The organism is Ralstonia sp. 22111, assembly GCF_052045895.1.
Taxonomy (GTDB): Bacteria; Pseudomonadota; Gammaproteobacteria; order Burkholderiales; family Burkholderiaceae; genus Ralstonia; species Ralstonia wenshanensis.
Genome location: NZ_JBQEPR010000002.1, coordinates 281684 through 395147, shown reverse-complemented (window position 1 = coordinate 395147; position 113464 = coordinate 281684). Strand labels below are relative to the sequence as shown.

102 protein-coding genes, 1 tRNA gene, 1 other RNA gene and 1 riboswitch (2 of these 105 cut by a window edge) are annotated in these 113464 nt (G+C 64.5%); of the genes, 42 read left to right on the top strand and 62 right to left on the bottom strand.

Annotated elements, in window-relative coordinates:
* The 3 genes from ACTJK4_RS08120 to exaC all read right to left on the bottom strand — a co-directional run.
* Positions 1-1043, bottom strand: the 5' portion of a protein-coding gene (locus tag ACTJK4_RS08120) for a beta-propeller fold lactonase family protein (RefSeq protein WP_440817365.1). 31 nt of this gene lie to the left of the window's left edge; only the first 1043 of its 1074 coding nucleotides appear in the window; its start codon is at positions 1041-1043; its stop codon lies beyond the left edge, outside the window.
* Between the two features lie 19 nt (positions 1044-1062).
* Complete coding sequence (locus ACTJK4_RS08115) at positions 1063-3684, bottom strand: TonB-dependent receptor (RefSeq protein ID WP_440817363.1); 2622 nt, start codon at positions 3682-3684, stop codon at positions 1063-1065.
* Positions 3685-3941: 257 nt separating this feature from the next.
* Entirely contained in the window at positions 3942-5462 is a 1521-nt protein-coding gene (exaC, locus tag ACTJK4_RS08110) for an acetaldehyde dehydrogenase ExaC (RefSeq protein ID WP_024972380.1), read from the bottom strand.
* A gap of 286 nt (positions 5463-5748) precedes the next feature.
* Between exaC and ACTJK4_RS08105 the strand changes: the two genes are divergently transcribed.
* The 5 genes from ACTJK4_RS08105 to ACTJK4_RS08085 all read left to right on the top strand — a co-directional run bounded on the left by ACTJK4_RS08105 (position 5749) and on the right by ACTJK4_RS08085 (position 10927).
* Positions 5749-6525, top strand: coding sequence for a quinoprotein dehydrogenase-associated SoxYZ-like carrier (locus tag ACTJK4_RS08105; protein WP_440817360.1), 777 nt, complete (start codon positions 5749-5751; stop codon positions 6523-6525).
* A complete protein-coding gene (locus ACTJK4_RS08100; RefSeq protein WP_440817357.1) occupies positions 6522-7472 on the top strand; it encodes a quinoprotein relay system zinc metallohydrolase 1 in 951 nt (316 codons plus the stop codon). Before ACTJK4_RS08105 ends, ACTJK4_RS08100 begins: the two co-directional genes overlap by 4 nt.
* Positions 7473-7512: 40 nt before the next feature.
* Positions 7513-8442 carry an MBL fold metallo-hydrolase gene (locus ACTJK4_RS08095; protein WP_440817354.1) on the top strand — a complete coding sequence of 310 codons (930 nt, stop codon included), beginning with the start codon at positions 7513-7515 and terminating at the stop codon, positions 8440-8442.
* A gap of 261 nt (positions 8443-8703) precedes the next feature.
* Positions 8704-9834: a porin gene (locus ACTJK4_RS08090; RefSeq protein WP_440817352.1), complete on the top strand. Its 1131-nt coding sequence runs from the start codon at positions 8704-8706 to the stop codon at positions 9832-9834.
* Positions 9835-10015: 181 nt separating this feature from the next.
* Positions 10016-10927, top strand: coding sequence for an acyltransferase (locus tag ACTJK4_RS08085; RefSeq protein ID WP_260801952.1), 912 nt, complete (start codon positions 10016-10018; stop codon positions 10925-10927).
* Between the two features lie 90 nt (positions 10928-11017).
* Here the strand turns inward: ACTJK4_RS08085 and ACTJK4_RS08080 are convergent.
* The 5 genes from ACTJK4_RS08080 to speB all read right to left on the bottom strand — a co-directional run bounded on the left by ACTJK4_RS08080 (position 11018) and on the right by speB (position 16275).
* Positions 11018-11107, bottom strand: a tRNA-Ser gene (locus ACTJK4_RS08080).
* A gap of 79 nt (positions 11108-11186) precedes the next feature.
* A complete protein-coding gene (serS, locus tag ACTJK4_RS08075) occupies positions 11187-12503 on the bottom strand; it encodes a serine--tRNA ligase (protein WP_440817349.1) in 1317 nt (438 codons plus the stop codon).
* 79 nt (positions 12504-12582) lie between these two features.
* Entirely contained in the window at positions 12583-13890 is a 1308-nt protein-coding gene (locus ACTJK4_RS08070; RefSeq protein ID WP_440817611.1) for a replication-associated recombination protein A, read from the bottom strand.
* A gap of 89 nt (positions 13891-13979) precedes the next feature.
* Entirely contained in the window at positions 13980-15284 is a 1305-nt protein-coding gene (locus ACTJK4_RS08065) for an MFS transporter (RefSeq protein ID WP_440817347.1), read from the bottom strand.
* A gap of 31 nt (positions 15285-15315) precedes the next feature.
* The gene (gene speB / locus ACTJK4_RS08060; RefSeq protein WP_440817344.1) at positions 15316-16275 is read right to left on the bottom strand and encodes an agmatinase; all 960 of its coding nucleotides are present in this window, start codon (positions 16273-16275) and stop codon (positions 15316-15318) included.
* Positions 16276-16408: 133 nt separating this feature from the next.
* On the opposite strand from speB, the gene ACTJK4_RS08055 reads away from it, so the two are divergent.
* Complete coding sequence (locus ACTJK4_RS08055) at positions 16409-17305, top strand: LysR family transcriptional regulator (RefSeq protein WP_440076130.1); 897 nt, start codon at positions 16409-16411, stop codon at positions 17303-17305.
* Between the two features lie 16 nt (positions 17306-17321).
* Here ACTJK4_RS08055 and ACTJK4_RS08050 read toward each other — a convergent pair whose 3' ends face one another.
* The 3 genes from ACTJK4_RS08050 to ACTJK4_RS08040 form a co-directional block, all read right to left on the bottom strand.
* Entirely contained in the window at positions 17322-17747 is a 426-nt protein-coding gene (locus ACTJK4_RS08050) for a hypothetical protein (protein ID WP_440817341.1), read from the bottom strand.
* Positions 17748-17793: 46 nt separating this feature from the next.
* Entirely contained in the window at positions 17794-18441 is a 648-nt protein-coding gene (lolA, locus tag ACTJK4_RS08045; protein WP_440076131.1) for an outer membrane lipoprotein chaperone LolA, read from the bottom strand.
* Positions 18442-18539: 98 nt separating this feature from the next.
* Positions 18540-20885, bottom strand: coding sequence for a DNA translocase FtsK (locus ACTJK4_RS08040; RefSeq protein ID WP_232040705.1), 2346 nt, complete (start codon positions 20883-20885; stop codon positions 18540-18542).
* Positions 20886-21104: 219 nt separating this feature from the next.
* Here ACTJK4_RS08040 and trxB point away from each other — a divergent pair, with 219 nt between their 5' ends.
* The 3 genes from trxB to ACTJK4_RS08025 all read left to right on the top strand — a co-directional run bounded on the left by trxB (position 21105) and on the right by ACTJK4_RS08025 (position 23526).
* A complete protein-coding gene (gene trxB / locus ACTJK4_RS08035; protein ID WP_440817338.1) occupies positions 21105-22061 on the top strand; it encodes a thioredoxin-disulfide reductase in 957 nt (318 codons plus the stop codon).
* Between the two features lie 129 nt (positions 22062-22190).
* Positions 22191-22856 carry a Smr/MutS family protein gene (locus tag ACTJK4_RS08030; RefSeq protein WP_260801960.1) on the top strand — a complete coding sequence of 222 codons (666 nt, stop codon included), beginning with the start codon at positions 22191-22193 and terminating at the stop codon, positions 22854-22856.
* A 46-nt stretch (positions 22857-22902) separates the two neighbouring features.
* Positions 22903-23526: a trimeric intracellular cation channel family protein gene (locus tag ACTJK4_RS08025; RefSeq protein ID WP_260801961.1), complete on the top strand. Its 624-nt coding sequence runs from the start codon at positions 22903-22905 to the stop codon at positions 23524-23526.
* A 43-nt stretch (positions 23527-23569) separates the two neighbouring features.
* Here ACTJK4_RS08025 and ACTJK4_RS08020 read toward each other — a convergent pair whose 3' ends face one another.
* From ACTJK4_RS08020 to ACTJK4_RS08010, 3 genes are read right to left on the bottom strand one after another with little or no spacing between them, the layout of a single operon-like run.
* Positions 23570-23908, bottom strand: coding sequence for a P-II family nitrogen regulator (locus ACTJK4_RS08020; RefSeq protein WP_004631293.1), 339 nt, complete (start codon positions 23906-23908; stop codon positions 23570-23572).
* A 13-nt stretch (positions 23909-23921) separates the two neighbouring features.
* Positions 23922-24548, bottom strand: a complete 627-nt coding sequence (locus ACTJK4_RS08015) for a class I SAM-dependent methyltransferase (protein WP_316878851.1) — start codon at positions 24546-24548, stop codon at positions 23922-23924.
* A gap of 9 nt (positions 24549-24557) precedes the next feature.
* Entirely contained in the window at positions 24558-26195 is a 1638-nt protein-coding gene (locus tag ACTJK4_RS08010) for an NAD+ synthase (protein ID WP_316869982.1), read from the bottom strand.
* Positions 26196-26250: 55 nt separating this feature from the next.
* Here ACTJK4_RS08010 and ACTJK4_RS08005 point away from each other — a divergent pair, with 55 nt between their 5' ends.
* Positions 26251-27483, top strand: coding sequence for a GNAT family N-acetyltransferase (locus tag ACTJK4_RS08005; RefSeq protein WP_440817331.1), 1233 nt, complete (start codon positions 26251-26253; stop codon positions 27481-27483).
* Positions 27484-27547: 64 nt separating this feature from the next.
* On the opposite strand, the gene ACTJK4_RS08000 is transcribed toward ACTJK4_RS08005, so the two are convergent.
* Together ACTJK4_RS08000 and ppa are read right to left on the bottom strand one after the other, a co-directional pair.
* Positions 27548-27694, bottom strand: a complete 147-nt coding sequence (locus ACTJK4_RS08000) for a hypothetical protein (protein ID WP_316878847.1) — start codon at positions 27692-27694, stop codon at positions 27548-27550.
* A 348-nt stretch (positions 27695-28042) separates the two neighbouring features.
* Complete coding sequence (gene ppa / locus ACTJK4_RS07995) at positions 28043-28570, bottom strand: inorganic diphosphatase (protein ID WP_024975070.1); 528 nt, start codon at positions 28568-28570, stop codon at positions 28043-28045.
* Between the two features lie 169 nt (positions 28571-28739).
* On the opposite strand from ppa, the gene ACTJK4_RS07990 reads away from it, so the two are divergent.
* The 3 genes from ACTJK4_RS07990 to ACTJK4_RS07980 all read left to right on the top strand — a co-directional run bounded on the left by ACTJK4_RS07990 (position 28740) and on the right by ACTJK4_RS07980 (position 32431).
* A complete protein-coding gene (locus ACTJK4_RS07990; RefSeq protein WP_232040713.1) occupies positions 28740-30176 on the top strand; it encodes an aldehyde dehydrogenase family protein in 1437 nt (478 codons plus the stop codon).
* Positions 30177-30215: 39 nt separating this feature from the next.
* On the top strand, positions 30216-30974 hold the full coding sequence (locus ACTJK4_RS07985) for an SDR family oxidoreductase (protein ID WP_027680820.1): 759 nt from the start codon (positions 30216-30218) through the stop codon (positions 30972-30974).
* A 122-nt stretch (positions 30975-31096) separates the two neighbouring features.
* Positions 31097-32431, top strand: coding sequence for an MFS transporter (locus tag ACTJK4_RS07980; RefSeq protein WP_232040714.1), 1335 nt, complete (start codon positions 31097-31099; stop codon positions 32429-32431).
* 46 nt (positions 32432-32477) lie between these two features.
* Here ACTJK4_RS07980 and ACTJK4_RS07975 read toward each other — a convergent pair whose 3' ends face one another.
* Genes ACTJK4_RS07975 through hemC form a run of 3 tightly spaced genes read right to left on the bottom strand, consistent with a single transcriptional unit; the run spans position 32478 to position 36847 of the window.
* The gene (locus tag ACTJK4_RS07975; protein WP_253538218.1) at positions 32478-33671 is read right to left on the bottom strand and encodes a heme biosynthesis protein HemY; all 1194 of its coding nucleotides are present in this window, start codon (positions 33669-33671) and stop codon (positions 32478-32480) included.
* Between the two features lie 2 nt (positions 33672-33673).
* Positions 33674-35815: a fused uroporphyrinogen-III synthase HemD/membrane protein HemX gene (hemDX, locus tag ACTJK4_RS07970; protein WP_440817325.1), complete on the bottom strand. Its 2142-nt coding sequence runs from the start codon at positions 35813-35815 to the stop codon at positions 33674-33676.
* A gap of 15 nt (positions 35816-35830) precedes the next feature.
* Positions 35831-36847, bottom strand: coding sequence for a hydroxymethylbilane synthase (gene hemC / locus ACTJK4_RS07965; protein ID WP_440817323.1), 1017 nt, complete (start codon positions 36845-36847; stop codon positions 35831-35833).
* 130 nt (positions 36848-36977) lie between these two features.
* On the opposite strand from hemC, the gene ppc reads away from it, so the two are divergent.
* A complete protein-coding gene (gene ppc, locus ACTJK4_RS07960) occupies positions 36978-39986 on the top strand; it encodes a phosphoenolpyruvate carboxylase (protein WP_260801966.1) in 3009 nt (1002 codons plus the stop codon).
* Here ppc and ACTJK4_RS07955 read toward each other — a convergent pair whose 3' ends face one another.
* Entirely contained in the window at positions 39987-41414 is a 1428-nt protein-coding gene (locus ACTJK4_RS07955; protein WP_440817320.1) for an MFS transporter, read from the bottom strand.
* 125 nt (positions 41415-41539) lie between these two features.
* Here ACTJK4_RS07955 and ACTJK4_RS07950 point away from each other — a divergent pair, with 125 nt between their 5' ends.
* Positions 41540-42424: a LysR family transcriptional regulator gene (locus ACTJK4_RS07950; protein WP_260802251.1), complete on the top strand. Its 885-nt coding sequence runs from the start codon at positions 41540-41542 to the stop codon at positions 42422-42424.
* Between the two features lie 32 nt (positions 42425-42456).
* Here the strand turns inward: ACTJK4_RS07950 and ACTJK4_RS07945 are convergent, their stop codons facing one another.
* Positions 42457-43062 (bottom strand): ferritin-like domain-containing protein, encoded by a 606-nt coding sequence (locus ACTJK4_RS07945; protein ID WP_232040720.1) that lies wholly within the window; start codon positions 43060-43062, stop codon positions 42457-42459.
* Between the two features lie 202 nt (positions 43063-43264).
* On the opposite strand from ACTJK4_RS07945, the gene ACTJK4_RS07940 reads away from it, so the two are divergent.
* The 6 genes from ACTJK4_RS07940 to ACTJK4_RS07915 all read left to right on the top strand — a co-directional run bounded on the left by ACTJK4_RS07940 (position 43265) and on the right by ACTJK4_RS07915 (position 49866).
* Positions 43265-43912, top strand: a complete 648-nt coding sequence (locus tag ACTJK4_RS07940; RefSeq protein WP_440817317.1) for an RNA polymerase sigma factor — start codon at positions 43265-43267, stop codon at positions 43910-43912.
* Positions 43912-44631 (top strand): anti-sigma factor, encoded by a 720-nt coding sequence (locus tag ACTJK4_RS07935; protein ID WP_440817315.1) that lies wholly within the window; start codon positions 43912-43914, stop codon positions 44629-44631. Before ACTJK4_RS07940 ends, ACTJK4_RS07935 begins: the two co-directional genes overlap by 1 nt.
* 103 nt (positions 44632-44734) lie before the next feature.
* Positions 44735-46150, top strand: a complete 1416-nt coding sequence (argH, locus tag ACTJK4_RS07930; protein WP_232040723.1) for an argininosuccinate lyase — start codon at positions 44735-44737, stop codon at positions 46148-46150.
* Between the two features lie 310 nt (positions 46151-46460).
* Positions 46461-47021, top strand: coding sequence for a DUF3304 domain-containing protein (locus ACTJK4_RS07925; RefSeq protein WP_440817313.1), 561 nt, complete (start codon positions 46461-46463; stop codon positions 47019-47021).
* Between the two features lie 149 nt (positions 47022-47170).
* Positions 47171-47710 (top strand): DUF3304 domain-containing protein, encoded by a 540-nt coding sequence (locus ACTJK4_RS07920; RefSeq protein ID WP_440817310.1) that lies wholly within the window; start codon positions 47171-47173, stop codon positions 47708-47710.
* A complete protein-coding gene (locus ACTJK4_RS07915) occupies positions 47707-49866 on the top strand; it encodes a T6SS phospholipase effector Tle1-like catalytic domain-containing protein (RefSeq protein WP_440817307.1) in 2160 nt (719 codons plus the stop codon). Before ACTJK4_RS07920 ends, ACTJK4_RS07915 begins: the two co-directional genes overlap by 4 nt.
* Before the next feature lie 83 nt (positions 49867-49949).
* Here the strand turns inward: ACTJK4_RS07915 and ACTJK4_RS07910 are convergent, their stop codons facing one another.
* The 15 genes from ACTJK4_RS07910 to apbC all read right to left on the bottom strand — a co-directional run bounded on the left by ACTJK4_RS07910 (position 49950) and on the right by apbC (position 65877).
* Complete coding sequence (locus ACTJK4_RS07910; RefSeq protein ID WP_440817305.1) at positions 49950-52229, bottom strand: Orn/Lys/Arg decarboxylase N-terminal domain-containing protein; 2280 nt, start codon at positions 52227-52229, stop codon at positions 49950-49952.
* Between the two features lie 73 nt (positions 52230-52302).
* Positions 52303-52869 (bottom strand): dCTP deaminase, encoded by a 567-nt coding sequence (dcd, locus tag ACTJK4_RS07905; RefSeq protein WP_004632155.1) that lies wholly within the window; start codon positions 52867-52869, stop codon positions 52303-52305.
* A 195-nt stretch (positions 52870-53064) separates the two neighbouring features.
* Complete coding sequence (locus ACTJK4_RS07900) at positions 53065-53940, bottom strand: formate dehydrogenase accessory sulfurtransferase FdhD (protein ID WP_440817301.1); 876 nt, start codon at positions 53938-53940, stop codon at positions 53065-53067.
* A 90-nt stretch (positions 53941-54030) separates the two neighbouring features.
* Positions 54031-54582 (bottom strand): superoxide dismutase family protein, encoded by a 552-nt coding sequence (locus ACTJK4_RS07895; RefSeq protein ID WP_232040729.1) that lies wholly within the window; start codon positions 54580-54582, stop codon positions 54031-54033.
* Positions 54583-54663: 81 nt separating this feature from the next.
* The gene (locus ACTJK4_RS07890; RefSeq protein WP_260801971.1) at positions 54664-54981 is read right to left on the bottom strand and encodes a hypothetical protein; all 318 of its coding nucleotides are present in this window, start codon (positions 54979-54981) and stop codon (positions 54664-54666) included.
* Between the two features lie 35 nt (positions 54982-55016).
* A complete protein-coding gene (locus tag ACTJK4_RS07885) occupies positions 55017-56180 on the bottom strand; it encodes a formate dehydrogenase subunit gamma (protein ID WP_260801972.1) in 1164 nt (387 codons plus the stop codon).
* A 31-nt stretch (positions 56181-56211) separates the two neighbouring features.
* Positions 56212-56457: a hypothetical protein gene (locus ACTJK4_RS07880; RefSeq protein WP_440817297.1), complete on the bottom strand. Its 246-nt coding sequence runs from the start codon at positions 56455-56457 to the stop codon at positions 56212-56214.
* A complete protein-coding gene (gene fdh3B, locus ACTJK4_RS07875) occupies positions 56454-57122 on the bottom strand; it encodes a formate dehydrogenase FDH3 subunit beta (protein ID WP_232040733.1) in 669 nt (222 codons plus the stop codon). Before fdh3B ends, ACTJK4_RS07880 begins: the two co-directional genes overlap by 4 nt.
* A gap of 16 nt (positions 57123-57138) precedes the next feature.
* Positions 57139-60144: a molybdopterin-dependent oxidoreductase gene (locus ACTJK4_RS07870; protein ID WP_260801973.1), complete on the bottom strand. Its 3006-nt coding sequence runs from the start codon at positions 60142-60144 to the stop codon at positions 57139-57141.
* A gap of 67 nt (positions 60145-60211) precedes the next feature.
* Positions 60212-60463 carry a ubiquinol-cytochrome c reductase iron-sulfur subunit N-terminal domain-containing protein gene (locus tag ACTJK4_RS07865; RefSeq protein WP_260801974.1) on the bottom strand — a complete coding sequence of 84 codons (252 nt, stop codon included), beginning with the start codon at positions 60461-60463 and terminating at the stop codon, positions 60212-60214.
* Positions 60464-60698: 235 nt separating this feature from the next.
* Positions 60699-61370: a TorD/DmsD family molecular chaperone gene (locus ACTJK4_RS07860; protein WP_232040736.1), complete on the bottom strand. Its 672-nt coding sequence runs from the start codon at positions 61368-61370 to the stop codon at positions 60699-60701.
* Between the two features lie 44 nt (positions 61371-61414).
* Positions 61415-63574: a 4Fe-4S binding protein gene (locus tag ACTJK4_RS07855; RefSeq protein WP_440817293.1), complete on the bottom strand. Its 2160-nt coding sequence runs from the start codon at positions 63572-63574 to the stop codon at positions 61415-61417.
* 80 nt (positions 63575-63654) lie between these two features.
* On the bottom strand, positions 63655-64227 hold the full coding sequence (locus ACTJK4_RS07850; protein ID WP_433864998.1) for a DUF3306 domain-containing protein: 573 nt from the start codon (positions 64225-64227) through the stop codon (positions 63655-63657).
* An 11-nt stretch (positions 64228-64238) separates the two neighbouring features.
* On the bottom strand, positions 64239-64778 hold the full coding sequence (locus tag ACTJK4_RS07845; RefSeq protein WP_316869999.1) for a DUF3305 domain-containing protein: 540 nt from the start codon (positions 64776-64778) through the stop codon (positions 64239-64241).
* A gap of 10 nt (positions 64779-64788) precedes the next feature.
* Complete coding sequence (gene apbC, locus ACTJK4_RS07840) at positions 64789-65877, bottom strand: iron-sulfur cluster carrier protein ApbC (protein ID WP_232043039.1); 1089 nt, start codon at positions 65875-65877, stop codon at positions 64789-64791.
* Between the two features lie 204 nt (positions 65878-66081).
* Here apbC and ACTJK4_RS07835 point away from each other — a divergent pair, with 204 nt between their 5' ends.
* Together ACTJK4_RS07835 and metG are read left to right on the top strand one after the other, a co-directional pair.
* Positions 66082-66711, top strand: a complete 630-nt coding sequence (locus tag ACTJK4_RS07835) for an OmpA family protein (RefSeq protein WP_232040740.1) — start codon at positions 66082-66084, stop codon at positions 66709-66711.
* Positions 66712-67016: 305 nt separating this feature from the next.
* Complete coding sequence (gene metG, locus ACTJK4_RS07830; protein ID WP_440817288.1) at positions 67017-69086, top strand: methionine--tRNA ligase; 2070 nt, start codon at positions 67017-67019, stop codon at positions 69084-69086.
* A 118-nt stretch (positions 69087-69204) separates the two neighbouring features.
* Here the strand turns inward: metG and ACTJK4_RS07825 are convergent, their stop codons facing one another.
* From ACTJK4_RS07825 to ACTJK4_RS07815, 3 genes are all read right to left on the bottom strand, one after another.
* A complete protein-coding gene (locus ACTJK4_RS07825) occupies positions 69205-69747 on the bottom strand; it encodes a hypothetical protein (RefSeq protein ID WP_260801979.1) in 543 nt (180 codons plus the stop codon).
* 95 nt (positions 69748-69842) lie between these two features.
* Positions 69843-73751, bottom strand: coding sequence for a translocation/assembly module TamB domain-containing protein (locus tag ACTJK4_RS07820; protein ID WP_440817286.1), 3909 nt, complete (start codon positions 73749-73751; stop codon positions 69843-69845).
* An 8-nt stretch (positions 73752-73759) separates the two neighbouring features.
* Positions 73760-75547: an autotransporter assembly complex protein TamA gene (locus ACTJK4_RS07815; protein ID WP_440817284.1), complete on the bottom strand. Its 1788-nt coding sequence runs from the start codon at positions 75545-75547 to the stop codon at positions 73760-73762.
* Between the two features lie 237 nt (positions 75548-75784).
* Here ACTJK4_RS07815 and ACTJK4_RS07810 point away from each other — a divergent pair, with 237 nt between their 5' ends.
* From ACTJK4_RS07810 to panC, 3 genes are read left to right on the top strand one after another with little or no spacing between them, the layout of a single operon-like run.
* Positions 75785-75973: a DUF3460 family protein gene (locus ACTJK4_RS07810; protein WP_024975037.1), complete on the top strand. Its 189-nt coding sequence runs from the start codon at positions 75785-75787 to the stop codon at positions 75971-75973.
* Between the two features lie 39 nt (positions 75974-76012).
* Positions 76013-76894: a segregation and condensation protein A gene (locus tag ACTJK4_RS07805; RefSeq protein WP_232040744.1), complete on the top strand. Its 882-nt coding sequence runs from the start codon at positions 76013-76015 to the stop codon at positions 76892-76894.
* 24 nt (positions 76895-76918) lie between these two features.
* Complete coding sequence (panC, locus tag ACTJK4_RS07800; protein ID WP_232040745.1) at positions 76919-77770, top strand: pantoate--beta-alanine ligase; 852 nt, start codon at positions 76919-76921, stop codon at positions 77768-77770.
* 49 nt (positions 77771-77819) lie between these two features.
* Here panC and ACTJK4_RS07795 read toward each other — a convergent pair whose 3' ends face one another.
* Positions 77820-78485, bottom strand: a complete 666-nt coding sequence (locus ACTJK4_RS07795) for a ParA family protein (protein ID WP_232040746.1) — start codon at positions 78483-78485, stop codon at positions 77820-77822.
* A 75-nt stretch (positions 78486-78560) separates the two neighbouring features.
* Positions 78561-80057, bottom strand: a complete 1497-nt coding sequence (locus ACTJK4_RS07790; protein ID WP_440817280.1) for a cobyric acid synthase — start codon at positions 80055-80057, stop codon at positions 78561-78563.
* Between the two features lie 61 nt (positions 80058-80118).
* Here ACTJK4_RS07790 and cobU point away from each other — a divergent pair, with 61 nt between their 5' ends.
* From cobU to ACTJK4_RS07770, 4 genes are read left to right on the top strand one after another with little or no spacing between them, the layout of a single operon-like run.
* Complete coding sequence (gene cobU / locus ACTJK4_RS07785; RefSeq protein ID WP_232040748.1) at positions 80119-80694, top strand: bifunctional adenosylcobinamide kinase/adenosylcobinamide-phosphate guanylyltransferase; 576 nt, start codon at positions 80119-80121, stop codon at positions 80692-80694.
* Positions 80691-81671, top strand: a complete 981-nt coding sequence (cbiB, locus tag ACTJK4_RS07780; RefSeq protein WP_440817277.1) for an adenosylcobinamide-phosphate synthase CbiB — start codon at positions 80691-80693, stop codon at positions 81669-81671. The genes cobU and cbiB overlap by 4 nt, the downstream gene beginning before the upstream one ends.
* On the top strand, positions 81668-82675 hold the full coding sequence (gene cobD / locus ACTJK4_RS07775; RefSeq protein ID WP_440817274.1) for a threonine-phosphate decarboxylase CobD: 1008 nt from the start codon (positions 81668-81670) through the stop codon (positions 82673-82675). Before cbiB ends, cobD begins: the two co-directional genes overlap by 4 nt.
* Positions 82676-82689: 14 nt before the next feature.
* Entirely contained in the window at positions 82690-83646 is a 957-nt protein-coding gene (locus ACTJK4_RS07770) for a cobalamin-binding protein (RefSeq protein WP_260801985.1), read from the top strand.
* 13 nt (positions 83647-83659) lie between these two features.
* Here the strand turns inward: ACTJK4_RS07770 and cobC are convergent, their stop codons facing one another.
* The 7 genes from cobC to ACTJK4_RS07735 are packed head-to-tail and all read right to left on the bottom strand — an operon-like array spanning position 83660 to position 90402.
* On the bottom strand, positions 83660-84238 hold the full coding sequence (gene cobC / locus ACTJK4_RS07765; RefSeq protein ID WP_232040752.1) for an alpha-ribazole phosphatase: 579 nt from the start codon (positions 84236-84238) through the stop codon (positions 83660-83662).
* Positions 84223-84993, bottom strand: a complete 771-nt coding sequence (locus ACTJK4_RS07760; protein WP_440817270.1) for an adenosylcobinamide-GDP ribazoletransferase — start codon at positions 84991-84993, stop codon at positions 84223-84225. Before ACTJK4_RS07760 ends, cobC begins: the two co-directional genes overlap by 16 nt.
* Complete coding sequence (gene cobT, locus ACTJK4_RS07755) at positions 84990-86054, bottom strand: nicotinate-nucleotide--dimethylbenzimidazole phosphoribosyltransferase (RefSeq protein WP_440817268.1); 1065 nt, start codon at positions 86052-86054, stop codon at positions 84990-84992. The genes ACTJK4_RS07760 and cobT overlap by 4 nt, the downstream gene beginning before the upstream one ends.
* On the bottom strand, positions 86054-86674 hold the full coding sequence (gene cobO / locus ACTJK4_RS07750; protein WP_440817265.1) for a cob(I)yrinic acid a,c-diamide adenosyltransferase: 621 nt from the start codon (positions 86672-86674) through the stop codon (positions 86054-86056). Before cobO ends, cobT begins: the two co-directional genes overlap by 1 nt.
* Positions 86664-87503, bottom strand: coding sequence for an ABC transporter ATP-binding protein (locus tag ACTJK4_RS07745; RefSeq protein WP_440817261.1), 840 nt, complete (start codon positions 87501-87503; stop codon positions 86664-86666). The genes cobO and ACTJK4_RS07745 overlap by 11 nt, the downstream gene beginning before the upstream one ends.
* The gene (locus ACTJK4_RS07740; protein WP_316870017.1) at positions 87500-88519 is read right to left on the bottom strand and encodes a FecCD family ABC transporter permease; all 1020 of its coding nucleotides are present in this window, start codon (positions 88517-88519) and stop codon (positions 87500-87502) included. Before ACTJK4_RS07740 ends, ACTJK4_RS07745 begins: the two co-directional genes overlap by 4 nt.
* Complete coding sequence (locus ACTJK4_RS07735; RefSeq protein ID WP_232040758.1) at positions 88516-90402, bottom strand: TonB-dependent receptor domain-containing protein; 1887 nt, start codon at positions 90400-90402, stop codon at positions 88516-88518. Before ACTJK4_RS07735 ends, ACTJK4_RS07740 begins: the two co-directional genes overlap by 4 nt.
* Positions 90403-90527: 125 nt before the next feature.
* Positions 90528-90775, bottom strand: a riboswitch (cobalamin riboswitch).
* A 167-nt stretch (positions 90776-90942) separates the two neighbouring features.
* On the opposite strand from ACTJK4_RS07735, the gene ACTJK4_RS07730 reads away from it, so the two are divergent.
* The 5 genes from ACTJK4_RS07730 (at position 90943) to ACTJK4_RS07710 (ending at position 93440) form a co-directional block, all read left to right on the top strand.
* A complete protein-coding gene (locus ACTJK4_RS07730) occupies positions 90943-91263 on the top strand; it encodes a hypothetical protein (RefSeq protein ID WP_260801993.1) in 321 nt (106 codons plus the stop codon).
* A gap of 2 nt (positions 91264-91265) precedes the next feature.
* Positions 91266-91583 (top strand): cell division protein ZapA, encoded by a 318-nt coding sequence (locus tag ACTJK4_RS07725; protein ID WP_260801994.1) that lies wholly within the window; start codon positions 91266-91268, stop codon positions 91581-91583.
* 215 nt (positions 91584-91798) lie between these two features.
* Positions 91799-92018, top strand: a non-coding RNA gene (gene ssrS / locus ACTJK4_RS07720) — 6S RNA.
* Positions 92019-92173: 155 nt separating this feature from the next.
* Positions 92174-92644 carry an EVE domain-containing protein gene (locus ACTJK4_RS07715; RefSeq protein WP_232040760.1) on the top strand — a complete coding sequence of 157 codons (471 nt, stop codon included), beginning with the start codon at positions 92174-92176 and terminating at the stop codon, positions 92642-92644.
* A gap of 94 nt (positions 92645-92738) precedes the next feature.
* Positions 92739-93440 (top strand): SIMPL domain-containing protein, encoded by a 702-nt coding sequence (locus ACTJK4_RS07710; RefSeq protein WP_260801996.1) that lies wholly within the window; start codon positions 92739-92741, stop codon positions 93438-93440.
* A gap of 68 nt (positions 93441-93508) precedes the next feature.
* Here the strand turns inward: ACTJK4_RS07710 and lgt are convergent, their stop codons facing one another.
* Positions 93509-94411, bottom strand: a complete 903-nt coding sequence (lgt, locus tag ACTJK4_RS07705; RefSeq protein ID WP_322017420.1) for a prolipoprotein diacylglyceryl transferase — start codon at positions 94409-94411, stop codon at positions 93509-93511.
* 14 nt (positions 94412-94425) lie between these two features.
* Positions 94426-95370 (bottom strand): LysR substrate-binding domain-containing protein, encoded by a 945-nt coding sequence (locus tag ACTJK4_RS07700; RefSeq protein WP_440817255.1) that lies wholly within the window; start codon positions 95368-95370, stop codon positions 94426-94428.
* Positions 95371-95498: 128 nt separating this feature from the next.
* Here ACTJK4_RS07700 and ilvD point away from each other — a divergent pair, with 128 nt between their 5' ends.
* A complete protein-coding gene (ilvD, locus tag ACTJK4_RS07695; protein WP_316870020.1) occupies positions 95499-97172 on the top strand; it encodes a dihydroxy-acid dehydratase in 1674 nt (557 codons plus the stop codon).
* A 54-nt stretch (positions 97173-97226) separates the two neighbouring features.
* On the opposite strand, the gene ACTJK4_RS07690 is transcribed toward ilvD, so the two are convergent.
* Genes ACTJK4_RS07690 through ACTJK4_RS07680 form a run of 3 tightly spaced genes read right to left on the bottom strand, consistent with a single transcriptional unit; the run spans position 97227 to position 99608 of the window.
* Positions 97227-97652 (bottom strand): DUF2486 family protein, encoded by a 426-nt coding sequence (locus ACTJK4_RS07690; RefSeq protein WP_440817252.1) that lies wholly within the window; start codon positions 97650-97652, stop codon positions 97227-97229.
* Positions 97649-98077, bottom strand: a complete 429-nt coding sequence (locus tag ACTJK4_RS07685) for a DNA polymerase III subunit chi (protein WP_206274972.1) — start codon at positions 98075-98077, stop codon at positions 97649-97651. Before ACTJK4_RS07685 ends, ACTJK4_RS07690 begins: the two co-directional genes overlap by 4 nt.
* 22 nt (positions 98078-98099) lie before the next feature.
* Positions 98100-99608, bottom strand: coding sequence for a leucyl aminopeptidase (locus tag ACTJK4_RS07680; RefSeq protein WP_232040766.1), 1509 nt, complete (start codon positions 99606-99608; stop codon positions 98100-98102).
* Between the two features lie 134 nt (positions 99609-99742).
* Between ACTJK4_RS07680 and lptF the strand changes: the two genes are divergently transcribed.
* Genes lptF through ACTJK4_RS07665 form a run of 3 tightly spaced genes read left to right on the top strand, consistent with a single transcriptional unit; the run spans position 99743 to position 102425 of the window.
* Entirely contained in the window at positions 99743-100861 is a 1119-nt protein-coding gene (gene lptF / locus ACTJK4_RS07675; protein ID WP_147213297.1) for an LPS export ABC transporter permease LptF, read from the top strand.
* Positions 100861-102054, top strand: coding sequence for an LPS export ABC transporter permease LptG (gene lptG, locus ACTJK4_RS07670; RefSeq protein ID WP_232040767.1), 1194 nt, complete (start codon positions 100861-100863; stop codon positions 102052-102054). The genes lptF and lptG overlap by 1 nt, the downstream gene beginning before the upstream one ends.
* Positions 102054-102425 carry a sirohydrochlorin chelatase gene (locus ACTJK4_RS07665; RefSeq protein WP_260802001.1) on the top strand — a complete coding sequence of 124 codons (372 nt, stop codon included), beginning with the start codon at positions 102054-102056 and terminating at the stop codon, positions 102423-102425. The genes lptG and ACTJK4_RS07665 overlap by 1 nt, the downstream gene beginning before the upstream one ends.
* Positions 102426-102435: 10 nt before the next feature.
* On the opposite strand, the gene ACTJK4_RS07660 is transcribed toward ACTJK4_RS07665, so the two are convergent.
* Positions 102436-102837 (bottom strand): 5-carboxymethyl-2-hydroxymuconate Delta-isomerase, encoded by a 402-nt coding sequence (locus ACTJK4_RS07660; RefSeq protein ID WP_260802002.1) that lies wholly within the window; start codon positions 102835-102837, stop codon positions 102436-102438.
* A gap of 29 nt (positions 102838-102866) precedes the next feature.
* Positions 102867-103763, bottom strand: coding sequence for a LysR family transcriptional regulator (locus ACTJK4_RS07655; RefSeq protein ID WP_440817247.1), 897 nt, complete (start codon positions 103761-103763; stop codon positions 102867-102869).
* Between the two features lie 123 nt (positions 103764-103886).
* Here ACTJK4_RS07655 and ACTJK4_RS07650 point away from each other — a divergent pair, with 123 nt between their 5' ends.
* A complete protein-coding gene (locus ACTJK4_RS07650) occupies positions 103887-104903 on the top strand; it encodes a zinc-dependent alcohol dehydrogenase family protein (protein WP_440817245.1) in 1017 nt (338 codons plus the stop codon).
* Positions 104904-104910: 7 nt separating this feature from the next.
* On the opposite strand, the gene cobA is transcribed toward ACTJK4_RS07650, so the two are convergent.
* The 7 genes from cobA to ACTJK4_RS07615 all read right to left on the bottom strand — a co-directional run bounded on the left by cobA (position 104911) and on the right by ACTJK4_RS07615 (position 112018).
* On the bottom strand, positions 104911-105717 hold the full coding sequence (gene cobA, locus ACTJK4_RS07645) for a uroporphyrinogen-III C-methyltransferase (protein WP_440817242.1): 807 nt from the start codon (positions 105715-105717) through the stop codon (positions 104911-104913).
* A gap of 56 nt (positions 105718-105773) precedes the next feature.
* Positions 105774-107081: a sulfate adenylyltransferase subunit 1 gene (locus ACTJK4_RS07640; RefSeq protein WP_316870023.1), complete on the bottom strand. Its 1308-nt coding sequence runs from the start codon at positions 107079-107081 to the stop codon at positions 105774-105776.
* A 2-nt stretch (positions 107082-107083) separates the two neighbouring features.
* Complete coding sequence (gene cysD / locus ACTJK4_RS07635) at positions 107084-108034, bottom strand: sulfate adenylyltransferase subunit CysD (protein WP_440817239.1); 951 nt, start codon at positions 108032-108034, stop codon at positions 107084-107086.
* Between the two features lie 20 nt (positions 108035-108054).
* Complete coding sequence (locus ACTJK4_RS07630; protein WP_440817606.1) at positions 108055-108891, bottom strand: phosphoadenylyl-sulfate reductase; 837 nt, start codon at positions 108889-108891, stop codon at positions 108055-108057.
* Positions 108892-108893: 2 nt separating this feature from the next.
* Positions 108894-109439: a DUF934 domain-containing protein gene (locus ACTJK4_RS07625; RefSeq protein WP_440817237.1), complete on the bottom strand. Its 546-nt coding sequence runs from the start codon at positions 109437-109439 to the stop codon at positions 108894-108896.
* An 18-nt stretch (positions 109440-109457) separates the two neighbouring features.
* Positions 109458-111119, bottom strand: a complete 1662-nt coding sequence (locus ACTJK4_RS07620; RefSeq protein ID WP_440817234.1) for a nitrite/sulfite reductase — start codon at positions 111117-111119, stop codon at positions 109458-109460.
* Positions 111120-111244: 125 nt separating this feature from the next.
* Positions 111245-112018, bottom strand: coding sequence for a sulfite exporter TauE/SafE family protein (locus ACTJK4_RS07615; protein WP_045202820.1), 774 nt, complete (start codon positions 112016-112018; stop codon positions 111245-111247).
* Between the two features lie 155 nt (positions 112019-112173).
* On the opposite strand from ACTJK4_RS07615, the gene ACTJK4_RS07610 reads away from it, so the two are divergent.
* The gene (locus ACTJK4_RS07610; protein ID WP_440817232.1) at positions 112174-113115 is read left to right on the top strand and encodes a CysB family HTH-type transcriptional regulator; all 942 of its coding nucleotides are present in this window, start codon (positions 112174-112176) and stop codon (positions 113113-113115) included.
* 41 nt (positions 113116-113156) lie between these two features.
* Positions 113157-113464, top strand: partial view of an ABC transporter substrate-binding protein gene (locus ACTJK4_RS07605; RefSeq protein WP_440817229.1) — the 5' portion only. It continues 862 nt past the right edge of the window; only the first 308 of its 1170 coding nucleotides appear in the window; it begins with the start codon at positions 113157-113159; the stop codon falls past the right edge of the window.

Genomic DNA, 113464 nt, shown 5'->3' with positions numbered 1-113464 from the left:
GTTGGATAAGTCACCACGCCCCAGGGCAGCTTGTAACCCGGCAGCGCATCGACAACCTCGCGCTTCTGCGGGTCGATCACCTGCACAGTGTTCGAGCGGCCGCAGGCCAGCAGCAGCTTCTGGTCGCCCGGCGTGAAGCTGAAGTGCCAGCAACGCTTGCCCACCGGAATGGCAGCCACCGGCGCAAAGGTGCGGGCATCGAACACCTGCAGTTGATCTGCGCGGCTGGCAGCCACCCAGAGGTATCGGCCCTCGCGGTCAAACGCGATGCCGTACGGCCCTTGCCCCGTCGGCACAGTCCTTATCGGCTTGAAAGCGGCATCCAGCAGCAACAGGTTGTTCGAATTTTCCAGCGTCACCACATAGGTCTTTCCATCCGGCGCGATCTTGATGCCGCGCGGCCGATTGCCGAACGGCGCAACATCCACGCTACGGATCTGCTTGAGCGTGGACAACTCATAGACGCCGACCGTGTTGTCACCCTCGTTCGCCACCAGCAGCAGCTTGCCCTCTGGTGAAAACTCGATGGCTTCGGTCTCGCGGGCGGCCTTGATGCGGCCCACCACGGCCCACTGGTTGAGGTCGATGATCGCGACTTCAGCGGGGGCTTCGTCTTTCTCACCTTTCTCTTCCTTCCCAGCCTGCACGTTCTTTCCCGGTGGCCCGCCTTCCGACGAAGGCTCGTAGGTGACGAACGCTCGGCGGCCGTCGGGCGAGATGCGCATGAACTCGACATTCCTGCCGACCGCGATGCGTCTGATCTCCTTGCGCGTGGCCGTATCGACCACCGACACATCGGCGCTGCCCTGATTGGCCGTCAGCAGCCAGCGGCCCTCGGGCGTGACCGCGAGGCCGCGAGGGTCCTTGCCTACGGCAATCTCGTCAACCTGTTTGAACGTGCGCGCATTCAGCACGGTCACACCGCCACCCTGATTCGAGACATAGGCGACGGGGTCCGGCACCTCGGCAACCGCCTGGAGGGTGGATACCAGACCCACGCAGATCAACGTGGCAATCCGGATGGTGTAGGTCAATGTGTTCATGATGGTCTCGTCTGCAGGGCTAGTCCTTGTCGGCATCGGAGGCCTTGCCTCCAAACGAATACGTCAGCCCAATCCAGATCGCGCGCGGCGGCGCGGGCGTCATGAACTGTTGCGTCGCGAGCGTGTAGATGCTCCGCATGCCAGACAGGCCGTACGTGGAATAACGCTTGTTGAACAGGTTGCTGATGTAGGCGGAGATCTCGAGGTGCCTCGTCGGCTTGTAGTGCAGGTTCAGATTGACGAGACCGTAGCCGGCCACCTCGCCGTTCGGGTCGGCATTGCTTTCGTTGCCGTGCGCGATCTGCTTGCTGACCAGGATCACATTCCCGCCCATCGACAGGTTCGGGCTGAACGCGTACGACGCGCCGAGCTTGAGCGTCTTCGCGGGGATGCCGGGGATCTTGTTGCCGCTGACCACGTTCTGCCCGCTCGCCGTGGTGAATGCCGACTTGTAGATCGCGTCGACATAACCAAAGTTGGCTGACAACGACCACTTGTCGATCTTCGTGCTGGCACCTAGTTCAAAGCCGCGCCGCTCCGTCTTGCCGACGTTGGCGAAGTAGCCGTACGTGTTTGACGTGGCGATGAACTGGATGTCATTGCTCAGCCGCGAGTCGTAGACAGAGGCGCTCCAGTAGGTGGACTTGCCCAGCTTTCCGCGGCCGCCGAATTCGATGGTTTTGGCAATCACCGCCTTCAGGTCCGGATCGCCGTTGAACCCCGTGGGCAGCGAGCATGGGCTGTTCGGATCTGCGCAGGACAACTCGATCGATGTTGGTGCGCGCATCGATTCGCTGTAGCTGCCGAAGATGCCCTGCCCCGAACCCAGGTCGTAGTTGAACCCGAGTGCCGGGTTGAACCGGTGGTAGTGGTGCGACCCGGCCAGGCTGTTGGTTTCTGGCCCGGCCACCGCTCCTGCCGGGATACCGTTCGGAGCGGAGGCTGCGCCCGAACCGGAGTTCAAATACCGATAGGCGTTTGCGTAGCCGGGGTTGTAGTACGACACGCCCGAGACTTCGTCCGTCCAGGAGGAACCGCCGTCTCCGTTCAGGTATTTGTTATTGGCGCCGCCCTGGTTGAGCGTGGTGTAGTTGAAGCTTCCGGATGCCGTCACGCTCAGCTTTTCCGTCACGCTCAACGTATCGGTGAAATACGCGCTGAAGTTGTTGACGTTGGACGACAGGCTGACCGCGCCGATCACGTTGCTGCCCGTGAAGAATGCCGGGTTCGATGCCGACGGTGCCAATCCATTGGTGGTGAATCCGTACGCCTGATTGGGAGTCACCACCGCCTGATAGTTGATCAACCGTGCCAGATACGTGGTCTGGTCATACGTGATGCGCGAATGGTCGAACGCACCACCCAAGGTGAACGTGTTGTTGCGTCCCGCCAGCTGGCTGAAGTTCGACCACTGCAGGGAGGTGCCCAACGTGTCCTCATGCGTGGCGGAATCGACAACGCTGGTGTTGATCGCGTTGGTCCAGCGGCCGTAGCCGAGCGCCAACGCATTCGCACCGGTCACGGCATTCACTGCCGTACCGTTGGGCGCCTTGTTCGCGCATTTGTAAGTAGTAATGCCACCTGCGGTGGTCGTTGCCAGCGATCCGTCGTCGTTGAAGCAGCCATCGTCGAGCTGCGCGTTGCTGTTGACGTTGTGAAGGTTCGCCTTGCGGTAGTAGACGCTGCCAGCCAGTTGGTTGGTGTCATTCAACCAATGGCTGCCCTTCAGGTTCAGCAGCGCCATCCGGTTTGAGATGGTGTCGGGCCACGTATAGGCCGCGCTGCGGTTCGCCATCATGTCCATCGGCAACGACTGCGTGCCGCTCAGCGAAGTATCTGCGAGTGCAGCCGACAGCTCCAACTGGGTAGCGCCATCGTTGCCGTGCCACCGCGCCTTTCCGTACAGCTGCTTGACGTTGGAACCCGAGTGGTCCCGAAAGCCGTCTTGCCGGTCGATGTTGCCGGCGACGAAGTAATCGGTGCTGTGGGCCTTGTCGACGACCCCAGTCTCGAAGCTCAGCGCGCGGCGGCCAAACGATCCACCCAGCGCCTCGATCGACGTGCCGGCGTTGTCCTTGCCGTTCTTGGTGTTGACGACCAGCGCGCCGCCCAGGGTATTGAGGCCGAACATCGGGTTCGATCCCGGCAGGATGTTGACGCTGGACATCGCGTTCATGGGAATGAGGTCCCAGTTGACGATGGAGCCAAAGGGCTCGTTCATCCGCACGCCATCAAAGTAGACCGACACGCCAATGGGCACGCCCAGCAGCGAAGACACCTGAAACCCGCGGTAGTTGATGTCGTTCTGGTACGGATTGCCCGCCCCATTGCTGATGCTGACTTGACCGAGGTTGTCGTTCAGCAGGTCGGCCAGGTTCGAACTGCGTTGCTCGCGGGCATCGGTTGCGCTGACGCGCTGGGCATTGGCAGGAAACTGAGACAAGGGCACGCCAATGCTGTCGATCGGGGTCGAGCCGACGACCTGGGCGGTAGGCAACGCCACCGCAATGATCGGGTCCTCGGCAAACGCCGGCGAGCACAGGCCCGCGGCAGCGAGCGCCGCTACCCCGCCGGCCAGACGCGGCGCGGCGTTGCGCAGACGGCTGACGTCCTTGCCCGAACGGCTGGTATTCGAATGCACGGAGTGTCTCCCTGGTGTTTCACGCTCGCCGGGCCCGAGTGCGTCAATGGCGCATCTTCAGAAACAGACGTGGTGATGGCGATTCCCCTCAGGGAATCAGCGGCAATGGGGCAGACACCTGCGCGCGTTGCGGCAGTGCATGTGTGGGCGCATGGCCATGTCTCCTCTTCTTTTTTCGCCTGCGGGGTCTTTGCCTCGTAGGTCAGCGGCTGGCGCACGGGTGTCGATGACCATGCGCCAGCCGTCCTGCTACACCATCAGAAGAAGCCGAGCGGCTTGGTGTCGTAGCTCACCAGCAGGTTCTTGGTCTGCTGATAGTGGTCGAGCATCATCTTGTGGGTCTCGCGGCCCACGCCCGACTTCTTGTAGCCACCGAACGCTGCGTGCGCCGGATACAGGTGGTAGCAGTTCGTCCACACGCGCCCCGCCTTGATGGCACGGCCCACGCGATACGCGCGGTTGATGTCGCGCGTCCACAGACCGGCGCCCAGGCCGAAATCGGTGTCGTTGGCGATCTGCAGGGCCTGCGCTTCATCCTTGAACGTCGTCACGGCAATCACCGGGCCGAAGATCTCTTCCTGGAACACGCGCATGCTGTTGTCGCCCTTGAGCAGCGTCGGCTTGATGTAATAGCCCTTCGACAGATTGCCGGGCAGTACTTCCACGTCGCCGCCGACCAGGCATTCGGCACCTTCTTCCTGCGCGATCTCCAGGTAGCTACGGATCTTGTAGAACTGCTGCTCCGAAGCCTGCGCGCCAACCATCGTGTCGGTGTCGAGCGGGTCACCGCGCTTGATGGCGGCCACCTTGGTCATCACCGCATCCATGAAGCGGCTGTAGATGGATTCCTGCACCAGCGCGCGCGACGGGCACGTGCACACCTCGCCCTGGTTGAAGAAGCCCAGCACCAGGCCTTCGGCAGCCTTTTCGATGAAGCTCGGCTCGGCCTGCATGATGTCTTCGAAGTAGATGTTGGGCGACTTGCCGCCCAGCTCCACCGTCGACGGGATGATGTTCTCGGCCGCGCACTTCATGATGTGCGAGCCCACCGGCGTCGAGCCCGTAAAGGCGATCTTCGCGATGCGTTTGCTGGTAGCCAGGGCCTCGCCAGCTTCCTTGCCGTAGCCATGCACGACGTTGAGCACGCCCGCCGGCAGCAGGTCGCCAATCAGTTCCATCAGCACGCAGATGCCCAGCGGCGTCTGCTCGGCCGGCTTGAGCACCACGCAGTTGCCGGCGGCCAGGGCGGGCGCCAACTTCCATGCAGCCATCAGCAGCGGAAAATTCCACGGGATGATCTGGCCGACCACACCCAGCGGCTCGTGGATGTGATACGCCACGGTGTGCTCGTTGATCTCGGCTGCGGAGCCTTCCTGCGCGCGGATGCAACCCGCGAAGTAGCGGAAGTGGTCCACGGCCAGCGGGATGTCGGCGTTCAGCGTTTCACGCACGGGCTTGCCGTTGTCCCACGTTTCGGTCACGGCCAGCAGTTCGAGGTTCTGCTCGATGCGGTCGGCGATCTTCAGCAGGATCAGCGAGCGGTCCTGCACCGAGGTGCGCCCCCAGGCGTCAGCGGCAGCATGCGCGGCGTCGAGCGCGCGGTCGATGTCTTCAGCGGTCGAGCGCGGGAACTCGCCGATCACCTCGCCCGTCACCGGGGTGGTGTTGGTGAAGTACTGGCCCTTGACCGGCGACACGAATTCGCCACCGATGAAGTTGCCATAGCGCGGCTTGAACGAAACGATGGCGCCGGGCGTGCCGGGATGAGCGTAACGCATGGGTTGTCTCCTGATGTTTGAGTGATGACCGCAGCGTCGTTGTCTGCGCTGTGTCCGCTCGTCATCTGCAAAACCCGGGCCATCCCCTGCGGTGGATGCTGCATCCACGCCCAATCGCCCGTTCACGCCGATCGGCTCGCCTGACTGTTCCAGAATGGAACAACGGGTGTTGCAAAGCTCAACGCCCCATCACCTGAACAGCCGCGGGACGCGCATGCGGACCCACGGCGGGCATGGCATGACTTTCGCAACACGGGCCGTTCATCTGAACCTTGCAAGGCACACGATGAGAACGGCCTCACTCCATGCTGCCGCTGCCGCGTTGGCCGTTGCGTGCCTGTCCTGGCCGGCCCGCGCCGATACGAACATTGACCCGGCAGGCTCGCCGCTCTGGCCGACGATTCAGCAGGAGGTTTTTGGCGCGGCGCCAACAACGTTCGACAACCGCATCAGGATCACTGGCCCCGCATTTGCGGAAGACCCGATGCAGGTGCCGATTGCGTTTGACGCGTCGGCGCTCGGCAAGGTGGAGCGCATCGTCGTCGTGGTCGACCGCAACCCCATCCGCAAGGTGCTGGAGTTCGCGCCGATGCGCGTGCGCCCGGCCCTGTCGTTCCGGTTCAAGCTGCAGGAGGCCTCTGCGGTGCGCGTGGCGGCGCGTACGCAGGACGGTGTGTGGCATGTCGGCACCTTGCAGGTGGACGCCACCGGCGGCGGCTGCACGCTGCCCGGAGCCACCCGCCAGAACTCCACGTGGAGCACCACGCTGAACCAAGTGGAGTCGCGCGTGTTTCCGGGCTTCAACGGTGCAGGCAGCCGCATCCGCCTGCGCGTGATGCATCCGATGGACACGGGCTTGGTGGCGGGCATCCCGTCCTTCCATATCGAGCAGCTCAACCTGCTCGATGCCCGGCGTCAGCCCATGCTTGAACTGGCGCTGTACGAACCCGTGGCCGCGAATCCGATCTTCTCGTTCGATCTGGATGGCCCCGTTGAACACGGCATCAGCGTGGCCGGCGTCGACAACAACGGCAACCGCATCCGCGCACAGGTGACACGATGAGCCGACGCCACCAACGGTTGGGGCTCCTGCTGCTGTGCCTGGCAATGTGGACTGCCATCGCACGGGCAGAGCGCCCCGATTACCACCTCGTACCGCAGGCGGTTGCCCCAGACGTCTGGGTGCTCGAAGGCGCCAACGCGGATTTCTCTGCGCGCAACGGCTGCAACATCATCAATACCGCCTTTATTGATACCGGCGACGGCGTGCTCGTCATCAACACAGGGCCGTCACTGCTGTACGGCGAACAGCAGCGCCAGGCCATCCGCACGGTCACCTCGGCGCCGGTGCGCTGGGTGTTCAACCTCAACCTGCACCCCGACTACTTCTTCGGCAACCAGGCCTATGCGGATGTCGGCCCCCAGGCGCTGCCCGGCACCATTGCCGGTGCGCAACGCGAAGGCGCGGCCTATGCCGACAATCTCTACCGCATCTGCGGCGCGTGGATGCAGAACACCGTATCCACACCGCCCGGCGTCCCATTGACGCCCGGCACACGCACCATGGGGAGCCACCGCATCGACCTGATTCGGCTGAACGGGCATACCGATGACGATCTCGTCCTCGTGGACCGGACCAGCGGTGTCGTCTTCGCCGGCGGCCTTGCCTTTCGAGACCGGATTCCCACGACACCGCACGCCAACATTGCGCCTTGGCTGGCCAGCCTGGACGCGTTGCAGAAGATCGTTGCCGACAGCGGAGCGCGCGTGTTGATCCCCAGCCACGGGCCCGCGCTCGGCAAGGCCGATGCCATCGCGCAGACACGCCAGTACCTGCAGTGGCTCGAGGCACGCATGCGCCGCGCGGCCGCAGAAGGACGAGACCTGGCAGAGGTGATTGCCATGCCGGTAGACGCGCCCTACGCGCAATGGGGCGGAATGCCCGCGGAGTACGTGCGCAACGTGACCCGCTTCTACCCACGCTACGAGAACGCCGCGCTGGCGCCCTGACATGGCGCCAGACCCCGCGCGGCGACGCTGGATGCGCATCATGCTCGCGACCCTGATCAATCCGGCGCCGACGGCGTCTGCGACACCCGCTCGCGTTACGCTGTTGCGCCTGCAGGATGGCCTGTATGCTGCGCGCGCCGTCAACGCAGAAGCCTCGCGAGCGAATGCCGGAGAAGTCGTACCCACGCTGGTACACACGACCGGCAACGGCGTTCTCGTGGTGGACCCGGGCCCGCACGCGCGATGGGGACACCATCTGATCGCGGCCATCCGGCACATCACGGCCGAACCCATCCGCTGGGTGGTCAACACGCACGCGCACCCGGAGCACGTGCTCGCCAACGCGGCGTTCGCACAACTGCAGCCACGCCCTGCGTTCCTGGCATCGGCCGCCACCGCCGACCTGATGCGCCGGCGATGCGAAACCTGTTTGGCCCGGCTGACCGCCCTGCTGGGTGCGCGCGTCATGCACGCAACGCAGATCGTCTATCCCGAGCCCGCATTGCGCGATGGCGACTGGCTGCACACCGGCAAGACAGCGTGGCAAGTCCACGTCTGTACGGCTGCGCACAGCGCTTCCGACACGGTGCTGTACGCGCCGCAGCGCGGCGTGCTGTGCACCGGTGGCCTGGCATATCGGCAGCGCATTCCAGACCTGCAGGACGGCTCGCTGATCGGCTGGCGTCAAGCATTGCAGGCGCTCGTTCAATTGCCCGCCACCATCGTCGTCGGCACCGCCATCGGCACACCGGCGCAGATGCTGGAACCGACGCTCGCCTATCTCGACATGCTGGACAGCGCGATCACACGCGCGATTGAAGCCGGTGGCGATGCAGCTCGCGCGCTCGCGTACGTCCCGGGCGACGCCTATCGCGACTGGCGCAACTTCGACCCCCGCCATGCGCTGAACGTCGGACGTGCATGGCGCGAGCTCGAAGATCGCTGGATGCAAAGCGCGCCCAAGGTCTGACACACCTGCTCCACTGCGCAACAGAGAGCGGACATGTGTTGCATCAACTGTCCCGCCACGCCACATCACACACACAGCCGCGGGCATCCGCAAACGTTAAGCAACGGACTGCAACTCCGTGCAATGCGCAGCGAACGTCGTGGTACGCATATTGCAAAGTCCCGCCGACGTTGAGCGCGCGCCCCGCGTGTTTGGCGCCAACACCGCATGCGTCCGAGCCAATTCCATAGACGCATCACACAACGACAATACGGAGACAACATGCAGAACACACGCCTTCGACCCTGCGTACTGACCGCCCTTGCTGCCGCCCTCGGCTGCGCAGCGAGCGGCGCCATCGCACAATCGTCGGTCACGATCTACGGCACAGTCGATGCCGGACTCCAGTATCAAAACCGCAGCGCAGCCGGCGGCAGCATCACGGAAATGCATTCGGGCGGCATCAGCCCAAGCATCTGGGGCCTCAAGGGATCGGAAGACCTGGGCAGCGGCATGAAGGCCAACTTCAACCTCGAAGGGCATTTCAGCAGCGACACGGGCACGCTCACCACCGGCCCGGGCTTCAGCTCGGAGCTGTTCCGCCGGCAAGCGAACGTTGGACTCAGCGGCAACTGGGGCGCGATCACGCTGGGGCGCCAGTACAGCCCCGCGCTCATCGGCACGATCGGCACGGAAGCGCGCGGCTTCAAAGAACAGTTCTCGAATCTGTACGGCTGGGCATACAACCAACTGCCCGCACCGGGCAACGCGATGGGCGCTGGCACCAACCCCGGCAACGACGTCGGCGTGTTCATTGGCAATGCACTGCAGTACTCCAACAACTTCGGCCCGGTGTGGCTGGGCGTTGCCTATTCATTTGGCGAGACCGCCGGTAGCTTCAAGCGCGGCAATGAGCTGTCGCTGGGTGCCACGTATACGGGCCCGATCACAGTCGGCCTCGGCTATCAGTCAACCGCGGACAGCGGCACAGGCGAGACCCTCAGCCGCTTGTGGAGCGCAGGTGTGGCCGTGCCGTTCAATGCCTTCACGGGCCGGGTGAACTACATCGGCGTGACCAACAATGCGCCGACCGGGCAACGCGTATCGGACGTCAAATCGATCGGCGTCGGGCTCGACTACAAGTGGAGCCCCGCCAATACCGCCACGCTGGCCGGCTACTACAGCAAGTACGAAAGCAGCGCCCACGACAGCTCGACCAAGTCGGTCGTGCTGAGCAACGACTACGCATTCTCCAAACGCACCACGCTGTATGCGCAGCTCGTGTACGTGAATGCGGGCGCGGTGGGCGCGGCCGACCCGCTGGAGAGCCTCAAGACGTCGATCGTTGCAGGCGGCACGGCGCCGGGCGCCAAGACGGTGCTGGCAGGTGTGGGGCTGAAGCATTCGTTCTGAGCTGGTCCTGAGCAGGAAAAACCCTTGGCCAAAACCAAGGGTTTTTTTTCGCCCTCAGATACAAAGCGTGAATCCTGACGCAGCGCATGGTCGGACCGGCCGAACCGCGCTACGCTCGCGTATCGTCAACATCACGATTCCTGTCTGCCGGAGCCACCCGGCAGCGCTCATTGGAGGTGCCTTGATTCGCGTCCTGCCTGCCTTTGTACGGGGCATGCTCAGCTCAATCCTGCTGGCCCTGAACACGCTGTTCTGGAGCGTGCCACTGTTCACGCTCTCGGCCTTCAAGCTGCTGGTGCCGGCAGCGGCCGTCCGCCGCCGGATCGACCCCATGCTCAACTGGGTCGCGACGTGCTGGATCGGTTGCAACAATGCCTGGATCGGCGTACTGCAACGCGAGCCGTGGAGCGTGGAAGGCGCCGACAACCTGCGCTACGCGGGCTGGTACCTCGTCAACTGCAACCATCGGTCTTGGGTGGACATCTTTGTGCTGCAGCGGGTGTTGAACCGGCGAATCCCGCTGCTGAAATTCTTCCTCAAGCAGCAGTTGATCTACGTGCCGGTCATCGGCCTGGCCTGGTGGGCGCTGGATTTCCCGTTCATGCGTCGGCACTCCAAAGCGGCGCTGCGCAAACACCCCGAGCTGCGCAATCAAGACCGCGAAACCACGCGTCGCGCGTGCGCCAAGTTCGCCCATGTGCCGACCAGCGTCATGAACTTTGCCGAAGGCACGCGGTACACGCCGGCAAAGCACCGGACGCAGTCGTCCCCCTATCGCCATTTGCTCAAGCCGAAGGCCGGCGCCCTGGCGTTGACGCTCAACGCCATGGGCGGAAGGTTCCAGTCGCTGCTCGATATCAGCATTGCCTATCCGGACGGCACACCGAGCTTCTGGCAGTTGGCCTGCGGCACGGCCGGCCGAGTGATGGTGCATATTCGCGAGCTGCCGATCCCGCCGGATTTCTGCACGCACGACTACAGCACCGACGCCGCCTTCCGTAGCGATTTCCACCGCTGGCTCGCCCAGCTCTGGGAAGAGAAGGACCAGCAGATCGAAAACATGTTGGCCCGGGCGGCCGGCCGCGCGGCGTGACCGCCGGTGGCGACGCCGTTTCCCCAGACGAAATCTAGACGCCAAACAAAAAGCCCCTTGGTCGTAAAACCAAGGGGCTTTTGCTACTGCTGGCGGAGAGGGTGGGATTCGAACCCACGGTACCGTCGCCGGTACGCCTGATTTCGAGTCAGGTACATTCGACCACTCTGCCACCTCTCCGGTAACTGGGTCGCTGAATCGCGAAACCGCGAGTATAACAAAGTTTTTCCGGCCCGATCAAGGGGGTCGGCATAACTCATCAAACTGCCGGTTTCAGCACTTCCTGGCCGCCCAGATACGGGCGCAGTACCGTCGGCACCGTGACCGCGCCATCCGCGTTCTGGTAGTTCTCCAGCACGGCCACCAGCGTACGGCCCACGGCGAGGCCCGAGCCGTTGAGCGTGTGCACCAGCTCCGGCTTGCCCTGCGCGTTGCGGAAACGCGCTTGCATGCGGCGCGCCTGGAAGTCGCCCATGTTCGAGCACGAACTGATCTCGCGGTACGTGTTCTGCGCCGGGATCCACACCTCGATGTCGTACGTCTTGGTGCTGCCGAAGCCCATGTCGCCCGTACACAGCACGACGGTGCGGAACGGCAGCTCCAGCTTGCGCAGGATGTTCTCGGCGCAGTTGGTCATGGCGTCCAGCGCGGCGGCCGAGGCCTCGGGCTGCACGATCTGCACCATCTCGACCTTGTCGAACTGGTGCTGGCGGATCATGCCGCGCGTGTCCTTGCCGTACGAACCGGCCTCCGAACGGAAGCACGGCGAATGCGCCGCAAACATCATCGGCAAGGCGTCCGCAGCAACGATCTCATCGCGCACGAGGTTTGTCAGCGGCACCTCTGCGGTCGGGATCAGGTAGAAGTTCTCGACACGCTCGCCGTCTTCCCCTTCGGCGCTGTGCCCCATCTTGCGCGGCACGCGGAACAGGTCTTCCTCGAACTTCGGCAACTGGCCGGTGCCACGCATCGACGCGGCGTTGACGATGTACGGCACGTACGCCTCGGTGTAGCCGTGCTCAAGCGTGTGCGTGTCGAGCATGAACTGCGCGAGCGCACGATGCAGACGCGCCACCTGCCCCTTCAGGACAGTGAACCGCGCACCCGACAGCTTGGCGCCCGCATCAAAATCCAGCCCCAATGCGGCGCCCAGGTCCACGTGGTCCTTCACCGGAAAGTCGAATGCGCGCGGCGTGCCTTCGCGACGCACTTCCACGTTCTGCGTTTCATCGCGGCCGGCCGGCACGCTTTCGTGCGGCAGGTTCGGGATCGACAGCATCAGGTCCTGCATCTTGGCCTGTACCACGTCGAGTTGCGCGGCAGACGCCTTCAGCTCGTCGCCGATGCCCGACACCTCAGCCATCACGCCAGATGCATCCTCGCCCTTGCCCTTGAGCATGCCGATTTGCTTGGACAGGCTGTTGCGGCGAGCCTGCAGCTCTTCGGTGCGGGTCTGGATGGCCTTGCGCTCCGCTTCAAGCGCGGCAAAGCCGGCCACGTCGAGCACGTAGCCACGATCTTTGAGGCGCGCGGCGACGGCGTCGATGTCTTTGCGCAGCAGTTGGATATCAAGCATGGTGGGAAAAAAGAAACCGAAGATGGCGAGTGATCTGAACGATCGAAAACGCCGATTTTATCGTACCGGCCCGTGGGGCCTATTTGTTGCGGGAGGATTTGTCCTGCTCGGCATGCCACAGCGCATCCAGGTCGCGGAGGTGCCGCAGCTTCTCGCCAATCTTGCCTTCCAGGCCACGCGGCGTCGGCACGTACCAGTTCTGCGGGGGCAGATCGTCGGGGAAATAGGTTTCGCCGGCGGCGTAGGCCTCGGGCTCGTCATGCGCGTAGCGGTAGGCGTGGCCGTAGCCGAGTTCTTTCATCAGCTTGGTCGGCGCATTGCGCAGATGCACGGGCACGTTGCGCGACTTGTCCTGGCTGACGAAGGCGCGCGCGGCGTTGTAGGCGTTGTAGCCGGCATTCGACTTCGGTGCGATGGCTAGGTAGATCACCGCCTGGGCCAACGCCAGCTCGCCTTCCGGCGAACCCAGGCGTTCGTAGGTCTCCGCCGCGTCGAGCGTGATGCGCCCGGCGCGCGGATCGGCCAGGCCGATGTCTTCCCACGCCATGCGCACGATGCGGCGTGCGAGATAGCGCGGGTCGGCGCCGCCGTCGAGCATGCGGCAGAACCAGTAAAGCGCGCCGTCCGGATCGGACCCACGCACGGATTTATGCAGCGCACTGATCTGGTCGTAGAAGGCGTCACCGCCCTTGTCGAAGCGGCGCAGGTTTTCCGATAACGCCGATGCCAGCAGTGCCTCGTCGACCACCGGAACCGCATCGCCCTCGGCCTGCGAACGCGCGGCGCGCGTGACGATTTCAATGTTGTTCAGCAGCTTGCGGCCATCGCCATCGGCGGAGGCGACGATGGCGTCGACTGCTGCGGACGCCCACTCCAATCCGCCCAGCTCCTGGCGCGCCCGTTCGGCCAACTGCTTGAGCTCATCGTCAGACAGGCTCTTGAGCACATACACCGCGGCACGCGAGAGCAATGCACCGTTCACCTCGAACGAGGGGTTCTCCGTCGTCGCGCCGATGAAGGTGAACAGCCCGCTTTCGACGTGCGGTAGAAATGCGTCTTGCTGGCTTTTGTTGAAGCGATGAACTTCGTCGACGAACACGAGCGTGCGGCGGCCATTGGCGCGGAACTGCTCTGCGCGCTCGACGGCCTCGCGAATGTCCTTCACCCCGGAGAGCACGGCCGACAGCGCGATGAATTCCGCATCAAACGCGTCGGCCATCAATCGGGCCAGCGTGGTCTTTCCAACGCCGGGCGGGCCCCAGAGGATCATCGAATGCGGCTCGCCAGAAGCGAAGGCCACGCGCAGCGGCTTGCCCGGCCCCAGCAGATGCTGCTGGCCGATCACTTCGTCGACAGAATGCGGGCGAAGGCGCTCGGCCAGCGGCATGTGGGCGGGCGCGTCCGGAAAGAGAGATGCGGAAGCGTTCATGCGGGGATTGTCGCAGAATCCGCCGGCCGACCGGTTTCCACGGCGGATCAGGCTGCGCGTGCGTCCAATGCCGATTCCCCGGCGATCGGTCGGGCCCGGCCGATCCACACAACGCACACCAGAGACAGCGCCGCAAAGCTGGCATAGAAAACCGCCATGGGCCACCACAGTGGGAAGAAGCGATCTGCAAGCACCGTGGCAAGCAGCGGTGTCAGGCCGCCAGCAAATGCGCCGCAGACTTGATACGACAATGAGATCGCCGTATAGCGGATGCGCGCCGCAAACATGCCGCTGACAAAGCCCGCAATGATCGCGTAATAGCCGGACTCGGCCAGCGTGGCGATGGCCACCCCTGCAAACACGGTATGCGCCTCGCCCATGCGGACCAGTGGAAGCATGATGAACGGTACGACCACCGCGAAGGCAGCGAGAACGACCAGCATGCGGCGCGCCCCGAAACGGTCGGCCAGCGTGGCTGCGCCGAGCTGCACGAAGAACTGCAGCACGGCCACCCAGAACATGCAGTCGAGAATCATCGCGCGACTGAGCTGCAGATACTGCGTGGCATACGAAATCATGAAGATGTTGCTGAAGTAGACGCCAGCGATGCCGTACACGTTGGCGCCAATGGCCAGCGCGATCAGCGGCCATGCCTTGAGGGCCTCCGCCAGCGGCTGCTTCGCCACGTCGCCGGAGGCCTGCATCGCCTCGAACTCCGGCGATTCATTGACCGACATGCGGATCACAAAGCCCACAGCCAGCAGCACGGCACTCGCCAGGAATGGCAGGCGCCAGCCCCATGCCATGAAGGCCTCCGGCTCGAGCCGGCTAACGACGGAAAAGGCCAGCATCGAGAGGATCAGGCCACCGGCGCTACCAAGCTGCGCGAACGACGCGAAGAACGTGCGCCTGCCCTTCGGCGCATGCTCGCCGGCCAGCAGCACAGCGCCGCCCCACTCGCCACCCACGGCAATGCCTTGCAGCACACGCAACGCCACCAGCGCGACCGGCGCAATCCACCCGGCCTGCGCATAGGTGGGCAGACAACCGATCAGCACGGTGGCGACGGCCATGAGGGTGAGCGTGCCCATGAGCGCGCGCTTGCGGCCGAGCTTGTCGCCAATGCGGCCGAACAGCACGCCGCCGATGGGCCGGGCAAGAAATCCGATGGCGAACGAGCCGAACGAGGCCAGCAGCCCGAGCAAGCGGTTCTCTCCCGGGAAGAACAGCGGCCCGAAGACAAGCGCCGCCGCCGTGGCGTAGCTGTAGAAGTCGTACCACTCGATCGTGGTACCGATGAACGATGCCATCGCCGCACGGCGCGGCTGGGCCGTCGATTGCGTTGTCTGCATGGGTCTCCTCTCCGTTTTTATGGGTATCGCGTCAGGCGCGGTATTCGACGCCCGGCAGCACGCACAGCATCTCGAACGCGAGGTTGGCACCGAGCAGCGCCGTCGTCCCGAACGGGTCATACGGCGGGGACACCTCGACGAGATCTGCACCGACGATGTCGAGACCGCGTGCGCCGCGCACGATCTCCAGCGCTTGCGGCACGGTCAGGCCGCCAATCTCCGGCGTGCCGGTACCCGGCGCATAGGAGGGGTCGATACCGTCGATGTCGAAACTGATGTAGACCGGGCCGCCCTGCACGCGAGCGCGCACCTCTTCCATGAGCGGCACGAGCGATCGGTGCCAGCATTCCTCGGCCGTTACCACGCGAAAGCCCTGTTCACGGCACCAGTCGAAATCTTCGGCCTCGTAGCCGGTCCCGCGCAGCCCGATCTGCACCACGCGGTTGCAATCGAGGAGGCCTTCTTCCACCGCGCGGCGAAATGGCGTGCCGTGCGCGATCTTCTCGCCGAACATGGTGTCGTTGACGTCGGCATGCGCATCGACGTGGATCAGGCCAATGCGGCCGTATTTGGCATGCATGGCGCGCAGGATGGGCAGCGTGATGGTGTGATCGCCGCCCAGGCCGATCGGCCGGCACCCGCCGGCGATGATCTCCCGGTAAGCCGCCTCGATGCGCGCGATCGAGTCATGCAGGTTGTATGGGTTGGTCGGCACGTCGCCGATGTCGGCCACGCGCAGCGAGTCGAACGGCGCGGCGCGCGTGGCCATGTTGTACGGCCGCAGGAGGACGGATTCTGCTCGGATCTGCCGTGGCCCCAGCCGCGCGCCGTTGCGATTGGACGTGCCCAGGTCGAACGGCACACCGACAAAGCAGGCGTCCAGCCCCGCCGATGACGCTGCGGCGGGCAGCCGCATCATGGTGGCAATACCGCCAAAGCGCGGCATGGCATTGCCCGAGGCGGGCTGAAAGAGGTTGGCGCAGTCGCTCATGGCAGTCGAAGTATCACATCGTCTTCAGGCGATGTAATGAGTGGTTATAGACTGTATTTTTGCCGATGGATTTCGTGCGTAGAATGCGAAATCTCCGACTTAAACATCGATTTCAATCGATGTATTCACCGCCGTGCTGGGACAACCTTCCGATCTTGATCTGCGACTGATCCGCGTGTTTCTCGCCGTGGTTGACGCGGGCGGCATCACCCCTGCCCAGGCAACGCTGAACGTGGGGCAATCGACCATCAGCACCCAGCTGTCCACACTCGAGACGCGACTCGGCTATCGGCTATGCGAACGTGGCCGCAGCGGCTTCCGGCTCACCGCGCGCGGAGAACGGTTCGTTGATTCCGCACGCAAGCTACTGGGTGCGCTCGACGTCTTCAGCGCGGAGGCCCGCAAGGTGGGCCGCACACTGGTCGGGACGTTGAATCTCGGCTTGATCGGCCATGCGCCCGTGAATGCGAATGCGCGCATCAGCCAGGCCATCGAGCGCTTTCGTCAGCGCGATGAATCCGTTCATTTCACGGTGTCGGTACGGCCGCCCGGTGAGTTGGAGGGATTGCTGCTGGACAACAAAATCCACATGGCCATCGGCTATTTCTGGCACCGCGTGCCGGCGCTGGACTACACGACGATCTTCCACGAGACGCAGCTTGCGTATGCGGGGCGTGGTCATCCGCTGTTCAGCAAGGCTGGGGACGTGACGCCCGCGCAGGCACTGGCGCACGCGTGGGCGTGGCGCAGCTATCCGCTGCCCGAAGCGGCGGGATCGCCGGCCGAGCGGCCGGTGACTGCGGTGGCAGACAACATGGAAGCGGTGGCAATGCTGGTGCTTTCGGGCCGGCACCTAGGCTACCTGCCAGAGCACTTTGCGGCGCCCTATGTAGCCCAAGGCCTACTGACGCCGTTGGCACCTGCAGCCATGCGCTACGAGGTGCCGTTTGACATGGCGGTGCGCCGCGACGCCCGGCGCAATGATCTGCTGGCCGCCTTCATTGCCGACATGAAAGCGGCCCACGCCTGAAAAGGCGGGCAATCCGTCAGTTCGATGCCCGCTGCACCAGCCCCATGAACGCCTTGGCCGGCAGCGGCCCATGACACGATTGCGCACCGTTGGGCGAGCGCAGCAGCAGCCAGACGTTCTCGCTGGCCGGCGGCTGAACCACGAACGGCTGACGCGCGGAAGCCTCGGGCAGGCGCGGATCAGCCGGCGCCTGAATCGGCACGACCTGCCCGGCGTGGCCCTTCACCAATGCGCTGCACTCGGCACCGGGCAGCTCGGTCGCGTGCAGGAAATCCTTGTTGACCAAGGCCTCGGCCAGCACCGTGTCTGGCGCGGTGAGGAACGAATCGACGTCAAAACGGGACGCACCGGTGGAGGCACATCCCGCAAAGACGGCCGCCGCTGACGCTGCAACGGCAACAGCGGTTGCACGGTGCAGCGACGTGGTGAACGGCAAAGGCATGGTCGGTCTCCTTGTCGAGGACAGCAACGGCGCCGGCCTGCACGCGTCATTGCTTGATGACGTCAGCCCCTTTGGGCGGCGTAAAGCGGAACACGTTGGCCGGCAGTTGCGGATTCTTCTGGATGTTCGAGAACGTCAGCAGGGTGGTGTTGCCAAAGGCGTCGCGCAGCTCCATCCCCTGCAGCTCGCCGCTGCGAAAGCCGATGGCGATGCGCTCGAACTGGGTGTCCTTTGCCTTGGGGGTGAGTTCGACCCAGTCGATGCCGTCCTTGGTGCCGCCTTCCTTGAGCGTGAAATTCTTGGCCAGGTCGTTGCTGCCGAACAGGATGGCGGCGGGGCTGGAACCCAGCGACGCATCAAGCTTGCGCTCCGTGATCTGGTTCAGGTCCTTGTCGAAGATGTAGAGCATCTGGCCGTCGGCCGAGAGCTGCTGCTCGTATGGCTTCACATAGCGCCAGACAAAGCGACCCGGGCGCGAGAAGACGAAATCGCCATTGGACGTCCCGGCCACGCGCAGCGGGCTGCCGTTGGTGCCGCCCTTCACTTGCCGCTGCACGAACTCGCCGCGCGCCGTGCTGACGTTGCTCACGAAGGCGTTGAGCTGTTCGACCGCGCCCGCATAGGCGCCGGCGGACCATGCCGCCAGCGAAACCAGCCCGGCGGCCATCAGGTGACGTGCTTTCAACACAAACATAGGAATCCCGGTTTCAGTTGATCTTGTTGTTAGTGGCCGGCCGCGCCCGAACATTCCGTCCGCGCGGTAACGCGATGTAACTGCAAATGCGGGCAGCGTCATTCCTCTTCGACGACGTTGCCGTTGCGGTTGGGCGCCAGGATTTCGCGGTTGCCGTTGCCTGACATGGCGGACACGAGCCCCGCCTTTTCCATGTCTTCGAGCAGGCGTGCGGCGCGGTTGTAACCGATGCGCAGGTGACGCTGCACCAGCGAGATCGACGCGCGGCGATTCTTGAGCACCACGTCGACGGCCTGGTCGTACAGCGGATCGGCCTCGCCACCGCCCGCACCGACAAGTCCCGCGCCGCCGCCAAAACCATCGCCGCCGCCCTCGCCATCGGCCACGCCGCCTTCGAGAATGCCCTCGATGTAGTTCGGCTCGCCTTGCGATTTGAGGTTATCGACGATGCGGTGGACTTCCTCGTCTGAGACGAACGCGCCGTGCACACGCACCGGCAAGCCCGTGCCGGGCGCCAGATACAGCATGTCGCCCATGCCCAGCAGCGCTTCGGCGCCCTGCTGGTCCAGGATGGTGCGCGAGTCGATCTTGCTGCTGACCTGGAAGGCGATCCGCGTCGGCACGTTGGCCTTGATCAGGCCCGTAATCACGTCCACCGACGGACGCTGCGTCGCCAGCACCAGATGGATACCGGCGGCACGCGCCTTCTGGGCAATCCGCGCGATCAGCTCTTCGACCTTCTTGCCGACCACCATCATCAGGTCGGCCAGTTCGTCGATCACGATGACGATCATCGGCAGCTTGTCGAGCGGCTCCGGCGCGTCCGGCGTCAGGCTGAACGGGTTAGGAATCTTCTCTTCACGCGCCGCAGCTTCTTCGATCTTCTTGTTGAAGCCCGCCAGGTTGCGCACGCCCATCTTGCTCATGAGCTTGTAGCGGCGCTCCATCTCGCCCACGGCCCAGTTGAGCGCGTGGCCAGCCTGGCGCATGTCGGTCACGACCGGGCACAGCAGGTGCGGAATGCCTTCGTAGATGCTCAGCTCCAGCATCTTCGGGTCGATCAGGATCAGGCGCACCGCGTCGGCCTTCGCCTTGTACAGCAGCGACAGGATCATCGCGTTGATGCCGACCGACTTACCGGAACCCGTGGTGCCGGCCACCATGCAGTGCGGCATCTTGGCCAAGTCGGCCACCACCGGCTTGCCGGCGATGTCCTTGCCCAGTGCCAGCGTGAGCTGCGATGCGCTCTCGTTGTAGACCTGCGAGCCGAGAATCTCCGACAGGCGCACCGCCTGACGCTTCGGGTTCGGCAGCTCCAGACCCATGTAGTTCTTGCCCGGAATTGTCTCCACCACGCGGATCGACACCAGCGACAGCGAACGCGCCAGGTCCTTGGCCAGGTTGACGATCTGGCTGCCCTTCACGCCCGTGGCAGGCTCGATTTCGTAGCGCGTGATGACCGGCCCCGGATAGGCCGCCACCACCTGCACTTCCACGCCAAAATCCTTGAGCTTCTTCTCGATGAGGCGCGAGGTGAATTCCAGCGTCTCGGCGCTCACGGTTTCCACAACCGGCGGGATCGGATCGAGCAGCGCCAGCGGCGGCAGGTCGGAATCGTGAATATCGACAAACAGCGGCTGCTGCTTCTCGCGCTCCACGCGCTCGCTCTTGACCACGGCGGTCGGACGCACGATCTGCACCGGCGGCGATTCTTCAATGCGCACACGGCGGGTTTCGACCACTTCTTCGCGCTCGACCTTGGCTGCCTCACCAATGGCCCGGTCCTGTTTGCTTTCGCGGCGCGTCTTGAAGCCGACGAACAGCATCTCGACGCCCGCGCCAATCTGCTCGGCCAGGTTCAGCCACGAAAAATGGAAGAACAGCGACAGCCCGACCAGGAACGTGAACAGCAGCGCCAACGTGCCGCCGGTAAAGCCCAGCGAATGCTGCATCGCCCCGCCGATCACGTCGCCCAGCACACCCCCGGGCGCACGCGGCAGCTTCATGTGCAGCGAGTACATGCGGATGGCTTCCAGACCCATGCTGGAAACCAGGATGAGCGCAAAGCCGATCCACGTGACACTGGCGTCAACACGCGGCATGGAGGTGCGTGGCAGGCGCTCGTCCGACATCAGCTCGCGCCAGCCGCGCCAGACCTTGCGCACAAGCAGCACCGCCCACCAGTAGGCGGACGCGCCAAAGACAAACAGCAGGAGATCGGCCAGCCACGCGCCCACGCGGCCGCCCAGGTTGCGGATCTCGTCGACCTGGCTGGCGTGGGTGAAACCAGGGTCGGCCCGGTTGTATGACAGAAGAATGATCAGGAAGGCGATGGTCACCGCCAGCAACAGGAACCAGCGGACCTCCCCCAGCAGCCGGCCAATGCGGGACGGCAGTGCGGAGGGATCGGTGCGGGTTGTCGGAGTGGTGGAAGCTCGAGCCATGCGGGAGACGCGGAGAGACGGATGTGCCGCTTGGGTAAGGCCACGCGGCTTGGGACAGCACAAATGCGATGGCAAGGATTGTAACGCGGCCCTATCACCGCCATTGGAATTTACAACCGGGCGGACGAGGGGGTGCCACTTTATAATGGCGCCCGTCACCCTCACCTAGCCTGCACGGCGGCGCTCCACCCCTCGTGCCGCGCACACACAGAACGCATCATGGCAAAACACGCAAAAGTGCTGATCCTTGGCTCCGGCCCCGCCGGCTACACGGCCGCGATTTACGCTGCCCGGGCCAACCTGAACCCCGTGCTGGTCACCGGTCTGGCGCAGGGCGGCCAGCTCATGACCACCACCGACGTGGAAAACTGGCCCGCTGACAAGGAGCACCTGCAAGGTCCGGAATTGATGCAGCGCTTCCTGGAGCACGCCGAGCGTTTCAAGACCGAAGTGCTGTTCGACCACATCCACACCGCGCATCTGAACGAAAAGCCGATCCGCCTCGTGGGCGATTCGGGTGAATACACCTGCGACGCGCTGATCGTCTCCACCGGCGCTTCGGCCCAATACCTGGGCCTGCCGTCGGAAGAAGCTTTCGCGGGCCGCGGCGTGTCTGCCTGCGCCACGTGCGACGGCTTCTTCTACAAGGGCCAGGAAGTGGCCGTGGTGGGCGGTGGCAACACCGCTGTGGAAGAAGCGCTGTACCTGGCCAACATCGCCAGCAAGGTCACGCTCATCCACCGCCGCGACAAGTTCCGCGCCGAGCCGATCCTGATCGACCGCCTGCATGAGCAGGAGAAGAAAGGCAAGATCGCGATCAAGACCAACATGGTGCTCGACGAGATCCTGGGCGATGACTCCGGCGTGACGGGCGCGCGCCTGAAAGGTACGAACGAGAACGAAGGCAAGATCGAAGAGCTCAAGGTGGCCGGCGTGTTCATCGCCATCGGCCACAAGCCGAACACCGACATCTTCCGCGGCCAGCTCGACATGAACGACACGGGCTACATCCGCACGAAGAGCGGCCTGGACGGCATGGCGACGGCCACCAATATCCCGGGCGTGTTTGCCGCCGGCGACGTGCAGGACCACATCTACCGCCAGGCCATCACCAGCGCCGGCACGGGTTGCATGGCCGCACTCGACGCCCAGCGCTACCTAGAAAGCCTGGAATAAGCTTCACCGCCCCGGTTTTCCCGGGCGCAAACAACGCGGCCGATGGGTAACCATCGGCCGTTTTGCCATATGCGGCGCCTTCGTATAATCGACAGACGCTCCATCCGATGTGCACGCCTGCCCTTCACCATGAAACGCGCTTCTTCCCCCGCCAACAAGCTCAGCCTGACCGACCTGGCCGGCCTGCGTGACCAGCTCAAGCACGAGACGGAGGCACGCGAAGCCGAACGCCAGCGCGCCGAAGCCGCCGCGCGCAAGGCCGCAGAAGAAGCCAACGTGTTTCGTGCCAGCATCGGCGAGGTCAGCGCGCTGCGCCAGAACAAGCGCGTCGAGCATCCGCGCAATCCGCCCGCCCCCGATCCTGTGCATTCGCGTGCCGAAGAGCAAACCGTGCTGCGCGATTCGCTGTCGGATGAATTTGACGTGGACAACCTGCTGGAAATCGACGACACGCTTTCCTACCGCCGCCCCGGCATCGGCGACGACGTGCTCAAGAAGCTGCGCCGCGGCGAGTGGGCCACGCAAGACCAGATCGACCTGCACGGCATGCGCCGCGAAGAAGCCCGGGAGGCACTGGCCGCCTTCCTGCGCCGCGCCGTACAGCGTGGCGTCCGCTGTGTGCGCGTGATCCACGGCAAAGGCCTCGGCTCGCCCGACAAAACGCCCGTTCTCAAGGGCAAAGTGCGCTCGTGGCTGGTGCAGAAGGAAGAAGTGATCGCTTTTGTCGAGCCGCGTAACACAGCCGGGGGCGCTGGCGCGGTGCTGGTGCTGCTGCGACAGCCGCACGGCTCCTGAACCCCAATCCTCCCATTCTCCCGCTCATCACAAGAACAACACGCATATGCACGTGACCCGCCTGCAGTTGGTGATGCACTGGGTGGAGATCCTCGCGGTCTTCTCGTTTGCCGTCTCGGGACTGGCGGAGGCCAAACGGCGCCGGCTCGACGCCGTGGGCGCGTTCATCGTGGCGTTCCTGACCGCGTTCGGCGGCGGCACACTGCGCGATCTATTGCTGGATCGGCGGCCCTTCTACTGGATCGAGCACGAGCAATATCTGCTTGCGCTGTTCGTGATGAGCCTGTTCGCCAACTGGGTGATCCGGCTGGTCAGCCAACTGGTGTCTGATCGCGTGCTGATCGTGGCCGACGCTATCGGTATGGGGCTCTTTGGCGTGCTGGGCACGCAACTGGCGCTCGATGCGGGTGTGCCGGTCTTCGTGTCGGTGATGATGGGTGTGATCACGGCGGCGTTTGGCGGCCTGCTGCGCGACGTGGTCTGCAATGAAGTGCCGATGCTGCTGCGGGACAATCACCCGTACGCAACGTGCGCGTTTCTCGGGTGCTTCCTTTACGTCGGGCTGACGCACACGGACTTGCTTCCGAGCGTGTCCGTGGTGATCGCAACGCTGGCGATCGTGATCGGGCGGCTGGCGACGCTGCGCTGGAACATCACCCTGCCGCGTTGATCAGCGCTGACCGGCGCGAGCGCGCCGGCCACAGGCAGCGGCTTCAGACCGCTGCTTCGTCCTTCTCGCCGGTGCGGATTCGGATCACCTGCTCCACCGGCATCACGAAAATCTTGCCGTCGCCGATCTTGCCGGTCTTGGCTGCCTTGACGATGGTGTCGATCACGTTTTCGACCTGACTCTCCGCTACCACCACCTCGATCTTGATCTTCGGCAGGAAGTCGACCACGTATTCCGCACCGCGATACAGCTCGGTGTGGCCCTTCTGACGGCCAAAACCCTTGACCTCGGTGACGGTCAGGCCGGTCACCCCCACGTCGGCGAGCGACTCGCGCACTTCGTCCAGTTTGAAGGGCTTGATGATGGCGGTGATTTGTTTCATGGTGTCTCGCTCACTAGTTGGTGAAGTATTCAAGCGTCCAATAATACTGGAGCCGGTTAATGCGCACATCCTGGGCGATGCCGGCCAGGGTCTGCAGCAGCGTCGGATCGTCGGGAAAGTTCTTCAGCACATCGTGCTCGCTGCCGTCGCGCAAGGGGCGGCGCTGCCACGTGTTGCCATGTTCGTCGTTGTAGGCGATGGGCGTGCTTGAGCCGAACACATACTGGTTATCGAACCACAGGACACGCACGCCAGGACCAAGCGCGCGGTGCAGCCCTTCGACGTGCTGGCGCAAGTCCTGCAGCGGCACATGCGACCACCAGCAACCTGCCGTCATCACGTCGAATGTGCCCGGCGCAAACGGCAGCACGCCATTGTCGGCACGCACAAACGACGCTCCGGGGATACCCTTGCCGCGCGCGATGCGCAGCACGGTGTCGTTGAAATCCGCGCCGACGATGCTGCGCGCGTCCGTCATCGCTTCGGTCCAGAAACCGGTGCCGCACGCCAGATCCAGCACCCGCGCGCCGCGCGTCAGCTCGCGCACACGCGCCTTCAACCACGCCAGATCGCCCTGCCGCTCAGGCTTCGTATAGATGCGCTCGTATTCGGGGGCGCGCTTGGCGTAGTAGTCGAGCATGGCGGCGGCCTATTCTTTGAAGCGCGACGTGATCGGATACCGCCAGTCGCGCCCGAACGCCCGCTGCGTCACGCGGATGCCCACTGGCGCCTGACGCCGCTTGTACTCGTTGATCTTGATGAGGCGCACGATCTTCTGCACGTCGGCCTCGGCAAACCCTGCAGCGATGATGTCGGCCACTGGCTGGTTCTGCTCCATGTAGCGCTGCACGATGGCGTCGAGCGCGTCGTATTCGGGCAGGCTGTCCTGGTCAGTTTGGTTTTCGCGCAGTTCGGCCGACGGCGCGCGGGTCAAGATGCGCTCCGGAATCACTTCCGACAACGCATTGCGGTAGCGGCACAGCCGGTAGACCAGCGTCTTGAAGATGTCCTTGATGACGGCAAAACCGCCGGCCATGTCACCGTACAAGGTGCAATAGCCGACCGCCATTTCGCTCTTGTTGCCTGTCGTCAGCACGATCCGGCCGCTCTTGTTGGACAGCGCCATCAGGAGCGTGCCGCGAATGCGCGCCTGGATGTTCTCTTCCGTCGCATCTTCGGGCAGCCCGCGGAACTCCTCCGCCAACGCGCCCTTGAATGCGTCGAACATCGGGCTGATGGCGATTTCGTCGTACTGCACGCCCAGGCGGGCCGCCATGTCGCGGGCATCCACCCACGAGATATCTGCCGTGTAACGCGAGGGCATCATCACCGCGCGCACGCGATCGGCGCCCAGCGCATCGACGGCAATCGCCAGCACCAACGCTGAATCGACGCCACCCGACAAGCCGATGATCGCGCCCGGGAAGCCATTCTTGCCGAGGTAATCGCGCACGCCCAGCTTGAGCGCCTCGTACACCCGGGCTTCAAGCGGAGCTTCCGGCACGATCGTGCCCGGCAGCGCGCGTGCGCCGTCGAACTGCGCGTAGCCGACGCCCTCCACAAACTGCCCCATCCGCACGACGACGTTGCCTTCGGCATCAAGCACGAACGAGCCGCCATCGAACACGAGCTCATCCTGCCCGCCGACCAGGTTCGCATACACATGCGGCAAGCCCGATTCCTTCACCCGGTCACCAATGATCCGTTCGCGCAGGTCTTCCTTGTCGAGGTGGTACGGCGAGGCATTGGGGATCAGCACAACCTGCGCGCCGGCGGCCTTGGCGTAGGCCGTGGCCGTGGCATACCAGGCGTCTTCGCAGATGACGACGCCGAAGCGCGTGCCATCCACTTCAAACACAAAGGGCTCGGTGCCGGGCTGGAAGTAGCGCTTCTCGTCAAAAACCTCGTTGTTGGGCAGTTCCAGCTTGTTGTACCGGCCGACCACGCGGCCGTCCGCGACCACCGTGGCGCTGTTCGTCGGCTTTGGCAGCACGCCCGGCGCCGGGGCTTCCAGCGAGAGTTGCGGGTGCCCGATCAGCACGTGCAACCCCGGGAAGGCGGCCAGTTCGGCGATCAGCGCGTCGAGCGCGCGCGCGCTGGCATCGATAAAGGCCGGGCGCAGCAGCAGGTCTTCGGGCGGATAGCCCGTGAGCGACAGTTCGGGCGTGAGCAGAATGCGCGCACCAGCCTGGTGCGCTTCGCGCGCAGCGGCGACGATGCGGGCAGCATTGCCGGCGAAATCGCCGACGGTGCAGTTGATCTGGGCGAGAGCGACAGAGACGGTCATGGGGGCAATGTGGATTGCAAGCGCGGCATTCGAAGCTGGAATTAGAATCGGCGGCATGACCTCTCGCCCCCTTGCTCCCGAGCCCCAAGCGCGCGCTGGTTCGCGACACGAATTGGCCAATTATCGCACGCGACTTGTGACCGATCTGCGCGACATCGGCCGCAATGCGTGGGACGCCCTGCTCGCCCTGCAGCCCGAGGCGACGCCCTTCCTGCGCTTCGATTTCCTGCATGCACTGCATGAAAGCGGCAGCGCATCGCCTGACACCGGCTGGTCGCCGCAATACCTGACGCTGTGGGAAGACGGCGACGACGGCGAAGTGCTCGCTGCGGCCGTACCGCTGTATGTGAAGGGCCACTCCTATGGCGAGTACGTCTTCGACTGGGCGTGGGCCAATGCCTACGCGCAGCATGGGCTGGAGTACTACCCGAAATGGCTGTCGGCCGTACCGTTTACACCGGTACAGGGTGCGCGGTTGCTGGCGCGCGATGCGGCTGCGCGTGCGGCGCTGGTCGACACGTTGCTGGCGGTTGCGCGGCAGAGCGAGTTGTCATCGCTGCATGTGCTCTTTCCCACCGCTGGCGAGGCCGAGCAGATGCGTGCGGCCGGCATGCTGCTGCGGCAGGGGGTGCAGTTCCATTGGTGCAATCCGGGCTTTGCCAGCTTCGACGACTTTCTGGCCGCGCTGGAGCAGAAGAAGCGCAAGAATATCCGCGCCGAGCGCCGCCGCGTGCACGACGCCGGTATCACTTTCCGCCACGTGCCTGGCGCAGCGGCGACAGACGCCGACTGGCGCTTCTTCCACCGCTGCTATCGCACCACCTACCGCGAGCATCACTCGTCGCCGTATCTGAACCTGGAGTTCTTCCGCCAGATCGGCCAGACGATGCCGGAAAACCTCCTGCTGGTGGTCGCCTCGCGCAACGGCAACGACATCGCCAGCGCGCTGCTGGTGGTCGACACGCGACCGGAAGCGTCGGTCATGTACGGCCGCTACTGGGGCGCGATCGAGCACCACCCTTGCCTGCACTTTGAGACGGCGTATTACCAGCCGCTGACGTACTGCATCGCGCACGGCATCCGCACATTCGAAGGTGGCGCGCAAGGCGAGCACAAGATGGCGCGCGGCTTTGAGCCGGTGGCGACGCTGTCGGCACACTGGCTGGCGCACCCGGCATTTGCCGATGCAGTGAGTAGGTTCCTCGACCGCGAAACGGCCGGTATGGAGGCGTATCTCGACGAACTGACAGACCGCTCGCCCTTCAGGCAGCGACCAGAATCGGATTAGCAGGAGAAAACAGCGGAGGCGGGAAAGACAGCGTCCGCACGAACGGCGGACGCGGAGATGAAACTTAGGGCGCGGCAGGCTTCTGGTGAGCGATCACGCAGTGTGCGGTGTTTGAATCCACCGCCACAGGGGCCGATGCGACGGCACGCTCGCCAGCGTGGGCAGCGTCCGGCGGCCCAACCAGCAGCGCCCACACAGTGAATGCGGCCATAGCCACAGCGGAAAGCACGGGAACGACAACGGTCTTGTTCAACATCGCAGTACCAGGGGTTGGAGTCAAACTTGACGGGGAGTCTAGAGGGGCCGTTTCCGGTGGGCAAATGAGCGTTTCTTAAATCTCTGTGTAGCAGAACTACCGGGCGGTAAGTATGCACAATTCGTGAAAAATATCATGGAACGCATACCTCAGCCCTGTTCCGGGTGCAAATGGCGACCGGACGCGAGTCGACAAATCTCCGCGTGCTGCGCTGATGACCGCTTCGCAAAGAAAAAATCCCGGCGCTCCATCCGGAGCGCCGGGATCTGTCAGACATGCCGTACGGCAAAATCCTGAAATCGCTTACTTCTTATAGTTGGCAACGCCGTCGGCGATTTCCTTGTGGGCTTCTTCAATGCCGCCCCAGCCTTCGACCTTGACCCACTTGCCGGCTTCCAACGCCTTGTAGTGCTCAAAGAAGTGCTTGATCTGGTCCAGCAGGTTCTGGCCGATGTCCGACAGGTCGGTCATGTGAGCCGTGGCCGGGCTCAGCTTGTTGACAGGCACGGCAACCAGCTTGGCGTCCACGCCGGACTCGTCCGTCATCTTGAGCATGCCCAGGGCACGGCAGCGCACCACGCAACCGTGGATGAGCGGGAACGGCGTGACGACCAGCACGTCGACCGGGTCACCGTCGCCCGAGAGCGTCTGCGGGATGAAGCCGTAGTTGGCCGGGTAGCGCATGCCGGTGCCAACGAAGCGGTCCACGAACAGCAGGCCGGTTTCCTTGTCGGCTTCGTACTTGACCGGGTCGCTTTGCGCCGGAATCTCGATGATGACGTTGAAGTCGTTGGGGATGTCCTTGCCCGGCGAGACGTTGTTGAAGCTCATGGAAATGCTCCGGAATGCGCGAAGTGCGTAAAAACGCGACGCAAATGGTTAGAAAGAAGCGTAAAAAACTGTCGGCGGGCATTATAGCTCCTGACACCCGGCCGCTTCCCCTGACAGCGCCGCGCCCGTGCGAAAATCGCGCGTTGCCGATCTTTTGCAGGAACCCCCCATGCATGCCCAGCACTTCATCGCCAACCGTCTGATGTCGCCCGATTCGGGGATGCGCATCAAGGTGTTCGATCCGTCCGACGGCCAATCCTTTGCCGAGATTGCGCGCGGCAACGCCACCGACATCAGCGTGGCCGTGCATGCGGCGCGGCGTGCGTTCGAGGGTGTCTGGGGCCAGTTGGCGCCGGCCGAGCGCGGCCGCTTGCTGATGCGCGTGGCCCTGCGCCTGGCCGATCATGAAGAGGAACTGGCCCGCCTGGAAGCCCGCGACACCGGCAAGCCCATGCGCCAGGCGCGCGCCGACGCCCGCGCCGTGGCTCGCTACTTCGAGTTCTACGCCGGTGCGGCAGACAAGCTGCACGGGCAAACCATCCCCTACCCGGCCGATACCACGGTGCTGACCGTGCGCGAGCCGCATGGCGTGACGGCGCACATCATCCCGTGGAACTACCCGATGCAGATCTTCGGGCGCAGCGTGGGCGCTGCATTGGCGGCGGGCAACGCGTGCGTGGTAAAGCCGGCGGAAGACGCATGCCTGTCGATCCTGCGCGTGGCCGAGCTGGCCGCCGAGGCAGGCCTGCCCGATGGCGCACTCAACATCGTGACCGGCTATGGCCACGAAGCGGGTGCTGCACTGGCGGCGCATCCCGGGATCAACCATGTGTCGTTCACAGGGTCACCGGAAACGGGCAAGGCGATTGTGCGTGCGGCCGCTGAAAACCACGTGCCCGTGACGCTGGAGCTGGGCGGCAAGTCTCCGCAGATCGTGTTTTCAGATGCCGATCTGGAAGCGGCCATTCCCGCCGTGGTGAACGGCATCATCCAGAACGCCGGGCAGACGTGCTCCGCCGGCAGCCGCGTGCTGATCGAGCGCAGCATCTACGAGGCGATGCTGGACCGGTTGGCCACGGTGTTCGAATCCATCAGGGTCGGCCCGTCGTCGCTGGACCTGGATTGCGGCCCGCTCATCAATCCCAAGCAGCAGCAGCGCGTGTGGGATTTCGTCTCGGATGCGCAGCACGCCAACATTCCGGTGATGGCGCAGGGCCAGGTGGTGCCCGAGGCGCCCGAGACCGGCTACTACCAGGCGCCGATGCTGCTGCGCGATGTGCCGCACACGCATCGCCTCGCGCAGCAGGAAGTGTTCGGCCCGCTGCTGGCTGCCATGCCGTTCGATAGCGAAGCCGAAGCGCTTGCCCTGGCCAACGGCACACCGTACGGCCTGGTGGCCGGCGTGTGGACGAACGACGGCGGCCGCCAGATGCGCCTCGCGCGCAAGCTCAGGGCCGGTCAGGTCTTCATCAACAATTACGGAGCGGGTGGCGGCGTTGAATTGCCCTTCGGCGGAACGGGCCAATCGGGTCACGGGCGCGAAAAGGGCTTTGAAGCGCTCTACGGCTTCACCACGCTCAAGACCATCGCCATCCGTCACGGTTAAGGCGCAACGCAGCATCCACCCACAACACGAGGAGACATCATGCGGCTTGCCGGCAAAATCGCCATCGTCACGGGCGCGGGTTCGGGTTTTGGAGAGGGCATTGCCAACACCTTTGCCCGCGAGGGCGCGCGCGTCGTCGTCAATGACTTGAATGCGGAGGCCGGTGAACGCGTGGCCAGCGCCATTCGCGTGGCCGGCGGCGATGCACATTTCGTGCAGGCCGACGTCTCGAATGGGGACTCCGTCGCCAAACTGCTCGGCGCCACGCTGGCGCGCTATGGCGATCTGCACATCGTCGTGAACAATGCCGGCACCACGCACAAGAACAAGCCGCTGCTGCAGATCACCGAAGACGAGTTCGACCGCGTGATGGCCGTCAACGTGAAGAGCATTTACTGGACGGCGCATCACATCGTCCCGCACTTCCGCGAGCGCGGCGGCGGCGTGTTCGTCAATGTGGCGTCCACGGCGGGCATCCGGCCGCGGCCCGGGCTCGTCTGGTACAACGCGAGCAAGGGCGCTGTCATCACGGCCAGCAAGGCGATGGCGGCCGAGCTGGGCCCGGACAAGATCCGCGTGAATTGCGTGAACCCGGTGATGGGTGCCACAGGCCTCATCGAGCAGTTCATGGGCGTACCCGACACCCCCGAGAACCGGGCGCGCTTCCTGGCGACGATCCCGATGGGGCGGCTTTCCACGCCGCAGGATGTGGCCAACGCATGCCTGTATCTGGCGTCGGACGAAGCCGAGTTCATTACCGGCACGTGCCTGGAAGTGGACGGCGGGCGCTGCGTATAAACCCTGCCGGCGGGCGTCTTGGCGCGCCCGCCCGAGAAGCGCAGAATGCTGTGGCGGTTTTCCGGGCCGAGGTAGGTAACGAGGAGCACTCGGCCTGAACTCACAACAACGCTGGAGACCCGATGGCCATCACCACCCCACCCACCTCACCGGTCGGCGGCGCAGGCACGCTGACGAGCCAATCCACAAGCGCATTTGAAGAAGCCACCTACCGCAAGGTGACGTGGCGCCTGGTTCCGTTCCTGCTGCTGTGCTACGTGGTCGCGTATCTCGATCGCGTCAACGTGGGCTTTGCCAAGCTGCAGATGCTCAACGACCTCAAGTTCAGCGAGACCATCTACGGCCTGGGCGCGGGCATCTTCTTCATCGGCTACTTCCTCTTTGAAGTGCCGAGCAACGTGATCCTGCACCGCGTGGGCGCGCGTATCTGGATCGCGCGGATCATGATCTCGTGGGGCATCATCTCGGCAGCCATGATGTTCGTCACCACGCCGGCCATGTTCTACGTGATGCGCTTCCTGCTGGGTCTGGCAGAGGCGGGCTTCTTCCCCGGCATCATCCTGTACCTCACGTACTGGTATCCGGCGCAGCGGCGCGGGCGCACCACCACCTTCTTCATGACGGCGATTGCGTTGTCGGGCGTGATCGGAGGCCCCATCTCGGGCTGGGCGATGAAGGCGTTTGGCGGCGTTTACGGCCTGGCCGGCTGGCAGTGGATGTTCCTGATCGAGGGCATTCCGTCGATCATCGTCGGCATCTTCGTGCTGGCCTATCTTGACGATCGCATCAGCCACGCGAAGTGGCTGACCGACGAAGAGAAAGCGCTGCTCGCCCGCAACATCGCCGCGGAAGACGCCGAGAAAGAAGACCCGCCCATCCGCACCGTCATGGCCAGCCCGCGCGTGTGGCTGATGAGCCTGATCTACTTCAGCTTCGTGATGGGCTTGTACGGCGTGAGCTTCTGGCTGCCGACACTGATCAAGCAGACCGGCGTGGCAGATCCCTTCTCGGTGGGCCTGCTGACGGCGATCCCGTACGGCGCGGCAGTCGTCGCCATGGTCTTGGTGGCCCGCAGCGCCGACCGCCTGCGTGAGCGCCGGTGGCACATCGCGATTCCCGCAGTGGTGGGGGCAATCGGCCTCGTATTGTCGGCCGTGTGGCACACCGACACCACGCTCGCCATGGCCGCCCTCACGCTCGGCACCATGGGCATCCTGACCACGTTACCGCTGTTCTGGAGCCTGCCGACTGCGTTCCTGGCCGGCACGGGCGCTGCCGCTGGCATTGCGCTCATCAATTCGCTTGGCAACCTTGCGGGCTTCCTGAGCCCCTACGCCGTCGGCTGGCTGAAAGACGCCACGCAGAGCACGGATTCAGGCATGTATTTGCTGGCTGCATCGATGGTGCTGGGTGCGATCCTCACGCTTTCCGTACCGGCACGGATGGTGAACAAATAGGCGACGCCACCGGCAAGAAAAAAGGCCGGGGTGACCCCGGCCTTTTTCATTTGACTGCAAGCAATGCGCTTTGCCGGTAGTGGCGCTGCGCGTCTTCCATGCGCTCGGTCTGCTCGAACATCTGTGCAAGCGCCAGATGTGCATGGGCGCGGAGGTTGCCGGAGTGATCCGCATCGGCATACTTCAATGCCGACTCCAGGTTCGACTGCGCCTTCCCCCAGAGCTGCTCCTTGAAGCACAGCATGCCGAGCGTGTAGAACAGGTCAGCATCCACCGGATGCTGGGCGAGCCATTTCTCGGCTTGCTGGATCAACGGCAGGGCCTTGCCCGGCACTGCGCAATCGGCGTAGCGGCGGATCAGGCGGCTATCCCAATGCGTCTTCAGACCGTCTTCGACGATGCGCTTGGCGTCATCGGTGCGGCCAAGCTGCGCGAAATACAGCGCCGCCTGCGAGGCAATGCGCGGCGAGCGGCGTTCTTCCGTGGTCAGCTCGCGCCAGAAGCTGTTCAGCGCATCGGCATCGTGGCGGCGCTCGGCCAGCAGCGTTTCACACGCCATCTGCTTGAGTCGGGCGGCCAGCACGGAATGGATGGCGTTGCGCTTTTCCAGGGCGCGCGTCAGGCGCAGCACCTCGCTCCAGTTCTTCAGATGCTGATGCGCACGCAGGGCAATGCGTTGCGCCTGAATCTGCCGCGAGCCCTGCGATTGCAGTTGCGCGATCTTCTCCAGCGCACCTTCCGCATCACGTGCGTCGACCAGCAATTCGGCCATCGACACAAGCTTCGCCTGCTCTCGATCGGGCGAGGAGACTTCGGCCATCCACGCATCGCGGCGTTCGGTCTCCTGCATGCGGTGTGCGGCACGGGCACCGATCAGCGCGGCCGTCTCGCGCTGAGGTTCCCAAGCCTGGGCTTCGCGCGCTTGGCGCTCCGCATGGCCAAAGCGCCCGGCAAACAGGCTTTCCATTGCCTCGCGCAGCGCGGCAGATGCCTTGAGGATGCGATTGCGCTCGCGATACGCCGCAGCACGCGCCGGCATACCGGCCACATGGTGGAAAAGGCGCATCACAAGATGCAGCACCACAAACGTCGCCAGCAGCGCCGCCAGCACGAAATTGAGCGACATCTCCACCCGGTACGGCGGGTAGAACAGCACGACGTTGCTCAGGTTCAGTTCCGTAAACAGTGCCAGCCCGACGGCGGCGGCAAACAGGAGCGCGACCCAGAATACCCAGCGCATGCTCACTCCTTGCCCGAACCGCGCACGGCGGCAAGGCTGTCAGCCAGCGTCGGCACCTGCAGCGTGCCAACCATCGCGCGCACCTGCGACAGTTGATTCTGCACCGTGGTCACGCGCGAAGACTGCGTATCGAAGTAGCGCGCCAGCAGCGTATCGGCGCGACCCAGATCGGCGCGGAACACGGCGTCATTGCGCGAGAGCAACGCCAGGCGCGCGTTCATCAAACGCAGCTTGAGGTTTTCACGCAGGAACCACGCTTGGTCGGAAGACAGCAGCAGTGCCTCGGTCTGATCGACGCGGCGCACCTGTACGATTTGGCCCAATTCGCCGCGCACGTCGCTCCACAGGCGCCCCCACCAGGCGCGCACGCCTGCCGACCATCCGGCGTCGTTTGACGGCGTCGAGGCAACCGGCGCCGACGCAGCCGCGGCATGCGCCTTCGCATTCTTCGTGGGTTTCACGGCAGCATGCGGCGCCTGCGCGGCCTGTTCCGCCTCCAGCGGCTGTGCCGACGAGATGAGCGGCAGCGTGTCTACAGCATTGATGGCGTCATCCAACCGCAGCGCCGCACCCGCCAGATCAAACGACGGCATCGCCTTGAGCTTGGCCATATCGCGCGATACCGCCCGGCGCGCGGCGTTGAACTGCGGCTTGTCGAGCGTGGCCAGGCGCGCGTCGACCGTTTGCAGCGCAGCCAGTGCGCCGGCGACATTTCCCGTCAGTTGCAGTTGCTCGGCGGTGACCTCCAGCGAACGCTGAATCTCGGCGCGCTGCCAGTCATCGCGATTGCGCAGAAGGTCTTGGTTGGCCTGCTCCAGCGCGGCTTGACGATCGCGCGTTTCAGCGGTGCGGGCATCCAGCGCGCCGAATTTCTGCTGCAACTGGGAAACCGAATCCTGGTCCGCACGCGACAGCACGCGCATCTCCTGCGCCAGCGCTTCGTTCGTCTGGGCGTGCTGACGGATATCGCGTGCCAGGCGCTCATTGCGCACCTGCAGCGCGGCCACCGCCGCCACGACCGCGACGAGCGCCACCCAGATCACCCAACCGCCGCTGCGTGGCGCATGGTTGACCGTCATGGTGGGCGCAAACGCGGCCGGCGGAGCACTGGGCGCAGGGGCCGGGCTTGGCTTGGCTGCCGCAGATGCGGGCGCCGGTGTCGAAGCAGGGGCAGAAGCGGGAGCCGCCGAGGGAACGGGAGTCTGCGTCACAGTGGAAGGAGAAGTAGACGGGTTTGATTCAGCTGACGCCTTTGCCGGGGCTTGCTCGGCTGCCGGCACCGGCCCAGCCCACGCGAGCACGCTGGCGAGGAGCCGGTCGTCGCCGGCGCCGGTGAGCGTCACGTCGCGAAAGCCCAGCGATTTGGCCTGTTCGACGATGCGGGCGTGCGAAGCAAAACATGGCGCGCCATGCAGCGTATCCAGATCGGCGGACGACAGATTGGCGCGGGCCAGTTCATCGAGATTGCGGACGGCCTCGGAGCTGGTGAGCGTCCAGGCATGGCGTGCCGAAAGCACGGCACGCAAGGCGAGCCACGCCGCGGCATCGGGCACCGGCACGCTGCGGCGATAGGCTTCCACCGTGCGGACCGATGCGCCGGCTTCACGCAGTTGATCGGCCAACCATTCGCGGCCACCGTTACCGCGCACGATCAGCACTTCACGGCCGCTCAACGATGGCACGTCCAGCCGCGCGTAGAGCGCTTCGGAATCCTGGCGCGCGTCGTCGGCATGCGTGTCGGGCTTGATCACGCGGTGCGCGGGCGGCGCAACGCCGTGCTGGGCAAGCGCCTGTGCGCTCGCTGGGCCCACCACCGCTACCGGCACCTCCTGCGGCCAGTGGAAACCTTCCGGCATGGCGGCAAATGCCTGCTGCACGGCGTTAGGACTGACGAACACCACCAGTGCGTAGCGCGAGGGATCGCCCAGCGCGGCACGCAAGTCGTCGAGATTGGGTGTCGGCGCAATGTCGAGCAGCGGAAACTGATGCGTGCGCAGGCCGTGGCGCTCAAGCGCCGCCACCAGCATGGGCGCCTGCGCGCGCGGACGCGTGACCACCACCACGGGCGGGGTTGCCGGTTGAACAGGCGGCGTGCTGGATGCGGGCGACGATGGTGACAAGCGCAGTGGCAAGTGGTCGTCCATGGCGAGCCGTGGGAGTTAGGTAGCAGGTGGGGCGTCAGTGCCCAGCATGGCAAGGATGTCGCGTGCACCGCCGGCCAGCATCTGCCGGGCCACGCGCACGCCCAGTGCGTCGGCGTCGGCCAGCGTGGACGGCGTGGTTTCGCCATCGGCGGCAAGTTTGCGGGTACCGTCCTGCGAAGCGACAAAGGCGCGCAGGCGCAGCGTGCCGGCATCCGACCACTGCGCAAACGAGGCGAGTGGCACCTGGCACGAACCGCCAAGAATGCGCGAAACAGCACGCTCAGCAGTCACGGCCAGCGCTGTGGGCTCATCGTGCAGCGGCGCGAGACACGCTCGCACGTCTGCGCGATTGGCGCGAATCTCGATGCCGAGCGCACCCTGCCCTGCCGCCGGCAGCGATTCTTCCGGCGCAATGGTCGAGCGGATGCGATCAGCCAGCCCCAGGCGCTTGAGCCCGGCCGCGGCCAGGATGATGGCAGCGTAGTCGCCACGGTCAAGCTTGCCGAGGCGCGTATCGAGGTTGCCCCGCAGCGGCTGGATGACCAGATGCGGGAAGCGCGCCCGCAGCGAAGCCTCGCGGCGCAAGCTGGACGTGCCCACGACGGCGCCTGCCGGCAGCGAGGCCAGATCGGCGTAGTCGTTCGAAACAAAGGCATCGCGCGGGTCTTCGCGTTCGAGAATGGCCGATAGCGCAAAGCCTTCGGGCAATTCCATCGGCACATCCTTGAGCGAATGCACGGCGAGATCGGCGCGTCCCTCGGCCAGCGCGACTTCCAGTTCCTTAACAAACAAACCTTTGCCCCCCACCTTGGCGAGGGAGCGGTCGAGAATCTGGTCGCCACGCGTGGTCATTCCAAGGATGGACACGTCGCACGCGGGATAGTATTTTTGCAATGCAGCACGCACGTGTTCGGCTTGCCAGAGGGCAAGCCGGCTTTCGCGCGAGGCAATGACCAGCTTGGTCGGCGCCTGGGCTGCAGGAGTCGTTGCAAGCTGGGATTGACGGGAAGTCGGGTGGGCGTTGGAAGACATGCGGCAATGGTAGCACGCAGCTTTTTCGCGACAGCCCGGCTATCACGTTGAAGTGATGCAGAAAAGAGGGCCGTTCAGGCACCTTCGAGCAGGCGATTCCGCCTGCTCGCCACCCAATCTAGGAGACACCATGACGCAGCCCGCCGCGCGCCGCGCTTCCTCGCGCGCGACCACCGCCCGCAAGGCTTCGGCCGCCCCCGCCAAGACCAGCAAGACCCCCAGGGCCATCAAGGCTGCCAAACCCGCCGCAAACCCCGTGGCAAAGGCCAATGGCGCGGACGAAGCCAACGGCGCATCACTCGGCCCCACCTCCCGACGCTCGTCGGGCAGCGCCGCGGCCAAGGATCAGCCGCTGAAGGAAGACATCCGCTTCCTCGGGCGCCTGCTGGGCGACGTGCTGCGTGACCAGGAAGGCGGCACCGTCTTCGAAACGGTCGAGACCATCCGGCAGACTGCCGTGCGCTTTCGCCGCGACGGCGACCGCCAGGCCGAGCAGGATCTCGACCGGCTGCTGAAAACGCTCTCGCGCGACCAAACCACGTCGGTGGTGCGCGCCTTCAGCTATTTCTCGCACCTGGCGAACATCGCTGAAGATCAGCACCACAATCGCCGCCGCCGCGTGCACGCGCTGGCCGGATCGCCGCCGCAGCCGGGCAGCCTGATGCGCGCGCTGCTGTCGGCCGCTGATGAGGGCATGTCGGGCGACGTGTTGCGCCGATTCTTCGAAACCGCGCTGATCGTGCCGGTGCTGACCGCCCACCCGACCGAGGTGCAGCGCAAGAGCACTCTCGACGCACAACGCGAAATCGCCCGCCTTCTGGCCGAGCGCGACGCACCGCTCACCGCGCGGGAACGCGAACGCAACACCGCGCTGCTGCGCGCTCACGTCACCAAGCTGTGGCAAACGCGCATGCTGCGCACCACGCGCCTGATGGTGGCCGACGAGATCGAAAACGCGCTGTCGTACTACCAGACCACCTTCCTGCGCGAAATTCCCGCGCTGTACCGCGAGCTGGAAGAAGACATCGCGACCGTCTTCCCGCGTCGCGGCGCACGTGGCGAGCCGGCACCGCTGCCGCCCTTCTTCCAAATGGGCTCGTGGATCGGCGGCGACCGCGACGGCAATCCCTTCGTCACCGCAACGACCTTGCGCGACGCTGCACGGAAGCAGGCGAGCGTGATCCTCGCGTGGTACCTGGAAGAGATCCACGCGCTGGGTGCGGAACTGTCGATGTCGACGTCGCTGGTGGACGTGAGCGCCGAGCTGCAAGTGCTGGCCGAGCGCTCGCCCGACCATTCCGAACACCGCGTGGACGAGCCGTACCGCCGTGCGCTGATTGGCGTCTATGCGCGCCTGGCCGCCACCTGCCATGAGCTGACGGGCGAAGACGCAGGCCGCCACGCCGTCGGCCCCGCTCCGGCTTACAACAACGCAGAAGAACTGCGTGCCGACATCCAGATCGTGATCGACTCCTTGGCGGCGCACCACGGCGAAGTGCTGGCCGACGCGCGACTGGCGTCGCTTGCGCGCGCGATTGATGTGTTCGGCTTCCACCTGTCGTCGATCGACCTGCGTCAGGTATCGGACGTGCACGAAGCGACCGTCGCCGAGCTGTTGAAGGTTGCGGGCGTGGAAGGCGCCTATGCGGCGCTGTCCGAGGCCGACAAACGCACGCTGCTGCTGCGCGAGCTGCAACAGCCGCGCGTGCTGACGCTGCCGTTCCACGCGTACAGCGAGCAGACCACGTCGGAAATCGACATCTTCCGTGCTGCCCGCGAAGTGCGCGCCCGCTACGGCAACCGCATCGTGCGCAACTACATCATTTCGCACACCGAGACCCTGTCCGACTTGCTGGAAGTGATGCTGCTGCAGAAGGAAGCCGGCATGTTCCGCGCTGGCACGAATGGCAGCGGCGGTGCAGGTCTGGACGTGATGGTGATCCCGCTGTTCGAAACCATCGAAGACTTGCGCAACGCCCCTGAAATCATGGGCGACCTGCTCGCTCTGCCCGGCTTCGATGCCGTGCTGGCGGCGCAGGGCAACGAGCAGGAAGTCATGCTCGGCTATTCGGATTCGAACAAGGACGGCGGCTTCCTCACCTCCAACTGGGAGCTGTACAAGGCCGAACTGGCGCTGGTGGAGCTGTTCGAGCGCAAGGGCGTGCGCCTGCGCCTGTTCCATGGGCGCGGCGGCACGGTGGGCCGCGGCGGCGGCCCGACGTACCAGGCCATCCTGTCGCAACCGCCGGGCACGGTGAACGGGCAGATCCGCCTGACCGAGCAGGGCGAAATCATCTCCAGCAAGTTCGCCAATCCGGAGATCGGCCGGCGCAACCTGGAAACCATCGTCGCGGCCACGCTGGAAGCGACGCTGCTGCCCACGCGCAACCGTCCGAAGGGCCTGGAAGAGTTCGAAGCCGCCATGCAGGCGCTGTCGGATAACGCCTTTGCCGCGTACCGCAACCTCGTCTACGAAACCCCGGGCTTCAAGGACTACTTCTTCGCCACCACGCCCATCACCGAGATTGCTGACCTGAACCTCGGTTCACGCCCGGCCTCGCGCAAGCTGATGGACAAGAAGCACCGCCGCATCGAAGATCTGCGTGCGATTCCGTGGGGCTTCTCATGGGGCCAATGTCGTCTGCTGCTGCCGGGCTGGTTCGGCTTTGGCAGCGCGGTGCAACGTTGGCTGGACGATGCCGGCAACGCCAAGGCGAAGGCGGCGCGCCTGGCCACGCTCAAGCGCATGCACAAGCAGTGGCCGTTCTTTGCGAACCTGCTCTCGAACATGGACATGGTGCTGTCCAAGGCCGATCTGAATGTGGCCTCGCGCTACGCGCAGTTGTGCGATGACCGCAAGCTGCGTAACGCGGTGTTCTCGCGCATCTCGGCGGAGTTCACGTTGACCGAGCAGACGCTGGCCGCCATCACGGGGCAGTCGGAGCGCCTGGCCGACAACCCGCTGCTGGCGCGCTCCATCAAGAACCGCTTCCCGTATCTCGACCCGCTGAATCACTTGCAGGTCGAGTTGCTCAAGCGCTTCCGCTCGGGCAAGGCCGGCAGCGACGATGCACGCGTGCGGCGCGGCATCCATCTGTCGATCAACGGGATTGCGGCGGGCCTTCGCAATAGCGGCTGATCAGGCAGCCAGCGCGGTGGCGGCCGGGCGACGGCTGATCCACGCCATCGCCATCGCGCCGGCATATGACAGCGTCATCAGGCCAAAAACCAGCGGCGAGGCGTGCGCCAGACCGGGCACCACCGTCACGACCGCGCCCGCCGCTGCCACGCCCAGCAAGCTTCCGGTCTGCCGTGCGGCGTTCAGCAAGCCCGACGCCGTGCCGGCCAGCTCGCCCGGCGCCGCAGACAGGATGGTCGACGTCATGGGCGCAATCGCCAGCGCGGTGCCGCCCCCGTAAGCCATCATCATTGCACTCACCACCCAGATGTGTACCTGTCCGGTCAGCGCAGCCGACGTGGCGAGCAAACCGGCCGCGCCGATCACGAGGCCACTCAGCATCATCGTGGGTGTAGAAAAACGCGCCATCAGCTTGCCCGCGAAGATGTTGCCCGCCGACAGGCTCACCGCCATCGGCAGCATGACCAGGCCGGTCTGGCGTGCGCTCAGGTGTTCGACATTCTGCAAATGCAGGCTCAGCACGAACAACGCGCCGTAATAGCCGAAGTTCAGCAGGAACCCCACGCCGTTGACCGCGCCCAGCGTGCGATGCCCCAGCCAGGCCAGCGGCACCAGCGGCGCGCGCGCCCGGCGTTCAGCCAGGACGAACAGCACGCCGGCCGCCACCGTCAGCAGCGCGGCACCCCACACCCACGGCGATTGCGTTCCGCGCACCGGCCATTCAATCGCGGCAAAACACAGCGCCGCGAGCATCACGGCGCTCGTCACCTGCCCCGCCCAATCAAACGGCTTGGCGCGCGCAGGCTGCACGTGGCGCACGATAGCCCAGGTGCCCAGCATGCCCGCCACACCCAGCGGCACGTTGATCAGGAAGGCACTGCGCCAGCCGTATGTGTCGACCAGCACGCCACCCAGCGCCGGGCCCACGGCTGCGGCAGTCGCGACGATGGCGCCCCACAGGCCAATGGCCCAGGCGCGCTCGCGCGGGTCTTCAAACGTGCTGCGAATGAGCGACAGCGAACTCGGCAGGAACATCGCCGCCCCCACGCCCTGCAGGATGCGCGCAGCAATCAACGTGGTGACTGAAGGCGCCAGCCCACAACCCGCCGAGGCCACGATGAACACCGCCATCCCCGCCATGAACACCGTGCGCGCGCCAATGCGGTCGCTCAGCAACCCGCCCGTGAGGATGAAGGCGGCAAAGGCCAGCGTGTAGGCATCAACAATCCACGCAAGTTCTGCGACGCTGCTATGCAGGCTGTCGCGCATGGCGATGAGCGCCACGTTGACCACGGTCGTATCCAGCACCGCCATGAACACGCCCGACGTGAGAATGCCCAGCGTGGCGTTGCGGCGCCATCGGCTGAGATCGGGTTGCAGGTTGCCCCGGGGAGCGGCAGCAATGGTATGGGCGTTGCTCGAAGACATGGCGGAACCGTTTGGCAATTTCATGCAGCCCAGTGTAGGCTGGAGAACGCATGCAAAAAAGCAGCGTTTTTGCATCGCAACGCTGCAAATTTGCATCGCTCATCTACGAATATTCGGAGCCCGACGTGAACTGGGACAACGGACGCTTCTTCCTGGCCGTGGCGCGCACCTGCACGCTGCGCGGCGCGGCCCAGCGCCTGGGCGTGGATCAGGCCACGGTGGGCCGCCGCATCGCCGCGCTGGAAGAGGAGCTATCGGCCAAGCTGTTCTTGCGCACGTCGACCGCGCTGGTGCTCACACCCGCCGGCGAAGCGCTGATCGGCCCAGCCGAAGCAATGGAGCAGGCGGCACACACCATCGAGCGCCGCGTTGCCGGCATCGACGACCAACTCGCGGGCACGATCCGCGTGGCCACGACCGACACGATGGCGGCCACCTTCGTGCTGCCGGCCATCGCGCAGTTGCGGCAGCGGCATCCAGGCATCGACGTCGTCTGCATGGCTTCCAAGAGCATTGCCAATCTGACCAAGCGCGAAGCCGATGTGGCCGTGCGCACGCTGCGGCCGGATTCGCCCGACCTCATCGCGCGGCGCATCGGCCAAATGGAAACCGGTATCTATGCGAGCCGCAACTACGTCGCAGCGCGCGGTGAGCCGGAGGAAGGGACGGCCTTTGCGGGGCACGACCTGGTGCTGTATCCGCGCAATGAAGTGCCGTGGATGTGGGAAGACCTGTGCGGCGAGCCGATCACGCGCGGGCGCGTCGTCTTGCAGAGCAACTCGGCGCTGGCGCTGTTCGAGGCGGTCGCCGCAGGCATTGGGATCACCGAGCTGGTCTGCCGCCGCGCGGAGGCCTATCCGGCGCTGGTGCGCGTGCTGCCCAACCGCCGCAGCATGCAGGACGTCTGGCTCGTCACGCACGCCGATCTGCACAAGACCGCGCGCGTGCGGGCCTTGCTCGATTGCATCGTCGAAGCATTCGACGCGCACAAAAAAACCGCCACACCGTAACGAGCAGCCGGTGTGGCGGCCCAACAAACCTCTCAGCTGATGAACGCCACCGGCACCGGGTCTTCACCGAGCACGGAGAGCAGCACCGCCCAATGCATTGTCTCGTCGCCCAGAATGCTGGCGGCGGCCTTGGTCAGGTCGCGCGTGTAGAAATTCGGCATCACGCCCAGATACGCTGAAGCGGCGCCCTTCTCCAGCCCGGCGGCAAAACGCAGCACGTCGGCCTGCGTCTTGAGCTGGCTGACCGGGAAGTTGTACTCCGCCACCTTCTTTTCCATGACCGGCGTACCACCCAGCTTGGACACCGTTCCCGCCAGCACCGCCGCGTGTGCCTTGTGGTGGCCCTGGAACTTCACGGCAGTCGCGAGCACGGGTTTTTGCAGCAGGCCGCTTTCCGCGCCCACCTGATATGCGGCGATGGCTTGGTACTCCAGCCCGAGCGCCACGTTCAAAATGTTGACGTCGTCTTTCACGCTGCCTGATTGGGACTGGGCCCAGGCCGGCATCGACTGCCCCAGCGACACCGCCGCCAGCGAACCCAGCGCCATCAGCCCGGGCGCGCGCAACAGCACGCGGCGGCGCGCATCGATGCGCGGGATGTCATTCTCCAACTGATCCATCTCTTTGGTTGCGTCCATCGTCGGTCTCCTTGCAGATGCGGGGAAGATGCGCGACCCGTGCAGTGCGTAGTGCGGATCGCCGGCGTTTGTCCAGCGCCTGACCGCTTATACGAAGGGCGAGCCCAACTGGATGCAAACCGCTGCGCCGCCCACGTGAATCCCCCCACGACCGAGGTTTCTTCCTACACTTTGGGCAGAACCGTCCACAAAAGCCGTCTACGTGCACACCTTCCAGCGCACCGCCGAAGACCACGCCGCGCAAGACGCCGATCCGCCGACGGCGGCCGCGGCAACTCGCCCCCCAAGCGCCGACGCGGAAGAGCTGGCGGCGCTGCTCCAGCGCATCGGCCTGGGCGACCGCGACGCCCTGCGCACGCTATATACGCGCTGCGCACCGAAACTGTTTGGGCTCGCGCTGCGTATCTTGGTCAGGAAAGACTGGGCCGAGGACGTCTTGCAAGAAAGCTTCGTCAACATCTGGCGCCACGCCGGCAATTACCGCCCGCACCTGGCCGCCCCCATGACGTGGATGACCACCATCGTGCGCAACCGCGCACTCGATTGCTTGCGCCGGCAGCACGCCGAGCGCGTGCAGGAATCCGTGCCGCTGGATGACACCTACGCCGATGTCCTGGCCGACCACGCCCCTGGCCCGGCGGACTTGGCGCTTGCCGGCCAGCAGGCCCGCGCGCTGGCCGAATGCCTCAAGCGCCTGGACCCGAAGCAGCGCGAGGTCGTTTCGCTCGCCTATCTGCGAGACCTGTCGCACAGCGAGCTGGCGCAAGCGCTGTCACTGCCGCTGGGCACCGTCAAATCCTGGATGCGGCGCGGGCTGGACCGCCTGCGCGAATGCCTCGGAGCACCCTGATGGACCCGCGCCGCCACCCCGATCTCGTCGACAAGCTGGCCGCCGAATATGCGGTCGGCACCTTGCGTGCCGGCGCACGCCGCCGGTTCGAGCAGATCATTCGCCACGACGACGCCGTGCGCGCCACGGTCGAATGCTGGCAGCGCTATCTGGCCGACCTGCCCGCGCTCCAGCCGGCCACGGCGCCGCTCCCGGAAATCCTCTGCCGCGTTGAAGTGCAACTCGGCTGGCGCGAGCCTGCGCCGGCGCGGAAAGCCCTTTGGCAACGGCTTTGGCAAGGCACCGGCTTCTGGCGCGGCGCCACCGCAGTCGCGGCGCTGGTCGGGGCGGTGGCGATCGGGCTGAACCTGCGACTGGCGCAGCAATTGCGCGAGGCGCCCGTCGCCAACGCCGTGGCCGTGCTGCAGGACGCGCAGGCCCAGGCGGCCGCCCTCGTCACCTGGGATGCGCGCACCGGCACGCTGTCGCTCAAGCGGCTGGATGCCACGCCACTCAACACTGAGCAGGCCTTGCAGCTCTGGGCGCTGCCGCCCGGCGGGCATCCTCAGTCACTTGGGGTGATCGGGCACCAGCGCGCGGTGCGGCTGACAGTCGCGCAGCCGTTGCGCCAGGTGCCCGCACTGGCCATTAGCGTGGAACCGCGTGGCGGCTCACCCAACCCGGAGGGGCCGACAGGGCCGGTGGTCTTCAAGGGCGCGCTGATCGACAGCACGCTGTAGGCACCGCTGCGTGGGGGCCGGAAGGCCCTGCGGGCGATATAATCGCGGTTTCCTGAATTTGCGGCTGGTGCCTCGCTGGCCGCGCTCCTCCAGCTGTCCGCCCATGACCTCCCAACTCGCCAAGAAGGCCGAAGCGTGGTCCGCCCGCTTTAACGAGCCGGTGTCCGATCTCGTCAAGCGCTATACCGCGTCGGTGTTCTTCGACAAGCGCCTCGCACTGTTCGACATCCAGGGCTCGCTCGCGCACGCCGCCATGCTCGCCAAGCAGGGCATCATCGCCGAAGCCGACCGCGCTGCCATCGAAAAAGGTATGGCGCAGATTCGCCAGGAGATCGAGGCCGGCACGTTCGAGTGGAAGCTGGACCTGGAAGACGTTCACCTGAACATTGAAGCGCGCCTGACCGCCATGGCGGGCGACGCCGGCAAGCGCCTGCACACCGGCCGCTCGCGCAACGATCAGGTCGCCACCGACATCCGCCTGTGGCTGCGCAGCGAGATCGACAACATCGTCGGTCTGCTCAAGGCCCTGCGCAGCGCGCTGCTGGACTTGGCCGAGCAGCACACCAACACCATCGTCCCGGGCTTCACGCATCTGCAGGTCGCGCAACCGGTGGTGTTCGGCCACCACCTGCTGGCCTACGTCGAGATGTTCACGCGCGACACCGAGCGCATGCTCGACGCCCGCAAACGCGTCAACCGCCTGCCGCTGGGCGCCGCGGCGCTTGCTGGCACGAGCTACCCGATCGACCGCGAATTCGTCGCGCAGCAACTGGGCTTTGACGGGGTGTGCCGCAACTCGCTGGATGCCGTGTCCGACCGCGACTTCGCCATCGAATTCTGCGCCGCCGCCGCGCTCGTCATGACGCACGTCTCGCGCTTCTCTGAAGAGCTGGTGCTGTGGATGAGCCCGCGCGTGGGCTTTATCGACATTGCGGACCGCTTCTGCACCGGCAGCTCGATCATGCCGCAGAAGAAAAACCCGGACGTACCGGAACTGGCACGCGGCAAGACCGGCCGCGTCAACGGCCACCTGATCGGCCTGCTCACGCTGATGAAGGGCCAACCGCTGGCGTACAACAAGGACAACCAGGAAGACAAGGAACCGCTGTTCGACACCGTCGATACCGTGGTCGACACGCTGCGCATCTTTGCCGACATGGTGCCGGGCATCACCGTCAAAGCCGACGCCATGCGTGCCGCTGCGCTGCAGGGCTACGCGACCGCCACCGATCTGGCCGACTACCTGGTCAAGCGCGGCCTGCCCTTCCGCGATGCACACGAAGCCGTGGCCCACGCCGTGCGCGCGTGCGACGACCTGCGCTGTGATCTGGCAGACCTGTCGGTTGCGCAACTGCGTGACATCTGCGGCCTGGGCGACAAGTCCGACCTCATTAGCGACGATGTGCACGCCGTGCTGACGCTGGAAGGCTCAGTCGCTTCGCGCAACCACATCGGCGGGACAGCGCCGGAGCAGGTCAAGCAAGCCATTGCGTTCGCACGGGCCGCGCTGGCTGAATAATCGGCTGCACGCTTCAAACAAAAACGCCGCGCTACCCAGCGCGGCGTTTTTTTTGGCCGCTGCTTTTGCGGCGGTCAAATTCCTAAAGCATCACTCCATAACACACGGCATAGCTCTTTCCAGAACTACCGCCGTTGCGCCTCCTTACCTGCGCCCTTCTGCCGGCGCCAATAACGCGACACAAATCTTGACGTGATTACGCAGGAATTGTTGGGAAAATCGCCCGAATCCCACATTGCTTCGAACGCTATCTGCGGCATGTCGAATAACAATAATCACAACGCCATCGCGGAGATAAGGAGATGCACCAATGCGCGCGTTAAAAAACCACACCCCCCAACTGCGCACCGCCATGCAGTGGCTCGCGCCGTTTCTGGTAATGGGACTCATCGTCAGCTGTCTCGACAACAAAGCCACCGTGGAAGTTTCAGGCTACAACCACATGAAAGACCAGTCCATTGCCGGTTTTTCCGTCAATGGCGCCGGCGGCCCCAATATTGGCCCGGAAAGTGGAGGAGGAAAATTCAATTGCTGCATAGAAATCCCCAAACGCTGGCATCGAGGCATGAAGGCGAAGGTCGAGTGGTTTTACGGGTACGGCATTGAGGGACCGGGTTCGCAACCTCCTCATCAAGAAGCCGTGGTCGATATTCCGGAATACACCTCTGAAAACCTCGGCCCCGTGCAGGTCCACTTTTACGACAACCATCGCGTCAAGGTCGTCGTATCGAAATTCGGCATTAGAAGCCCTTGCGGACCACTGCGGGAGGAAGAAAAAGCGCCATGGGAAACCCGACAGGACTTGATCGAGTATCACCGCACGGGCGAGGGAAAGAATGAACGCTGCGATGGTCCAGGGCTAGATCCTTAACGGCTGCGCCATTTCCCAAGAAAAATGATGACACGATAAATCGAATCAACACGAACCATGACTGATATCGACTTCGCACTAAACCCTGACCTGAAACTTGACCAAACCCGCAGCAAGGAGCGCCCGCTGAGTGAGAGGGTGATCAGCCTATGCACACATTAAAAAACTACACGTCCCGACTGCGCAACGCCATGCAATGGCTAGCGCCGATTCTGGTAATGGGGTTGATTGTCAGTTGTCTCGACAACAAGGCCACCGTGGAAGTGACAGGCTACAACCACATGAAAGACCAGTCCATTGCCGGCTTCTCTGTCAATGGCGCCGGCGGACCCAACATTGGGCCGGAAAGTGGAGGCGGGAAATTCAATTGCTGCATCGAAATACCCAAACGCTGGCATCGAGGCATGAAGGCGAAGGTGGAATGGTCTTACGGATACGGCATTGAGGGACCAGGTTCGCAACCGCCGCCACAAGAAGCCGTTGTGGATATTCCGGAATACACCTCCGAAAACCTTGGCACCCTTCAGGTCCATTTTTACGACAACCATCGCGTCAAGGTGGTCGTTTCCAAGTGGGCTCTCGGAAATGCCGAATATCCCTTACCCAAAGAAGACTGGGCTCCATGGACCATCAACGAGCGATGGGAGCGCAATATCCGCGAAATTCGAGAAGAAGGAGGAGATGTATGACAGCGATCGACTTCGCGCTAAACCCTGACCTGAACCTTGGCCAAGCCCGCAGCAAGGAGCGCCCGCTAAGCGAGAAAGAAACCATGCAGCGCATGTGTGCTTTAAACGCCCTGCTCCCCAAGAGCCACATACCGTCTTGCGATGGGAACCTCTTCGTCGGCATGTTCTTTGATGGCACAGGCAACAACGAAGATGAAGATTACAAGAAGCATCAGGGCGACCCACGCCATCAAAAACACACCAATGTCGTGCGCCTCTATCACGCCTATCCAGACTTGAAGGAAAAGAAGGGAACGGATGCCTACTATGCCTATTACGTTCCCGGCGTCGGCACGCCCTTCGACAAGGTGGGTGACGACGGAAAGGTGATTCCTGGCATTCCCAATCCGCTTGGATCCGCCGCGGGTTGGGGTGGTGCGCCGCGCATCTTTTGGGCGTTAATTCAGATCTTTAATGCCGTTCATCGGTACCACGTCGGCCCTAAGTTGATTTCCGACAGCGAAGCTAAAGACCTGTGCAACCCACTAAGCTTCTCGCCCACCAACTTCGCCAAGCGGTTTGCTGTTTCAGCAAACCCCTTCCAGGCGTTGCTCAACACGCAGCAGACTTTGAACTACAAGAGACGGCTTCGTGAACTGAAAGACGTTTACCAGGCGCGGCTCAAGACAAAAATCCGTGGCCGGAAGCCGGAACTGCGGCAAATCAACCTGAGCGTGTTCGGCTTCTCGCGAGGGGCCGCGGAGGCACGTGCTTTTGTGAACTGCCTCTACCAGTTGTGCGAAGAGAAAGACGGCGGTTGGCTCTTTGCCGGCATCCCGCTGCGGATACAGTTCTTGGGTATCTTCGACACAGTGGCGTCGGTGGGGCTGGCGGGCTTGTACCCGATTACAGAAGGCAGGCAAGACTGGGCCGACGACAACATGCAGATCCACCCGGCGGTGGAGCAATGTCTGCATCTGGTTGCGGGTCATGAAATCCGCGCCTGTTTCCCGCTCGACTCCGTGCGCGTCGATGGCAAGTATCCGCCCAACTGCAAGGAGTACGTTTTCCCCGGTTCGCACTCCGACGTGGGCGGCGGGTACATGCCGCTGGCGCTAGGCAAGGCCGATTGGAGCCGCGACGGCAAAAACACCGATCTCCAACTCGCTCGCGTACCGGGTTTTGAGATGTACTGTGCGGCACTTGCGGCGGGTGTGCCGTTCTACTTGCCAGAAGAGCTTGCAGAACGAAGGGAGCAACAGATTTTTGATGCGTTGGCCCCTTCTAAAGCCACCCTTGACGCCTTCGCCACCTACTACCAACAAGCCAACATCCAACCTGGCCCGGTTGAAGAAATGGCACGTCAGCATCTGAGCTGGTACTTCAGCCACCGCTGGCAACTACTGGAAGCGGGTTTTCATAAGACACCCCAATACCAACGCGCTCGGGTTGAACCCAACGCAGACCAAGGTAAGGATTTCCAGGGCGAATCCACGTGGATGCTGCACACCCAGCGCGCGCTCATTCAAATGGTTGCGGCATCCTGCCATCACCTCGAACAACGCATGCAGCTCAATCGAGAGGACGTCGAACAACATGGCGAGGCCTTAACGAGCCCGTTTGAATTTGGAGCCGCGGCAAAGAAGGCGGCCGCCAGATCGCTGGGCAGCCCCGCGGGCGCGATCTACCACGCGGTGGAACACCAGAGTGGCCCGATAAAGAACGATGCGCGGCAAGCCCAGGCTGATGCCATCGCCAAACAAGCGCCAGCCGTACTCGCACGGTGGCGGCAGTGGCTTGCCAATAACATGTACCCAGAAGTGCGGAACGCAAGCGCGCCCGAGCGAGACGTCATGCGGTTGTTGGAAGCCCTGCGGAGTCGCCCCGTTCCGGAAGCGATTGGCGGCTTCTTCGATGCCTACGTGCATGACTCAATGGCTGGCTTTATCGGCTTTGGCATGCCCGAGTTCCAACTGAATGGTTATGGGCTGGCGAAGTTCCGGCGCATCTACTTTGGCGATCACGGAGACAAGATCATTCGTGACAGGGTCAAGCACGAAAACGAACAGCGTATTGTTGAGGCGAGAGCCCAGCGCAACAAAGCGGCCTCAGAGCGGATGCCGCCGCGCATTCCGCCAATGTCGGGGGGTTTCCAAGCCTTTGATCGCTTGAGCTAGCGGGTCCATGGGCAGCACCGCCTCCAAACAAAAACGCCGCGCTGATCAACTCAGCGCGGCGTTTTTGTTTGTGCACCTGAAACTCAGCGCACACAGTCGACGAAATATCCCATCTTGCCGTCGACCTCTTCCTCGACCAGACCATGAATGTCGGTCTCGAAGCCCGGGAATAGCTTGTTGAACTGGCGGGCGAATTGCAGGTACTGCACGATCGTCTTGTTGAAGCGCTCGCCAGGGATCAGCAGCGGAATGCCCGGCGGATACGGCGTCAGCAGGATGGCGGTGATGCGGCCTTCCAGGTCGTCGATTGCCACGCGCTCGGTTTCACGGTGAGCCATCTTTGCCCAGGCGTCCGACGGCTTCATCGCCGGTTCCATGTTCGACAGGTACATCTCGGTCGTCACGCGGGCCACGTCGTTGGCCTGGTAGACGCTGTGGATGCTGTCGCACAGCTCGCGCAGCCCGATGCGCTCGTACTGCGGATACTGGCGCACGAACTCCGGCAGCACACGCCATAGCGGCTGGTTGTTGTCGTAGTCGTCCTTGAACTGCTGCAGCTCGGTCACCATCGAGTTCCAGCGGCCCTTGGTGATGCCGATGGTGAACATGATGAAGAACGAGTACAAGCCGGTCTTCTCGACGATGATGCCGTGCTCGGCCAGGTAGCGCGTCACGATGGCGGCCGGGATGCCCGAGTCGCTGAACTTGCCATCGACGTCCAGGCCCGGGGTGATGATGGTGGCCTTGATCGGGTCGAGCAGGTTGAAATCTTCGGCCAGGTTGCCGAAGCCGTGCCAGCGCTCGTTGGCCTTGAGCATCCAGGCTTCGCGGTCCTCGATGCCCTCGTCGGACAGGTCATTCGGGCCCCAGACCTTGAACCACCAGTCGTCGCCACGTCCACTGCCACCGTTCGTGCCGACGTATTCCTGCTCCACCTTGCGCATGGCGCGGCGGAAGTCCAGCGCTTCGGCAATGCTCTCTTCCACCAGCGCAGTGCCGCCCGGCGCTTCCATCATTGCCGCGGCCACGTCGCACGAAGCGATGATCGAGTACTGCGGGCTCGTCGACGTGTGCATCAGATACGCCTCGTTGAAGCGGTACGTATCGAGCTTGCGCGTTTCCGAGTCCTGCACGAGGATCTGCGAGGCCTGCGACAGGCCGGCCAGCAGCTTGTGCGTGCTCTGCGTGGCAAACACCAGCGCGTCCTTGCTGCGCGGGCGGCCGTGACCAATCGCGTGCATGTCCTCGTAGAAGGGGTGGAACGACGCATGCGGCAGCCACGCTTCATCAAAGTGCAGCGTGTCGATCTCGGTCGACAGCATGTTCTTGATCATCTCGGCGTTGTACAGCACGCCGTCGTACGTGCCCTGCGTGATGGTCAGAATGCGCGGCTTCTTGTTTTTGGCCTGGCTGGCGAACGGGTGATCGGCGATCTTCTTGGCGATCGTTTCGGGCTCGAACTCGCTCTTCGGGATCGGCCCGATGATGCCGAAGTGGTTGCGCGTCGGCATCAGGAACACGGGGATCGCGCCCGTCATCATGATCGCGTGCAGGATCGACTTGTGACAGTTGCGGTCCACCACCACGATGTCGCCGGGCGCCACGTTGGCGTGCCACACCATCTTGTTCGATGTCGACGTGCCGTTGGTCACGAAGAACATGTGATCCGAGCCAAAGATACGCGCAGCGTTGCGCTCAGACGCGGCCACGGGGCCCGTGTGGTCGAGCAGTTGGCCCAGTTCTTCCACAGCGTTGCAGACGTCGGCGCGCAGCATGTTCTCGCCGAAGAACTGGTGGAACACCTGCCCCACCGGGCTCTTCAGGAACGCCACGCCGCCCGAGTGCCCCGGGCAATGCCACGAATACGAACTGTCCTGCGCGTAGTCGATCAGCGCCTTGAAGAACGGCGGCGGCAGTGAATCCAGGTAGTTGCGCGCTTCACGGATGATGTGTCGGGCCACAAACTCGGGCGTGTCCTCGAACATGTGGATGAAGCCATGCAGCTCGCGCAGCACGTCGTTCGGCAGATGGCGCGAGGTGCGCGTTTCGCCGTACAGGAAGATGGGAATGTCGGCGTTGCGGCGACGCACCTCGGCCACGAAGGCGCGCAGGTTTTCAACCGCTTCCGGTTCGGGCTTGTCGTTGTCCGGGTTGATGAATTCATCGTCATCGATCGAGACGATGAAGGTGGACGCGCGGCTCGACTGTTGGGCGAACGAGGTCAGGTCACCATAGCTGGTGAGACCAGTCACCTCCATCCCCTCCTGCTCGATGGCCTGGGCCAGCGCGCGAATGCCCGACCCGGAGATGTTCTCGGAGCGGAAGTCCTCGTCAATGATGATGACGGGAAAACGGAATTTCATCGTGGTTCCTTATGGATGAAGCTAAAGGCACCGCTCCGGATACGCCTGAACGCGCGGAAACGGACTACAAAAACTAGGTCTTGGGCAGCGTCACACCGTGCTGGCCCTGATACTTGCCACCACGATCCTTGTACGAGGTTTCGCATTCCTCGTCGCTCTCAAAGAACAGCACCTGCGCGCAGCCTTCGCCGGCGTAGATCTTGGCGGGCAGCGGCGTGGTGTTGGAAAACTCCAGCGTCACGTAGCCTTCCCATTCGGGCTCGAACGGCGTGACGTTCACGATGATCCCGCAGCGCGCGTACGTGCTCTTGCCCAGGCACACGGTCAGCACGGTGCGCGGGATGCGGAAATACTCCATCGTGCGGGCCAGCGCGAACGAGTTCGGCGGGATGATGCACACATCGCCCTTGAAGTCGACAAAGGACTTCTCGTCGAAGTTCTTCGGATCGACGATGGTGCTGTTGATGTTGGTGAAGATCTTGAATTCGTCGGCGCAGCGGATGTCGTAGCCGTAGCTCGACGTGCCGTAGGAGACGATGCGGCGGCCGTCGGATTCACGCACCTGGCCGGGCTCGAACGGCTCGATCATGCCGTGCTGCTCGGCCATGCGGCGGATCCACTTGTCGGATTTGATGCTCATGGAGCGTCCAGATACCTTGGATGAACAAATGGGGGCAGCCTTCGCGGTGCGAAAACTGTCCCCATTTGGTCACGCCAGCGGCCGGGCCCGCGGCTGGGGCCGGTTTGGAACGCGGATTGTACTCCCAAACCTGTGACGGAAAACCCCGTAGCGGCCGATGGCTTGCGCTGGCCTTATCGAACCCACCAGGGTAGATCAGCGACCGGATTCCGCTGCCTGGGGCAACTCTCCGCGCGGCCCCACTGTGCCGGCCACCTCCGGTTCGGCCACAAACCGGTCTCGCCCCGTGTAGAGCAAAAAGTGCCGCCCAGTGCACCGCGCAAATAGCGTCAGATTGACCCGCTGCGCCATCTGGTGGCCCATCTGCGTAACGCCCGAGCGCGACAGCAGGAACGGAATGCCCATCTGCGCGCCCTTGATGACCATCTCGGAAGTCAGGCGGCCGGTGGTGTAGAAGATCTTGTCGCCGCCCTCCATTCCTTCAAGCCACATGAGGCCGGCGATCGCATCCACGGCATTGTGGCGGCCCACGTCTTCGATGAAGTGCAGCAGCCCGCCGCGCGCATCGAACAGCGCACAGCCATGCACCGAACCCGCTTGCTTGTAGATGGACTGCTGCAGGCGGATGGCGTCGACCACGCGATACAGAGTTGTCTGTGTCATGCGCGCGTCGGGCGGCAGATGGATGCCGTCGATCTCGTCCATCAGCGAGCCGAACACGGTGCCCTGCCCGCAGCCGGTGGTCACGGTGCGGCGGGCGGTCTTCTCATCCAGATCGGCAATACCGCCGCGCGTGGTGACGGCAGCGGATTCGGTTTCCCAGTCGACCTGGATGGAGGCGATGTCTTCGATGCTGCCGATCAGGCGCTGGTTACGCAGATAGCCGAGTACGAGCGCTTCCGGGGCACCGCCCAGCGTCATCAGCGTGACCAGTTCGCGCTTGTCGAGGTAGACGGTGAGCGGGCGCTCACCGGGGATGAAGACACTGCGTGCGCGGCCCAGCTCGTCGAGCACTTCAACCTCGTCAAGCAGTGGAACGGAAGCGTTGGTCAATTCAGGGCGCAGCGGCATCAATGTCTTCGTTCAAATAAAAATGCGCACGGCAAGCGTGCGCATGGTGCGGCTGGTACCTGCCCGGGAGCAGGTACCGCGTGCGGGCGATCAGTTCGCCACGATCACGCCGCAGGCGATGCGCCCGCCGGAATTGCCGGTGGGCTGGGTCATGTAGTCGTCTTTGCCTGCGTGGACGACCAGCGCGCGGCCGACCAAGCTGGTGGGCCCAGGCGACAGCGTCACGCCGGAAAGAACGATCGAGCCGACGGCCTTGCCGTTGGCATCGGATTGCAGCATCGGAATGTCGCCGGCGTGGTGTGCGCCGTGACGCGGATCACCGTGCTGCTGGCCGGTCGGGTTGAAGTGGCCGCCAGCGCTATTGCCATCCGCCGACGAGCAATCGCCCTTTTCATGCACATGGAAACCGAACATGCCGTTAGCCGGCAAACCGGAAATATCCACGGCGATGGCAACCCGATTGTCGCCTTGCTGCGCGAGCTTCACGCTGCCTTGCACGGTACTGCCGCTCTTGGGTGCCAGCACGGCCGAGGCCGCCATGGCGCCGTCACCGGCATTCGCCGCCTTGGCCGTCGACGCTGAGTTCGATGCGCAGCCGGCCATCAGGCCGATCGCGGCGAGTGCAATCACGAGTTGCTTCATGTGTCACCTCCAGTCAGGGTTCACTCGGGGAGCGGACGATTGTACTGCCGGATGATGAACACGCAACATTGGCAACAACGTTCACCCTTTGGCCGCCGGTGCAGGTGCAGGAGGCACGGGCGCGACAAACGGCCCCGGGTCAACGCACGGCGCGCCCGGTTGCGTATGCGCAGCCTTGCCGCCGGCCTGGTAGGACGCCGCCACCTTGTCCTGGGCCTTGCATGTCTGGAACGCGGCCACCTTGTCGCCCCAGGCTGCCTTGGCTTTCGCCAGATCCGCCTGTGCCTTCTGTTCTTCCGTCGGTGCCGGCAGCTTGGCGCCGGCCAGTCCGCTTGTCAGGCTCAGCATGGCGGCAGCAAGTGCCATACCTGCGGCGCGGCTCAGAGCAGATGCATGCATGGTGAGGTTCCTTGAATCGGTGGCGGTCGATGGCGTCATGACTTGGCGGGCTGCTCGCTCGGTGCCGGCGGCGCAGGCGGTTGGGTCCGCTGCGCAGGAATCTTGCCGGCCTTGACGTCGTCGTACCACAGCTCGTGGTGCTCTTTCGCCCACGCTTCGTCGACATAGCCGTCGCGCATGGCACGGTAAGCGCCTTCCATGCCGATCGTGCCCATGTAGATGTGGCCCAGCGACATGCAGATCATGCCCACTGCCGCAATGGCGTGAATGACCTCGGCCAATTGCATTGTGCTGCGGTAGTAATCCACGCCGGGGACGATGCGATCGAGCGTCCAGCCCGAGGCCGACAGGACCAGCCCGAACACGACGAGTCCGCCCCAAAACCAGAGTTTCTCGCCGGCATTGAAGCGGTGCGACGGCACTTCGGCGCCGTGCTCGCCGGCAAACATGCCGCCCAGGCTCAGCAGCCATTTCATGTCGCCACTGCGGGGCAGGTTGTCGCGCACCCACATTACGAAGGCCACGATGATGCTGACCGTGAACAGCGGCCCCACCAGGTTGTGGAGATTTTTCAATATGTACGTCAGCCAGCCGAACAACTGGTGCCCAAGGATCGGCAGCAGAAAATGCTTGCCCCACAGCATGACGATGCCCGAGATGCCCAGCGTGACGAAGGAAATCGCCATGGTCCAGTGCACGTAGCGTTCGGTCGGCGTGAAGCGCTCGATCTTGCGGCCGGTAGGCGCTTCCTTCAGGGGAATCGTGCCGCGCCACAGGAAGAACCCCAGGATGAGCAGCGGCACCAGCACCACGAGCCAACCGCCCCACACGGTGATCACGCCATTGCGGAACAGCCGCCATTTCTGCCCCGTGCGCTGGATCAGCACGCCGGCCTCCAGCCCGGGAATGCTGGCGTAATGCGCTTGGTCGGAGTTCACCTCGCGCCAGACGGGCGCGTTGTTTCCGGGGCGCGTGACGCGGCGTGCGGCCTGGTCCCGCGCCTCTTTAGCGAGATCACGCTTCTGGAGATCAAACACATTCTCCGAGACGATGTTGGAGAACGGTTGCGCCGGTTGAACGGCCGGATTGACGGGGGCATTGTTGGCCGCCGGCGCGCTGGCCGGCTGCTGCGCGCTCGCCAACGCCGCCGCTGCGCCGAGCAACACGGCCATCGCAAAGTGCTTCCAGGAAGTGCCCATGGACGAACCTCCGCTCGTACGTGTCATGGCGTCACGGCGTCTTGTTGTACTCGTTCTGATATTGGCCGCGCGCTCGGATCTGGTTCTCCCAGCTCGTGCGGTCACCGGGCGTCCAGTTCTTGGCCATGAACGGATCGCCTTCTGCGCCCTTGTAGGCTGGCGCGTCGTCCTTGCGGCGCGAGGCAAAGGCGGTTTGCGGGCGTTCGCCGCAGGCACCGAGCAACAGCGCGGCGCCAAGGGCGATCAGCAGGCTGGTCGAGCGGGCCCGGGCGGTCATGATTGCGCCCCCGGCGTTGAAGCAGGCGCGGCGGGGGCGGCGGGGGTAGCCGGCGCTGCCTGGCTGCCTTTGCCGTGCCCACCGCCGTAGGCCGTGCCCCACCCGAACAACTCGGCGCCCTTCCCGCGCTTCATGACCCGGTTACGCAGGATGTCGGAAATCACATCGCCATCTCCGCCAAGCAGCGCCTTGGTCGAGCACATTTCCGCGCACAGTGGCAGCTTGCCTTCGGCCAGGCGGTTGCGACCGTACTTCTCGAATTCTTCCTCGCTGCCGTTCTTCTCGGGGCCACCCGCGCAGAACGTGCACTTGTCCATCTTGCCGCGCACGCCGAACGTGCCCTGGCTCGGAAACTGCGGCGCGCCGAACGGGCACGCATAGGAGCAGTAGCCGCAGCCGATGCAGACGTCCTTGTCGTGCAGCACCACGCCGTCTTCGGTGCGGTAGAAGCAGTCGACCGGGCAGACCGCCATGCACGGCGCATCGGAACAATGCATGCACGCCACGGAGATGGATTTCTCCGCGCCGATCATGCCGTCGTTGATGGTGACCACGCGGCGGCGGTTCACGCCCCAGGGCACCTCGTGTTCGTTCTTGCAGGCCGTGGCGCAAGCGTTGCATTCGATGCAGCGCTCGCTATCACAGATGAATTTCATGCGTGCCATGTTGATCTCCCCGTCCTTATGCGAACCGCTCGATCTGGCAGACCGTCGTTTTCGTTTCCTGCATCATCGTCACCGAGTCGTAGCCGTAGGTGGTGGCCGTGTTGACGGCCTCGCCACGGACGATCGGGTGTGCGCCTTCCGGGTAGTAATCGAGCAGATCCTTGCCCTGCCACCAGCCCGAGAAGTGGAACGGGATGAAGGCGTGGTCGACGCCCACGCGCTCCGTCACCAGCGCACGCACCTTGATCTGGGCGCCGGTCGGCGTCTTGACCCAGACGAAATCGTTGTGGCGGATACCACGGTCGGCTGCAGCCTTCGGGTTGATCTCGACAAAGTTCTCCTGCTGCAGCTCGGCAAGCCACGGGTTGGAGCGCGTCTCCTCGCCGCCGCCCTCGTACTCCACCAGGCGGCCGGAGGTGAGGATGATCGGGAATTTCTCGTAGACCTTGTTCTCGATATTGCGCTGCTGCACTGTCTTGTACAGCGTGGGCAGGCGCCAGAAGGCCTTCTTGTCGTCATGCGTGGGGTACTTGGCAACCATGTCGGGCCGCGTCGAATACAGCGGCTCGCGGTGCTGCGGAATGCCGTCTGGGAAGTTCCACACGATCGCGCGGGCCTTGGCGTTGCCGAACGGGTGGCAGCCGTGCTTCATCGCCACGCGCTGGATACCGCCCGACAAATCGGTCTTCCAGTTCTTGCCTTCGGCGGCCTTCTTCTCGGCGTCGGTCAGGTCGTCCCACCAGCCCAGTTTCTTGAGGAACACGTGATCGAACTCGGGGTAGCCTGTCGTCAACTCCGAGCCCAGCGAGAACGAGCCATCTTCGGCCAGCAGGTTGACACCGTCGCGCTCCACGCCAAAGTTGGCGCGGAAGTTGCCCCCGCCCTCCATCACATGCTTGCTTGTGTCGTACAGGTTGGGCGAGCCAGGGTGTTTGAGTTCCGGCGTGCCGTAGCACGGCCAAGGCAGGCCGAAGTAATCCCCGGTGAGGTCGTAGCCTGTTTCGGCGTCCTTGCCGCCCTTGCAGCGCAGCGTGCGCACATCAAACAGATGCATGTTGCGCATGTGAGCTTTCAGGCGTTCCGGCGATTGGCCGGTGTAGCCGATCGTCCAGTTGCCGCGGTTGATCTCGCGCAGGATCGATTCGATCTCCGGCTCGCGCCACGTCATGCCTGCGCGCTTGTATTCGGTGATCTTGTAGTTCTTCGACAGCTCCTTGCCGAAGCCAAGGCGATCAGCAAAGGCCTGCATGATCACGTGGTCGGGCTGCGATTCGAACAGCGGCTCGATGACCTTTTCGCGCCATTGCAGCGAGCGGTTCGATGCCGTGCATGAGCCCGACGTTTCGAACTGCGTGGCAGCCGGCAGCAGATAGACGGCACGATTGGGATTAGGTGGCGTGCCGTCGGCGGCGGGCATGTTGGCCATGGCCGCCGTGGCTGACGGGTATGGGTCGATCACCACGAGCAGGTCGAGCTTGTCGAGCGCACGCTTGATGTCCATCCCGCGCGTTTGCGAGTTCGGTGCGTGGCCCCAGTAAAAGACCGCGCGAACGTTGTTGTCCTGGTCGATCAGCTCGTTCTTCTCGAGCACCGCGTCGGCCCAGCGCGAGACGGTGGTGCCAGACTTTTCCATCATCGCCTGCGAGGCGAAGCGGCCCTTGATCCAGTCGTAATCGAGGCCCCACACGGAGGCAAAATGCTTCCACGCGCCAGCAGCGAGGCCGTAATAGCCGGGCAGCGAGTCCGGATTGGGCCCCACGTCGGTCGCGCCCTGAACGTTATCGTGGCCACGGAAGATATTGGCGCCCCCGCCCGACCTGCCGATATTGCCCAGCGCCAATTGCACGATGCACGATGCGCGCACGATGGCATTGCCGATGGTGTGCTGCGTCTGGCCCATGCACCACACCAGCGTGCTCGGGCGGTTCATCGCCATCATCTCGGCAACCTTGTGCACCTGGGCCTCAGGCACGCCGCACACTTCCTCGACCTTGTCCGGCGTCCACTTGGTGAGCACTTCCTCGCGCACCTTGTCCATGCCGTAGACACGATCGTGGATGTATTGCTTGTCTTCCCAACCGTTCTTGAAGATGTGATACAGCACGCCGAACAGGAAGGCGATGTCGGTACCCGAGCGGATGCGCACGTATTCATCGGACTTGGCGGCCGTACGCGTGTAGCGCGGGTCGACCACGATGACCTTGCAGCCCGTTTCCTTGGCGTGCAGCAGATGCAGCATCGACACCGGATGCGCCTCGGCCGCGTTCGAGCCGATGTACAACGCACACTTGGCGTTCTGCATGTCGTTGTACGAGTTCGTCATCGCGCCGTAGCCCCAGGTGTTGGCCACGCCGGCCACGGTGGTGCTATGGCAGATACGCGCCTGGTGGTCGCAGTTGTTGGTGCCGAAGAACGACACCCACTTGCGCAGCAGGTACGACTGCTCGTTGCTGTGCTTGGACGAACCCACGAAGAAGAATGAATCCGGCCCGGTTTCCTGGCGGATCGTGTTCATCTTGGCGACGATCTCGTTGAGCGCCTGCTCCCAACTGATGCGCTGGTAGCGGCCGTCCACGAGCTTCATTGGCGTCTTCAGGCGGTATTCACCGTGACCGTGCTCGCGCAGGGCAGCGCCTTTGGCGCAGTGCGCGCCCAGGTTGATCGGCGAGTCGAATACCGGTTCCTGGCGCACCCACACGCCGTTCTGCACGACGGCATCCACCGAACAGCCGACCGAGCAGTGCGAGCACACCGTGCGGCGCACGACGATATCGCCCTTGCCTTCGGCGGCCTGGGCCTCCCCCACCACCGATTTCTTCACCAGCGAAAGCTGCGTCGCGGCCAGCCCTGCGCCAACGCCGATACCGGAGCGCTTGAGGAAGGTGCGGCGGTCCATGGTCGGCAGCGCGCCGGCCAGGCTGCGAGCCAGACTGCCGGCAAGCGATGTGGCGCCCTGGCCGTTTGAACGTCGGGCCGGTGCGGCTTTGGTGTCCTGTACCGCCGGTTTGCGGGTCAGAAGCATGAGGTCACCTGAGGATGAGGGGTGCGTGCAATGACGATGGAGTAGCAGCGGCGCGCATGCGGCCGTGTCAGATCCACGTCGTCTTGTAGTACTTGCGAATGTGTTCGCTCAGCCGGTAGCCGGTGGCGCCGTCATCAGCGGCGTCAGCCGGTGGCGTGGCAGTGGCGGCGGGCGCTTGCACCAGATGGCTGGCCGTGGCGGCGGTGCCTGCTGCGGCAGCGGCCACCGCGGCGCCCATCAGGAAGCGGCGGCGCGTGGGGCCGGATTCAGCGGAATCGGCCTCGGGGCGGGCGTGAGGGACGGTGTTCGGACCTGGCATTTCGATGCTCCCCGGCTCATTCAAACCGATGACCGAATGTAATAGGAATTTTTGAACACATTTTAGGAGTAACGGCATGGGAAAACCATGCCTAAAACCCCTCACACAGGGATTTTCCTGACGATTTACCGATGAATTTTTTCAATGAGTACGATTTGAACCGGTCCGCCGTGACGCGGACGGGGCGCGACTCTTGGCCGACCGCTCAATTTTTAGGCAGTCGACCACATTGCGGTCACGCCAATTCCAGCGCGAGCCGCTCGACGTCGAAAAACGCCTTCGCCAATCCCGCCACGTCGGCATAAAAAGCGGCGCGCGGATGCTGCAATACAGCATCACAAGCTGTATCGACCCATGGGGCCAGATGGCGCTGGAAAAAAGCGCGCTGCTCCTCAACGCGGGCAACAGCAACATCGTCCCCGGCGATGAGGTAACGCATGACCTCGCACAGCGTAGCGAGGTGATCTTCGGTTTCCGTGATGCCCTCGGCGCGCTCCAGGCCGTAGCGGCGCAGGTCGTCGCGCAACACCACGAGCGGCTTTTCGTTCATGAAACCGGCCTGGTAGTACGAGCCGTACAAGAACACTTCGGGCTTGCCGACGCCGATAAACAGTTCGGTGTATTCGTCGTCGGCTTGCTCGGCGGTGGTCTTGCCGGCGCGGGCAACAAGCTTTCGCCACGCCTGGGTGAGCGCGCTGCTGGCGGCAGCTTCCGCATCGGCCGGGGCGATAGCGTCGTCGCCTGACGGGTCCAGCGGCGCGGCGGCGATGCGCTGCAGCAAATCAGCGTCGGCCGCGCGGAAGAACAGCGTGGCGAGCAGGCCGTACAGGTCCGCACGGGCGAGATCCTCGGCGCTGTCGGCAGGCGTGGCGGCGGGCTGGAATTGCAGGGGCTGGGCGTCGGTCATGGGATCAGGGATCGGCTTCAATGCGCGGCTTCAATGGGCGGTTTTCAGTGCGGGGCGCCAGGGCGTTCGCCGTGCTGCATCATGTCGATCACGCGGCAATCGCTGCACATCTTGAGACGCTCGGCGGCGGCACCCGAGAACGCCGGATGCGCGCCCAGCTTGGCCAGCATCGTCGTGACCATCTGCGCGGTGCCAAACGGCTTGTTGCAGCGGATGCAGTGAAACGGCTGGGCCTCGTTGAGCGTGATCGATTGGCGAGCTTCGGCCGACAGGTTCAGACGCGGGACAAGGGCGATGGCGCTTTCAGGGCACGTGGTTTCGCACAGGCCGCACTGGACGCAGTTGCGCTCAATCATGGCCAGTACGGGGCGCTCGGCCTGATCCCGCAGTGCCTGCGATGGGCACGCGCCCACGCACGCCATGCACAGCGTGCAGCGTTCGCGGTTCACGGTGATGGCGCCGAACGGTGCGCCGGCCGGCAACGGGAAGACGGCCTCGGTGGCCTTGGCGTGACGCGCGAGATGGTCGAGCGCGAAGTCCAGCGTCTCGCGCTTTGCCGCGGCCACTGCAAAGGTGGCGGCCGCCATGTCACGGCGGAAACCGCGCAGCGGGGCCGATACGTCAGCGCTGCCCAGGCGCGCGTCGAGCGCCACCGCATCCGCCACGTTGATCAGCACCACGCCCGCCTCATCCGCCGGTTCGCCAAGGCCCTGCAGCATGGCCTGCGCCACGGCAACCTGCTCGGCCAGCATCGCGCGGTACTGCGGTGCGTCGTCTTCCGTCAGCAGGATGGCGATGCGCGCGGCGCCGTAAGCCAATGCGGATAGCCATAAGTCCAACCCCGTCGATGCCGCATGGAAGACCTCGACCGGCAGCACATTCACTGGCACGCCCTGGGCGTTGCCGATACGCGCGGCCCGGCCAAGTTGCTCGATCAGCGTGCGGCCGCGCCCACCGTTATGCAGCAGCACTACGGCATCACGCCCACCCGCCGATGCATACGTGCTCAGCAGCGTCTTGAGCTTGCGCCCCTGGTACGGCGCGCTGGGATAGGCATAGGTGATGGCGCCGGTCGGGCACGCGGTCGTACACGCGCCGCAGCCCACGCACAGATTGGGCGTGACGTGCACGCTGCCGCGGCCATCCTTCCACTGCGGCGCAATCGCCGACGCGGAACACACCTGCACGCAAGCGTCGCAGCCCACCTGGCCGTTACGCCCGTGCGCGCAGATGGATTCCTTGTATTGGAAGAACTTGGGCTTCTCGAACTCGCCCACCATCTGCAGCAGTGCCAGCGAAGCGGTCAATTGGCGGCCCGCGTCTGCGCCCGCATGGAAGTAGCCTTGCGGCGGCTGATGCCGCGCAAACGCCGGCGTATCGTTCAAATCGAAGATCAGGTCGAATTGGCCCGATAGTGCCCGGGGTGCCTCCACCCGGCTGAAATCGATGGCCATTGCATCGCCGCACGCCTTGACGCACGCGCGATGGTCGCGGCATCCATCCAGGTCGATCTGGTAAAGCGCGTCGATGGCGCCTTCCGGGCAGACATCGATGCAAGCGTTGCAGTGCGTGCAGCGGTCAAGGTCGATCGGATTGCGGTTGCGCCACTGCACCTCGAACGCGCCAAGCCAGCCGGTCACCTCCTGCAGCTCGCCCGCGTGAACGGGCCAGCGACGCGCCATCGGCGGGGCGAGCGGGCCGCTTGCGCGATCGCGTCCGGTGGCGAGCACCGTCACGCTCAGTTGGTCGGCCAGGCGTTCCGCCCAGGGCATCGCACGCTCAGCCGGACCGACAATCAGCACGTTGCCGTCGGAGCGGTAATCGACCACCGGCACGGGGTCAGGTGCCGGCAACCCAGCGACGGCCAGCAGCGCCGCTGTCTTGGCACGGAAACCACGCGCATCGCGCTTGGCCCCCGCCGACCACCCGCCCGTTTCGCGCACGTTGACGAAATGGATCGGCGCCGTCACGCCCTCGTGCTGCGCGGCCACCTCTGCAAACAACGCCTTTTCCTGCGTGCAGGCGACGATGACGTCTTCCGTACCCTCCAGCGCCTGCGTGAACGCGCCGATCTCGCGGCGGCACAGCAGGTGGTGCGTCTTGCCTGGCGCGTCGACGGCGGCGTCAGACGCGCGCAGGGCGTCGCCCACCGCATCGGCATCGATGGGCATGGTGTGATTGCAACTGCAGAGCAGCGTCGGCATGGATTTGTGCGTGAGCGCCCACGTGCATGGCGCGGGCTGTGGAGACATGGCCGCGCGGTCGTTGCCGCGCGGTACTTTTTTTATTCTACGGACGGCGGCTTAGCGCCGCCATGCGGGGTTGCCTGGGCCGGGTCCTCAACAAGGGGCGACTCGGCATCGGCGGGTTCAGGCGGCGTCTCGCCGGTCACAGCGGGCGAAGCAGGCGAAGCGTCCGATACTGGTTCGATTCCTGCTGGCGCAGCTGCATCCTCTTCTTCCAGCGGCTCGAACAATCGCAATCCCGCCGTATGGCGCAGCTCGCGCAGCATCTCAGGCGGGATGGGGTCGGGCTGCGAATAATCGTCGATGTAGGTATCGAGGCCGTCCATCACATTGAAATGCGGATCGGCAAAGAGCTTCTTGAGCGCGGCACGCTTGACGGCCTCGTCCACGCCATGCGCGACGAAAGGCGCGAAATCATCGGATGGCGTCAGCTTGGCGGCATCTTCCAGCGTGAGCGGGGGTGGCACCTCGGGCGCGGGTTCGACCGTCGACGCTTCGGGCACGACAACGGGCGCCGGCTCGGCGGGCGGGGCCGCTTCCGGTTCGGGTTCGCCCCGCCGCTCTGCTGCCTTGCGGCGTGACCAGCGCGAGAGGAAAGTTTCGTCGCTCACAGCGGCCTCGCTCAGAACTTCGCGCGATCTTCCGGCGGCAGGAACGACTCCGGCCGGCGCCGCTTCTTCGGCTCGGGCCGGTAGTTTTCAGCCACGTACGCCTGCAGCCATTCCAGCGCTGCGGCGTCCAACGGCACATTTTCGACCGTCTCGCCACCGTCGAGCCAGCGGCCAGCCTCGTTGTAGCTCAGCGAAACCGTATGCGGAATCGCCCGGCCCTCGTCGGCCGTACCCGACTCGCCTAGACGCCACAGCACAAACCAGCAGGGCGCGGCGGAAGTCACGTTCAGGTAGTAGCCTTCGGCCTCGTCGCGAAACAGCGTGACGGAGAAGCCGGGCGTGAGCCAGCGCTCGTCGCCCTTTTCATCGTCGGCACGATCCAGGCAGCGCGGTGCGGTGCCGTATTCGCCCAGATCGGGCACGACAGCCTCCAGCCGCCACTGGAACGGCTGCCAACGGCTGGCCGTCGGGCGGCGGCACAGCACCACCGCCACCCGTACGGACGGGCGCTCCGTCTGACGATCGTTGGACAACGGCTCGCTGGCATCCATGGTTTTTCGCTCAGGTGTTCTGCACGACGATCGACGGGAACTTGCTCGTCATGTCCTTCGCCTTCTCGGCCACGGCAATGGCGACGCGGCGCGCGATCTGCTTGTAGACGCCGGCAATTGCGCCGTCGGGATCGGCCACCACGGTCGGGCGGCCCGAATCGGCCTGTTCGCGAATCGACAAGTTCAGCGGCAGGCTGCCCAGGAACGGGACGCCGTATTGTTCGCACATCTTCTCGCCGCCGCCGGCGCCGAAAATGTGCTCGGTATGGCCGCAGTTCGGGCAGCAATAGACCGCCATGTTCTCGACCACGCCGATGATGGGAATTCCCACCTTCTCGAACATCTTCAGACCCTTCTTGGCGTCGAGCAGCGCGATGTCCTGCGGCGTGGTGACGATCACCGCGCCCGTCACAGGCACCTTCTGCGACAGCGTGAGCTGGATATCGCCCGTGCCCGGGGGCATGTCGACGATGAGGTAATCCAGGTCGCGCCAGTTGGTCTGCTTGAGCAGTTGTTCCAGCGCCGAGGTCACCATCGGGCCGCGCCAGACCATCGGATTGTCCTGCTCGATCAGGAAGCCGATCGAGTTGGCCTGCAGGCCGTGCCCCTCCATCGGCTCCATCGTCTTGCCATCTGCCGACTCGGGCTGGCCCTGGATGCCGAGCATCATCGGCTGGCTCGGGCCGTAGATATCGGCGTCAAGAATGCCGACGTTGGCGCCTTCCGCAGCCAGCGCGAGCGCCAGATTCACGGCGGTGGTCGACTTGCCCACGCCGCCCTTGCCGGATGCCACCGCGATGATGTTCTTCACATTCGGCATGAGGTGCACGCCGCGTTGCACCGCGTGCGCGACGATCTTCATCGACACCTGCACGCTCACATTCTCGACACCTTGCACCTTGCGCAGCGCCCCGATGACCAGCTTGCGGATCGGCTCGAATTGGCTCTTGGCGGGGTAGCCGAGTTCCACATCGAGCGACACCTCGCCGCCGTCGACCCGAATGTTGCGCGCCGATTTGGACGACACGAGGTCGCGCTCGGTATTGGGATCCACCACGCCGCGCAGGGCTTCGGTGATCTGTTCGATGGTTACGCTCAACATTTGCTCCACAAATCTAATGCGAATGGGGGACGGGCCAACGGTGACGCGGCATGAACTTTGCGGCGCCCTGGCCACTCTATCTACTGTTTTGCTATTGTATTTTGCCGGCGCGTCGTTCGTCCGATTCTCCCCAATATCCCTCTGATGCGCCGGATATCGGCAAACCCACAAGAACCGATCCCGTTACCCGTAGGAGAAACCATGAAAGCCAAGCTTATTTCCGTCTCGCTGATCGCCCTGCTGGCCGCCGGCTGCGCCACCGAGCAGCAGAACCAGACCGCCATGGGCACCGGCGTTGGCGCGGCCGTGGGCGCTGGCATCGGCGCACTGGTCGGCAACGGCAAGGGCGCCGCCATTGGCGGTGCACTGGGCGCGGCAACCGGTGCAGCCGTCGGCTACAACTGGGGCGCCATCAAGTCCAAGCTGGCTGGCGATACGGCCGGCACCGGCACGCAAATTTCGGAGCAGCCCGACGGCTCGCTCAAGCTGAATATTCCGAGCCAGGTTTCGTTCGATACCGACAGCGCGGTGATCAAGCCGTCGTTCCGCGGCCCGTTGGATAGCGTGGCGCAAACGCTCACGCAACATCCGGAACTGGCCGCCAATGTGGTCGGCCACACGGACAGCACCGGCAACCCCAACTACAACATGACGCTGTCGCAAAAGCGTGCCCAGAGCGTGGCGAACTACCTGACCGACCGAGGCGTGGCCCGCAACCGTCTCTCGGCTGAAGGCCGCGGCCAGAACCAGCCCGTTGCCGACAACGCGACCGAGGCCGGCCGCGCTCAAAATCGCCGCGTCGAAATTTATTTGAAACCAATTCAGGGCTAACCCTGTCATAGAAAACAGGTGCCGCTTGCCACACGTTGCTGGCTCGCGATGCGTGGCTGACCTCCCGGGCGGTACCTGATTTCTCCTCCTTTTCCGTTGTGGAAAGCTGCGCCGGCTCTGACCGGCGCTTTTTTTTTGGCTCACACCATGCGCGGCATCGTGACGCATGGGTCAACCCCACGATCACACCCGCGATTCCGCAGATTGCTCCCTGACGGGCTTGCCGCCGCCGGGCGCGCTAAAATATGCGTTTCTCCGCGCGCCGCGCCCTGTTTGCGGCCCGCCCGCACCTTTCTGGCCTGCCCATGTCCGAACGTCGCATCCTCGTCACTTCCGCACTGCCCTACGCAAACGGACCGATTCACATCGGCCACCTGGTCGAGTACATCCAGACCGATATCTGGGTGCGCTTCCAGCGCATGCGCGGGCATGAGACCTATTACGTGGGCGCCGACGATACGCACGGCACGCCCGTCATGCTGCGCGCCGAGAAGGAAGGCCTCACCCCGCGTCAGCTCATCGAACGCGTCTGGACGGAACACAAGCGCGACTTCGACAACTTCCTCGTCTCGTTCGACAACTACTACAGCACCGACTCCGATGAAAACAAGGAGCTGTGCCAGAGCGTCTACCTCAAGCTCAAGGAAGCTGGCCTGATCGACGTGCGCGAGGTCGAGCAGTTCTACGACCCGGTCAAGGAGATGTTCCTGCCGGACCGCTTCATCAAGGGCGAATGCCCGAAGTGCGGCGCGAAAGACCAGTACGGCGATTCCTGCGAAGTCTGCGGCGCGACGTACCAGCCGACCGACCTGAAGAATCCGTATTCCGTGGTGTCGGGCGCAACGCCAGTGCGCAAGTCGTCGGAACACCACTTCTTCAAGCTGTCTGACCCGCGCTGCGAAAATTTCCTGCGCGAATGGGTGGCCGACCTGGCCCAGCCCGAAGCCACCAACAAGATGCGCGAATGGCTTGGCGACGAAGGTGAGGCCAAACTGTCTGACTGGGACATCTCGCGTGACGCGCCGTACTTCGGCTTCGAGATTCCGGGCGCGCCGGGCAAATACTTCTATGTGTGGCTCGATGCACCGGTCGGCTACTACGCCAGCTTCAAGAACCTGTGCGCTAAGCGCGGCCTTGATTTCGACGCGTGGATCAACGAACACTCGACCACCGAGCAGTACCACTTCATCGGCAAGGACATCCTGTATTTCCACACGCTGTTCTGGCCGGCGATGCTCAAGTTCTCGGGCCACCGCACGCCGACCAACGTGTTCGCCCACGGCTTCCTGACCGTGGACGGCGCCAAGATGAGCAAGTCGCGCGGCACGTTCATCACGGCACAGAGCTACATCGACACCGGCCTGAACCCGGAATGGCTGCGCTACTACTTCGCCGCCAAGCTGAACGCGACGATGGAAGACCTGGACCTGAACCTGGACGATTTCATCGCCCGCGTGAACAGCGATTTGGTGGGCAAGTTCGTCAACATCGCCAGCCGGTCGGCGGGCTTCCTGGTCAAGCGCTTCGAAGGCCGCGTAAGCGACGCCGCACTGGGCCACCCGCTGATGGTGCAGCTGCGCGAAGCCGCCCCGCAAATCGCCGATCTGTACGAAAAACGCGAGTACAGCAAAGCGCTGCGCGCCGTGATGGAGCTGGCCGACGCCGTCAACGCCTTCGTCGACACAGAAAAGCCGTGGGACCTGGCCAAAGACGAAGCCAACCGCGAAAAGCTGCATGCCGCGTGCTCGGTTGCGCTGGAAGCGTTCCGCCTGCTGGCCGTGTATCTCAAGCCGATTCTGCCGACCACCGTCGAGCGCATCGAAGCGTTCCTCAACGTTGAGCCGCTGACGTGGCGATCGATCGATTCGCAACTCTCGTCGGACAAGCCGATCCAGCCGTACTCGCACCTGATGACGCGCGTGGACAAGAAACAGGTGGATGCGCTGGTGGAAGCCAATCGCCAGTCGCTGCAGGCCACCGCAGAAGCACCGGTTGCTGCCGCCAACGGTGTTGCCGCGATCGAGCCGATGGCCGAGACCATCACCATCGACGACTTCGCCAAGATCGACTTGCGTGTGGCCAAGATCGTCGCCTGCCAGCGCGTGGAAGGATCGAACAAGCTGCTGCAGCTGACGCTGGATGTGGGCGAAGGACAAACGCGGAACGTGTTTTCGGGCATCCAGTCGGCATATGCGCCGGAAGATCTTGTGGGCAAGCTGACCGTGATGGTGGCCAACCTCGCACCGCGCAAGATGAAGTTTGGGATGTCGGAGGGGATGGTGTTGGCGGCTTCGGCTGCCGATGAGAAGGCTCAGCCGGGGCTCTATATTCTTGAGCCGCATGCTGGGGCGGTGCCGGGGATGCGGGTGCGTTGATTTGGTTTGATGGGGAGTTGGGCTTAGTGGTCCACCTCCCTTTCGGTCCCGGCAGGGTACGACACGGGGGATGCACCACAAAAAAATCCAGAGCCAAAAACCCAAACAACAAAAACCCCTACCCCCCATTCAACCGATCATCACTACGCGAAGTCGTCGTAACACGCCCATCCGCCCCAAAGTGCACATTGAAGAAAGCCCGTTCAGTCGCGCTTTCCATCCACCGATACCCCCAAACCTCTTCCTGCTTCAGCTTAAACACCTCGACCTTCCCAGGTTTGCCGAGCATGCGGCGGATATCGTCCTTGCTCTGCCCCACACGTACGCGTCCAAAATTCTCGGCGGTCAACACCTGCTCGATCTTCTGCACATGCCCGTCAGGCCCGATCGTCACCATCCACGTTGAAGTCCCTTCCGGCCCGCGGGGATACTCCAGTTGCCGCGTGCCACCTTCGTTCTCCCAGATCATCTCGGGCTGGCCGGCGGTGGCCCTGACATCGTCCTCGGTGGATTGCCCCGCCACGATGCCCTTGAACAGCAGGTTGTCCGGCTTGGCCGATTGCCATGCCCGCTTGGCGGCATCGCCCACACGATCCACAGCCTGGTCGACCTTCTGCTGATCACAGCCGAACAGCCCCAGCAATGAAGCCAGAACGCCCATGGTGACTCCCACTTGTGCGAGTTGACGAAGATGCGGCATGGAACTCCTCGTGTGAAACATGTACCCGCCGCCATTCTGGCAGCCGGGCCACCTGATTACCAACGCTTGTTGAACAGGACCGACGCGCCGTTGATCGTGCCGCCGCGTGCCACCACCGACCACCGCCGCGAAAACTGCCATGTCAGTTTGACGATGGAATCGGCCGTGGACAGGCTCTGCTCGTAGCCAACGGTGATGCGCTCCGAGATTGCCTTGCCCAGGCTCACCACCTGCGGATCGGTCAGGCCAGCGGTGGACGGCCCAATGGAGAACTCGTCGAGCCCGAAGCGCCGCGCCACGTTCTTGCCAGCCACGTTGCCCAACAGGCCAAGTGCCGCGCCGGACATCGCCTGCTGCTGGCCCAGGCCAGCGTTTGATGCGCTATAGCCGAACATCAACCAGGAGAGCTTGTCTTCATCGGGCACATTGGGCTCGGAGACAAGCTTGACGCGCGGCTGGCGCACCGTGCCGGTCACCTGCACGCCCGCTTCGACTTCCTGGTTACGCCGCATGGCGGTGATGTTGAACGACGGGTTGTTGATCGGCCCCACGAAGTTCAGCACGCCGCGTTCGATGGCCAGCTTGCGGCCGAACGCCTCGTACGTGCTGCCCTCGCGCACGTAGATCGTGCCGGTGCCGCGCAGGGGCACGAGCGGTTCGCTGTGCACGTGCATCTGGCCGCCGAGTGACAGGTCTGCACCGGCACCCTTGAAGCGGAAGTTGTCGCCAAAATCGACATCAACATCCACGACCGGGCTGAAGCGGCCAGCCGGCTTTTCTTCCCGCTTGACGCCACGTTCGGCCTGGTTGCGTGCTGCATCGGCACGACGGACGATGACCACGTCGTCGCCGAGCGACGGCGCGCCGTCCTTTGGCAAATCGAACAGGCCGCGGTCGACCTTGAACTTGCCGGTGATGGCCACGCGGTCGTTGTCGTTGGCAATGCGGGCCTGCCCCGACAGCACCAGCGTGCGGTCCGGATCGGCAAAGAGCTGCAGCTTGTCGGCAACGATGGAGCCTGCCAGGTTCGGGTTCGCCTCGCCAAGCTGCACGCGGCCCTGCGCCCGCACCGTGCCGTCACCGCCGTGAAACACCACCTCTTGCAGGTCAACCACGTTCTGGTCGAGCGCCACGCGCACCACGCCCTTGGTCAGGCGGATGCCCTGGTCGTACAGCGCCACGTCAACGTCCTGGCCGGTCAGGAAGCCGCTCACCTTGGGCGCGCCCACCGTACCGGCGAACGTCAGGCTGGCCGCAAGCTGCCCGTCCGTTGCGACGTCCGGCCCAAGCAGGTCCCCAATGCTCTTGAGTTGCGGCAGGCTGATCGTCAAACCGCCGGAGAGCGGCGACGAGGGCGCCATGAGCGCCAAGGTGCCAGGCCCCGGATCACGCACAAGCCCGACACCCGCATCGAGGTAAACGTTGCCGACGCGCGTCGACTGCACGTTGCCGCGCAGCCCCAGGCGCATGCCTTCGCCGCGCGCTTCCACGGTCGCTTCGGTCAGCCCCAGCGGCGTGAAACCACGGCCGGCGTTGATCGACAGATCGCCGCTGCGCCGGGCGATGCGCGCCGTGCCGGTGGCCGTGTTTCCGAGGTCAAGATCCCATTGGCCATCGACGACAAGATCCGTGCGTACCGGCGGAGCCTGGCCCGTCCAGGTGCGCACCAGCTCCAGCACCCGCGCGATCTGTAAACCATCGAAGCGGCCGGCGCTGCGCACGTGGCCCTGGGTCGATTCGACACGCTCGATGTGGATGGGCGTCTGGTCCAGCGTCAGGTCTGCGCGGCCCATCATCAGGCGGCCCGGTGCCACCGACAGCTTCACAGGCGCCGTGAGTTGCAGGTTGGGCGCACCCTGGGCCGACAACGTGGAGATCGTGCCGTCCCACCCATCGCCGTCCTTGCCGGGTGTGAGCGCACCGTCGCCTGCCAGCGCGAACTTGAACGGCTGATTGCGTACGTTGCCGTCAGCGTCGGCGCGGAAGCGGTGGGCGCGCCGCGTGCCGTCCAGCGTGGCATGCACTTCTCGCAACGACAGGCTCGGACCCGTCACACGTTGCGCGGTCAGTTCGAACTGCAATGGCCCGTCGATCCCGTCGCGGATCTGCGCGCGGCCGTTGGCGGTGTCGACCTTGTTTCCCTGATAAGCCAGTTGGCTCGCGCGGAAGGTCGCGTCTACCTGCGGGCGCTTGATCGTGCCGGAGACATCGCCAGACAAGGTCAGCGCCCCACTCACCCCAAGCTGCAAGCGTGCGAGCTGCGGCGCATCGACGTCGACATGCATGCGGTCGCCCGCCCCGCCAAAGCTGCCCCGCAGGCTCGCCTTGTTGCCGGCCACGTCGAGCTTGGCGTCACTGGGCAGCAGGCGTTCGCCGCGCACGTGGACGTTGCCGTCGCCGGTCATCGGCAAGCCGGCGTAATCGCTATCGCGCACCGCAAACTTGATGGCGGCGTCGATCGGCTCGCCGAGCGTGCCGCGCGCGTCGAACTCGGCATTGATGCGGCCCTTGGCCACCTTGGCCAGCCGCGACGGATCGAACTCCGCCAGGTTGCCCTTGAAGGCGAACGACTGCGCATCGTCGTGCTTGAGTGTGCCCGCAAGCGTCAGGCGCGAGCGCCCCAACGACACCTGGGCGCGCTCCACCGCAATTTGCGCCGCATCGAGCACGGCGTTCGCTTGCGCACGCATGTCGCCGCCCGCCAGATCAAGCGCCACACGCTGCGTGCCGCCCGCAAAATCCACGGTGATGGGGCCAGCGAGTTTCGTCTTCTCCAGCGATGCGTGCAGAGCCTGCAGATCGAGCTGCCGCACATCCACGTGGAGTGCGCCATGCCCCTTCTGCACATCGGCGCCGCCCGTGAGCACTGCGCCGCCCAGCAGCCTCACATCCAGACCGGTGAGTTGCTGATCGTTTTCGTTCAGCCGCACCTGAGCACGCAGCGATTGCAGCGGCAGCTTCTGTTTGTCGAGCGTGCCGGGCTGTGCGTTGTCGATCTGGATGGGGCCGGCCACCGTCAGCGTCTTGGCCTTCTCATCTGGGCGCAGATCGGCGTGGATCGACAACGATGCTTCTGGCGCGCCCGGCGCAAACGCACGCGGATTCACATGCTCCGCCGATACGACAGCGCGCGACAAGGGCAACGCGCCGAACGGCGTGGCATCGATCAGCGCCTGTGCGGTCAGCTTGGCGCCGGTCCCGGTCGCCTCGATATGCAACGCCTCCAGCGAGCCCGACAGTTGCGCCGACACCGCCGCATCCTGCTTCTGCCCGTTCACCTCGAACTGCGTAGCCAGCGTTGCGGCGCCGGTGAGTGGATACGGGCGCGTACCGGTCATGCGCAGCGTGGCGGCCAGCTTGCCGGCAGGCGTCTCCATACCGTCGAGCAGCACGTTGTGATGCGTGCCGTCGGTGTGCAGGCTGCCGGCAATCGATTTCAGTTCGGTGGTCGACGTGCCCTGCCTGATGGCAAGCCGCTCGACGGCGAGGCGGTCCACATCCAGTGCCAGCGGCAGCACCAGCGAATTGGGCGGACCACTCGGCGGTGTGGGCGGCGTCGGATGCAGGATCACCTCGACATTGCCGGCACGGAGATACGCGAAGTGCGCATGCCACGGGCCACGCGTGATGGCCCAGCGGCCCTCCACATGGTCAATGCGCACTTCCGTGCTGCCGGCGCGCACGTGCAGATCGCGCAGCGACAGGCCCTCGCGCACCGTGCCGCCTTCCAGCTTGCCCGACACATAAGCGTTGCCAAAGCGCGTAGCGAGCGACCACAACTGCGCCGTGCCCGATTGCGAATGGATGGCCCAAACCAGCCAACCGGCGAGTGCCAGCACAATCGCCAGCAGAAGGGCGATGAACACGCCGAACCAGCGCAGCGTGCGGCGGCCCAAGCCGCGCTGTGGACGCTCGGGGCGCGGTGTTTTGGGTTGCTTCGGTTCAGGCGTTTGCGGATCGGTCATCGTCATGTTCAGAACGCGATGCCCAGCGACACGCTCGGCCGGAACTGCTTCTGCTGGATGCCATAGGCCATGTCGAGCTGGATCGGTCCGACCGGGCTCTTCCAACGTACGCCGACACCCACACCGTTGAACCAGCGACGCTCCGACCAGTTGTCGGTGGCGGTGCCGGTATCCCAGAACACGGCGGCGCCCCATTGCGGGAGGAACCAGCGTTGATACTCCACCCCGCCGGTGACGAGGAACTTGGCCGGCAACGTGCTGCCGTTGACGTCGTTACCGATGCTCTGGAAATCGTAACCGCGCACCGACTGCGTGCCGCCCGTGCGGAAGCGCAGCGTGGCCGGCACGCCATCGCCGGAACCGGATGTGATGACCGCGCCCAGCTCGCCACGCGCGACGAAGATATCGCGCTGCCCCACAGGCACGAACTGGCGGATGCGGCTGTACGACCGCACGAACGATTGGTCCGTCAGCACGCCCTTGACTGCCGCGCCGATCTGCGTGGTGATGATGTTGCCGCGACGCGGGAACAGCGGGTCGTCCACGTCGCGGCGCGTCCAGGCGAACCCCGGGACAAGGGCTTTGCTCAACTGCCGCTCGGCACCATCGGGGCGCAGATCGTCGTAGTAGAAATCAACGGTGAACGACGTCTCATAGATGCCGCGTACGCGCGTCTGCTTGAAGCCGGAACGATAGCTGCGCGTGTCGGTGCCCGACGTGTCGGTGCGGTCCATGCTGGTGTAGAGACTGTTGACGTATTGCTTGTCGTCGGGCGGCACGGTCACGCCGGCAAACAGGTACTGACGGCGCTGTTCGATGCGGGCCTGCGTATCGAGCACCCATGCCTTGCTGAACAGATTCAGATATTGATAGCGCCCTTCCACCGAGGCGCCCGTGTCCGTGCCGTAACCCACACCACTGGTGATGCGGTTGGGCGGGTACTCCCGCACGCGCACGCGCACCGGCGCGTTGACCGGGTTCTTCGGATCGTCACCCAGGTCAACGATGGCATTGGAGAAATACGGCTGCCCCTGGATGGCAGCCTGCAACGATTGCAGCCGATCGGCTGAGTAGTCTTCACCCACGCGCAGCGGATTCACGTGGTTGATGATGCTGAGCGGGTAGCGCGACAAGCCCTGCACTTCCAGCGGCCCCAGCGTGTAGGCCGGACCGCTGTCATAGCCGACCGACAGGTCCGCCTTGCTTTCGTCCGGATCCACACGTGCCTGCGACGACGTCTGCTTGGCCGCGTAATAACGTTTGCTCTGCAGAGCGGCCAGACCGTCGTCCTTGGCCTTATCCCAGCCCGACTGGCGGAAGGCCATGCCGTGCTGCAGGCTCCACGATTTTTTCAATTCGTCGATGCGCTTGGCGTCTTGCATGATGGCCCCGGTAAAGTCGAGCGCCACGGTGTCGATGGTGGTACGCGGGCCGGGCTCGACCTTCACATTGACTACACGGTGGTCCGGCGGGCCGTCCAGCTTCGCGGTCGCCTTGGGCACGAAATAGCCTTCGGTGGCCGTCAGCTTGGTGACCTGGTCGCCAATGGTCTCGACCATGTATTGGAGCTGATCGTCGGTGATGTCCTTGCGGTCTTTGTAACGCGACAGGTCCAGATGGCGCTCGAGCAAGTCGCGGATGGACTTCGGCGCATCGATCTTGACGTCGTATTCAGCGTGCGCCGGGGCCCAGGCGAGGGACAGCGCAAAGCCGGCCGCCAGCGCGGCGGCGGGCAAACCCAGAAAACGAAAGCGTGGTGGTCGTGACGGTCGCGATGGTCGATTGGAGCCGGTCATCGTGGCAAGCGTGGCGCCGCCCCACGGGTCGGCTGAATCGAAGGAAAGGCGTATTTGACCATACCGGGCCCGGCGGGTGCCGAGGCAAATGCAACGAATGCGGCCTTCCGGATCGGCCCGAGGGGTTTCGCACGTGCCGTGCCCAAGGCCGTTAGGACAGCCAATACGGTAAAATGCGCCGGTTTTCCGCCCGGGACCTTTCCGCGCGGGCAAGATCACCCAACATCACATACCGCCATGGCCCTGTACAAGTCCGAGATCACCCAGTTCCTGGAAGAACTCAAGACCCAGAAGCCCGACCTGGAAGCGCAGCAGCGCCAAGGCCGGTCCCTGCTGTGGGACAAGGACCCGATCGACCTGGAAGAGCGCGCCCGCGCCAAGTCTGCCCGCGTGCCGCAAAAGCCGTACGTCTACTCGCTGGACTGATCGGCCAACCGGCCCTCGGCCCGCCAGGCTCACCGCCGCATGACCACTTCCGCGCAGGACAAGCTGCCACTGCCCGTCGAGCTGCCCAGCGTGGCGCCCGATCAGGATTCCACGCCCGCGCAGGTCGACGGCCTCGCCTTTGCGCGGCTTTACGGCGAGCCGCTGTTCAAGCTCCCGCAAGATCTCTACATCCCGCCCGACGCGCTCGAGGTCTTTCTCGAAGCGTTTGAAGGGCCGCTGGACTTGCTGCTGTACCTGATCCGGCGCCAGAACTTCAATGTGCTGGACATTCCGCTGGCGCAGGTCACGCGGCAGTATCTGGCGTACATCGAGCAGATCCGCACGACCAACCTTGAGCTGGCTGCAGAATACCTGCTGATGGCGGCCATGCTCATCGAGATCAAGTCGCGCATGCTGCTGCCGGTCAAGAAGACCGACGAAGGCGTTGAGCCCGAAGACCCGCGCGCCGAACTGGTGCGCCGCCTGCTCGAGTACGAGCAGATGAAGCTCGCGGCGCAGAAGCTCGACACCGTGCCGCAACTGGGCCGCGATTTCCTGCGCGCACAGGTCTATATCGAGCAGAGCCTCGCGCCGCGCTACCCCGACGTCAATTCCGACGACCTGCGTGTCGCCTGGGCAGACGTCCTGCGCCGGGCCAAGCTCACGCAGCACCACAAGATCTCGCGCGAAGAGCTGTCCGTGCGCGAACACATGAGCCAGATCCTGCGCCGCCTGCAGCACGCGCGGTTCATGGAGTTCACCGAGCTGTTCGAAGAAGCGATCCAGTCCGGCAAGGGCGCACCCATCGTGGTCGTCAACTTTGTCGCCATGCTCGAGCTTTCGCGCGAATCGCTGCTCGAAATCACGCAGGCCGAACCGTACGCACCCATCTACGTGCGCCTTGCCTACTCTCCGACGTAATCGGTCGGATCACCACCAAAGCGAATGAAAGTCATCTCGTCGATCCAGGAACTGCGCGATCAGCTGCGCGGCCAGAACCGCGTCGCCTTCGTGCCGACCATGGGCAACCTGCATGAGGGCCACCTGAGCCTGATGCGCCTGGCACGCCAGCACGGCGATCCGGTCGTGGCGTCCATCTTCGTGAACCGTCTGCAATTCGGCCCGAACGAAGATTTCGACAAGTACCCGCGCACGCTGCAGGACGACATCGAGAAACTGCAGAAGGAAGGCGTGTACGTGCTGTTTGCGCCCACCGAGCGCGACATGTACCCCGAGCCGCAGGAGTACCGCGTCGAGCCGCCGCACGACCTGGGCGACACGCTGGAAGGCGAATTCCGCCCCGGCTTCTTCAAAGGCGTGTGCACGGTGGTGATGAAGCTGTTCTGCTGCGTGCAACCCCGCGTGGCCGTGTTCGGCAAGAAGGATTACCAGCAGTTGATGATCGTGCGCCGCATGGCGCATCAGTTTGCGTTGCCGGTCGATATCATCCCCGCCGAAACGGTGCGCGCGGATGACGGCCTGGCGCTGTCGTCGCGCAACGTCTACCTGACCAACGAAGAGCGCGCAGAAGCCCCCGAGCTGTACCGCACGCTGCATCAGGTCCGTCAGGACGTGCTGGAAACCGTGCTGCAAGGCCAGGCTTCGCACGAAGAGGTGACCACCAAGGCGATGGAGTATCTGCGTGGCCGCGGCTGGCAGCCCGACTACGTGGCCGTGCGCCGCCGTTCCGACCTGCAGAAACCGACGCCCGAGAACATCGCTGCAGGCGAACCGCTGGTCGTGCTGACCGCCGCGAAGCTCGGCAAGACGCGCCTGATCGATAACCTCGAAATCTGAGCGACGCAGCCTCGTCCCACGAAAAAGCCCGGCAGTGCCGGGCTTTTTTTCATGCCGCCGCCGACGTGTCGGTAGCGCTCGCCTGCGTAGGCGCTTCCCCCAACCAGTCGAGAATGCCGCTCCACTGCTCCACGTCCTTGGCCACGCGCGAGGGCGCCACGTCCCACAGCGTCAGGCCATGCGCGGCGAGCTGGACGTAGTTCTGGGTATCCCGCAGATAGCCGAGGATAGGTACGTCCAGCCCCTGCACGAAACGCTGGAGCTGTTCCGCGGCACGCGTGCGCATATCCACGCGCATGCCGACCACACCCAACTTGACCTCGCCATGACGCACGGGTTTTTCATCGGCCAGTTTGCGCAGGAAGGTCTGCGTGGCAAGGATGTCGAACATGGAAGGCTGCAACGGCACGATCACGTAACCGGACATCTTGACGAGATCCCCCAGGCGCCAGCCGTGGAGACCCGCCGGCGTGTCGAGCACCACGTGCGTCGTACCCTTGGGCGGCTTGGCGATGTGGTCGGCGTTGATTTCCCACGTGCGGATGGGCTTGGCGGTTTCGGGGCGCAACGCGAGCCATTCGCGTGAGGACTGCTGGCGATCGGTGTCGCCCAGCATCACGGCATGATCCCGCGCCGCAAAGTAGCCGGCCAGATTGGTGGCCAGCGTGCTTTTGCCCACCCCGCCCTTCGGATTCGCTACAACGGCCACCGGCATGCCTGCCTCCTTGCGCTCGTCGAATCATGTGCCGAGTTAGTCACCCAGCGGATCTGTCCATCCGGTAATTATGGCTCACCCTGCACGTCGCAGCGTTCGGAACAGCGTGGCGAGGTCCAGATGCGCTTCGCACGTGTCGGCAAGGCGCTCGAGCGATGCCTCGCGCAATGCGGCGTAGTCCTGCGCCTGCGCATGGCGCACGCCGGCCCAGGCAAGCAACGCTCGGCACGCCTCGGGCGCGTCGAACAAGCCGTGCAGGTAAGTCGCGAGGATTTGCCCGTCGGCGGAGATCGCGCCATCTGTGCGGCCATCGTCGAGATGCACGGCGGGGCGCGTGAGCGCCGCCCCCTCGGTCACGCCCATGTGGATTTCGTAGCCGGCGATGGCCGCACCGCTTTCCGCCAAGGAGCCACGCACCTGACGCAACTGCTTGGCAGCCTCCAGCGTCGTCTCGAAATCCAGATAGCCGAAACCCTCGATGCTGCCAGCTGCGCCTTCCAGCCCGTGCGGATCATGCAAGCGCCGCCCCAGCATCTGCATGCCGCCGCAGATGCCGATCAGCTTGCCGCCGTAGCGCAGATGCCGCGCGATGGCCGCCTCCCAGCCATTGGCACGCAGCCAGGCGAGATCGGCCTGCACGCTCTTGCTGCCGGGCAGGATGATGAGGTCGGCGGGCGGAACCGGCTGGCCTGGCCCGACCAGGCGGACATCCACCTGCGGGTGCGCACGCAGCGCGTCGAAATCGGTGTGGTTGGACACACGCGGCAACACCGGAATAGCAACGCGTAGCGCATCGGCTGAGGCTGTGTGCTGCGCCGTCTGCACCGCGTCTTCTGCGTCGAGGTGAAGGCCGTGCAGATACGGCAGCACACCCAACACCGGCTTGCCCGTCTGCGCGGTCAGCCAGTCGAGCCCGGGCGTGAGCAGAGAAATATCGCCGCGAAACCGGTTGATGATGAACCCGCCCACGCGCGCACGTTCGCTGTCAGACAGGCAGGCGAGCGTGCCGACAAGGTGCGCGAACACGCCACCGCGATCGATGTCAGCGACGAGCACGACGGGGCAATCGACGGCTTCGGCAAACCCCATGTTGGCGATGTCCCTGTCGCGCAGGTTGACCTCCGCCGGGCTGCCCGCACCCTCTACGAGCACGAGGTCGTAACGCGCGCGCAGCCGCGTGTGCGATTCGAGCACGGCAGCCATGGCGGTGGGCTTGTAGTCGTGATACGCGCGGGCATCGAGGTCGCACCGCGGCTGACCGTGGATGATGATCTGCGCGCCGGTGTCGCTGTTGGGCTTGAGCAGCACGGGGTTCATGTCGACCGTGGGGGCAACGCCCGCCGCCTGCGCCTGCAACGCCTGGGCGCGGCCGATCTCGCCACCGTCTGCGGTGACGGCGCTGTTGAGTGCCATGTTCTGCGGCTTGAACGGCGCCACGCGCGCACCCGCACGATGCGCAACGCGGCACAAGCCGGCCACCAACGTGCTCTTGCCAGCATCGGACGTGGTGCCCTGGATCATCAGCGTGCCCCGAAGCGAGTCTGGCGGCACAGGAAATGGAGCTTTCGACATGCGCGGATTATCGCATCGGCGTTATCGTGCTTGGCCGCCGCGCCCTCGCTAAAATGCCGGAATGTCACGCCGCCTCACACTCGTTCTCGGGGGTGCCCGCTCGGGCAAAAGCCATCACGCCGAACAGCTCGCGCTGCAATGCGCGGGCCCCGTCACGTACGTCGCCACCGCCGGCGAGGGCGATGAAGAGATGCAATTGCGCGTGGCCCTCCACCGCGCGCGACGCCCGGCCAACTGGGGGCTGGTCGAAGAGCCCGTGCGCCTGGCCGAAGCGCTCTACACGCACGCGCAGCACGGTGGCTGCGTGCTGGTCGATTGCATGACGCTGTGGCTCAACAATCTGCTCTTCTCTGAGCATCACGAATACCCCGAAACAGGCCTCGTCACGCCGCCCGCGGCCTGGACGGCCGAGATCGATGCGCTCCTTACCGCCCTGCCGCTGCTGCCCGGTGAGGTCATCCTTGTCAGCAACGAAATCGGACTGGGCGTAGTGCCGATGGGCGCCGTCACGCGCTTCTACGTGGACGAGCTTGGCCGGCTGAACCAACGCCTCGCCGCGCTGGCCGACAACGTACATCTGCTGGTGGCCGGCATTCCGATGGTGGTGAAAGGGCCGGCACCCGGCGCTGCAACGTGAGCGTGTCGTCGGGCGGCGTATTCGATCTCGGATGGGCGCTCGTGACGCTGGCCGCGCTCGCGGGCGTGCTGCTCGACCGGCTGTTCGGCGAGGTGCCGCGCTGGCATCCGCTGGTCGGCTTCGGACGCATCGCAACAGCGATTGAACACGGTATGAACCGCGTACCTGCTGCGGTAGCGTGGTCGCGCGTCGTCGGTCTCGTTGCATGGGCAGTCGCCGTTTTGCCGTTTGTGCTGCTGGCGGGATGGCTCGTCGTCATTGCGCGTGATGTGTCACCGTGGCCGGTGGCAGCGCTTGATGCCATCGCGCTCTATTTCGCCATCGGCGCGCGTAGCCTGCATGACCACATCGCGCCGATCGCGCTTGCGCTGCGCGATGCGGATCTGCCGCGTGCACGCGCCCTCGCCTCGCGCATTGTCTCGCGTGACCTCACACAAGCCACCGATGAGCCCATCGCGCGCGCCGCCGTGGAATCCGCGTTGGAGAACGGCAGCGATGCCGTCTTCGCACCGCTGTTCTGGCTTGTGGTGGCAGGCGCCCCGGGCGTCGTGCTGTATCGGCTGGCCAATACGCTTGATGCAATGTGGGGCTACCGCAATGCGCGCTTTACCGGCTTTGGCTGGGCGGCGGCCCGCATCGACGATGTGCTCAACTGGATGCCCGCGCGACTCACTGCAATCAGCTACGCGCTACTCGGCCACACCGCCGATGCGCTGCGCTGCTGGCGCACGCAAGCCCCGCAATGGTCGAGCCCCAACGCTGGCCCGGTGATGGCTGCTGGTGCAGGCAGCCTTCGCGTTCAGCTCGGCGGCGCAGCGCGCTACGAAGGCGTGGACGAAGCGCGCCCTTCGCTTGGCACCGGAGAAATGGCGGCCGCAGCCGATATCGCGCGGGCATTGACACTCGTGTCGCGCACGTTGTTGTTGTGGCTCGGCGTACTAGGGCTGATCGCAGCGTTGGCGTGGCGCCTGTCGTGAACGCCATCGTCCACGGTGGCAATCTCGCGGCCGCACGCGTGCAGTACGGAGAGCCTGCCGGCGGCTGGCTTGACCTGTCCACAGGCATCAACCCGCACGGCTACCCCATCCCGCCGATCCCACCCGATGCCTGGTTGCGCCTGCCCGAAGACGATGGCCTCGAAGCGCAGGCCGCCGCGCACTACGGCGTGATCGACGCGCGGGCCGTGCTGGCGGTTGCAGGTTCGCAAGCAGCAATCCGCACCCTTCCGACCCTGCTGCCGCGCGGGCGTGCCGGCATCGCGCAGATCGGCTATAGCGAATACGCGCCCGCCTTTGCGCGCGCCGGCCATGACGTCGTGCCGCTGCCCGAAGCCGCCTTCCTCGGTGACCTGCCAAGCGACCTGCGGCACTTGGTTGTCGTCAACCCGAACAACCCGACGGCACGCGTGCTGCCCGCAGAGACCCTGCGCGATTGGCACACGCGCCTGCATGCGCGCGGCGGGTCGTTGATCGTGGACGAGGCATTCATCGAAGCGTTCGACGATGGCCCCACATTGGCGCCCCTGGCTGGCGTGCCGGGGCTCGTCGTGCTTCGCTCGATCGGCAAGTTCTACGGGCTGGCGGGCGCGCGCATCGGCTTCGCGCTGGCTGCGCCTGAGCTGGTGTCTGCGCTGCGCGAGGCGCTCGGGCACTGGACCGTCAACGGCCCCGCCCGTGCTGTGGTACGTGCGGCGCTGGCCGATACCGCTTGGCAAGTTTCAACGCGCACGCAACTGCAGCATGCGGGGGCGCGGCTCTCGGCGTTGCTGGATCGCCACGGCTTGCCAAATGCCGCCACCCCGCTGTTTGCCTGGGCACGCGCGCCGCATGCACCGGCCCTCCATGCAAGCTTGGCGCGCCTTGGCATCTGGACCCGCCGGTTCAATGTACCCGTCAGCGGCCTGCGCTTCGGCTTGCCGCCGGATGAGACTGGATGGCAACGCCTTGCCAATGCGCTAGCATCGCTGTCGCACCCTGCTTGACCTGCCCCCCCCCGATGCCCGCTTGCCTCTCTCGTCTCACCCGTCGCGTGCTTGCGTGCGGCCTCTCCGCCATTGCGCTCACGATCGCTGCCGCACCGGCCCTTGCCGCCATTTCCGTCACAGACGATAGCGGTGCCACGGTTACGCTGCAGCGCCCCGCTCAACGCATCGTCAGCCTCGCCCCGCATGCGACCGAGCTGCTGTTCGCGGCCGGCGGCGGCGCACGCATCGTCGGCACCGTGGCTTACAGCGACTACCCGCCTCCTGCGCGCGACATTCCTCACGTGGGAGATAACCGCTCGCTCGATCTGGAGCGCATTGCCGCCCTCAAGCCCGATCTGGTGGTGGTCTGGCGCCACGGCAATGCGCAGAAGCAGATCGACCGGCTGCGTGCGCTGGGCATTCCGCTGTTCTTCTCCGAGCCGCATCGCATGAGCGATATTCCGCGCTCGATCGAGGCACTCGGTACGCTGCTCGACACCCGTGCCAGCGCGCACGACGCGGCCCAGCAATTCCGCCAACGCGCCGATGCATTGCGCCAGCGCTACGCGAGCCGGCCGCCGGTTTCGGTGTTCTACCAGGTATGGGAACAGCCGCTGATGACGCTCAACGGCCAGCACATCTTCTCTGACATGCTGACGTTGTGCGGCGGCCGCAATGTGTTTGCGGGCGAGCCCTTGCTGGTGCCGACCGTTTCGCCCGAAGCCGTCATCGCTGCGAACCCCGAAGTGCTGCTGACCGCGAGCATGGGCGCCACGCAAGGCAGCCGCCCGATCGACACGCTCGACGCGTGGAAGCGTTGGCCGCAATTGCTGGCCGTGCAGCGCGGCAACCTCTTCACCATCAATGGCGACCTGATCAACCGATTCGGACCACGCTTGGTGGAAGCGGCAACGCTGTTGTGCGAAGACCTGGAGCAAGCCCGCATGCGGCGCCTCGGTTCACAAACCACCAACGGGTTGAGCCGCTGAACCGCGCCGCCGGTCAGCGGTTCCAGAACAGCAGCACCGGTAATGCGTCAGGCTGCACGCGAAAGCCGCAGGCTGCGCCCCATTGCAACGGCCATTGCAGCGTCTCGGCCAACGGCCGCTGCAACCAATGCGACGCCAGTGCACGCATACAGCCGGCATGCGTCACCGCCCACACGCAAGCCGCGGGCGTCGCGCTTGTTGCCTCGGCCCAGGTCGTCATGCGCGCCAGCAAATCCGCCGCCGACTCTCCGCCATGCGGATTACCGTGCACAAGATCACGCGCCCACTGGTCGATTTCTGCGCGCGGGATGTCATCCCACTGGCAGCCTTCCCAGGCGCCGAAATCGAGTTCCATCAATTGCACATCGATCTCGATCGCGGGAAGCTGTGCCGCTTGCGCTAAGGCTTCGGCCGTCAGACGGCTGCGCTGCAATGGACTCGCCAACAGGCGATGTGGGGTGTGGGCGCTGAGCTTCTCGACGATGGCTGAAGGCGCAGGGTCCATCGGCAAAGCCAGATCCAGATCGGTGCGGCCATAGCAGAGACCGGCCGCCATGGCAGGCCGCGCGTGGCGGATCAGGATGACATCCATGCCAGCAACCCCCACAGGATCAGCAGCTCGAAAATCTGCTGCGCCATGCCCAGGCAATCGCCCGTGATGCCACCGATGCGGCGCACGAAATATCGACCCAGCAGCCAGCGCGCAACGAACAACCCGCCAGCAATGAACGCCGCGCACACCGGCCCAAACCACAGCAAAGGCGCGATGCCGAACACGCCGGCCCACAAGGCATCGCTCCGTCGCATGCGTTGCGCAACGGGCTTGGCCTTGCCTTCAGCGCGCACGTAGTCGTGGGTGAGCAGGTAGCTGACGGCCGCCGCGCGGCTTGCAGCGTGCGCAGCCACCATTGCAACGAGGATACCCATGCCATGCGGCGCCATCGCGCTGAGCAATTGCCACTTCAGCAGCAGCGCCATGCACACGGCAATCGCCCCGAACGCGCCGATGCGCGAGTCGTGCATGATGCGCAGCCGGTCTTCAGGCGTGTAGCCGCCACCAAAGCCGTCTGCGCAATCGGCCAGACCGTCCTCATGAAACGCGCCGGTCAACAACAGCGTAGCCACCATCGACACGGCTACCGCCACACCGGGCGCGGGCACCGTGCGTGACACGAGCCAATACACCGCGGCTGCCACGGCGCCCACCAACCACCCGATCAGCGGAAAGTAGCGCGCCGCGCGATTCAACCCCGCTTGCGAGAACCCAACCGACGCCGGCACGGGGATGCGGGTGAAATACCCGACCGCCGTCCACAGCGCCTGCCAGTGTTCACGCATGGCGTTCATGGCGATGCACGCCCGCTCACGCCTGCGCTGGCGAAGGTCGCCATCTCGCGCAGGAACGCCACGGCTGACACGACCACCGGATACGCCAGCACCGCACCGCTGCCCTCTCCCAACCGCAACGACAACGACAGCAGCGGCCGCGCATCGAGCACCTCCAGCAGCGCGCGATGCCCACGCTCGTCTGACACATGCCCGAATACGCAATAGCGCAGCACGTCGGGCGCCACCTGCGCCGCCACCAGGACCGCGGCCGTGGCAATGAACCCGTCGACGAGGATGACCATGCGCCGCTGCGCAGCCTCGAGTACCGCACCCACCATCGCCGCGACCTCGAAGCCGCCGAAGCACGCAAGCACGTCCAGCGGCTCACGTACGTCTGCATGCTTGGCCATTGCAGCCTCCAGGACGGCACGCTTGTGGGCAAGGCCGTCATCGTCGAGCCCCGTGCCGCGGCCAACGCATTGCGCGACCGGAAGATTGCACAACCGCGCCATCAGGCACGCGGCAGAGGCCGTGTTGGCGATGCCCATTTCGCCCAGCGCGATCACGTTGGTGCCGAGCGCCGCGTGGTGTGCCACGCGTTGCGCGCCGAGTGCCATGGCGCGGTCGCGTTCGTCGGCGGTCATGGCGGCTTGCGTAGCACCCTCGTCGGCGAAGTTGCGCGTGCCGGGGCCGACAGGTGCGTCGACCAGGCCGGGCGTATCCGCAGTCCACAACGGTGTGGCGACCCCGGCGTTCACCACCTCCAATGCAAACCCATGCTGGCGGCAGAACACATTGACAGCCGCACCACCCGCGATGAAGTTGAGCACCATCTGGGCGGTCACCGCTTGCGGGTAGGCGCTCACTCCGGCATGGGCGATGCCGTGGTCGGCGGCAAACACCACCATTGCAGGGCGCGTGAGCTGCGGCGTATCGGTGTTCTGGATCAGGCCGATCTGCACGGCCAACGATTCGAGCCGGCCCAGCGCGCCGAGCGGCTTGGTCTTGCTGTCTACGGCGACCTGCAGGCGCGCGCGCAGCGCATCATCAAATGGTGGAATGTGGATGACTTGGTTCATCACAGCTCGACTCCCGGCTGCGCCTGGATGCCTTGAGAAAAAGCATGCTTGACGAGCGTCATGTCGGTCACGGTATCTGCGGCGTCGATCAATTCGGGCGGCGCACCGCGCCCGGTAATCACCACATGCTGCGCCGGCGGCCGCGCACCCAAATCGGCCAGCACCGTCTGCACGTCAAGGTAGTGGTACTTGAGCGCAATGTTCAGTTCATCCAGCAGCACGAGGCCGACGGTCGGATCGTTCAACAGCTCGCGCGCGCACGCCCATGCGGCTTGCGCCTTTTCAATGTCGCGCGTGCGGTCCTGCGTTTCCCACGTGTAGCCCTCGCCCATCACGTGGAAGCTGCATTGCTCGGGAAACCGGCGCAGGAAACGCTCCTCTCCCGTTGGGATCGCGCCCTTGATGAACTGCACCACGCCGACCTGCATATCGTGGCCCATGGCGCGGATCACCATGCCAAAGCCGGAGCTGGATTTGCCCTTGCCGTTGCCGGTGTTGACAAGCAACACGCCGCGCACGTCGGTGGCGGCGGCGATCTTGGCATCCACTACAGCCTTCTTGCGCTGCATGCGCGAGCGGTGGCGCTCGTTCAGCGCGTCATTGTTGTCTTCAGTCGTCATCGGAGTCATCGGGAATCAAGGCCGTACGGCGGCCGTCGGCCACCTCGGCAATTGGCGTGCGCAGCACGCGCGCGCAGTGCTCGGGGGTGAGCACATCGGCAGCGATGCCGGCGGTGGTATGCCCTTCGCCGTCGATCAGCAGCGCGTGCGTGGCGAAGCGGCGCGCGAGGTTCAAGTCATGCACCGTCAGCACGACCAACCAGCCGTGTTTGCGGCAGCCTTCGCGCAACAGGCGCAACACCGCAACCTGCTGATGCAAATCGAGGTGCGCAACGGGCTCATCGAGCAGCAGCACGCGCGCCTCTTGCGCCACCACGGCAGCCATCGCCACGCGCTGACGTTCACCGCCAGAAAGCGTGCGCACATCGCGTTGTGCCAGCGACTGCAACTGCAGCGCAGACACCGCGGCATCTACAGCGCGTGCATCCGCATCGCCCTCCCACTCCCAGCGCGCGAGATGCGGGTGGCGGCCGGTCATCACGGCGTCGTACACCGTGATCGGAAAGGTGTCATGCAAGGTCTGCGGCAGAAACGCGCGGCGGCGGGCCATCGCCAGTGCAGGCCAGTCGGCAAGGGCCACACCGTCGAGCGTGACGCTGCCGCCGTCCGGCAAGCGCAAACCAGCCAGCACGGCAAGCCATGTCGACTTGCCCGCGCCGTTCGGTCCGACCACGCACCAGAGTTGGCCTGCCGTGGCCGTCATCGACAACCGCTCGATCAACACGCGTCCATCGATGGTCACCCGCAGATCGCGCAGCGCAAGTTCGGGCTCCGCATCCAACTGCGCGCATGCGTCCGTTGCGGGACGTGGACGGCGCCACCAGCTCATCGCGCGCTCCGCATGAGCAAGTAAAGAAAGGTCGGCACCCCCAGCAGGGTGGTGATCACGCCCACGGGCAGTTGCGTGGGGGCGATCAGCGTTCGGGCGATCAGGTCGGCCAGCATCAGCAGCCCGCCGCCAGCCATCGCCGTGGCAGGCAGGTGGATGCGCACGTCGCGTGTCCACGCCAGGCGCACCATGTGCGGCACCAGCAGGCCGACAAAGGCGACCGAGCCCGCAATGGTTACCGCCACCGCCGTGCATAGCGAAGCCACCACATAGATCAACGCACGCACACGTGCTACTGGCACACCCAGCGCACGGGCACGGGTTTCGCCGGTCAGCAGCACGTTCAGGTCGCGCGCATGGGGCAGCACCACCGCCACCGCCACCACGAGCGCCATCAAGGCGCCCGCGTAACGATCGGCGCCCCCCAAGTCGCCGACCATCCAGAAAATCATGCCGCGCAGCTTGTTCTCGGGCGCCACTGTCAAGATAAGCGTGATCAGGCCGACCCAGCCGGAGGCCATGACCACGCCACCGAGCAACAAGCGCGCGTTGGCCTCGCCGGGCTCGCCACGCCACAGGTGCTGACGCGCCAACGCCGCCACCAGCGCCATCGACAGCAATGCTCCCGCGCCGGCACTCGTCTGCACGGCCCACCACGGCAGCGAAAACAACATCGCCGTGAGCGCCGCCACGGCCCCGCCGCCGGACACGCCCAGCACATACGGATCGGCCAGCGGATTGCGCAGCAGCATCTGCATGAGCGCCCCGGCAAAGGCCAGCAGCCCGCCGGCAGCAAACGCAGCGCCCGCACGCGGCAGGCGCAATTCGGTGACGATGCCTGCAGCCAGGCTGTCGCCACCGCTATTGCCAAAAAAGAGGGCCCGCCAGACCTCGGCGGGCGACAGCTTCACACTGCCGAGCATCAATGACGCCACCAGCACCACCACGCACGCAAGCGCCAGCAGCAACCACAGTCGCCAGGCAAAACCGCGTGCGGGCAGTGCAGGTGTTGTCATCGCTTCGGTTCGTGCTGTTGCCACGACAGCGTGAAGAACACCCCACGCGATGCCGTGTTGTACGGATAGATCAACTGGTAGTTCTTGTTCGTCACGTTTTCAACACGTGCCGACACCGCCCAGTCAGGCGTGATCTGGTAGCGGCCGACCAGGTTCAGCAGGCCATAGCCGCCGAGTGTCTTGGTCGAATCCTGACGATCGCCCGCCGCATTCCACTCCACACCCGCAGAGAACGGTCCGAACGTCTTGTACGCCGAAACGCTGCCAAAGTGCCGTGCACGGCGCGACAGCAGCCGGTTGGCCGACAAGTCCTGCGGGTTCTGCATGGTAAAGCTCGCACGCAGGTCCACGCCATAGATCGAACCCCGATACGACGTCTCGAGCCCGTTCACACGTGCGCGGTTGACGTTGGCTGCGGAGCAATTGAAGTCTGCATCGCATACGGCCGTGATCAGGTTGCTGTAGTCCGTCTCGAACGCCGTTATGCGCACCAAGCCGATCGCGCTGCTGTATTCCACGCCGCCTTCCACCGAGCGCGCCTTCTCGGGCTGCACGTTCGGGTTGCCGAAGAACGGGTAGTACAGTTCATTGAAGCTTGGCGCGCGGAAGGCGTTGCTCACGCTCGCCACCGCCTTCCATTGCGGGTTGAACGCGAAGCCGTAACCGGCGTAGTAGCTGTTGGCGCCGCCAAAGTCCGAGTAGCGGTCGCGACGCACGTTCAACTGCAACTGGTGCGGACCGAACTTGCCTTCGTAACCGATGTAGGCGGAATCGACGTTGCGCGTGGGCACGTCGTAGGCGTCGCTGTCGATGCTCGTCTGCAGATGCTCCAGCCCCACCTTGAGCAACTGATTCGGCATGAAGGCCCAGTCGTTCTGCCAGCTCGCCGTTTGGTTGCGCGTGTTGAAACGCGCCGGCACCTGCAACACGCCGTTCGTGTAGTTCAAGCTGCGGTCATCGCCTTGGGACAGCGTCACACGCGTCTTCCAGTCCTGCGTCACCTTACCGTCTACGTAGGCCGACATCGAGCGCACCACGTTGTGCGCGACGTTGATGTCGGTAGGCTGGCCGAAGGCGCTGTCGTAGCTGACATCGCCCCAGGTCTGGAGGTAGGTCAGCCCGGCCTGCCAGTCTGCCGAGAACCGATGCGACAACTGTGCCGACACGCTCTTGTTCGTGTAGTAGTTGTCGTTCGGGTTGGCGTTCGGCGCCTGCAACGGGTTGATGGAGGAGAAGCCATTCGTCTTGAACTCCGACACCGACAGCGCGAACGACGTATCGCCCCGCTCGCCCAGCGAGCCGCCGATGCCCGCCTGCGCCCGCCTGGTATTGCGCGCGCCGTACTCGATTTCCGCATTGGCCAGCGGCGGATGTCCCTTGCCGCTGCGCGTAAAGATTTGCACCACGCCGCCAATCGCGTCCGAGCCGTACAGCGCAGAGACGTTTCCGCGCACGATCTCGATGTGATCGATCTGATCGGCCATCAGCTGGTCGATCTGGGCGCTGCCCGTGGTTCCGGAACTCACGCGCACACCGTCAATCAGAATCAGCGTCTGGTTGGAACTGGCGCCACGCATGAAGATGCTGGCGGTGGAGCCGGGGCCACCGCTCTGCGCGATCTCGATGCCGGCTTCGCGGCGCAGCAGCGTCACGGCATCCGGCGCCTGCGAGCGCTCAATGTCGGCGCGCGAGATCACCGTGGTATGGGGCAACGCATCCGATAGGGGCTGCTCGCTGCGCGAGGCGGTCACCACCGTCGGGTTCAGTTCACCCACTGGCGTGCTGGCTGCCTGTGTATTGCTTTGTGCCCAGGCCGGCGCAACTGCACCTGCCATAACCCCCGTTAGTGCGCCGGCAAGCGCGCGCATGGCCGTCCGGGGCATCCGGAGTGGCCGCTTTGTAGTCAAGCTCATGTTGAAAAGACAAGAAGCGTCAGCCGGACCCGTTCCCCCGCGGGTCGCTGGCAGCAGGATCTCGATGCGGTTCCCTCCAGGGTTGCACATCGGCTCTGAGATCCACCGTCCTGGCCGGTATCCGGGCTGGCGAAGCGGCCTGTCCGCCTTCCCATTCCCGAGGGAACAGTGGCGTATGGACAGACCGCGCGGCACCCATCTTCTTTGCGAGATGGCGGGCGCACGCGACGTTCGCTTACCGTTGCGGGGGCAGCGCAGGTTGGCGCATCGCTTGGGGCGCGCGCTCCCTGCTTCCCGTTTAACTGCAGATGGTGCTGCGGGCACCAGGACGCCGCGAAGTTTAACGGAAAAGGCGCGTAAAACTTGCCGCATTCGCGGTAAAAACACACCCTACGCCCGCCGTGCCGGCTGCGTCGCCTCATTCCGCCGCATATTGCGCATCCGTATGGAGGACAGGCGCGACGCGCATGATCGGCTAAAATCCCCCCACTCGATTCTGATTGACACCCAATGCTGAACGAACTCGAACAACTTGCCGGCAAGATCGCGCGCGTGCTGCGTCACGCCGATGCGCTAGCCGCCGAGAACCAGCGCCTGCGCGCCGAAGTCGAGCGGCTTCAGGCGGAAGCCGAGGCCTCCAAGACCGAGCGCGACGCGATGGTCGCCGATCGCAGCGTGCTCAATGCCAAGATCGAAGAAGCGCAACTGCGCATCCAATCGATTCTCGACAAGCTGCCCACGGCCACCGACGCGCGCCAGCTTGACCTCCTCGGCCAGGCCGCCGGCGCCGAAGAAACAACGGCCGCCCCCGCCCCGCACTCGGAGACCTAAGCATGAGCAGCAAGCAAATTGAAGTGAACATCGCCGGGCAGCCTTACAAGTTTGCTGTCTCGGTCGATAACGAAGCGGCCCTGCGTGAAGCCGCAGCCATGGTCGACAACCAGATGACCCGCATCAAGAACGGCTCGAACACCAAGGGCATCGAGCGGGTTGCCGTGATGGCCGCCATCAGCATCGCCTCGGATTTGCTGTCGATGCAACGCCAGGCCGCCTCCGATTCCGCCCTGCCGATCGACACGATTCGCGCAAAGCTCGCCGACCTGAACGCCCGCACGGACGAGGCGCTGCGCCAGTACGGCGACGTCATTTGACTCAATACAAACCGTGTTTGTAACCGGATCGCATCCGGGCTTGGGTTCGGATGCGAACGGGTGTATAGTGTCACCCAATGGCTTCCGGGATCTCCCGCAAACCCTTGCAGCATAAGGCTTTAGCGGCTACAGGGTAGAGAAAAACGGTTGCCTGCGATGAATCTTTCAGACGCATCGCCATGCGCTCAAAATACAGCGTGATGATGCGTCTGACAGTTTCCCTGCCTGGTTCGCCATGGCCATTAATTCCTTGAACCGATAAGCATTGCTTGGTGCGGGATATGCCGTGTGGGCGAGCGCGTCTTCCAGTGCATAGCGTGCGACGCAAGTCGTGGGCTCCCTGTGCCGGTGATGTACCCGAAATGCGGCTTCCGCTGCCACTCTGAACCTCACTTGGGTTCAGGATGCGGGTCTAGCGGCCAAGGTGGGGACCCAATAAAAGGCGGTAGTGCACATGTGCGCTACCGCCTTTTTCTTTGTCTATCCTCGATACGCCCGCCATTGCCACAGCGCCAATGGCGAGGCCGCAGCCGTGTTGCTATGCTGCGCACACCGTCACCTCCCTGCACGTCGCCCGCGCACCCCACACGATGGCCACCCAATACTGGTTGATGAAGTCCGAGCCCGACGAGGCCAGCATCGACACGCTGCACGCCGAAGGCACCTTGCCCTGGACCGGCGTCAGAAACTATCAGGCACGCAACTTCATGCGCGACCGCATGCGCGTCGGCGATGGCGTGCTGTTCTACCACTCTTCCTGTCCGCAGCCCGGCATCGCGGGGCTGGCGGAAGTCTGCTCGACCAGCTATCCCGATCCCACACAATTCGACGCCAAGAGCCATTACCACGACCCCGCCTCGAAGCCGGAAGCGCCGCGCTGGATGCTCGTCGACGTGAAGTTCGTGCGCAAATGCGCGTTGATCGATTTGCCCACGCTGCGCGCACAGGAACAGCTCGCCGACATGACGGTGCTGCAACGCGGCAACCGCCTTTCGATCACGCCCGTCACGCCCGCGCAATGGCGTTACATCACAACCAAATTGATGCGCGATCCTGAGTGAATGGTTGGCATCGGCAGGGAATTGTTACAAACGTGATGAACGATGCGCGTAACAGCCAGTCAGACGCATCACATTGCTTTTTTGGGAGAACACAATGAAATCTGTCCTGGCCGCAACCATTTTGGGGACTGCAATGATGACGACTGCTTTCGCACAAGCCGCTCCTGAAACGAATCATTCAGGCGTGCTGTCGCTGGACGCGCAGGCCGTGGCCGAAGTGCCGACTGACACTGTCACGCTCACGCTGAGCGCCGAGCAGGAAGGTGCCGACCCGGGCGCGATTTCCACGGCTCTGTCGCGCAAGGCCGATGAGGTGATCAACCAGGCAAAGCGCACGTCCGGCGTGCAGGCAGAAACAGGCGGTTTCAATATCTATCCAAACACCGATCGCAACGGCAAGATCAGCGTCTGGCGCGGCCGTGCGGAGGTGCGCATCACGTCGAAGGACTTTGCAGCGGCGTCCAAGCTGGCAGGCCAACTGGCCAACCAGATGCAGGTGCAAAACGTGAACTTCACGCTCTCGCGCGAGGCGCGCACGGCGGCGGAAGCCAAGCTGGTGGACCAGGCCGTGAACTCGTTCCGCGACAAGGCCCTGACGACCACCAAGCTGTTCGGCTACACGAGCTACACGATTCGCGATGTGCACGTGAGCGAGGGCAGCAACAACCCGGGCCCGCGTCCGATGATGCGCATGGCAGCCGCTCCGGCATCGTTCGATTCGGCGCCGGTGCCTATCGAAGGCGGCAAGGCGCAGGTAACGGTGACCGTTTCCGGCGCCGTGCAGATGCTGAAATAAGCAGCGAGCCGCTCCATGAAAAAAGCCACCGACATTCGGTGGCTTTTTCTATGTGTGCGGTAGCAGCGTCAGGCGTGCGCCTGGTTTTTTGCGCCGTTGCCTGCACGACGGTAAGACCAAACCAGCATGGCGATGCCGATCAGGATCATCGGCAGCGACAGCCACTGCCCCATCGACAGGTTCGCCGCCAGCAGGCCGAGGAAGTTGTCCGGCTCACGCGCAAATTCGGCAGCGAACCGGAACACGCCATAGCCGAGCAGGAATGCGCCCGACACCGCGCCCGTCGGCCGCGGCTTGCGCGCATACAGCCACAGGAGGATGAAGAACAGCACGCCTTCGCCGAGGAACTGATAGATCTGCGAGGGGTGGCGCGGCAGCATGTGGTACTGGTCGAACAGGGCCTGCACGCCGCTGGTGACGGCCTCGTGCGCGTGCGAGAGTAGCCACTCCCGGTCTTCGCCTTGCGCCTGCGGGAACATCATCGCCCACGGCAGATTGGGCGACGACACGCGGCCCCAGAGCTCGCCGTTGATGAAGTTGCCGAGGCGCCCCGCTGCGAGGCCGCACGGCACCATCGGCGCGATGAAATCGGTCACCTGCATCCACGAGCGGCCGCGCATGCGCGCATACAGCATCATCGCGACGACCACGCCGAGGAAGCCGCCGTGGAAGGCCATGCCGCCTTCCCAGACCTTGAAGATGTCGAGCGGGTGGGCGAAATACCAATCCGGCTTGTAGAACAGGACGTAGCCGAGGCGCCCCCCGAGAATCACCCCGAGCACGCCGTAGAAGAGCATGTCGTCAAGGTCGCGGCCGCTCCAGCCTTCGGCTGCGATGTGCGGCTGGCGCGTGCGCAGGCGGCCGAACCACAGGAACATGATGAACGCCGCCAGATACATCAGGCCGTACCAGCGGATGGCGAGCGGCCCCAGATGCAGGGCGACGGGGTCGAATTGCGGATGGATGAGCATGAATCCTGTGGGTTTCAGGTTTGGTTGTCTTCTTGCAGCTTGGCAACGGCTTCGGCACTGGCCACGAACCACGGCAGCACCGGCGAAGCCGCATCTCGCCGCCACACCAGCCCGGTCTCGATGAACGGGCTTGGCGCGGCGAGTTCGAGATAGACCACGCCGGTCCGCTGCAGGTTGCATAGCGATGCCGGGACCAGAGCAATCCCCATCTCAGCGGAGACCAGGCTGACGATGGTCTGCATCTGGATGGCTTCCTGGCCGATCCGCGTGGCAGCCCCGGGTTCTTCGGGCCGGCCGCCGTGCGCGGCATGATAGCCGGTAATGATGTCATACAGCGCAGGCGCTGATCGACGCGGGAAGATGATCAGCGGTTCGGTCGCGACATCCGCCAGCGCTATCGGCTGACCGGGCTCCACGCCCCATTGCGCCGCGCGCGACGCCGGCACCGCCAGCACGAGACGCTCGCGCACCAGCGGACGGTATTCCAGTTCGCCCGGCACGGAGCCGGCGTGATGCGCAATCACGACGCCGGCATCTACGTCGCCGGCCAGGAGCGCTTCGATCTGCACATCGCTGGTGGCCTCGCGCAGCAGAAGCTGCACGTCGGGACGCGCATCGCGGAAGTGCCGCAGCAAGGCGGGCAGGATGCCGTAATCGGCGGTGCTGACGAAGGACAGCGACAGCGAGCCGACCTCCCCGCGCGCCAGCCGCTGCGCGAGGCCGGGCAGCGCATTCGCCTCGGCCAGCACACGCCGCACCTCGACCAGCCAGCGCGCACCGACGGCCGTCAGCGCCACGGAGCGCTGCGTGCGATGGAACAGCGTGACGCCCAGTTCGTCTTCCAGCGCGCGAATCTGCTGCGAAAGCGGCGGTTGCGTCATCGAAAGCCGGTCGGCGGCACGACCGAAATGCAGTTCTTCGGCAACGGTCACGAAGTAGCGAAGCTGGCGCAGATCCATAGCGTCGATTGATAGTTTTTTCGACTGAATAGATCGCAAATAATATATTTGACGCTCTATTTCTCCAAGCGCATGCTGGGCGCCAGGCTGTTGACTACAACGATAGTGCCGACCCCACGGAGACTCCCATGCCAGACAACAAGCGTTCGCAGCACATCACCCAGGGTGTGGCGCGCTCGCCCAACCGCTCGATGTACTACGCGCTGGGCTACACGAAAGACGACTTCAACAATCCAATGATCGGCGTGGCCAACGGCCATTCGACCATCACGCCGTGCAACTCGGGCCTGCAGAAGCTGGCCGATGCCGCCGTGGCAGCCGTGAAAGAAGCCCGCGCGAATCCGCAGACTTTCGGCACGCCCACCATTTCCGACGGCATGTCGATGGGCACGGAAGGCATGAAGTTCTCGCTGATCTCGCGCGAGGTGATTGCCGACTGCATCGAGACCTGCGTCAACGGCCAATGGATGGATGGTGTCGTCGTCATCGGTGGCTGCGACAAGAACATGCCCGGCGGCATGATCGCCCTGGCGCGCACGAATGTGCCGGGCATCTACGTGTATGGCGGCACCATCAAGCCGGGTCACTGGAAAGGCAAGGACCTGACCATCGTTTCGTCGTTCGAGGCCGTGGGCGAATTCACGGCCGGCCGCATGAGCGAGGAAGACTTCGAGGGCATCGAGAAGAACGCCTGCCCGTCGAGCGGTTCTTGCGGCGGCATGTACACGGCCAATACGATGAGTTCTTCGTTTGAAGCGCTGGGCATGTCGCTGCTGTATTCATCGACGATGGCCAATCCCGATCAGGAGAAGGTCGACAGCGCAGCCGAATCCGCGCGCGTGCTGGTCGAAGCCGTGCGCCGCGACCTGAAGCCGCGCGACATCATCACGCGCAAATCCATCGAAAACGCCGTGGCCGTCATCATGGCGACCGGCGGCTCCACCAACGCCGTGCTGCACTACCTGGCCATTGCCCACGCGGCGGAAGTGGAATGGACGATCGATGACTTCGAGCGGGTGCGCCAGCGCGTGCCCGTCATCTGCAACCTCAAGCCGTCGGGCCAGTACGTGGCCACCGACCTGCACGAGGCCGGCGGCATTCCGCAGGTGATGAAGCTGCTGCTCAACGCCGGCCTGCTGCATGGCGATTGCATCACCATCACCGGCAAGACGCTGGCTGAAGAACTCGCCCACGTGCCCGACCAGCCGCGCGCTGATCAAAACGTGATCCTGCCGATCGACAGGGCGCTCTACAAGGAAGGCCACCTTGCCATCTTGAAAGGCAATCTTGCCGAAGAAGGCGCCGTGGCGAAGATCACCGGCCTGAAAAACCCCGTCATCACCGGCCCGGCCCGCGTGTTCGACGATGAGCAAAGCGCGATGAGCGCAATCCTGGGCGACCAGATCAAGGCAGGCGACATTCTCGTGCTGCGCTATCTGGGGCCGAAGGGCGGCCCGGGCATGCCGGAGATGCTGGCCCCGACCTCAGCCATCATCGGCAAGGGCCTGGGCGAGTCGGTCGGCTTCATTACCGACGGGCGCTTCTCGGGCGGCACGTGGGGCATGGTGGTCGGCCACGTCGCTCCGGAAGCGTACGTGGGCGGCACGATCGGCTTGGTGCATGAAGGCGATTCGATCACCATCGACGCGCACCAGCGATTGCTGCAGTTGAATGTGCCTGACGATGAGCTTGCGCGCCGCCGTGCAGCATGGAAGCAACCCGCGCCGCGCTATACGCGTGGCGTGCTGGCGAAGTTTGCAAAACTGGCGGCAACGGCCAGCAAGGGCGCGGTAACGGACTAAGCTGGGGCCATATCAACAAAAAACCCGCCGGACGGCGGGTTTTTCTTTGTGCGATCAGCGCTGCGGCGGCTTCTGCTGCGCGGCCAACGCATCGTCCAGCGCGGCGCCTAGCCAATCCATCAGGCGGGCCTCGAGCGTGCGGGTCAGCTCCGCCGCCAGCTGTTCACTCAGCAGCGACAGGCGCGACTCCATGGCGGCACGGCACTGCGCCTCGATCAACGCCGGCCATTCGGACTGGAAACGCCACATCACGTCACCCATCACGCGCGCCGCGTCGGTGCCTGCGGGCGGCATGGCCGAAGTGGGCGCAAGGCGCTGCTCGCGCAGGGCGGGCGGGACGTCCACGTTGGGAGCTTCAGCAGACGTGGGCGGATTCGCGGCGGGCGCTGCCGCAGGTGCCGCGTCCTCCAGCTCGACAATCTCCGTCAGGACGGGGATGTTGTTGTCCGTATGGGACCCGGGATAACGTCCGTCGGTCATGCGCGCCCCACGTCGTGGTGTTGGATCGGATAACCGCGATCGCGGTAGAAACGGAAGCGATCGCGCGCAGCGGCGCGGTCGGCATCGTCATCGCCAACGATTTCGATCAACCGGCTGAAGCGCGCGAACAGTGCTGGCGGTTCAGGCGACAGGTTGACCAGGATGTCGTGATGCGGCGCGTCGTCCAGCGGCTCCGTTGCATCGGCCAGCAGGATGGGCGTCTGCGCAGCCAGCGGATGCCGCAGGCCGCAATGCGGCAGGAAATCGAGCTGGCTGAACGTCCACAACTGCGTGTCGAACGCTTCCAGCGCAGCCTGATCTCCGACCACGATCACTTTCTGGCCCGCGCCGTAGGCCTTGCGCACGAGCCGGCAGGCATACGCCAGCTTGCCGGGCACGTTGCTGTGGAAATCGACGCGGGTCATACGGTACCTTGCCTCTGCGTGATCAACCGCGGTCCATCAGGAAGCGTGTCAGCAGCGGCACCGGGCGGCCCGTGGCGCCCTTGGCCGCGCCGCTCTTCCAGGCCGTGCCGGCGATATCCAGGTGGGCCCAGTCGTACTTTTCGGTAAAGCGCGCCAGGAAGCAGGCGGCCGTTACGCTACCGGCCGGGCGGCCGCCAATGTTGCCCATGTCGGCAAAATTGGACTTGAGCTGTTCCTGGTATTCCTCATCCAGCGGCATGCGCCACGCGGTATCGAGCGATTGCTTGCCGGCCGCCACCAGCGCGCCCGCCAGCGCATCGCTGCGGGCGTACATGCCGGTGTTGATGTGGCCGAGCGCGATGATGCAGGCGCCCGTGAGCGTTGCCACGTCGATCACCACCGCCGGCTTGAAGCGCTCTACATAGGTGAGCGCATCGCACAGGATCAGGCGACCTTCGGCATCGGTGTTCAGGATCTCGATGGTCTGGCCAGACATGCTGGTCACCACGTCGCCCGGCTTGGTGGCAACACCGCTGGGCATGTTCTCGCAGGTCGGCACCACGGCGATGACGTTCTGCTTGAGGCCCATTTCAGCCACAGCACGCAGCGTGCCCAGCACCGAAGCTGCGCCGCACATGTCGTACTTCATCTCGTCCATGCCTTCACCCGGCTTGAGCGAGATGCCGCCCGTATCAAACGTGATGCCCTTGCCAACCAGCACCACCGGGGCTTGCTTGGCCGGGCCACCCTCGTAGCGCAGCACGATGAACGCGGGCGGCTCCACGCTGCCCTTTGTCACGGCCAGGAAGGCCCCCATCTTCAAGGCTTCGATCTGCTTGCGGCCGAGCACTTCCACCTTGAGCTTGAAATCCTTGGCGATCTGGCGCGCGGTGTTGGCCAGGTAAGTCGGCGTGCAGATGTTGGATGGCAGGTTGCCCAGATCACGCGTGAGGTCCATGCCGTTGGCGATGGCGGTACCGCGCGTGGCGGCTACGCTGGCGGCCTTGGCGTCCGCTGCCGGCACGGCCAGCACGAGCTTGCGCAGACTGGTGCCGTTCTTGTCGCGCTTGCTCTTGAGTTCCGGATGACGCTCGATGAAGCGGTAGCTGGCCTCGCGGATGAGCGTGACTGCGGTCAGGACGGCCCAGGCGGTGTCCTTGTCGCGCGCGGCGTGCTCGGTGAGCGTCCACGTCACGCTGGCGGCCTTGGTGCCGGCCAGGGCGCGCAGTGCGGTACGCACGGCTTCGGCGTAGGCGCGGTCGGTGAAGTCGGCTTCCTTGCCCAGGCCGACCAGCAGCACGCGGGCAGCGCCCACGCCGGCCACTTCGTGCAGCAGCAGCGACGTGCCGCGCTTGCCTTCAAAGTCGCCCAGCTTGACGAGGCGGGCGACCAGGCCCTTGGTGGCCACGTCCAGCGCCTTTGCGGCGCCAGCCAGGGTCTGCGACTCGAACAGACCGATCACGAGGCAATCGCTCTTGGCGGCCAGGGCGCCTGCTTTGGCCCAGTCCAGGGCTTTTGTGCTAAATTCCATCGCGCTTCTCTCTATGAGGCGAGTCAACGAAAGCCCACATTATCCGCCATTTTGCGCGGGGGCTCCGATGGAACCTAGTGGGGCACGCATCGTCCCAACCTGGCCTAGACCTCGCCCTCCCTTCCCGCATCCGCATGATTTTCGAACAAGCCCTGCGACGCGAACTATCCTTCACCGCCGGCGCCGTCTTCCTCGTGCTGCTGACGTTCATGCTGACCACCCTGGTGATCCGCATTCTCGGCATGGCTGCCAACGGCGAAGCGAACCCGAACGACGTCCTGCTCCTCATCGGCCTGGCAACGCTGGGCTACCTGGCGATCCTGCTGTGCGCCACGCTCTTCATCTCGGTATTGCTGGTGCTGACGCGCTGGTACAAGGATTCCGAGATGGTGGTGTGGTTCACCTCGGGCATCAGCCTGACGGATTTCATCCGCCCGGTGCTGCGCTTCTCGCTGCCGTTCATCGTGCTGGTGGCGCTGCTGGCCCTGTTCGGCTGGCCGTGGGCCAACCAGCAGAGTGCATTGTTCAGAGACCGCTTCGAGCAACGCGACGTGCTGTCGATGATCTCTGCCGGCCGCTTCATCGAGCCCGCGCACGGCAACTACGTCCTCTTTATCGAGGGCGTCGATAACGGCATGAAGCACGCCCGCAACCTGTTCGTCGCCAATGCTGAACAGGACAAGATCGGCGTGGCGATGGCCAAGACCGGCGAATTCAAGACCATGCCAAACGGCGACCGCTTTGTCGTGCTCGACAAGGGCCGCCGCTATGAAGGCACGCCCGGCAAGCTCGATTACCGCATCGTCGAGTTCGACAAATACGGCGTGAAGGTCGCCAACAAGCCGCCGCAGGCAGACGCCAACCTGCCCACCAAGAGCCGCTCCACGAAGGATCTGCTCGCCAACCCGACGCCTGAGAACCTCGGTGAGCTGGTCTGGCGGATCGGCCTGCCGCTGCTGGCGCTGAACTTCGTGCTGATCGCCATTCCGCTGGCCTACGTGAACCCGCGCCTGGGCCGCTACACACCGATGATCTTCGCGGTGCTGATCTACCTGACGTATTCGAACCTGCTGAACCTGTCGCAGGCGTGGGTCTCGCAGGGCAAGATGAATGTGTTCATGGCATGGTGGCCGATCCACCTTGTCGCCTTCATCTGCGCGGTGCTGCTGTTCCGTTTCCGCCATTACAGCGCTGCGGGCCTGAAAGGGATTTCCGCCCTGCTCGGCTTCGCACCCAAGAAGGCGGGTGCGTGATGAAGATGCCGGTCTATGAGAAGTACTTCGCGCGTCAGATCTACGGCGTGTTCGTCTTCATCCTGTTTGCGGTGCTGGCGCTGTTCATCTTCTTCGATATGCTGGGCGAACTGGGCTCGGTGGTCGGACGCTACACCACGCTCATCGCGTTCTTCCACGTAATGCTGCAGGCGCCGACGCGCGTGTACGAAGTGATTCCGGTGGCGGCGCTCATCAGCGCCATCTATGTGTTCTCGCAGATGGCGAGCCAGTCGGAGTTCACGATCTTTCGCGTGGCCGGGCTCGATACGCGCCGTGCACTGCTGTCGCTGTTCAAGATTGCACTGCCGCTGGCACTGGTTACGTACATCTTTGGTGAATTCATCGGCCCGAAGGCCGAAGAGTACGCACAGAAGGTGCGACTGGAAGCACTGGGCGCGACGGTGTCGGCCGGCTTCCGCTCCGGCGTGTGGGTCAAGGATCGCGGCCCTGCCAAGCCGGACGGCACGGGTGGCGAAGTCACCCGCTTCGTCAACGTGGGCGCGCTGCAGGCGGACCAATCCATCAAGGGCCTGCGCATCTATGAATTCGATTCCGACTACCGCCTGAGTTCGATCCGCGTAGCCGAGCAAGCGCGCTACCAGGGCCACCAGAACTGGCAATTGAACGACGTGACGGAGACCCGTTTCATTGAGTTCCCGCGCAAGCCCGGCAGCGTAGCCCCGCAGGACACTGTGCAGGCCGTGCCCGGCGCACCCGATGCACTGGCGCCTGACTTCCGCGGCGAGCAGATCAAACTGCCGCAGCAGGAGATGCGCTCCGAGCTCACGCCGCAGATCCTGTCCGTGCTGATGGTCACACCCGACCGCATGGCTACGCTGGACCTCTTCCAGTACATCCGTCATCTGCGCGACAACAAGCAGGACACGCAGCGCTACGAGATCGCGCTGTGGAAGAAGGTGGTCTATCCGTTCACCGTGCTGGTGATGATGGCGCTGGCCCTGCCGTTTGCGTATCTGCATGCACGGGCGGGGGCGGTTGGCCTGAAGGTGTTCGGGGGCATCATGCTGGGGTTGTCGTTCCAGCTGGTGAACAACCTCTTCTCGCACGTCGGCCTGTTGAACACGTGGCCGGCCATCTTCACGGCCATCGTGCCGGGCGCGCTGTATCTGGCACTGGCGCTGGTCAGCCTGCGCTGGGTGGAGCGCCACTGATGGCCGACCGCGCACTTGTCCTCTTCGCGCATGGCGCTCGCGATGCCCGCTGGCGTGAACCATTCGATCGCCTGCAAGCGCGTTTGGCTGCGCAGCAGCCTGACGTCGACACGCGCCTCGCCTTTCTTGAACTGATGGCGCCCGATCTACCGGGCACCATCGACGACCTGGCCGCAAACGGCACGCAGAGCATCACCATCGTGCCTGTGTTCTTCGGCCAGGGCGGACACCTGCGGCGCGATCTGCCGGCGCTGATCGCGCAATGCGCGCAGGCCCATCCCACGCTCTCCATCCGCTGCGCCGATGCCGTCGGCGAAGACGATGCCGTGCTCGACGCCATCGCCGGTTACTGCGTGCGGCAACTCGGCTAAGCCAGACGTCCTACTGCGGTTCCGCGATGCGCGCAAAGCGCGCATGCACGTTGTTCTCGACGTAAAAGCCACGCGCGTCGAACTCCACCAGCTCCAGCGTCAACCCGAGATAGCGGCGCGCAAACACGTCGACCAGATGTGCGCGCATGGCGGCGAACATCGCGGCGCAAATCGGGCCCGTCACGGCTTTTTGCCGGCCCGCCTTAATGCGGAAGGTCACGTGGATGAAGGCATCGTCTTCCGCGCCGTCGGCCATACGGTACTGATCGAGCCGCAGCGCGCGCGTGCGAATGCCACCAACGGGAAACACATCCGCATGGCCGATCAGCACATCGTTGAGCACGCGCATCAGCTCAGGAATGCGCGCATCGGCTTCGACATTGGCGGTGTATTCGATGATGACGTGCGGCATTCGCGGGCGTCCAGAAATGGCATAGGTGATTAACGCGCCACTGCCGCGCCGGTGGACAGCGCCGATTCGAGCGCATCCACCACCCGCGCCATGCGGCCGAGCGACGGTGCGCGCTGCACGCAGACGTCCCACTCGGCGGGCGCCGAAGTGAGCTTGTGCACCGACAGCGAACCCTCAGCGATTTGCTGTCCGATCAGCCGCACGGGCGCAAACCCGAGCCCGAAGCCTTCGGCCACCAGCGCGTGCTGTAGCGGCACCGATTGCACTTCCGCCGCGACGTTGGGGGTCAACCGATCCGCTTCGAAGCGGCCGAGAAGCCAGGCGCGCATCTCGCATCCGGTGGGGTTCAGCACCCACGCTTCGTCAGTGACCTGCGCCATCGACAGCGTGGCCGGCAGCTTGCGCGCGGGCGCGGCAATCAGGCTGACGGGCTCGGTGCCGATCACGCGAATGTCCGCATCGGCATGGTTACCGCGGGCGTTGGACGGCGTCAGCCACAGCGCGGCGTCCAGTTCAGCGCGTTTCAAGCGTTCGCGCAGCACACCGCCCCACTCGCAGCTCAGGCGGAATGACACGCCCGGAAAGCGCTCCCGCAACCCCGACAGTACGCGCGCAAACCGCGCATCGCCCACCGCATGGCTCACGCCCACGCGCAGCGAGCCTTCCGGTTCGCCACTCGCGCGCACGCTGCTGCGCAGCGCCTCGAACTCCCCCACGATGGCGCGACAGCGTGCCAGCACTGCTTCGCCTTCAGCTGTCAGGCGGAACGGCTTGACGCGCCGGTCGAATAGCACCGTATCCAGCGCGCGCTCCAGCCGCTGGATCTGCTTGGTAACGGCCGGCTGCGTGAGCGGCAGGCGCTCGGCCACACGGGCAATCGAGCCGGTCTGCGCCAGCAGCACGAAGGTGCGCATTTCCTCAAGCATGGAAACATTCCTAGAAGTTATGTTTTGTTTGAGCAAATTGAATTGGATTCATCTTAGGCAAGGCGCCACAGTATCGCCAGACGCGCTGTTGCGTTGCTTTCCCCCACGGAGGACACGGACACCATGAAAGCCCTGGCACTGACCGACGGTTACGGCATCGACGCCCTGCGCCCCATCGAGCGCGACACGCCCACGCCCGCCCCCGACGAAATCATCGTGCGCACGCACGCCGCGTCGCTCAACTACCGCGATCTGGAAATTGTCTCCGGCACGTTCTTCACGCGCTTTCCGCTGCCGCTGATCCCGCTGTCGGATGGCGTTGGGGAAGTCGTGGCCATTGGCGAGAACGTGACGCGCGTAAGCATTGGCGATCGTGTCGCCGGCACCTTCTGGCAACGCTGGGACGGCGGAGACTTCCGCAACGCCGACACGCGCCGCATGCTGGGCGGCCCGATCGACGGGTGGCTGGCCGATACCATCCGCTTGGACGCGGGTGGCGCGGTGGTTGTGCCGTCGCACCTGTCGGCCATCGAGGCGGCCACCCTGCCCTGCGCGGGCCTCACCGCCTGGCATTGCCTGATCGAGGCTGGCGGCCTGCAGCCCGGCGAGACGGTGCTCGTGCAGGGCACCGGCGGCGTCTCAATGTTTGCGGTGCAGTTCGCATTGATGGCCGGGGCGCGGCCCATCGTGCTGTCGAGCAGCGACGCCAAGCTGGAGCGCGTCCGGGGGCTGGGTGTGCCGGAGTCGGACACGATCAACTACCGCGCGACGCCCGAATGGCACGAAGCGGTGCTCGCGCGCACGGACGGCCGCGGCGTCGATCACGTCATCGAAGTGGGTGGCGGGGGCACGCTGCAGCGCTCGCTGAAAGCGTTGCGGGTGGGCGGGCAGATCCACTTGGTCGGCTATCTGGCCGGGCGCGAGGGTGGCGTGAATCCGCTGGAGATTTTCGCGCGCAAGGCGGTGATCCGGCCGGCCTCGGTCGGATCGCGCGCGTCATTCGAGGCGATGAACCGGGCGCTGGCGCTGCACGGCTTGCACCCTATCGTCGATCAGGTACGGCCGTGGCAGGAAGCGCGGGAGGCGTTCGGGGCGATGGAAGCCGGAACGGTGTTCGGGAAGGTGGCGCTGGCGTTCTGAGCGTCGCTCAGGCGGCCAGGATGTGCGGCTCGCTGACGAGGACTTCCGGCGCGGATGCCGTGGCCCGCGCGGCAAACGCGTCGCCGATCATCAGCAAGCTCGGATGCTCAGGGTTGATCCACTGCGCAGCGGCGCCATCGGCCATTTGCCGCAGCGTGAAACAGGCTGAGCGCTGCTCGGGCGTGGTGGCAGCCTCGACCACCCAGGCAGGCGTCGACGGTGCGCGGCCGCGGGCGATCAGGTCTGCAGCGATGGAAGCGGCTTGATCGCGGCCCATGTAGTAGACGAGCGAATCGGCCTGCGCCACGGGTTCCGGCACAATGCCTTCGGGTTGCGGCGTATCCGGATCGGCCGCCTTGGCTTGCGTAACAAACGCGACGCTGCGGGCGACGCCGCGCTTGGTTAGCGGCTGGCGGATGGCGGACGCGGCTGCCAGCGCTGCCGTAATGCCCGGAACGATTTCGTAGTCGATGCCGGCCTGCTCGAGCGCCTGCAGTTCCTCGTCAGCACGGCCGAACAGCATCGGATCGCCGCCCTTCAGACGCACGACGCGCTGGTACTTGGTGGCCAGATCGACGAGTTGGCGATTGATGAAGCGCTGCGCGGTCGAACGCTTGCCGCAGCGCTTGCCGACCGCAATCAGCACGGCCTGCGGGCAGTACTGGAAAACCTCGGGCGAGACCAGTGCGTCATGCAGCACGACCTCGGCTTCGCCCAACAATCGTGCACCGCGCACCGTGATGAGGTCCGCCGCGCCCGGGCCGGCACCAATCAGGCTCACGCGGCCGAGTGTTTTGGGGGTCTTCGCTTCCATTGCCTAGGTTCCTTTGCTTTTTCCTGCGGGGCGCAACTTACCGCGCCCCATCCACATCAGGAAAATGCACGGATCATGCCAGCTGCCACCGTATGGTGCGTGGCTTCGTCCACCAGGATGAACGCGCCGGTCGCCGGGTTATCACCGTACGCGTCGCACACGATCGGCTTCTGCAGGCTGATATTGACCGTGCCGATATCGTTGAGCGCGATCTGCTTGCGGCCGGTCTCGTGCGACAGCGTATGCACGTCGAGCACGCGCTCCACATCCGACACGCGTGCAAACACGGTGGCCGTGGTGTGCTTGAGCACGTATTTGCGGGCCGGGTTCAGTTCGTGTTCGTCGAACCAGCACAGGTCGGCATGCAGTTTCTTGGCTGCGTTGGCGGCAGTGGTCGGGGCAGCGACGATGGTGTCGCCGCGCGAGATGTCCACGTCGTCCGCCAGGCGCACGGTGATGGTCTCGCCGGGGCCGGCGGATTCAGCTGCGCCATTGGGCGTCAGCACTTCAGCTACCGTGGTTTCGCGGTTGGCGGGCAGCACGCGCACGGCTTGGCCGACGCGCACGGTGCCGGCTTCCACACGACCCATGTAGCCGCGGAAATCATCGGCTTGCGAGCCATCCTGGCGCGCCACCAGTTGCACCGGAAAGCGCAGCGCATCGTCGCCCGCCGGAGCGGTCTCTTCCACCTTCAGGTCTTCGAGCAAAGCCAGCAGCGGCTCGCCCTGATACCACGGCATGGCTTCCGATGCGTGCACGATGTTGTCGCCGCGCAGCGCCGACACCGGCACATAACGGACGTCGCGCAGACCCAGTTGCGTGGCCAATGCATCGTAGGCGGTACGGATTTCGTTGAAGCGCGTTTCGCTGTAGTCGACCAGATCCATCTTGTTGATGGCCACGATCACATGTTGCAGCTCCAGCAGCTTCACGATGGCCGAATGGCGCTTGGTCTGGGCCAGCAGCTCCGTCTTGCCATCGACGGTCGTCACACGCGTGGCATCGATCAGGATGATGGCAGCGTGCGCGGTCGAGGCGCCGGTCACCATGTTGCGCGTGTACTGCTCGTGACCCGGCGTGTCGGCAATGATGAACTTGCGACGCGCAGTCGAGAAATAGCGGTACGCCACGTCGATCGTGATGCCCTGCTCGCGCTCGGCTTCCAGGCCGTCGGTCAGCAGCGAGAAGTCGATCTGCTCGCCGGCAGTGCGCTTGTTCTTGGCGTTGGCCAGCGCTTGCAGCTGGTCGGTCAGCACGGCCTTGCTGTCGTACAGCAGGCGGCCGATCAGTGTGCTCTTGCCGTCGTCAACGGAACCGGCGGTGATGAAGCGCAGCAGGCCTTGGTGCGATGCTTGATTCGTCATGATCAGAAATACCCTTCCTTCTTGCGCTTTTCCATTGAGGCTTCGCTCGTCTGGTCGTCCATGCGCGTGGCGCCGCGTTCAGTGATTTCGGTGACGGCCGTCTCGGCGATGATCTCGGCCGGCGTGGCGGCAGTGCTCGCCACCGGGCACGTGCAGCTGATGTCGCCCACGGTGCGGAAGCGCACCGACAGGACTTCACTCACGTCGCCATCGGCCTTGGGCGTGATCGACGTCACCGGCACCAGCAGGCCGTTCTTGCGCACGACTTCACGTTGATGCGCGTAGTAGATCGGCGGCAAGGCAAGATTCTCGCGGGCGATGTACTGCCACACGTCGAGTTCCGTCCAGTTGGAGATCGGGAACACGCGCATCTGTTCGCCCTGCGCCATGCGGGCGTTGTACAGGCTCCAGAGTTCCGGGCGCTGGGCCTTCGGATCCCACTGGCCGAACTCGTCGCGGAACGAGAAGATGCGTTCCTTCGCGCGGGCCTTTTCTTCATCGCGGCGGGCACCGCCCATCAGGGCGTCGAAGCCGTGCGATTCGATGGTTTCCAGCAGCGTGACGGCCTGTGCCGCGTTGCGCGAATCGGTTTCCTTGCGCAGGCGCACGGTGCCGCGCTTGATGGAATCTTCCACATGCCCGACCACCAGGCGCGCGTCCAGCTTGGCAACCTGCTCGTCACGGAAGGTGATGACCTCCGGGTAGTTGTGCCCCGTGTCGATGTGCACCAGCGGGAACGGCAGCTCGATCTTGCGATCGCCCAGGCGGAAGGCCTTGAGCGCCAGGTGCAGCATGACGATCGAATCCTTGCCGCCGGAGAACAGCAGCGCCGGGTTGCGGCACTCGGCCACCACCTCGCGGATGATGTAGATCGACTCGGCTTCGAGCCAGTCGAGGTGTTCGTTCTGCACAGGCGTCAGCGCCGTGCCGGGGATCTCACTCATCACTCCCATGATTCTTCCTTCGCTTTCGCTCAATTCTTTTGCGACAGATTCGTCGCCGAATTTGTCACCGCATTTGCCGCATGCAGACCGCATTCCTTGCTGTCGCGCGATTCCCACCACCACCGGCCGGCACGCACGTCCTCGCCGGCACGCACCGCGCGCGTGCAAGGCTCGCAGCCAATGCTGGGATAGCCCTTGTCATGCAGCGCGTTGGTCGGCACGTTGTGCTGCTCGAGGTAAGCCCAGACTTCCGCCTCGGACCAGTCGAACAGCGGGTTGTACTTGGCGATGCCGCGCGCGGTGTCGTCTTCGGCAAACGGCAGGTCGGCACGGGTGACAGCCTGCTCGCGGCGCTGGCCCGTGAGCCACGCGTCGGCGTCTTTCAGTGCGCGGTTCAGCGGCACCACCTTGCGGATGTTGCAGCAGGCCTTGCGCAGCTCGATGCTGTCGTAAAAGGCGTTGAGGCCATGGTCGCGCACGTAGGCTTCCACTGCGCGGGCATCCGGTGCGTACTGCTCGATCGCGTAACCGTAGTGCGCGCGGATGCGGTCGAGCATCGCGAGCGTTTCGGCATGCAGGCGCCCGGTTTGCAGCGTGAAGATCGGCAGGTGCGCGCGTACGGCTTCGGGGCTGCGCAGGATGGCATCTGTCACGACCATGTCTTCGGCGGCCAGGCTGGTGGCGAACTTCGCCACGCCGTGCTTGGCGGCAATCTCGGCCAGGCGCTCAAACAGCGCAGCTTCCTTGGCGACCAGGGCTTCCGCCGTGCCGGTGTAGACGGGGCGCGCCCACAGCACGGGGCGCCCGATTGCGGACACCGGCACTTCGGACACGGCGATCTCTTGGCCTTCTTGTGCGTCACTCAGGCTCACGCGGCCTCCTGGACAGCACGCTCGCGGCGGAACAGCGGGCGCGGCTCGTCGACGGCGCCTTGATAGCGCACGCTGATCTCGCCAAAGCCATTCAGCGCGTCGTCGATGTTCTTGTCTGCGCGCACGGCGTAGGCGTCAAAACCGCAACGGCGCATGAAGTCGAGCTGATCGCGCAGCACGTCGCCAATGGCGCGCAACTCACGCCTAAAGCCCAGGCGCTGGCGCAGCAGGAACGCGGTGCTGTAGCCGCGGCCGTCACGAAAGACCGGGAAATCCACCGCCACCAGCGACAGGTTCGGCAGGTCAGCCTCCAGCGCGAACGGCTCGTCGTCCGGAGCGAGCCACACCGCCAGCGTGCCAGCGCGGGCGCGGCCGAGCAGCGCGTCGCGGTTGGCTTGCCAATAGGCCAGCGGCACGATGGCGTGCGCAGTGGCCTCCACGTCGGCTTGCGTCAGTTCCCCGCCTTCCGGCGCACGCAGCACGGTCCATTCGTCAGCCACGACTTGCGGGGCACCGTTTTGCAGCTTGATGATCTTGCTCATGTTCATTTCCCTCGGCGTTCAGGCTTCTTCACGGGCGTAGACGCGTTCCTTGAACGGAGCCATGCCGATGCGGTGATAGGTGTCGATGAACAGCTCGTCTTCCGTGCGGTTGGCAACGAAGGTGTCGATGATGCGTTCGATCACGTCGGGCATTTCTTCAGCCTTGAACGACGGGCCGATGATCTTGCCGATCGCCGAATCGTTGCCCTGCGCGCCGCCCAGCGACACCTGGTACCACTCTTCTTCGTGCTTATCGACACCCAGGATGCCGATGTTGCCGACGTGGTGGTGCCCGCACGAGTTGATGCAACCCGAGATGTTGAGTGAGAGCTCGCCCAGATCGTGAACGAAGTCCAGATTGTCGAAACGGGCCTGAATCGCTTGTGCGATGGGGATCGACTTGGCGTTCGCCAGCGAGCAGAAGTCGCCGCCCGGGCACGCAATGATGTCGGTCAGCAGGCCGATGTTTGCGGTGGCCATGCCGTGTTCTTTGGCCAGTTGCCACAGATCGAACAGATCGTGCTTCTTCACATCCGGCAGGATGAGGTTCTGCTCGTGCGCGACACGCAGCTCGCCAAAACCAAAGCGCTCGGACCAATCCGCCACCAGCGACATCTGCTCGGCCGTCGCATCACCCGGCGGCAGCGCCACGCCCGGCTTGAGCGACAGCGTAACGGCAGCGTAGCCCGGCACGCGGTGCGGATGCACATTGCGGCTCACCCAGCGGGCGAACGCCTTGTTCTCCAGCAGCGCCTTTTCGTAGGTGGCGTCGGTGTCGGCCAGCTTTTCGTACGCGGGCGGCGCGAAGAATTGCGCCACGCGGTCGAACTCGGCCTGCGGGATGGTCGACGGGCCGTCCTTGATGTGCTGCCACTCTTCTTCGACCTGGCGGGCGAATTCTTCCGCGCCGATGGCCTTCACGAGAATCTTGATGCGCGCCTTGTACTTGTTGTCGCGGCGGCCGTAGCGGTTGTACACACGCACGGCAGCCTCGATGTACGACAGCATGTGCTGCCACGGCAGGTCTTCCTTGATGATCGCGCCCAGGATCGGGGTGCGGCCCATGCCGCCGCCGGCCAGGATGCGCAGCAGCGTCTGGCCGTTCTTCTCATAGGCGTAGACACCAATGTCGTGCAGTTGCGTCACGGCACGGTCTTCGCGCGAGGCCGACACGGCGATTTTGAACTTGCGCGGCAGGAACGCGAATTCAGGAATGAACGTCGACCATTGGCGCAGGATTTCTGCAAGCGGACGCGCGTCGATCACCTCGTCCGGTGCCACGCCGGCAAACTGATCCGTCGTGATGTTACGGATGCAGTTGCCCGAAGTCTGGATGGCATGCATCTCCACCGAGGCCAGCTTGGCCAGGATGTCGGGCACCTGCTCCAGCTCGATCCAGTTGTACTGGATGTTCTGGCGCGTGCTGAAGTGGCCGTACCCGCGATCATGCTCGGCGGCGATGTGGCTGAGCATGCGCAGTTGCTTGGCGCGCAGATGGCCATACGGAATCGCCACGCGCAGCATGTAGGCGTGGCGCTGGTAGTACAGGCCATTCTGCAGGCGCAGCGGCAGGAACTCTTCTTCCGTCAGTTCGCCCGAGATACGGCGGCGCACCTGGTCGCGAAACTGCTCTACGCGGTCTGCGACGAGGCGGTGGTCGTAAGCGTCGTATTGATACATGACTGTTCGGTCCAATCCGGCTGGGCCGGCGTGCGATTCAATTTGGGGAAAGCGTTTCGTTATGGTGCTGCTGCCGGCTCAGCGACAGCAGCCACAATCAAGCAGGGCCGGCATGCGATCACGCATCACGACACCAGCTTGATGGCCGTGATCGTCAGCGTGGCGGCAAGCGCGCCGCGCACCAGACGTTCCGGCAGATTCTTGGACAGGCGCGCGCCCAGCCAGATACCCGGGATGGAGCCCACCAGCAGCGACACCAGCAGGTTCCAGTCGATCGTGCCCAGATACATGTGGCCCAGGCCCGCCACGGCGGTCAGCGGCACGGCATAGGCGATGTCGGTGCCGGCCACTTCGGCGCTCTTCAATTCGGGATACAGGATCAGGATGAGCGTCGCGCCCACGGCGCCTGCACCAATGGACGACACCGTCACCAGCACGCCCAGCACCACGCCGACGATGACCGTGGCCACGGCCAGTGCCGTGCCCTGCAGACGATAACGCGGGTTGGCCGCCAGCCAGCCCAATACGCGCTGACGGAACAGCAGCGAAATCACCGTCAGGATGACCGACGCGCCGATCGTCACGCGAATCACGTGCATCCACTCCGCATCCAGGTTGCCGGCGGTCTTCAGCACGATCACCGTCACCAGCGCGGCGGGCAGGCTGCCCAGGCAGAGGCGCTTGACGATGTCCCAGCGAATATGACCGTGGCTACGATGTGCGATCGTGCCAACGCCCTTGGTCAACGAGGCAAATGCCAGGTCCGTGCCGACGGCGGTCGCCGGCGAAAAGCCGAACATCAGCGTCAGCAGCGGAGTCATCAGCGATCCACCGCCAACGCCCGTCAGGCCGACCAACAGGCCGACCAGCAAACCGGAAACCGTATAGGCGAGCGTCATGGCGCGGGGGACAGTGAGGGCGTGTTATCACGAAGTTCGAGCATCGTAATGAACGCGCCTCATATCCCAAACCAATAAAAAATTGTTTGTTTATATGGTGTCGGTTATAAGTAGCGTTCAGTTCGCACCCGTTCTTCTTTATCGACCGCGCAGCCATGAACCTTCACCAATTCCGCTTCGTGCGCGAAGCCGTGCGGCAGAAATTCAACCTGACAGAAGCCGCGAAAGCGCTCTATACATCACAACCAGGCGTCTCCAAAGCCATCATCGAGCTGGAAGAGGAGCTGGGCGTCGATATCTTCACCCGGCACGGCAAGCGCATCCGGGGTCTCACGGAACCGGGCAGACGCATCCTCGCCTCGGTCGAGCGCGTGCTGGAAGAGGTCGAAACCCTCAAGCGCGTCGGCAAGGACTACGCCGCGCAGGACCAAGGCAACTTCACCATCGCCACCACGCACACGCAGGCGCGCTACGCGCTGCCCAAGGCGATTGCCGAGTTCACGCGCAAATACCCCAAGGTTCGCCTGTCCATTCAGCAGGGCACGCCCGCGCAGATTGCCGAGATGGTCCTGCACGACCAGGCCGACATTGCCATCGCCACCGAAGGCATGTCGCATGTGAAGGATCTGATCTCGATCCCGGGTTACCAGTGGCAGCATGTGGTGGTCACGCCGCCTGATCACCCGCTTCTATCTCGCCAGCACCTGACGCTGGAAGACCTGAAGGGTTACCCGCTCATCACATACGACCAGCACTTTGCCGGCCGCCCCAAGATCGACCACGCCTTCGAGCTGCGCCAGATCAAGCCCGATATCGTGCTGGAGGCCATCGACGCGGATGTCATCAAGACCTACGTGGAAGTGGGCCTGGGTGTGGGCATCGTGGCGGGCGTCGCGTTTGACGCAGAGCGCGACCGCAACCTGCGCGCGATTCCGGCCGGCCACCTCTTCGGCACCAACGTCACGCACCTCGGCGTCAAACAAGGCGCGTATTTGCGCGGCTTCGTCTACACCTTCATCGAACTGTTTGCGCCGACGCTCACGCGCAAGCTGGTAGAACAACTCATGTCCGGCGATCACGAAGCGTACGAGCTCTGATTCGCCCGCAATTGCAATTGCCCAACTTCCCCGGAGATTTCATGACGACCCGACGTCGCCTGCTATGCGGCATGGCGCTCTTTGCCAGCGCCGCCGCCATCGCCCTGCCCGCCCAAGCGGACATCCGAGTGGGTGTGGTGCTGTCGACCACCGGCCCCGCTGCGGCCATTGGCATTCCCAGCAAGAACACCGTGCAGATGTGGCCCGCGACCATCGGCGGTCAGCGCGCGCAGGTCATCATCCTGGACGACGCATCCGACCCGTCGATAGCGGTGCGCGACGTGCGCAAGCTGATCGCCGAAGACAAGGTGGATGTGATCGTCGGCCCGACGATCGTGCCGACAGCGCT

Coding starts and splice junctions, on each gene's coding strand:
- exaC (WP_024972380.1), bottom strand. CDS start 5,462: ATGCGTTACGCTCATCCCGGCACGCCCGGCGCCATCGTTTCGTTCAAG.
- ACTJK4_RS08105 (WP_440817360.1), top strand. CDS start 5,749: ATGAGAACGGCCTCACTCCATGCTGCCGCTGCCGCGTTGGCCGTTGCG.
- ACTJK4_RS08100 (WP_440817357.1), top strand. CDS start 6,522: ATGAGCCGACGCCACCAACGGTTGGGGCTCCTGCTGCTGTGCCTGGCA.
- ACTJK4_RS08095 (WP_440817354.1), top strand. CDS start 7,513: ATGCTCGCGACCCTGATCAATCCGGCGCCGACGGCGTCTGCGACACCC.
- ACTJK4_RS08090 (WP_440817352.1), top strand. CDS start 8,704: ATGCAGAACACACGCCTTCGACCCTGCGTACTGACCGCCCTTGCTGCC.
- serS (WP_440817349.1), bottom strand. CDS start 12,503: ATGCTTGATATCCAACTGCTGCGCAAAGACATCGACGCCGTCGCCGCG.
- ACTJK4_RS08070 (WP_440817611.1), bottom strand. CDS start 13,890: ATGCCGCTGGCCGAGCGCCTTCGCCCGCATTCTGTCGACGAAGTGATC.
- ACTJK4_RS08065 (WP_440817347.1), bottom strand. CDS start 15,284: ATGCAGACAACGCAATCGACGGCCCAGCCGCGCCGTGCGGCGATGGCA.
- speB (WP_440817344.1), bottom strand. CDS start 16,275: ATGAGCGACTGCGCCAACCTCTTTCAGCCCGCCTCGGGCAATGCCATG.
- ACTJK4_RS08050 (WP_440817341.1), bottom strand. CDS start 17,747: ATGCCTTTGCCGTTCACCACGTCGCTGCACCGTGCAACCGCTGTTGCC.
- lolA (WP_440076131.1), bottom strand. CDS start 18,441: ATGTTTGTGTTGAAAGCACGTCACCTGATGGCCGCCGGGCTGGTTTCG.
- ACTJK4_RS08040 (WP_232040705.1), bottom strand. CDS start 20,885: ATGGCTCGAGCTTCCACCACTCCGACAACCCGCACCGATCCCTCCGCA.
- trxB (WP_440817338.1), top strand. CDS start 21,105: ATGGCAAAACACGCAAAAGTGCTGATCCTTGGCTCCGGCCCCGCCGGC.
- ACTJK4_RS08030 (WP_260801960.1), top strand. CDS start 22,191: ATGAAACGCGCTTCTTCCCCCGCCAACAAGCTCAGCCTGACCGACCTG.
- ACTJK4_RS08025 (WP_260801961.1), top strand. CDS start 22,903: ATGCACGTGACCCGCCTGCAGTTGGTGATGCACTGGGTGGAGATCCTC.
- ACTJK4_RS08020 (WP_004631293.1), bottom strand. CDS start 23,908: ATGAAACAAATCACCGCCATCATCAAGCCCTTCAAACTGGACGAAGTG.
- ACTJK4_RS08015 (WP_316878851.1), bottom strand. CDS start 24,548: ATGCTCGACTACTACGCCAAGCGCGCCCCCGAATACGAGCGCATCTAT.
- ACTJK4_RS08010 (WP_316869982.1), bottom strand. CDS start 26,195: ATGACCGTCTCTGTCGCTCTCGCCCAGATCAACTGCACCGTCGGCGAT.
- ACTJK4_RS08005 (WP_440817331.1), top strand. CDS start 26,251: ATGACCTCTCGCCCCCTTGCTCCCGAGCCCCAAGCGCGCGCTGGTTCG.
- ACTJK4_RS08000 (WP_316878847.1), bottom strand. CDS start 27,694: ATGGCCGCATTCACTGTGTGGGCGCTGCTGGTTGGGCCGCCGGACGCT.
- ppa (WP_024975070.1), bottom strand. CDS start 28,570: ATGAGCTTCAACAACGTCTCGCCGGGCAAGGACATCCCCAACGACTTC.
- ACTJK4_RS07990 (WP_232040713.1), top strand. CDS start 28,740: ATGCATGCCCAGCACTTCATCGCCAACCGTCTGATGTCGCCCGATTCG.
- ACTJK4_RS07985 (WP_027680820.1), top strand. CDS start 30,216: ATGCGGCTTGCCGGCAAAATCGCCATCGTCACGGGCGCGGGTTCGGGT.
- ACTJK4_RS07980 (WP_232040714.1), top strand. CDS start 31,097: ATGGCCATCACCACCCCACCCACCTCACCGGTCGGCGGCGCAGGCACG.
- ACTJK4_RS07975 (WP_253538218.1), bottom strand. CDS start 33,671: ATGCGCTGGGTATTCTGGGTCGCGCTCCTGTTTGCCGCCGCCGTCGGG.
- hemDX (WP_440817325.1), bottom strand. CDS start 35,815: ATGGACGACCACTTGCCACTGCGCTTGTCACCATCGTCGCCCGCATCC.
- hemC (WP_440817323.1), bottom strand. CDS start 36,847: ATGTCTTCCAACGCCCACCCGACTTCCCGTCAATCCCAGCTTGCAACG.
- ppc (WP_260801966.1), top strand. CDS start 36,978: ATGACGCAGCCCGCCGCGCGCCGCGCTTCCTCGCGCGCGACCACCGCC.
- ACTJK4_RS07955 (WP_440817320.1), bottom strand. CDS start 41,414: ATGTCTTCGAGCAACGCCCATACCATTGCTGCCGCTCCCCGGGGCAAC.
- ACTJK4_RS07945 (WP_232040720.1), bottom strand. CDS start 43,062: ATGGACGCAACCAAAGAGATGGATCAGTTGGAGAATGACATCCCGCGC.
- ACTJK4_RS07935 (WP_440817315.1), top strand. CDS start 43,912: ATGGACCCGCGCCGCCACCCCGATCTCGTCGACAAGCTGGCCGCCGAA.
- argH (WP_232040723.1), top strand. CDS start 44,735: ATGACCTCCCAACTCGCCAAGAAGGCCGAAGCGTGGTCCGCCCGCTTT.
- ACTJK4_RS07925 (WP_440817313.1), top strand. CDS start 46,461: ATGCGCGCGTTAAAAAACCACACCCCCCAACTGCGCACCGCCATGCAG.
- ACTJK4_RS07920 (WP_440817310.1), top strand. CDS start 47,171: ATGCACACATTAAAAAACTACACGTCCCGACTGCGCAACGCCATGCAA.
- ACTJK4_RS07915 (WP_440817307.1), top strand. CDS start 47,707: ATGACAGCGATCGACTTCGCGCTAAACCCTGACCTGAACCTTGGCCAA.
- ACTJK4_RS07910 (WP_440817305.1), bottom strand. CDS start 52,229: ATGAAATTCCGTTTTCCCGTCATCATCATTGACGAGGACTTCCGCTCC.
- dcd (WP_004632155.1), bottom strand. CDS start 52,869: ATGAGCATCAAATCCGACAAGTGGATCCGCCGCATGGCCGAGCAGCAC.
- ACTJK4_RS07900 (WP_440817301.1), bottom strand. CDS start 53,940: ATGCCGCTGCGCCCTGAATTGACCAACGCTTCCGTTCCACTGCTTGAC.
- ACTJK4_RS07895 (WP_232040729.1), bottom strand. CDS start 54,582: ATGAAGCAACTCGTGATTGCACTCGCCGCGATCGGCCTGATGGCCGGC.
- ACTJK4_RS07890 (WP_260801971.1), bottom strand. CDS start 54,981: ATGCATGCATCTGCTCTGAGCCGCGCCGCAGGTATGGCACTTGCTGCC.
- ACTJK4_RS07885 (WP_260801972.1), bottom strand. CDS start 56,180: ATGGGCACTTCCTGGAAGCACTTTGCGATGGCCGTGTTGCTCGGCGCA.
- ACTJK4_RS07880 (WP_440817297.1), bottom strand. CDS start 56,457: ATGACCGCCCGGGCCCGCTCGACCAGCCTGCTGATCGCCCTTGGCGCC.
- fdh3B (WP_232040733.1), bottom strand. CDS start 57,122: ATGGCACGCATGAAATTCATCTGTGATAGCGAGCGCTGCATCGAATGC.
- ACTJK4_RS07870 (WP_260801973.1), bottom strand. CDS start 60,144: ATGCTTCTGACCCGCAAACCGGCGGTACAGGACACCAAAGCCGCACCG.
- ACTJK4_RS07865 (WP_260801974.1), bottom strand. CDS start 60,463: ATGCCAGGTCCGAACACCGTCCCTCACGCCCGCCCCGAGGCCGATTCC.
- ACTJK4_RS07860 (WP_232040736.1), bottom strand. CDS start 61,370: ATGACCGACGCCCAGCCCCTGCAATTCCAGCCCGCCGCCACGCCTGCC.
- ACTJK4_RS07855 (WP_440817293.1), bottom strand. CDS start 63,574: ATGCCGACGCTGCTCTGCAGTTGCAATCACACCATGCCCATCGATGCC.
- ACTJK4_RS07845 (WP_316869999.1), bottom strand. CDS start 64,778: ATGGATGCCAGCGAGCCGTTGTCCAACGATCGTCAGACGGAGCGCCCG.
- ACTJK4_RS07835 (WP_232040740.1), top strand. CDS start 66,082: ATGAAAGCCAAGCTTATTTCCGTCTCGCTGATCGCCCTGCTGGCCGCC.
- metG (WP_440817288.1), top strand. CDS start 67,017: ATGTCCGAACGTCGCATCCTCGTCACTTCCGCACTGCCCTACGCAAAC.
- ACTJK4_RS07825 (WP_260801979.1), bottom strand. CDS start 69,747: ATGGGCGTTCTGGCTTCATTGCTGGGGCTGTTCGGCTGTGATCAGCAG.
- ACTJK4_RS07820 (WP_440817286.1), bottom strand. CDS start 73,751: ATGACCGATCCGCAAACGCCTGAACCGAAGCAACCCAAAACACCGCGC.
- ACTJK4_RS07815 (WP_440817284.1), bottom strand. CDS start 75,547: ATGACCGGCTCCAATCGACCATCGCGACCGTCACGACCACCACGCTTT.
- ACTJK4_RS07810 (WP_024975037.1), top strand. CDS start 75,785: ATGGCCCTGTACAAGTCCGAGATCACCCAGTTCCTGGAAGAACTCAAG.
- ACTJK4_RS07805 (WP_232040744.1), top strand. CDS start 76,013: ATGACCACTTCCGCGCAGGACAAGCTGCCACTGCCCGTCGAGCTGCCC.
- panC (WP_232040745.1), top strand. CDS start 76,919: ATGAAAGTCATCTCGTCGATCCAGGAACTGCGCGATCAGCTGCGCGGC.
- ACTJK4_RS07795 (WP_232040746.1), bottom strand. CDS start 78,485: ATGCCGGTGGCCGTTGTAGCGAATCCGAAGGGCGGGGTGGGCAAAAGC.
- ACTJK4_RS07790 (WP_440817280.1), bottom strand. CDS start 80,057: ATGTCGAAAGCTCCATTTCCTGTGCCGCCAGACTCGCTTCGGGGCACG.
- cobU (WP_232040748.1), top strand. CDS start 80,119: ATGTCACGCCGCCTCACACTCGTTCTCGGGGGTGCCCGCTCGGGCAAA.
- ACTJK4_RS07770 (WP_260801985.1), top strand. CDS start 82,690: ATGCCCGCTTGCCTCTCTCGTCTCACCCGTCGCGTGCTTGCGTGCGGC.
- cobC (WP_232040752.1), bottom strand. CDS start 84,238: ATGGATGTCATCCTGATCCGCCACGCGCGGCCTGCCATGGCGGCCGGT.
- ACTJK4_RS07760 (WP_440817270.1), bottom strand. CDS start 84,993: ATGAACGCCATGCGTGAACACTGGCAGGCGCTGTGGACGGCGGTCGGG.
- cobT (WP_440817268.1), bottom strand. CDS start 86,054: ATGAACCAAGTCATCCACATTCCACCATTTGATGATGCGCTGCGCGCG.
- cobO (WP_440817265.1), bottom strand. CDS start 86,674: ATGACGACTGAAGACAACAATGACGCGCTGAACGAGCGCCACCGCTCG.
- ACTJK4_RS07745 (WP_440817261.1), bottom strand. CDS start 87,503: ATGAGCTGGTGGCGCCGTCCACGTCCCGCAACGGACGCATGCGCGCAG.
- ACTJK4_RS07740 (WP_316870017.1), bottom strand. CDS start 88,519: ATGACAACACCTGCACTGCCCGCACGCGGTTTTGCCTGGCGACTGTGG.
- ACTJK4_RS07735 (WP_232040758.1), bottom strand. CDS start 90,402: ATGCCCCGGACGGCCATGCGCGCGCTTGCCGGCGCACTAACGGGGGTT.
- ACTJK4_RS07730 (WP_260801993.1), top strand. CDS start 90,943: ATGCTGAACGAACTCGAACAACTTGCCGGCAAGATCGCGCGCGTGCTG.
- ACTJK4_RS07725 (WP_260801994.1), top strand. CDS start 91,266: ATGAGCAGCAAGCAAATTGAAGTGAACATCGCCGGGCAGCCTTACAAG.
- ACTJK4_RS07715 (WP_232040760.1), top strand. CDS start 92,174: ATGGCCACCCAATACTGGTTGATGAAGTCCGAGCCCGACGAGGCCAGC.
- ACTJK4_RS07710 (WP_260801996.1), top strand. CDS start 92,739: ATGAAATCTGTCCTGGCCGCAACCATTTTGGGGACTGCAATGATGACG.
- lgt (WP_322017420.1), bottom strand. CDS start 94,411: ATGCTCATCCATCCGCAATTCGACCCCGTCGCCCTGCATCTGGGGCCG.
- ACTJK4_RS07700 (WP_440817255.1), bottom strand. CDS start 95,370: ATGGATCTGCGCCAGCTTCGCTACTTCGTGACCGTTGCCGAAGAACTG.
- ilvD (WP_316870020.1), top strand. CDS start 95,499: ATGCCAGACAACAAGCGTTCGCAGCACATCACCCAGGGTGTGGCGCGC.
- ACTJK4_RS07690 (WP_440817252.1), bottom strand. CDS start 97,652: ATGACCGACGGACGTTATCCCGGGTCCCATACGGACAACAACATCCCC.
- ACTJK4_RS07685 (WP_206274972.1), bottom strand. CDS start 98,077: ATGACCCGCGTCGATTTCCACAGCAACGTGCCCGGCAAGCTGGCGTAT.
- ACTJK4_RS07680 (WP_232040766.1), bottom strand. CDS start 99,608: ATGGAATTTAGCACAAAAGCCCTGGACTGGGCCAAAGCAGGCGCCCTG.
- lptF (WP_147213297.1), top strand. CDS start 99,743: ATGATTTTCGAACAAGCCCTGCGACGCGAACTATCCTTCACCGCCGGC.
- lptG (WP_232040767.1), top strand. CDS start 100,861: ATGAAGATGCCGGTCTATGAGAAGTACTTCGCGCGTCAGATCTACGGC.
- ACTJK4_RS07665 (WP_260802001.1), top strand. CDS start 102,054: ATGGCCGACCGCGCACTTGTCCTCTTCGCGCATGGCGCTCGCGATGCC.
- ACTJK4_RS07660 (WP_260802002.1), bottom strand. CDS start 102,837: ATGCCGCACGTCATCATCGAATACACCGCCAATGTCGAAGCCGATGCG.
- ACTJK4_RS07655 (WP_440817247.1), bottom strand. CDS start 103,763: ATGCTTGAGGAAATGCGCACCTTCGTGCTGCTGGCGCAGACCGGCTCG.
- ACTJK4_RS07650 (WP_440817245.1), top strand. CDS start 103,887: ATGAAAGCCCTGGCACTGACCGACGGTTACGGCATCGACGCCCTGCGC.
- cobA (WP_440817242.1), bottom strand. CDS start 105,717: ATGGAAGCGAAGACCCCCAAAACACTCGGCCGCGTGAGCCTGATTGGT.
- ACTJK4_RS07640 (WP_316870023.1), bottom strand. CDS start 107,081: ATGACGAATCAAGCATCGCACCAAGGCCTGCTGCGCTTCATCACCGCC.
- cysD (WP_440817239.1), bottom strand. CDS start 108,034: ATGGGAGTGATGAGTGAGATCCCCGGCACGGCGCTGACGCCTGTGCAG.
- ACTJK4_RS07625 (WP_440817237.1), bottom strand. CDS start 109,439: ATGAGCAAGATCATCAAGCTGCAAAACGGTGCCCCGCAAGTCGTGGCT.
- ACTJK4_RS07620 (WP_440817234.1), bottom strand. CDS start 111,119: ATGTATCAATACGACGCTTACGACCACCGCCTCGTCGCAGACCGCGTA.
- ACTJK4_RS07615 (WP_045202820.1), bottom strand. CDS start 112,018: ATGACGCTCGCCTATACGGTTTCCGGTTTGCTGGTCGGCCTGTTGGTC.
- ACTJK4_RS07610 (WP_440817232.1), top strand. CDS start 112,174: ATGAACCTTCACCAATTCCGCTTCGTGCGCGAAGCCGTGCGGCAGAAA.